Raw genomic sequence first — 115343 nt, 5'->3', positions numbered from 1 at the left:
GCAGATCCTGGAGCGATGCCTCGAGATCCTCGCAACGTTGCTTCAGCTCGCCATTCTCATGCCGCAGGTTCTGGATGGTGTCGATGGCTTCCAGCACCTTGCTCTCGAGCCTGGAGAGATGGTCGTCCATGGTGAAGGTCACATCCTTGTTGGGCCGCGTACGGCCAGGCTCACTGGGTGCGGGCGTGCACCGCCAGCTTTTCGGACAGGGCCGCCAGGATCCGTTCCTGCGCCATGTCCACGGTCTTGCTCTTCAGGCTACCCTTGGCCGAGCGGAACTTCAAGCGAATTCCATAGGCCGCCTGGCCCTCGGGAACGCCCTTACCTTCATAGATATCAAACAGTTCCAGACTCTCGAGCAGCTCGTTGCCCGCCTCGTGGACCGTCGTTTCCAGCTGGGCGTAGGTCACGCCCCGCGGCACCAGCAGCGAGAGGTCGCGCTTGACCGCGGGGAAGCGCGTGAAGGGCGCGAACGCTACGGGACGCGGCGTCAGGTCGAGGCGGCTGAGGTCGATCTCGAGCACGGCCGCGGCCTGATCCAGGTCCAGGGCCTCGGCCACCGGAGTCGCCAGGCGGCCCGCCGACCCCACCCGCCGGCCCGCGCCGTCGAGGATCGACCACTGCAGCCCTGGCGCCAGGAAGACTTCCTGGTCTGCGGGCACCAGTTCCAGCTCGAGACGCAGGAGCGAACCCAGGTGGGCGGCGATGCCCTTGAGCTCGATCAGATCGCCCGGGATCCCGCCGAGGCCGGTGGCGGCGTGGCCGCCGATGCCCAGCTGCAGCAGCCAGGGCTCCTCGGGCAGGGTCTTCTCGAGTTCCTGGCGGATGTCGGTCCGCCGTTCACCCGCAGGCCAGAAGACGCGACCGAGCTGGAACACCCGGACGGGTTGGGGCGCGCCGGCGTTCAGGTTGCGGCGCAGGACATCCACCAGTCCCGGCACCAGGCTGGTGCGCAACAGCGTCTCGCCGCCATGGTTGGGGTTCAGCACGGCGAGGCATTCCCGGCGAGGGTCGTCCTCGGCCAGGCCCAGGGCTTCGAGTTCGCGTCGTGCGAAGAAGGTGGAGGTGACGATCTCGTGGAAGCCCACGGCCGGTAGCCAGGACCGGAGCTGGCTGCGGACTTCGTCACGGCGTTGCCGGCGCCGGCCGTGCAGCTGATGCCGGCCGCCCCGGCGCTCGCCCTTTTCGAAACCGTGGACCCGGGCGATCTCCTCGATGAGGTCGACTTCCTGCTTGAGATCGCGGCGGAAGCTGGGGACCTGCACCATCAGGTTGACGGTCTTGCCCTCGATCTGGCTGCTGAGCGGCTGCACCTTCAGGCTGAGGGACTGCAGCATGTCGGCGGCCTGCTCCATATCCAGATCGGTGCCCAGCACCCGGTTGACCTGGTGCACGCGCAGCGGCAGGTCGGCGGGGTTGTGCCGGTCCGGATCGGCGCGGTCCACCGCATCGCTCAGGACGGTGGCCTCGGCCAGTTCCTGGAGCAGGTAGAGCGCCCGATGAGCCGCGAAGAGGACCATGTTCCAGTCGGCCTCGCGCTCGAACCGGTACGAGCTCTCGCTGACGAGGTTCAGCCGGCGGCTGGTGGCCCGCACGCGGGCCGGGGCGAAGAACGCGCTCTCGATGAGCAGACTGTGGGAGGTCTCGGTGACCTGGCTGTTGGCCAGACCCATGACGCCGGCCAGGGCCACGGGCCCGTCGCCATCGGCGATGATCAGGTCGTCGGCCACGAGCTGCCGGGTCTCCTCGTCCAGCGTGGCCACGTTGCGCTTGCGGCTGGCGCGGCGCACGCTGATGGTGTCGCCGCTGAGCCTTTCGCGGTCGAAGGCGTGGAGCGGCTGGCCAAGCTCGAAGAGCACGTAGTTGGTGATGTCCACGACGTTGTTGATGGGCCGCTGCCCGATGGCGCGCAGCCGGTTCTGCACCCAGCGCGGCGAGGGGCCTATCTTGACGTCGTTGACCCCGTGCGCGGTGTAGCGCGGGCAGTCGCTGTAGTCCTCGATCTCCACCTTCCAGCCCAGGCCGGCGCCCTGCGTCGGCTTCAGGGTCCGGGGAAGATTCAGCTTGGTCTCGTAGAGCGCGGCGACCTCGCGGGCCACGCCCAGGTGGCTCAGCCAGTCGGGGCGGTTGGGCGTCACCTCGATGTCCAGCACCGTGTCCTGGAATCCATAGAGTTCGTCGGCGGGCGTGCCGACGGGCAACTCGTCGGACAGCTCCATGATGCCGGCGGTGTCGTCGCTGAGGCCGAGTTCGGCCGCCGAGCAGATCATACCGAAGCTCTCCACCCCGCGGATCTTGGCCTTCTTGATCTTGAAGTCCCCCGGCAGCACGGTGCCCACGGTGGCGAACAGGACGTGCAGTCCCTTGCGCACGTTGGGCGCGCCGCAGACCACCTGCGTGGTCTCGCCGTGGCCGGTATCCACCTGGCAGAGGCTCAGACGGTCGGCGTCGGGATGACGATCGCAGGCGACCACCCGGGCAACCATCACGCCCGGCCAGGACTGCTCGATCCTCTCGATGCCCTCGACGTTGAGGCCGGCCGAGGTCAACCGGTCGGCCAGTTCCTCAGGGGAGCCCTCCCAGCTGACGAGGTCCCCCAGCCAATCCAGGCTGATCTTCACTGCACACCTCGGAACTGATTCAGAAAGCGTAGGTCGTTCTCGTAGAGCAGGCGGATGTCGTCGATGCCGTACTTGAGCATGGCGATGCGGTCGATGCCCATGCCGAAGGCGAATCCGGTGTAGGCGTCCCCCGGATAGCCGGCGGCCTTGAAGACGTTGGGGTGGACCATCCCCGCCCCCATGATCTCCAGCCAGCCCGTCTGGCCGCAGACGCCACAACCCTCGCCGCTGCACTTGACGCACTGCATGTCCACCTCCACCGAGGGCTCGGTGAAGGGGAAGAAATGCGGTCGGAAACGCATGGGACGCTCGCCGCCGAAGAAGCTCGTCACGAACGAGATCACCGTCTCGCGCAGGTCGACCAGGCTGACGTCCTTGCCCACGCGCAGCCCCTCGATCTGGTAGAACTCCGAGGAGTGCGACGCGTCGGCGTTCTCGTTGCGGTAGACCCGCCCCGGGAAGATGTAGGCCAGCGGCGGCTGCACCCGCTCCATGGTCCGCACCTGCACCGGCGAGGTCTGGGTGCGCAGGCAGACGTTTTCGTTGATGAAGAAGGTGTCCTGGATATCGCGGGCCGGGTGGTCGTCCGGGAAGTTCAGCGCGGTGAAGTTATAGTAGTCCAGCTCCACCTCGGGACCGTCGCCGCGGTCGTAGCCCATGCCGTAGAAGATGTCGCAGATATCCTCGAGCACGCTCAGCAAGGGATGCTGGGTGCCCAGCGCGACGGGGCAACGCCCGGGCAGCGTCAGGTCGAGTCCGGCCGCCACGGGCGACTGACCTCCCAGCTCGCTCTCCCGGCGGGCCAGCGCCTCCCCCAGGTCCTGCTTCAGACTGTTGAGCGCAGCGCCGAGGGCGGGCCGCTGGGTAGGGTCGGCATCCTTGAGGCCGCGCAGGAGCGCGGTCACCTCGCCCTTGCGGCCCAGCAGGGCGACGCGGACCGTCTCCAGGTCCGCCGCCGCCCCGGCCTGCTCGATCCTGGCCAGACCTTCGGTCCGGAGCCGATCGATGGCTTCCTGCATGGTTTGTGACCTTTCCCAGGACCGACCCGGTGGCCGGTCGCCGGAGCTAGAGCGCGTTCTTGGCGACGTCGGCCAGCTTGGCGAATCCCTGGGCGTCGCGAACGGCCAGATCCGCCAGAACCTTGCGGTCGATATCGATGCTGGCCTTCTTCAGGCCGTTGATGAACGTGCTGTAGCTGAGGCCGTTGAGGCGGGCCGCGGCGTTGATACGGGTGATCCACAGGCGGCGGAAATCACGCTTCCGCGCCTTGCGGTCGCGGTACGCGTAGGCCATGGCGCGTTCGGCGGCATGGCGGCCTTCCCGGATCTGGCTCTTCTTGGCGCCGAAGAAACCCTTGGCCCGCTTGAGGATGCGCTTACGCCGCTGCTTGGCGGCGGGATTGTTGGTTGCCCTGGGCATGTCTGCCTCCTGAAATCGACTGCGGTCTCGGGTTCCTACTTGCCGCCGGCGAGCATCTTCTTCGCCCGGGGCACGTCGCTACTGGCCATCATGGTGGACTTGCGCAGGTTGCGCAGCCGCTTGGGGCTCTTCGCGGTGAAGAGATGGCCGTGGTAGGCCTTGTTGCGCTTGACCCGCCCGCTGGCGGTGATCTTGAACCGCTTCGCGGCCGCGCGGTTGGTCTTCATCTTGTTGCCCATGCTGTCTGCCTCTCTCGGTCTGGTTCGCCACGGCGGCCGGGCCGCCGTCTCATGCCGCGCCTAGGTCGTCTTGCGGGGCGCGATGATGAACGTGATCAGCCTGCCCTCCCGCTGGGGCATGGATTCGGGTTGACCGTGCTCGGCCACCTCCTCGATCAGGTGCTGGAGGAATTCCAGGCCCAGATCGAGGTGCGAGATCTCACGACCGCGGAACTGCATGATCACCTTGACCTTGTTGCCCGACTCCAGGAAGGAGATGATGTGCTTCTTCTTGAAATCGTAGTCGTGGTCGTCGGTCTTGGGCCGGAACTTGATGGTCTTGATCTTGGTGGTGTGCGACGCCTGGCGCGCCTTGCGGGCCTTCTTGCTCTGCTCATACCGGTACTTGCCGTAGTCCATGATACGGCATACCGGCGGCCGGGCCGTGGGCGCCACCTCCACCAGATCGAGACCCTTCTGCTCGGCGAGGGCCAGAGCGTCCCGGGTTTCGAGGATCCCGAGCTGCTCTCCATCCTCGTCGACGACGAGGACCCGGGGAATCCTGATCATGCGATTGATGCGGGTCGTCTTGTTGGCCTTGATATGCGGACCTCCTGAAAGCTTCCGATGGCCCCTCCGCCACAACGCGAGCGAGACGGGCACATAGGCCCGCCTCGGGAATCGTCGACCGTACCGGACCCGGAGGCCGATCACGGTGAGAGGCGGGAACCTCTGCTTGCCTCGACCGCCCGGAACTCACGTTCCCAGTCCGGGCGGTTTCAAGAATAGCCAGGGAAATCTACCTTCTGGCCTCGATTTCGTCAAGCAATTCCCTGGCCAGGTCGGCCACGGGCATCACGCGCTGCTCCTGGACATGCCGGCGGCGGACGGCGACCTGGTCGGATTCCTGCTCCTTGCCGCCCACCACGAGCATCACCGGAATCCGCATGGTCTCGGCCTCGCGGATCTTGAAGCCGATCTTCTCGTCGCGCACATCGGCCTCGGCCCGGATCCCCTGCTGCCGCAGGCGGTCGGCCACCTGAGCGGCGAATCCGTGCTGGTCGCGGCTCACCGAGAGCACCCGCGCCTGCTCGGGCGCCAGCCACAGCGGGAAGTCGCCGGCGAAGTGCTCGGTGAGGATGCCGATGAAGCGCTCGAGCGAGCCCATGATGGCGCGGTGCACCATGTAGACGTACTTCTCCTCGCCGTGGCTGTCGGTGTACTTGACATCGAAGCGCCGGGGCAGGTTGAAGTCGAACTGGATCGTGCTGGTCTGCCAGCGGCGGCCGATGGCGTCGATGAGCTTGACGTCGATCTTGGGCCCGTAGAACACCGCCTCGCCTTCCTCGCGCGTGTAGGCGAGGCCGTGCTTGTTGAGCGCGTTGATCAGCGACTTCTCGGCGGCCTCCCACTCCTCGTCGGTGCCGGCGTACTTGTCCTTGTTCTCGGGGTCGCGCACCGAGAGCTCGACCTTGAAGTCGTCGAAGCCGAAGGCGCCCATGATCTCCTGCACCAGGTCGATGCAGAGGCTCACCTCGTCCTCGAGCTGCTCGGGGGTGCAGAAGTGGTGTGCGTCGTCCTGGGTGAAGCCGCGCACACGCATCAGTCCGTGCAGCGTACCCTTGAGCTCGGCGCGGTAGACCGTCCCCAGCTCGGCGTAGCGCACGGGCAGGCTCCGCCAGCCACGCGTCTTCCGCTTGTACATCAGGATGTGGCCGGGACAGTTCATGGGCTTGACCACGTAGGGTCGGTCGTCCTGCTCGAAGACGTACATGTTCTCGGCGTAGAACTGCATGTGCCCCGAGGTCTCCCACAGCTCGGCCTGCGAGATGTGCGGGGTGGTGACGGTGACGTAGCCGCTGCGCCGGTGTACGGCCTTCCAGTAATCGATGATCTGCTCGCGCAGGATGTCGCCCCGCGGGAACCAGTAGCTCAGACCCGGCCCCGCCTCGTCCATGACGCCGAAGAGGTCGAGCTCGCGGCCCAGCTTGCGGTGGTCGCGCTTCTTGGCCTCCTCGAGCATGTGCAGGTGCTCGTCCAGCTCCTTCTTCTTGAACCAGCTGGTGCCGTAGATGCGCTGGAGCATGGGCTGGCTGCTGTCGCCGCGCCAGTAGGCGCCCGCCACCGAGAGGAGCTTGAACGCCTTCAGCTCCTTGCTGCTGGGCACGTGGGGACCTTCGCAGAGGTCGACGAACGAGCCCATGCGGTAGATGCTCAGCTCGGCGGCCTCGGTCTCGTCGAGGTGGCGGATCTGTTCGAGCTTGTAGGGCTGGTCCTGGAAGAGCTCCTCGGCCTGCTGGCGCGTGAGGATCTCGCGTTCGACCGGCAGGTCCCGCCTGGCCAGCTCGCGCATCTTGTCCTCGATGGCCGCGAGCTCCTCCTCGCTGAAGGGCTCCTCGCGGTCGAAGTCGTAGTAGAACCCGTTCTCGATGTTGGGGCCGAAGGCGAACTTCACCCCGGGGTACAGCTCCTGAACGGCCCAGGCCATGAGGTGGGCGGTGGAGTGGCGCAGCGTGTCGTAGCCGGCGTCCGAACCGCGGGTGATGACCTCGAGCTGGCCGCCGGCGGTGGCGGGCTCGGCCAGCGTGTGGTTGACCCCGTCGACCTTCACCGCCAGGGCGTTGCGCAGCAGGCCCTCGCCGATGGTGCGGACGGCCTCGCTGTAGGGCTGGCCTTCGTCGATCTGGACGGTGTTGCCGTCGGGCAGGCTGTAGGTGAGCTGGGACATGGGTCCTCCACTGGCGTCATCCGGTTCGGCGCGGCCCTCATGGCCACGGGATTGGCTACCAAGAAAAGCGCTCCGGTGCCGGATCGCAAAGGATCGGTGCCGGGTGACGCATGGGGTCAGCCAGACGCCGGGCAAGGATCGCGGCCGGATCCGGCCATGAAGAAAGCCGCCCGGTGGCGGCTCTCAGCGTCCTCGGCTGGTGGGCGATACTGGATTCGAACCAGTGACCTCTTGTCTGTCAAACAAGCGCTCTAACCAAAACTGAGCTAATCGCCCACCGGACGAGCAAATCTAACAGGGGCCGGGCAATTGTCAACCCCCACGCCGTGTCGCCGGACATAAAAAAGCGGGGCCCGCAGGCCCCGCTGGATCATCGGCCGGTGGCGCTCCTCAACCGAGGAAGTCCACCAGCTTGTCGCCGGCCACGGCCTGCCGGATCTTCTTCAGCGCCTGGTTGCGGATCTGGCGCACGCGTTCGCGCGAGAGCTTGATGTCCTGCCCGATGGCCTCGAGGCTGCTGGTCTCCTGGTCGCCGAGCCCGTAGTAGCGCATGACGATGTCGCGCTCGCGCGGCGAGAGCAGCTCCAGCGCCTGCTCCATCTCCCTCTGCAACTCGTCCAGGACGTACCCGTCCTCCGGGTTCACGTCCTCGGGGTCGACCAGGGTCTCGGCCAGGGTGACGTCGTCGTCGTAGATCCCCTGATCGAGGCTCACCATGGGACGGCTCGCCGCCCGGATCTGACCCATCTTGCGCGTGGTCAGCTGCAGCTTCTCGGCGATCTCGTCTTCCTGGGCCGGGCGACCGTGCTGCTGCTCGAGCGCCTGAGCGGTCCGCTTGATCTTCTGGGCCTGCTGCGAGCGGTTGATGGGCAGGCGCACGGTGTTGGTCTGCTCGGCGATGGCCTTCTGGATGGCCTGCCGGATCCACCACACGGCGTAGGAAATGAAGCGGAAATCACGGCGTTCGTCGAAGCGCTTGGCCGCGGTGATCAGACCGATGTTGCCCTCCGCGATCAGGTCCATGTAGCTGAGGCCCTGATTCAGGAATTTCTTGGCGACACTCACCACGAAGCGCAGGTTCGCGTTGACGAGCTTGTCGAGCGCCTCCTTGTCGCCGGAGCGGATGCGGCGCGCCAGCTCGAATTCCTCCTCCTTGGTCAGGAGGTTGTGGCGTCCGATCATCTGCAGGTAGTGCTGAAGGCTGGCGTCCTCGCGTCGGTCGCTGCTCAATTCTACTTCGTACATGGGCTCCTCCCTCTTCTCTCGGAGCCGCGAAGCGGCCTGGTTAATCCGGCCCGTCCCGGGGAGAACGTGACCGGTTTTATACAACCGGAGCGTCGATGTTGAGTTCCATTCCTTTTTGGCCGCATACAGGACCAGAAAGGTTTCCATATCGACAACGCAATCCTAGGATTTAGGGCTGTTTTTGTCAACCTTAAAATTCAAGATTAAACCCAAACGAAAACGGGGCGGCCAAGGCCGCCCCGTCATTGAAGTTAGCACTAGTCGTCCACGACCTCGAAATCGGCGTCGACCGACCCGTCATTGCTATTGGAGCCCCCGGAATCAGCCTCGGGAGCACCCTCTCCTGCCTGTTTCGCGTCACCGGCCGATCCGGCCTCGGCCTTGGCCGCTTTCTCATAAGCCTTGGCCGCGATCTCCTGGACCGCCTTCATCAGGGCATCCTTGGCGGTCCGGATGATGGCCGCATCGTCGCTCTTGAGCGACTCCTCCAGCGCCTTGATCTTGGTCTCGACGTCCTGCTTGGCGCTCTCCTCGAGATCGCTGCCCAGGTCCTCCAGGCTCTTGCGGGCCTGGTGCACCAGGCTCTCGGATTCGTTGCGCAGGTCCACCAGCTCCCGCCGCTTCTTGTCCTCCTCGGCGTGGGATTCGGCATCCTTCACCATGCGGTCAACCTCGTCACCGCTCAGGCCGCTGGACGCCTGGATCCGGATCGACTGCTCCTTGCCCGTGGCCTTGTCCACCGCCGACACCGAGAGGATGCCGTTGGCGTCGATATCGAAGGTGACCTCGATCTGCGGAATTCCCCGCGGCGCGACCGGGATGCCGGTGAGCTGGAACTTGCCGATGGTCTTGTTGTCCAGTGCCATCTCGCGCTCGCCCTGCAAGACGTGGATGTCCACCGTGTCCTGATTGTCGGCCGCGGTCGAGAAGATCTGGCTCTTGCGCGTGGGGATGGTGGTGTTGCGATCGATGAGCCGGGTCATGACCCCGCCGAGAGTCTCGATGCCCAGGCTGAGGGGCGTCACGTCCAGGAGTACGATCTCGCCCAAGTCGTCCCCGGCCAGCACGCCGCCCTGGATGGCGGCGCCCATGGCGACCACCTCGTCGGGGTTCACCGAGCGGTTGGGCTCCTTCTTGAAGATCTCGCGCACCTTCGCCTGCACCGCGGGCATGCGCGTCGAACCACCGACCAGAATGACCTCGTCGATGTCCGACGGGTTCATGCCCGCATCGCGCATGGCATCGAGGCAGGGCTGCACGGTGCGCTCGACCAGCGAGCTGACGAGCTGCTCGAATTTGGCTCGCGTCAGGGTCAGGGCCAGATGCTTGGGATTGCCGTCGACCGCGGTGATGAACGGCAGGTTGATCTCGGTCTGGGTGGAGCTGCTGAGCTCGCACTTGGCGCGCTCGGCGGCCTCCTTCAGCCGCTGCAGCGCCATGGCGTCCTGCGAGAGGTCGATGCCCTCCTGGTGCAGGAAGGTCTCCACCAGGTAGTCGATGACCTTCTGGTCGAAGTCGTCGCCGCCGAGGTGGGTGTCGCCGTTGGTGGCCTTCACCTGGAAGACGCCCTCGGCGATCTCCATGATCGAGATGTCGAAGGTGCCGCCGCCGAGGTCGAACACCGCCACCATCTCGTCCTTGTCCTTGTCCATGCCGTAGGCCATGGCCGCGGCGGTGGGCTCGTTGACGATGCGCTTGACATCGAGGCCCGCCACCTTGCCCGCATCCTTGGTGGCCTGGCGCTGGCTGTCGTTGAAGTAGGCCGGCACGGTGATCACCGCCTCGGTGACCTCCTCGCCCAGATGGTCTTCGGCGATCTCCTTGAGGTTGCGCAGGATCTGCGCGGAGATTTCCGGCGGCGTGAACTCGCCGTGGCTGGTCTTGACGCGGACGTCGCCGTTGGGACCCTTGATCACCTCGTAGGGTACCTCGTCCATCTCGGTGCCGACCTCGTCGAAGACGCGGCCCATGAATCGCTTGATCGAGTACACGGTGTCGGTGGGGTTGGTGACGGCCTGCCTCTTGGCCAGCAGTCCGACCAGCCGCTCGCCGTTCTTGTTCCAGGCCACCACCGAGGGGGTGGTCCGGTTGCCTTCCTTGTTCTGGATCACCTTGGCCTCGCCGCCATCCATGACGGCCACGACGCTGTTGGTGGTGCCCAGATCGATGCCGATGATCTTACCCATGAGTAAACTCCTTGTTACTGGAGAACATTGTCAAAATCATTCGGGAATACCATTACAAGAGCCATGCCCAAGAACCGGCACGTCAATAAACACCTTAAGTTACTGCTAATTTGTATCTTGTGAATAACGAAACGAAGGAAGGCCATTGTCGGTCACATCCGTGACCGCCATTTTGGCAGCCTTGCGTGCCTATCTGGCGCTATCCGCCGCTGCCTCTGCCAGGCCCTGGCTGTAGGCTGTCAGGACCGCGACATCCATGAGGCGGAAGTAGAGGGGGGCGCAATGGGGCTGCGTACCCCGGCGTGGCCAGCGGTGCAGGACCCGGTGAAGAAGATTCCCGACCTGGCCAGCCAAGATCCTGCGCAGCAGCGCATGCCTCCAGGGCGGACGGGTCCCCGGAGGGTCGAGCAGGATGTCCAGGCGCATCTCCGCCAGGCGCTCCGGGTGGCGCGCGGCCACCTGCCGGAGCGAGGAACGGCCGCAGATGCGCTTCTTCTCGAGATACTCCTCCAGGGTGTGGTGATGGATGTGCGCGGGCACGGGCTCGGCCAGGACCCGGAACCGGACTCCGGCCTCCTCCAGTCGGAAGCCGAGGTCCATGTCCTCGAAGCCGTACGCCGAGAAATCCTCATCGAAGCCATCGATACGTTCCAGGGCTTCCCGCGGGACCGCGGCGTTCTGTGTCACGAAGTATTTCCCGGGCGCCGGGCCAGCCGTCAGCTTGGCCACTCCCCGTGTGTCGATGTAGTGAAAATGCGGCGCATCGACGATCTCGGGTTCGGTGACGGCCATACCGATGGTGCCGGCCAGCGGCCCGACAGCGAGGGCTGACAGGTGGGCGGCCAGCAGGCCGGGCGGGGCGAGGATGTCGTCGTCGAGAAAGAGCACCCATTGCCCGCGGGCCTGGCGCCAGCCGAGGTTCCTCGCCGCGGCGCGCCCGACGTTCTGCGGCGGCGAGACCACGACCAGCCGGGGCCGCGAGAGTGCGAGCGCGGCCAGGTACTCCCCGGTATCGTCGGTGGAGCCATCGTCCACCACAACGATCTCCCAGTCCTCGATACCGGGCTCCTGCCGGCACAGGGCGGCGAGGGTGCGCTCGAGCAGGGCCCGCTTGTTGCGGGTGGGGATGACCACCGAGAGCATCATGGTGTCCCGCCGGCCCGGAGCCCTGACAACGAGACGTTCTCCGGCCAGGGTCCCTCCCCCGTGACCAGGCGGCGGAACAGGCTGTCGACGTGGCTCATGTTGGCGTCGAAGCCGGCCTCGCGGTGCGCCACGGCCAGCGCGGCCTCCCCGTGTTCGCGACGCTGGGCATCGTCCCGGGCATAGGCGATGAGAGCCGCAGCCAGCGCGTCCGCGTCGCGCGGCGGGACCACCCGACCGCTCTGGCCGTCGGCCACCCACTCCAGGGCCGAGGGCAGCGACGAGACCACGATGGCGCGACCGCAACTCATGGCCTCCAGCAGGCTGACCGCCGTGGCATCCACCGACGGGACCGAGATGAAGACATCGCCGGCGTTGAGCGCGGTGGCGAACTGGTCGTGGGGAATCCGGCCCAGGATCCTGGTCACCGGCTCCAGTCCCGCCTCCCGGATCCGCGCCGCGAAGGGTGCGGGGTCGCCCTCGTAGCCCGAGAACAGGAAGCGGGCCCGGGGCTCGGCGGCCTGGACCTGCCGAGCCGCGGCGATGACCACGTCGATGTTGTAGTACGGCTGGGTGTAGCTGCGGGGCGAGAAGAAGACCACGTGCTCCTCGCTGAAACCGAGCGACCGCCGGAACGCGGTGGCGTCTGCGGGCCGGAAGACCGAGAAATCGACCCCCCACAGCACCCGGTAGGCACGCCGGGGATCGGCCCCCAGGCGCCGGCAAGCCACGTCGAGGATGTCGAGGCTATCTCCCGTCAGGGCGTCGCAGGACGTCAGGGCCCGCCGCGCGAGCCAGTTCTTCAGGGGATTCTCGAAGGGGGTGACGTAGACGTCGTCGCCCCACACGGTCAACACGTTGGGGTGGATTCCCGAGAAATGACCCCAGTAGCCGTAGCCGGTCAGGAAATGGGTGTTGAGCAGGTCGGGCTGCAAGGCTCGGAGCAGCCGCCGCACCTTGCCCAGGGAGAGCCAGTAGCGCAGCGGCTTGGCGGGCCCCAGGCTGGTGATGTCGTGCACGGTCACGCCCTCGACAGGGCCGGGCTGCACCGTCAGCAGGTGGCAATCATGACCCCGCGACGCGAACCACTGGATCCAGCGCTCGGTGTGGATGTGGCGACCGATGGAGAGGAAGGCCAGGCGCATGGTGATCCCGCAACGGCTGAGCGGTGCGACGCCGTCGCTGGTGCCGGGAGCCGGATTCGAACCGGCATGCCACAACGTGGCGAGGGATTTTAAGTCCCCTGCGTCTACCAGTTTCGCCATCCCGGCACCCGGGAGCAGACGTCACGAGGCAATAAAAATGGAGGCGGCACCCGGACTCGAACCGGGGATAACGGTTTTGCAGACCGTCGCCTTAGCCTCTTGGCTATGCCGCCTCACGTATTCGCAAGTATCCACCTTGCCCCCGGGGATGTCAAGATCCCGCAACCCGAACGGTCGAAAGGATATGGCCGTCGGCAGGAGACAAAAAAATGGAGCGGGCAACGAGACTCGAACTCGCGACATCTACCTTGGCAAGGTAGTGCTCTACCAGCTGAGCTATGCCCGCTCCAGATTGGATTGCAATAGATAAATCGTTGCCCTGCGGTTGTCAACCGGTTGTTTGGTTTTTCTCTGACCCCGCCAGAAGCTCGCGGTAGAGGGCGGCGGTCCGGGTCGCGACCCGGTCCCAGGAGTAGTGCTCGATGGCATGGAGCTGCCCCTCGCGCCCGAGCCTGTCCCGGCGCGCGGGATCACGCAACAGGGCCTCCAGCTTGGCGCCCAGCACCTTGGCGTCGCCAGAGGGAAAGACTTCGGCATGCCCCTCGGCCGCCTCCAGGTTGGGCGGTATGTCGCTGACCAGGCAGCAACGACCGTAACCCAACCCCTCCAGCAACGTGATGGAAAGGCCCTCCAAGGTCGACGGCAGCACCATCACCGAAGCATGCGAGAAGAGGGCCTCGAGGATCGTGCCGTGGACGTAGCCCAGGAAACGGACCTCGGCGTGGGCGCGCTTGCGCAGCGACGCGGCATAGCTGTCGGTGAAGCCGGCATCCCCGGCGACGAGCAGCGGGAATTCGTTTCGCAGGTGCCTCGGCAGCTGCGCATGGGCTTCCATCAGCAGATGGCAGCCCTTCTCGGGGACCAGGCGAGCGGCGAAGAGCACGAATTGCCGCGGCAGGCCCTCGGCCTCCAGGACCGCTGCCTCGCGATAGACCGGCGGGGTGATCCCGTTGGGGATGTAGTCGGTGGCGGCGCGGTGCTGGGTGCGGTAGTGATCGCGCAACGCCCGCGAGACCACGATGGTCCGGTCGGGCAGGCGAGCGCTGGCCACCTCGCCCAGCCGCAGGACGCTCCTGGCCACCAGCCCCCACTTGTCGCGGGCCCAGTCCAGCCCGTGGACCGTGACCACCGTCCGTTGGCGGCCCGTCAGGCGCGGCAGCCAGGCCAGCAGCCCTGGTCCCAGAGCATGGTAGTGGACGATGTCCACGGGCCGGCGGATGACATCCAGCGAGGAGATCAGGGTGTGAGAGATGGCGTCGAGGTGCTTGGTGGGAATGCTGCGCCGACGGCGGACGGACACTCCCGGAATATCCGTCTCGCCATCCTCCTGGCTGTAGTGCGGCCGGCTATAGATATCGACGGCAAAGCCCATGGGGGCCAGACGCCGGGCCAGTTCGGCCACGTGGCGCTCGATCCCACCGTGGATCGGCGGATATCCCTTCTGGCCAATCATGGCCACACGGATGGTCGCGGGCGCCACGTTCCCCCCGCTCGACGGTCCAGGCCCGTCGGGGCTGCAGTCCGGTCTCAGATGACCTCGACGGGCTGGCCGTCGTCCTTGATGGACTGGCAGGCCTTCTCGAGGACCTCCACAACTTCCAGCCCCTGCACGCCCGAAGTGATCGTCACCGCCTCGCCCTTGATCATGTCGACGAAGTGCTGGGCCTCGATCTTCAACGGTTCGACCTGGTCGACGCGCGGCACGAAGATGTCACCCGAGCGCAGCGTCAGCTGGAACTCGCCGAAGTTATCATAGTGCTGCTGGATCTCAACACCCTTGTCGTAGACCTTGATCTTCTCGGTGGGCGAGACGTCGTCGTAGACGAGCATCTTGCGGCTGCCCACGAAGGTCATCTCGCGGATCTTGTTGGGGTCCAGCCAGCTGACGTGGATGTGGGCGATCTGCTGACCCGGGTACTCGAGGGTCAGGAACGCCACGTCCTCGATGCCCTTGTCCTTCTGGACGTAGCAGCGGCCCGTGGCCGAGACGACCTTGGGCACCGCGCCGAAGAGGTGGTTGAGCATGGCGATGTCGTGGGGCGCCAGATCCCAGACGACGTTGACGTCCTTCTGGAAGATACCCAGGTTCACGCGGGTGATGGAGACGTAGTAGATCTCCCCCAGGTCCCCGGTGGCCATGAGGTCGCGGATCTTCTGCACCGCGGGCGCGAACAGGAAAGTGTGCCCCACCATCACGACCAGGTTCCGGCTGGCGGCCGCCTCGTTGAGCTCGCGGCACTCGTCCGCCGAGGCCGCCATGGGCTTCTCGAGGAACAGATGCTTGCCCGACGTCAGCACATCCATCCCGATGGGATAGTGCGTGCTGACGGGCGTGGCCACCACCACGGCGTCCAGGCTGCTGTCCTTCACGAGGTCCCGATGGTCACGATGGCGGCTCGCGGCGGGGTACATCGCCCCGATCCGATCCAGACGGCTCTGGTCCACGTCAGCGATGGCGGCCAGTTCGACCTCGGGGTTGTTGTGGAAATTCCGGATGAGGTTGGGGCCCCAGTAGCCGCATCCGATCACACCCATCCTGATCATGGCCGTTCCTTTCGCTGTCCGGGCCGCCTCTGCCGGCGTGACCGGGGAGTCCAGTCATGTTGTCTATTGGAACAGATCGGTTCACCTGCGCATGCACTTGAGGCACAAGTCGATCTGGATGGCGGTCCGGGCCGGGCGCTCGCCTACAGCCCGCCCGTTCCCCGAACCACCACCGGCAGGGTTCGCAGGATGATGCGAAGGTCGAGCCAGAGCGACCAGTGATTGATGTAGTGGAGGTCGAGATGCACCATCTCGTCGAAGCTCACCTGGCTGCGCCCCATCACCTGCCAGAGGCCGGTCAGACCCGGCGTGACCTTCAGGCGTTCGAGATGCCAGGGCTGATAGTTCTCGATCTCGTATGCGATGGGCGGGCGGGGTCCGACGATGGTCATCTCGCCCTTGAGAATGTTGAAGAGCTGGGGCAGTTCGTCCAGCGAGGTCCGGCGCAGCCAGCGGCCGATACCCGTGATGCGCGGGTCCTCCTCCAGCTTGAAGCCGGGCTTGCCGCCGTTCTTGGCCCGGCAGCCATCCTCGTCGCCGTTGATGAACATGGCCGCGAACTGGCGGTGGATGGCGTCGTCGGAGTCGTGCCGCATGGAGCGGAACTTGTAGAAGCGGAAGGGGCGTCCGTTGCGACCCAGCCGTTCCTGCACGAACAGGACCGGCCCGGGGCTGGAACGCTTCACCAGCAGTGCGATGGTGGCCAACGCGGGCAGCAGGATCAGGATCCCCAGCACCGAACCGACCAGGTCGATGACACGCTTGGTCACTCCTTCGAGCCCGCGAAACCGACGAGTGTCGACGGGTACGAAGAATTCGTTCTGTGTCAGGGACAGGGTGCTGGGCGCGACTTGCAGGGCAGCAGCACTTTGCTTCATGTCGTCATGACCCCCGAGGCGAACTCGTGGTGCGCAGAACACATTGATGTCACACGTCGTTAGCCAGGGGTCATCCAATTCCCTTCATGTCTGCCAAACCCGATTGCGCTACTCTCTAACCAACGAGGGAGGCACATTTTAGCATATGATGACCCTATTTGTCCACCCCTTGGCTTCATTCTTTGCACAATTCATATAGAGCACGAATTGTTTTGCCTTGGCGGCAGGCGAGATCTATCCTGGGATCGCTGATACACCCCAAGGACGTCCGTTCTTCCGAGAGGAGCTATGACAATGGCCGAGAAACTGGAGATCAAACCCGCGAGCGGGAAGCTCGGCATCCTCACACCGGGCATGGGCGCCGTGTCGTCCACCTTCATGGCCGGTATCGAGGCGATCCGGAAGGGCCTGAGCTTGCCCATCGGCAGCGTCACCCAGATGGGGCACATCCGGCTCGGTAAGCGGACCGATGATCGGCAGCCGCTGGTCAAGAACTTCGTCCCGCTCACCGAGCTGGATGACATCGTCTTCGGCGGCTGGGATATCTTTCCCGACAATGTCTACGAAGCGGCCACCAACGCTGGCGTCCTGCCCCAGACCCTGCTCGATCAGCTGAAGCCCGAGCTCTCGGCCATCAAGCCCATGCCCGCGGTGTTCGACCAGTACTACGTCAAGAAGCTCGAGGGCAAGCACGTCAAGGAAGCGGGCTCCAAGATGGAGCTGGCCGAGGCGCTCATCAAGGACATGGCGGACTTCAAGCAGCAGCACGGCTGCGACCGTCTGGTGATGGTCTGGTGCGGCTCCACCGAGATCTTCCTGCGTCGCAGCGAGGTCCACGAGACACTCGCCGCCTTCGAGAAGGGTCTGCGCGAGGACCATCGTGACATCGCCCCCAGCATGATCTACGCCTACGCCGCCATCAAGTCGGGGGTCCCCTACGCCAACGGCGCCCCCAACCTGAGCGCCGATTTCCCCGCGCTCGAGGAACTCTCCAAGCAGACCGGCGCCCCCATCTGCGGCAAGGACTTCAAGACCGGCCAGACGCTCATGAAGACCATCCTCGCCCCCGGGTTCAAGGCGCGGATGCTCGGCCTCAACGGCTGGTTCTCGACCAACATCCTGGGCAACCGCGATGGCGAGGTCCTGGACGACCCCGAGTCGTTCAAGACCAAGGAGGAGTCCAAGCTCGGTGTGCTGGGCAACATCCTGCAGCCTGAGCTCTACCCCGACCTCTACGGCGACATCTACCACAAGGTCCGCATCAACTACTACCCTCCGCGCGGCGACAACAAGGAAGGCTGGGACAACATCGACATCTTCGGCTGGTGCGGAATGCCGATGCAGATCAAGGTGGATTTCCTCTGCCGCGACTCGATCCTGGCCGCGCCCCTGGTCCTGGACCTGGCCCTCTTCCTCGATCTGGCCAAGCGCGCCGGCCTCGGCGGCATCCAGGAGTGGCTCTCCTTCTTCTTCAAGAGCCCGGTGGTTCCCGATGGCTTGAAGGCCGAGCACGACCTCTTCATCCAGCAGAAGAAACTCAAGAACACCCTGCGCTGGATGATGGGCGAGGAACTGATCACGCACCTGGGTCGCGAGTACTACGACGAGTAGCCGCGATTCGACCCGGCCGGGAGCCTGCGGGCTCCCGGCCTTTTTTCGAAGCTGGCAAGGAGTAGGCCATGACGACCTGGACCCTGGAGTGCCTCACCGTCGGTCCCCTCCAGATGAACACCTGGCTGCTGCTCGACCGCGAGGCCGGCGAGGCGGCCCTGATCGATCCCGGCGACGAGGCGCCGCGCCTGTTGTCGGCTCTCGACGCTGCGGGTTGTCGCCTGCGCTGGTTGCTGGCCACCCACGGTCACTTCGACCATGTGGGCGCCACGGCCGCCATCCAGGTATCGCACGACGTGCCCCTGCTGCTGCATCCCGGCGACGAGTTCCTGCTCGAGGCCATGCCCCGCCAGCAGGCGGCCTACGGCTTCCCCCCGACTCCGGTGCCGAGCTACGAGACAAGCCTGTACGACGGGCAGGAGCTGGCACTGGGGGCCGGCGTGTTGCGGGTCACCGAGGTCCCCGGCCATTCGCCGGGCCAGGTGATGTTCAGCTGGCCGGGCCACGCCATCGTCGGCGATTGCATCTTCGCCGGCGGGGTCGGGCGCACCGACCTGCCGGGTGGGAATTTCTCACAGCTGGAGCACAGCATCCGGCAGCGTATCTACCTGCTCGACGATGCCACCCTCTTGCATCCTGGCCATGGGCCTGACACGACTGTGGAGCGCGAGAAAGCCACGAATCCGTTCGTCCCAGCAGACTGAGAGTTATTCCGCGAAGAATGTTCCCACCCCCCAAGTGAATTCGCGGCAACCACTTCACACCGCGTACGTCAAGTCATGCCGCCTGTTGATCTTCAGCGCCCGCGTCACCACCTCCTGCCAGTAGTACCGCCGCCACCGCACCGGCAACCCCACCTGATCCACGAATAATCGCCTGCCCAACACCTCCCCCACCGTCAACCGTCGACGACACACACCCAGCAGCTGCGCTGGCGTTTGCCCACAACCCCGCACACGCTTCGTCTTCACGTAGTTCTTCACCACCAGGAAGATCGACAGCTTGTAAGCCGCACTGTTCCGACGCTTCGTGTAAGCGATCGTCTCCCGCTTGTGCTCCGCCTCACCATGGCGGATCAGCAGATCCAGCAGGTTGATCTCGAACAGCTTGTTGATCCGGTTGCGGACCTCCTTCGAACTGGTCACGATATGGCGGATCCGGCAGCTAAGAGCCCGCAACGCCCTGGGATATGCCTTGTGCTCGTCGCTGTGGATGGTCATCGCACTCGCGCCCTCGGTCAGGTATTCCAGCAGCTCCTGCATGTCCTTACGCACGGCCTGCGGGTCTGGCCTGCCGCGGACCTGCTCGTAGACGGCGCGCCGCTCCTTCTGCTTCGGGGTCATCGTGCCCGACCGGCGTACCTCGCTGTCGGTGAAGTAGGGGAAGAAGGCGGTCTCCCTGTCCACGGCGACGTGGAAATGGAACGGGTGGAACTGGCTGTGCTCGAAGGAAACGAAGCCGTCGATGGCCAGGTCCTTGAAGACAGGCCTGTTCTGCATCATCCGGGTGTGGAAGAGCAGGGCATGCCGACCGAGACGGTAGATCTGGCGGTCGATGGTCGAGGGCGCAACGCCGAGGTCGAAGGCGATCTGGCTGTTGCAGGCGCCGCCGGTGACCTTGGTGGGCAGTTGGTCGAGGATGTCGGGCCGCTTGAGCCAGTAGGTGGTGCTGAAGGTCTGTGAACTGAAGGTGACGCCGCAGGCTTTGCAGCGGAACCTGCGGATACGGTTTGGGGGCACCTTTCGCCGGTAGTAGCCGGAGCGTTTCCAGCGCCATCCTTTGTTCAAGGGGTTGTGGAAGTGGCACTTGCGCGAGGGGCAGTGGGGTGGGACCCACGCGGGATTGTACAGATCGTGATTTTCCATGCAGAGGAAACTGCAAGATAGGGGCCGGCAACATTCTAAGCGGAATAACTAGGTTGTCGCGAACCGCTATTCTTCGCCCTGAATCTCCTCGGCCATGGCTGCGGCCAACTCGGCCGCCGCGGCTTCGCGCTCCTCGAGGCGCTTCTTCTCGAGCTTCTGGTGCCGGCGCAAGAATTCCTTCTTGATCCAGTCGCGGTAGAGGGAGGCGCCGAGGCAGCCCGAATCGTAGGCGTAGATGCTCTGGAAATTGGCCGGCGCTTCCTCGATCTTGATATTGTTGGTGATGTTGGTCTTGAAGATGTCATTCTTGTCGAAGACCTGCCCCAACTCGCGTCGGACGTTCTTCAACAACGGTGTGCGGCCATCCTTCAGGGTCAGCAGGACCCCGATGATCTGCAGCCAGGTGTTCTGCCGTTCCCTGATCCGGTCGATGAGCGCGGTGAGCTGGCGCAGGGCCGGGACCGCCAGGCCCGTGCAGGGCGTGGGAATCAGGACGTAGTTGGCCGCCACCAGGGCGTTCTGGGTGAGGACGCCGAGGTTGGGCGGTGTGTCGATGATGATCCAACCGTAGTGGGGCGCTAGCGCCGAGACCACCTTCTCCAGCCGGTCGGTGATCTGGGTCTTGGCCATGCTCTCCAGCGAGGGATTGGACGGTAGGAGGTGGATCTCCTCGTCGTAGACCGTGGTGGTGATGCCATCGTGGGGCGTGATGGCCCGCCGCAGGACGTCGAAGACGCTGCGCGCCGGCGGCTCCCCGTCCAGCTTGCCCAGCAGGGTGCTGGTGGCGCAGCCGTGCGGATCCATGTCGATCACCAGGCACGAGGACGTCACGTCACTATAGCGAATCAGGCCCGCAGCCAGGTTGATGGCAGTCGTCGTCTTGCCGCTGCCGCCCTTGTGGTTCACCACGGCGATCACGTTACTCATCGGCTAGGCCCTCTTCTCGTCTGGGGAAAGTGGATCCGGAAATTCAATGCTGGTTCGGGCAGAACCATGGAAATATACGTCACTTGGCCTCTAGCGCCAAGCAAGAATCAAGGGACAGCACATGGCGTCGCAATATCTGGCGTGTGTTCAATAAATGTGAGCCAAATAACTCAGAATCCACCGTGGATCATGATCAGGAATTCCCAGAATTGGGTGGCGCCGTAGTCCTCCACGGCCACGTCGGGGTAGAGGTTGTCCGAATCGACCGGCGGACGATAGTCGGCGAAATCGAGGGCCTGGATGGTGCCCCGGATCTCCCCGCGGAGACCCCAGCCCTGCGTCAGGTTCCGGTGGTAGCCAGCACCGATACGCCAGGCGAACCGGGTCTGGTCATAGTCGCTCGTCCCCTCGCCGCCGACCACCGTGGCGCCCACCCCCCCCAGGAGGTAGGGGAAGCTGGGCAGGGGCACCAGCCGGTACTCCAGGCTCATGATGGTCATGATCGCCGTGAGCTGGTCCCAGCGCTGGATGGATGCCGTCTGGCCGGACCGGGCGATGGCCGTCATGTCCATTTGCGTGGTGGAGATGTCCAGCCGGAGCCAGAGCCGGGTGTCGAGTCGGCGGGCCAGCCCCACGGCCAGGCCGATGCTCTCGTCGAGGGTCACCTTGAAGTCATCGGATAGGAACGGCGCTCCGCCGGGCGGCAACCAGGGGATGCCGGAATCGCCGGTGGTGCGCACCCGGAAGAGATCGCCGCTGGCGGTCAGGCCGGCGCCGATGGTCAAGGCCCAGTTGCGGGTGAGAGTGGCGGCCGCGACCTGCTCCGGGGCGGGTTCGGGCGGTGGAGTGCGCCGGTGGCGCCCCGTACTCTGAGCCGCCGCCGAGGTGACCATGCCCAGGGCGAGAGCAGCGACGAGGAACAGGCGGAGCAGCATGGGAGCCTCCGGGTCAGGGCTGGGGGCGTTCGAGGGCGAAGGTCTGCAGGATGCTCCGCATCCGGCGGAAGAAGTCGAGCTTGTCCAGGCCCGGCGCATAGCAGAGCGCGTCGAGGCAGAACACGCGCTGGCCGGCGGGGTCGGCCACGAACCAGCACCAGAAGGGGCCGCCGCCGTCAAAACGCCGGCTGGTCCAGGCGCCCTCGAGGCGGACGGCCGGCAGGTCGCCGATCGTATCCTCCTTCCAGACCAGCGAGGTGGGTTCGATGTCCTCGTGGTGGAGCTTCAGTCCCAGTTCCTTGCGGAGCTCCAGCAGCAGGAAATGCTGCTGGAGGAGGAGTTCCGGGTCGCTGCTCTGCGACCAGGCCACCGTGATCCCGCGCGAGGGTCCTGTCTGCATGAATTCGACCCCGGGGTAACCGTCGGGAGCGTCCTGGTTGAGCTGGAACTGGCGCGGCAACTCGAGGAAGAACCGGTGGCGCCGCCACATCAGGCTCATGGTCTCGGTGTCCAGCCCCTCGTAGCGATACCGGCGCATGATCCGCTCGGTCGACTTGCGCTCGAAGCGATCCCGCAGATCTGGCACCTGCGAGCGCACGAAGCTCAACAGGCTGTTGCGATCGGTGCCGGCGAGGATGACCGCGTACTGGTAGTTGGCGAAGGGTTCGTCCATCTGCAGGAGCGTGCCGCGCCCATCCTGGACACGCGCCTCCCCCGCGTCGGTGAGCCGGTCCTTGAGGACCTTCTCGACCGGGCCGCCATCCCCCACGCGCCAGACGAAGAGGATGTTCTTGTAGCCCTTGCACAGGTCCCAGCGGTCGGGCCCGTAGACGTCGAAGTTGAAGAGATTCTCGCGAGCGAGGACGAAGGTGAATTCCTCGTTCATGGCCTCCATGACCGGAGCCATGGCGGAGATCAGGGACTCGTGTGAGACCACGATGGCGATGTCCCCGTACGAACCTGGCGCCATGAACAGAGGTTTCTCGTCGTCGAAGCTGCAAGCGCTCAGCCCCAGCACTGCCAGGAGCGCCAGGGCTAGCGGGATTCGGTACCGCACGGTCGCCCTCCGGAAGAGACGGTCACGGGCGAGCGGTGCGCTCGCCTCAGTGATTATCTAGGGGGTGCTCGGTGAGACTGTCAAGCTTGGCCTTGAGCACCTCGAGGTGGCGCTCGCGGATACTCAGGCGCCGCCGCAACGATTCGTTCTCCTGCTCGAGATGCCGGATGCGCAGGAGATCGCGCTCGTTGGTCCCGCTCCAGTAAGCGGCGCCGAACCCGCTGTTGCTGCTGACCCGCCGCTGCAGACCGGCAGCGAAAGGATCGAGGTTGCGATTGAACTCGGTCTCCAGGGGGCGCCGGCTGGGGTCGAAGAGACCGCTCACGGCATTCGGCTGGGCGTCCTGGACCGGAATCCGCATGGTCTCCAGCGAGGTCGGAGAAGCCCCGGTGGCCACCAGGCCCGGCGTCAATGCCTGCGGCACCAGCAGCGAGATCGCCAGCACCGCCGCCATGCCGAGGACGGCGGAGAAGCCGGCCCGCGTGAACCAGCGGCGCCAACCGGTCTCAGCCTGCTGCCAGGGATAGGACGCGTCCCGGGTCGCTTCCCGGAGGGTCTGGCTCAACCGGAGCTGGAGCTTCCAGTCGAAGTTCTCGGGCAGCTCGGGTTCGGTCGCCTGGAGCATGCGCAGGCCCAGCTGCAGATCGGCCCGATAACCGCGGCAGTCGTCACAGGTCTCGAGATGATCCTGCAAGCATGGGACATGCTCCGGAGCCAGCTGGCCGTCCAGCTCCAGGCTGATCCATTCCTGCGCCTTGTTGCACTTCATACCCTGTCGCCTCCATCTCTTGTCATTCGTCTTCATTGCCCTGCCGAGCCTCGATCTGCTCCAGCTCGGCCAGCAGGGCCTCGTTCTTCAGCATGGGTTTGATGTTCTGGCGGAATCGGTTCCGGGCGCGGTTGATGCGGGAGCGCACGGTCCCCAGCTTGAGGCCGGTCACCTGCTGGATCTCCTCGTAGGAGAGTTGCTCCACCTCGCGCAGCAAGAAGGGGATCCGGTACTTCTCCGGAATCTTGGCGGTGGCCGCCGCGATCAGCTCGCCCAGTTCCTCGCCCTCGATGGACCGGCTGGGGTCCGCGATGGGGTCGGCGGGGTCGACGGGCTGCTCGTCCTCGTCGGGAACCGGATTGAGGCTCAGGAAACGCGGCGCGCGCGACTGTTGCCGCATGCGGTTGCGTACGAGATTCGTGGCGATGGTGAAGACCCAGGTGGAGAAGCGGGCGATTTCCCGGTACTTGTCCGCGTGCATGTACACCCGGATCAAGGTCTCCTGGCAGAGTTCCTCGGCCAGGGTGGGGTCCTTGACCATGCGCAGGATGAAGGAATAGAGCCGACCCTTGTACCGGGCCACGATCTCATCGAAGGCCCGGCGGTGGCCCTTCTGGACCAGGACGATGAGGTCCTCGTCCCGGATCTGCTTCAATCCTTCGGGACCGCTACTGATCCCTGGGGTGTATTCGTCCCGTGAAAGGTTCACGCTGCCTCTCCTTGGGTCAACCACGTCCGGCTCGTCCTGAAACAGACACGAGTCCGCTGTGGTTCCGTAAAAGTATGCCGTGGCGCCAAGATCGATTCAGGGCAGGAATTCCGCCAAGGGCCACAGCGGCAGGAATGCCTCCTCCGGCACGGCCACCGGTCGCTGCTGTGGACGCTGCAGGGCCAGGGTGCCCGGCCAGCGGACCGACGTGATGGCGAGGTGCTCGTCGACCCAACGCAGACGCAGGCTCAACCCTTCGCCGCCCCGGCCATCGCCCCGGGCGGTGAGCCGGCGGCGGAGCGCACCCGCCGCCGGTGTGGCCGTCGACACCGGTCGCCAGCCGGCGGGAAGGTCGTCCCAGTTCTCGACGACCACCACGCATTCCGCGGACTCGCCGTAGGTGTCCGTGCGCCAGCGCTGCCGCATCGGCCTTCCGGTGCCCTCGAGCCGACACGCCTCCGTGCCGGCCCAGATCGCCAGCAAGCGCTGGAAGGCCCCGGCGGCTTGCGGTCCCACCTGCTCCCAAGGAGCGTGCCAGGGCTGGACAAACCCGCCCTGCCCGTCACCCGTGAGGGTCCAGCCACGACCGAGTCGGTGCAAAAGATCTGGCGGTTCCTCATCCGCCGCGCCGACCTCGCAGCGCCAGGCCGCCCCCCCCGTGGTCAGGGCCAGCAGGGAGCCGGCGGACTCGCCAAGCGGAGTGCTCAGGTGCCAGGAGCCCAGCAGGAGATCCGCAGCGGGGACACCGCTGGCCGCCATCAGCATGGCCATGGTGCACGCGGTGGCGGCAAGAAAACGCGCCTGCGGAGGACGACCCTCAGTCGTCATGCGCGAGCCCGCGGATGAGTTCTTGCAGATGTTCGGCGTCACCGCCCGCCGCCAGCGCTCTTTGCCAGACGTTGCGCGCCTCCTCCCGCTGCCCCAGTTTTTCGAGAGCCAGTCCGAGATGCTCGAGGATGACCGGGTCGTCGGGCCGCTGGTTGGCGGCCTGGACCAGGTAGTCGAACGCCTCCTGATACTCACCGCGCTGATAGTAGACCCACCCCAGCGAATCGAGATAGGCGCCGTTCTGCGGTTCCACCCGCAAGGCCTGCCGCACGAGTTTCTCGGCGTGTTGCAGGTTCTCACCGAGATCAGCCAGGAAATAGCCGTAGCTGTTGGCCACCTCGGGATCGTCCGGGAACTCGCTGGCCAGGTTGGCGAGGGTCTTCTTGGCCTCCTGCGTACGGCCGGCCTCCTGAAGGCAGAAGCTGAGCTCGAGCAGCGCCGCCACTCTGGTCTCGTTGACCTCGCCGGCCATGTGGAAGTGGCGGCAGGCACGGTCGAGTTCCCCCAGCGATCGATAGGTATAGCCCAGGATCATGTGGCCTTCGGCGTCCTGAGGGTGCACGCTGACCGCGGCGCGACGCGCATGTTCGCGGATGTTGTCGCGCCACTCCTTCTGAGCTGGCGTGGGCGACTCGGCTTCCAGGTCGGCCCGGTGATGGACGATGGCCAGGCGCAGCAGGCTGATCCTGTAGAGTGCGATCTCGGGCGCCAGCGCGACAGCTTCGTCGAGGTGGCGCTCGGCGCCCGCGACATCATCGTTCAGCTCGGCGGCCCGGCCCCAGAGATAACGGAGTTCGGCGGACTGGGGCCACGTCTCGGCGGCCTCGGGCAAGAGGCCCAGGGCCTCCTCCACCTGGCCCAGACCCAGCAAGTAGCGGGCAAGCTGGGATTCTGCCTCCTCGTCGCGACCCCCCCGGTCGCGCACCTCGGTCAGGACCGAGACGGCCGCGGCGAAATCGCCCCGACGGGCCAGGTGCTCGGCCAACTCCAGGCTGCATTCCGGACGGGTGGAGACCCCCGCTTCGAGCCTGGCCTGATCGCCGGCAAAAGCCTCCTGGCGCGCCTCGTCGAGCTTGCCCTGGTAGGCCAGGTAGCGGATCAGCGCCACGCGCATGGCGCGGCTGGTGGGATCGTCCGCGAGTCCCTCGTGCAGCAGCTTGGCCATGTCGTCGTAGCGCTCCTGTCGCTGGAGCAGGGCCCCGGCGGCCAGGGTGTAATCCTCGGCGTTGTCGGGATCCCGGCGACGGGCATCCTCGTAGATCTTGACCGCCTCGTCGACCCGATCGAGCCGGCCCAGCAGGTCGGCCTGCAACTTGATCAGCCCGGGATCATCCTCCCCGCGGCGGCGCAACTCGTCGACCTGCTGCAACGCCGCGTTGGTGCGACCGGATTGGGCCAGCAGCAGTGCGAAATGCCGCCGCTGAGCGACGCTGTCGGGTTCGGCCGTCACCAGGTCGCCGTAGATCCGCGTGGCGTCCTGCACGTAACCGGCCTCCACCAGCGCCTGGGCGTAGATGATGGAGATGCGCCAGGACTCGGGCGCCAGCCGGTAGGCACGGTTCAGATAGACGAGCGCCGCGTCGGTCTGACCCTGTTGCTGGAGCGAGCGACCGATGGCGTAAGCCGCGGTGGCGCCCAGCGGCAGACCGATGTCCTCGCCCGCATCGTCGGGCAGATACATCACCTGGTCGGCAGGGAGCGGCAAGGTGTCCGGTGTCGATGCCGCCACGGCCGCCAGCAGGGGGATGAGCAGGATGAACGTCGTGGTGCGGATGGAGCGGCCCATGAGGATCCTTCCCGGCTGCCGCGGACAGTGGGGCAGCCGTCAGTCGTCAGGTGGCTTGGCGAGGTTATCCAGAAGGTCGTCTTGTGAGGCCAGCATCGCCAGGGCCCGCCGCGCAGCCTCCTGCTCGGCGGTCTTCTTGTTGGGGCCCTCCCCCTGGCCGAGCAAGTGGCCGTTGAAGGTCACGCTGACCTTGAAGATGCGTGCATGATCGGGACCTTCGGCCGACGCCACGCGATAACGGGGCGGGTTCTTGAACCGACCCTGGATGAGTTCCTGCAGGCGGCTCTTGTGGTTGTCCTGACCGCGGCGCGCCAGGATCTGGTCGCAATTGGAGAGCAGGCAGCGGCTGATCATCCGCTGCGCGGCCACGAGGCCGCCGTCGAGATAGATGGCCCCGATGACGGCCTCGGTGGTGTCGGCCAGGATGCTCGAGCGACGGCGTCCGCCGGTGGCCGCCTCGCTGCGGGACATCCGGATGTGCTCGCCGAGATCGAGGCTGGTCGCCACTTCAGAGAGGCGCGAGCGGCAGACCAGCAGCGACTTCATCTTGGTCAGATCGCCTTCGCTGCAGTCGGCATAGCGCTGATAGAGGTAGTCGTTGACCACCAGGCCCAGCACGGCATCGCCCAGGAACTCCAGCCTCTCGTTGCTGTCCTCGCGCGTATGCTTGACCACGAAGGCATGCGACCGATGGAGTAGCGCGTTCTCCAGGAGAGAGGAGTCGCTGAAGTGATGGCCCAGCTTGGCTTCCAGAAGCCGTCGCTGATCAGGATCGGTGACCGGCACCGGAGCCGCCGTGGTCTGGTCCGGCGGCTCCCCGGTCAAGATCTGCCAAAAATCCTTCAGACCCATGGGACTCAGACGATTGCCTTGAAGCACAGGGTCACGTTGTGGCCGCCGAAACCGAAGGAGTTGGAGAGCGCGTAGTCGACGCGCTGGTGGACGGCCTCACCCGCGCAGTAGTCGAGGTCGCACTCGGGGTCCGGATTGGTCAGGTTGATCGTCGGCGTCAGCACGCCCTCGCGCAACGAGAGGATGGTGGAGGCCGCCTCGACCGCGCCGGCCGCGCCGAGCAGGTGCCCGGTCATGGACTTGGTCGAGGAGATCTTCAACCGCTCGGCGTGCGCCCCGAAGACCTTGCGGATGGCCAGGGTCTCGATCTTGTCGTTCCAGGGGGTCGAGGTCCCGTGCGCATTGATGTAGCCCACCTGCTCGGGCGTGATGCCGGCCACCTCGAGCGCGGCGGTCATGCTGGCCACGGCGCCATGTCCCTCGGCGGCCGGTTGCGTGATGTGGTAGGCGTCGCCGGTGGCGCCGTAACCCACGATCTCCCCCAGGATCTCCGCCCCACGGGCGCGGGCATGCTCCTCCGCCTCGAGCACCAGCACGCCGGCGCCCTCGCCGAGCACGAAACCATCACGCTCGAGGTCGAAGGGGCGGCTGGCGGTGGCGGGATCGTCGTTGCGGGCCGAGAGGGCCTTCATGTTCCCGAACCCCGATAGGGCCATGGGGCAGACGGCCGCCTCGCTACCGCCGGCGAGCATCACGTCGGCGGCCCCCAGACGGATCTGGTCGCAGGCCGCGGTGATGGCGTGGCCGGCCGAGGCGCAGGCCGACGTGGTGCAGTAGTTGGGGCCGCGGTAGCCGTACCGGATGGAGACCAGCCCAGCGGCTATGTCGGCGATCATCATGGGGATGAACATGGGTGAGACACCGCGCGGACCGCGTTTGACGAGGCGCGAGTGCTGATCCTCGAAGGTGAGCATGCCGCCGATCCCCGAGGCGATGATCACGCCGTATCGATAGGGGTTCTCGGGCTCGGTCAACCCGGCCTGGTCCACGGCCTGCTGCGAGGCGGCGATGGCGAGCTGGGCGTAGCGATCGGCCTTGCGGGATTCCTTGGGATCCATGTATTGATCAGGATCGAAGCCCTTGACCTCGGCGGCGAAGGTCGTGCGGTAGCCCTCGGTGTCGAAGGCGGTGATGGGCCCCACGCCATTCTTGCCGGCCTTGAGGGCGTTCCAGGTCGTGTCCCGATCGAGGCCGAGAGCCGTCACCATGCCAATGCCGGTGACGACGACGTTCCGCTGGTTCACGGCCAAACCTCCATGTGCGGTGGAATTAACGACCCCGGCCCCAGCGTATGCGCGCTGAGGGCCGGGGTCGAAGCCGAGTCCCCGGCCCAGAGCCGGTGGCGGCGATCTTGCGAACTACTGGTCCGCGATGCGCTCCTCGAGGTAATCGATGGAGTCCTGGACCGTCCGCAGCTTCTCCTGATCCTCATCCGGAATCGTGATGTTGAACTCGTCTTCGAGATCCATCACCAGTTCCACGGTATCCAGGCTGTCAGCACCCAGATCGTCGAGGAAGGAAGCCTCGGGGGTGATCTGCTCGGGGTTCACGGACAGCTTGCGCTCGATGATCTCGTACACCTTTTCCTGAATCGAAGCCATGACGATGGCCCTCCTTGAGCGTCGCGTTCGCTACATGACCATGCCGCCGTCGACCACCAGAGTCTGGCCGGTGATCCAAGCGGCGTCTGGAGACAAGAGGAACCGCACGGCGCCCGACAGGTCTTCGACCTGGCCGAAACGCTTGAGCGGAATCCGCTGCAGCATGTCCGCTTTGACCTTGTCGCCAAGATCAGCGGTCATGTCGGTTTCGATGAAACCAGGAGCGATGGCGTTGCACGTCACGCCCCGGCCACCGAGTTCTCGGGCCACCGACTTCGTCATGGCCACGATGCCCGCCTTGGCGGCGGCATAATTGGCCTGTCCGGCATTGCCGGTCAGACCGATCACAGAGCTGATATTCACGATCCGCCCCGAGCGCTGCCGCATCATAATCGGGGCTACCGAGCGTGTAAAGTAGAACGTCCCGGTCAAATTGACATCCAGAACCGCTTGCCAATCGGCCGGCGACATGCGCACCACCAGGCCGTCACGGGTGATCCCGGCGTTGTTGACCAGGCCATGGATCGTCTCGAAATCGCCCTGGATGGCGGCCACGGCCGCCTGCACCTGATCCCAGTCCGCCACGTCGGCCGCATAGCAGCGGATCGCGGTCTCGCTGGCGAATTCCGCCCGGGCCTCCTCGAGCCTCTCCAGGCTGCGGCCGACCATGGCGATGGGATGCCCCGCGCTGGCGAGATCACGGGCCAGCGCCTTGCCGATGCCGCGATTGGCTCCCGTGACGATGACCACACCCTCAGTCGCCATTCTGGGCCTCCATGCTGCGGGGATTGTCGTCAGCGAGGATGCTCTCGAGCTGGCCGCGAATCTCCTCCAGGTCCGTCACGGTCCCCACCGGCAGGAACGTCACGCCGGGATAGGCCCGGCGCGCCAGGTTGGAAAGCACCTTGCCGGGGCCCACCTCCAGCACCACGCGGGGTGCCTCGGCCTGTCCGGCCACCATCCAGTGCATGGTGTCGTGCCAGAGCACCGGCGAGGTGAGCTGTCGCTTGAGGCCGGACCGCAGATCGCTGGCCCGGCTCACCGGTCGGCCCGAGACGTTCGCCACCAGGGGCACGGCGGGATCCTCGAACTCGGTCTCCTCGAGATCGGCCGCGAACGTGGCGGCGGCTTCGGCCAGGAGAGGCGAGTGGAAGGCGCCGCTGACGTTCAGCGGCGTGACCCGGCGCGCACCGGCCGCCTTCAGTTCCTCGCAGGCCACCGGCACCGCGTCCACGGCGCCGGAGATGACCACCTGGGCCTCGGAGTTGTGATTGGCCAGCACCACCGACCCGTGTTCGCGGGACACCTCCGCACAGACCTCGCGTACCGCGTCGGCCGTCAGGCCCATGATGGCGGCCATGGTGCCCGGACGTTCCTCGCCCGCGGTGAACATCAGCTCGCCGCGCCGACGCACCAGGGTGAGCGCCTGCTCGGGGGTGAGGCTGCCCACCACCGCCGCGGCGGAAAATTCGCCCAGGCTGTGGCCAGCCACGGCCGAGGGCGCGATGCCCAGTTCACCCAGGGCCATGGCCACGGCCACACTGTGGGCCAGAATGGCAGGCTGGGCATGGCGGGTCTCGGTGAGCGTCTCCAGCGGGCCTTCGTACATGAGGCTGGTCAGGCCGTCGCCAAGGGTCGCGTCGACGCGCCCGAGGAATTCGGCGGCCGTGCCGCCCGCTGCCGCCAGATCCTTGGCCATGCCGACGGCCTGGGACGCCTGTCCTGGAAAGATCATGGGGACATGGATGGTGTTCACGCGGTCAACCTTCCTCTCCGGCCGCGGTGGCCAGAGCGTGCTCGATCAGGGCCGGCAAGCCGACCCGGACCTGGCGCGCCGCCACCTTGACGGCGTGGGTGAAGGCCAGCGCCGTGCTGCGGCCGTGGCAGATGATGGACACGCCGTCGATCCCCAGCAACGGGGCGCCACCGTAGAGCTCGTAGTTGAAGCGGCGGCCGATCACGCCGGCCAGGAGCTTGAGCCCCCCCAGTTCCTCGGCGCTCAGCTTGCCGCTGCCGCCCAGGGCCTTCAGGAACTGGGCCAGTCCTTCGCACATCTTGAGGGCGATGTTGCCGGTGAATCCGTCGGTCACCAGCACGTCGCAAGCCCCGACCAGGATCTCGTTGCCCTCCACATTGCCCTGAAAAGCCAGGCCGGAAGCGGCGAGCTGGGCATGGGCCGCCACCGCGAGTTCGTTGCCCTTGCCGGGTTCGCCGCCGATGTTGAGCAGGCCGATGGAGGGCGTGTCCACGTTCTGCATGGCGCGGCAGTAGGCATCCCCCATGCGGGCGAAACTCACCAGCAGTTCGGGCGTGCCCTGGGTGTTGGCGCCGGCATCCACCAGCAGGGTTTCGCCCCGCACGGTGGGGATGAAGGTGGCGATGGCGGGACGGTCTGCGGTGTGCAGCCGGCCCAGGACGAGCAGGCTCGCCGCCACCATGGCCCCGGTGGAACCTGCGGAGACCACCGCGTCGACACGCCCCTCGCGCTGGTCCTTCATGGCCTTGACGATGGGCGAATCGGGCTTGCCGCGCACCGCTGCTGCCGGCGATTCGCCCATGGCGATGTCCTGGCTGCAGGGCACGATCTCGACCGCGAGGTCCCCGAGGTCGGCCTCGCTCAGGACTCGGGATACCACCGCGGGATCACCATAGAGCAGCAGTTCGCAGTCCTCGCCGCCCTGCAGCGCCTGGAGCGCGCCGGGAATGGCCGCCGCCGGGCCGATGTCCCCGCCCATGGCGTCGACCGCAATCCGTGGTCGGCTGGATTCGCTGGCCATGCGTCGATCCTCCGCTTCGGGCTCGTGCGCTGACGCATTCGAAGTCAGGACTCGACCACCACGACTTCACGCTCACCGTAGTAGCCACATTCGCGGCAGACCCGATGGGGCAGCCGCGCCGCACCGCAATGCGGGCACTTGCTGGGGTCGGGTGTACGCAGGCTCCAGTTCGCCCGGCGCTTGTCGCGACGCTGGCGGCTGTTCTTCTTCTTGGGGACGGCCATCTCGTTGCTCTCCTTGGGCTCGTTAACCGGCCGGCGCGTGGCCGACCATCCTGGCTCGCAAACGCGCCGTCAAGCGCGGAGTTCCCGCTCAGCCGGGCAAGCCGTCCCAGCGGGGATCGACATCATCATCGGTGCAGTCGCAGTCGCCCTCGTTGAGGTCGGCACCGCACTGTACGCAGAGACCGCGGCAATCCTCGCGACAGACCCTCGCCTGGGGTACCGCCAGCACCACCGCCTCACGAATCGGTTCGCGCAGGTCGACCACGCCGTCGCGCTGGTGCACCACCGGCGTGTCGCTGTCCGCGTCTTCGTGACCCGTGTCACGCAGGACCACCAACTCCACGGGGACCGCGAATTCCAGCGTGTAGTCTTGCAGGCAGCGGCCGCAGGCCACGAGCCCCTGCGCCACCAGCTTGCCCCGCAAGATACACCGTCCCTCCAGGTTGTCCACCCTGAGGGAACCGGCGACCTGCACCGCGGCGGGACCGGCGGTCCCGAAGTCCAGGTCGAACCGCCCCGCCACATCCAGATCGCTCTGACCGGTGGGGGTCCTGTCGAGGTCCAGTCTCATGAGCCGGCAACTCTAAGTCCCTGTCCTGGTCCTGTCAAGGCGGCCACGGGGCCCGTGACCGCCCGGATAACCGTCTCAGGAACCGAAGATGAGTTTCAGTTCCCGCGCGGCGTCCCCGGCATTGGCCGAGGCGTGCACGGCGTTGTGCGAGAGCTCGGCGCCGTAAAGGAACCGGATGGTGCCGGCGGTCGCTTCGGCGGGGTTGGTCGCGCCGATGAGCTCCCGCAACCGTGCCACCGCCTCCTCGCGTTCGAGCCGCAGGCAGACCACCGGCCCGCTGGTGATGTAGTCCACCAGTTCCGGATAGAACGGTTTGCCCCGGTGTTCGCCGTAGAATTCCTCCACCAGCGGCCGATCGAGCTGCCGGATGGCCATGTCGAGGATCCGGAATCCGGAGGCGTTCACCTGGGCCAGGATCGCTCCGACCTTCTGCTCCGCAGCGGCCAGGATCTCGGGCTTGATCATGAAATAGGTCTGCTGCACGCTAGCCTCCGAGCTCGCGCTGCCGCTCTTGCAGGAGCGGCACGATGTCTGCGGCGCGCTCGGCGACCGGAATACCGGCCGCCTCGAGCGCCTTGGTCTTGTCGGCAGCGGTGCCGCTGCCGCCGGTGACGATGGCGCCGGCATGCCCCATCCGCTTGCCCGGAGGCGCGGTCCGACCGGCGATGAAGGCCACCACCGGCATGTCCACGTGCTCCTGGATGTAGGCGGCCGCGGTTTCTTCGGCGTCACCGCCGATCTCGCCGATGAGCACGAGGGCGTCGGTGTCCTCGTCGGCCGCGAAGGCCTGCACCGCGTCCATGAAGGTGGTGCCGATGACCGGGTCGCCGCCGATACCCAGGCACGTACTCTGGCCGAGGCCCGCACTGGTGAGCTGCCACACCACCTCGTAGGTGAGGGTGCCGCTGCGCGAGACCACGCCCACCTTGCCGGGCTTGACGATGCTGGCAGGCATGATGCCCAGCTTGGCGATGCCCGGCGCCAGCAGTCCGGGACAGTTGGGTCCGATCAGGCGCACGCCGCGCTCCTGCAGGTAGGGCATGGCCGCCACCATGTCCAGGGTGGGCACGCCCTCGGTGATGCAGACCACGAGTTCGACGCCGGCATCGGCCGCCTCGTAGACCGCGCCGGCGGCGAACGCCGGCGGCACGAAGATGACCGATGTGTTGGCCCCGGTCTCGGCCACGGCGTCGGCCACCGTGTCGAAGACCGGCACCGTGCCGGCGAAGCGCTGGCCGCCCTTGCCAGGGGTCACGCCGGCCACCAGCGGGGTGCCGTAGTCGAGCATGCCCTGCGAATGGAAGCTGCCGTCCCGGCCGGTGATGCCCTGGACCAGCACCTTGGTGTCCTTGTTCACGAAGATCGCCACGTCCGTCCTCCCTTACGCCGCGGAGCCCGCGAGTTCGATGGCCTTCTGCACGGCCTCGTCCATGGTGGCGGCCGGGACCAGGTCGGTCTCCGCCAGCAGGGCGCGGGCCTCCTCCTCGTTGGTGCCGGTCAGGCGCACCACGATGGGGACGTCGATCTTGATCTGCTCGGCGGCCTGGATGATGCCCCGGGCCACGTCGTCGCAGCGGGTGATGCCGCCGAAGATGTTGAAGAGGATCGCCTTCACCTCGGGATCGGCGAGGATGATGCTCAGCGCGTTGACCACCTTCTCGGGGTTGGAGCTGCCGCCGATGTCGAGGAAGTTGGCCGGCTGGCCGCCGTAGTGCTTGACCAGATCCATGGTGGCCATGGCCAGGCCGGCGCCGTTGACCAGGCAGCCCACGTTGCCCTGCAGCTTGACGAAGCTGAGGTCAGCCTCGCGCGCCTTGCGCTCGGAGGGGTCCTCGGCGAGGCGGTCGCGCAACTCCTCGTAGTCGGGATGCCGGAAGAGCGCGTTGTCGTCGAGGTTGACCTTGGCGTCGATGGCCAGCCCCTCGCCCGCCTTGGTGAAGATGAAGGGGTTGATCTCGGCGAGGCTGGAATCCGCCGCCACGAACGCGGTGTAGAGCTTCTGCAGCGCGCTGCCGATCTGCCGCGCCTTCTTCAACTCGCCGGGGCAGAGCTTGAGGCCGATACCCAGCGCCTGGTGCGCCAGCAGGCCGTAGCGCGGGTCGATGTCGAAATGGACGATGGCCTCGGGATTGTCCACCGCCACCTGCTCGATCTCGACCCCACCCTCGGCGCTGGCCATGACGTGGACCCGCCCGCTGCGCCGGTCGACCAGCATGCCCAGGTAATACTCCTCGGCGATGTCGACCGCGGGGGTGATCAGCACCTTGCGGACCTTGTGGCCCTTGATGTCCATGCCGAGGATGTTGCCGGCATTGGTGCGCACGTCGTCGAGGGAGGCGCAGAATTTCACGCCGCCAGCCTTGCCCCGGCCTCCGGTCAGGACCTGGGCCTTGACCATGACCGGCAGCCCCAGTTCCTTGGCGAGCGCCTCGGCCCGGTCCACCGAATCGGCGACCTGGCCCGGCGGCACCGGCAGCCCGTGCTGCCTGAGCACGTCGCGCCCCTGGTATTCGTGAATATTCACCGCGTCCTCACCTCCGGTTGCTCGTCCACCGTCATGAAATAAGGTCCGGCCCCGTGGCAGGGCCGGACCCAGTTTAGCTGAAAACAGGAGTTCTGCCAGGAGATTGCCGGGACCAGGAAACCCGGTCCCGGCCCCTGGCCACTCAGCCCAGGAACTTGGCCAGAACCTGCTTCAGGTTGGGCGTTCCGATCTCCTGCAGTTCGTAACCCACGCGCACGGTGGGCTTGTCGATCTTGACGATCCGGTTCAGGTCGATGGGTGTGCCGATGACCACGGCGTCGCAATCCACGGCGTTGATGGTCTTCTCCAGGTCGGCCTTCTGCTCGTCGCCGTACCCCATGGCCGGCAGCAGCGTGCCGATCTCGGGATAGAGCTCGAAGGTCTCGGCCAGCTTGCCCACGGCCCAGGGACGCGGGTCGACGAGCTCGGCGGCGCCCATGCGCATGGCGGCCACCACGCCCGCCCCGTAGGCCATCTCGCCGTGGGTCAGGGTCGGCCCGTCCTCCACGACCAGCACGCGCAGGCCCTCCAGGCTCTTCAGCTCGCCCTCGAGGGTCAGCGGGCTGGCGGCCTCGATGATCACGGCGTCGGGGTTGATGTCCCGGATGTTGTCGCGGACGGTCTGGATGTCCTCGAACTCGGCCTCGACGACCTTGTTGATGACCACCACGTCGGCGATGCGCACGTTGGTCTCGCCCGGGAAGTACTCCTTCTCGTGGCCGGGACGGTGCGGATCGGCGACCACGATGTGCAGGTCGCTCTTGTAGAACGTGGTGTCGTTGTTGCCGCCGTCCCAGAGGATGATGTCGGCTTCCTTCTCGGCCTCACGCAGGATGGCCTCGTAGTCGACGCCCGCGTAGATCACGCCGCCGGCGGCGATGTGGGGCTCGTACTCCTCCATCTCCTCGATGGTGCAATCGTGCTTCTCGAGGTCGGCGAGCTCGGCGAAGCGCTGGACCTTCTGCTTCACCAGATCGCCGTAAGGCATGGGGTGGCGGATGGCGACGACCTTCTTGCCGGCCTCGCGCAGGATGCGGCAGATGGCGCGGCTGGTCTGGCTCTTGCCGCAGCCGGTGCGGACGGCGCCCACCGAGATCACCGGCTTGGTGCTCTCGATCTGGGTGTCGCGCTCGCCCATCATGACGAAGTCGGCGCCCGCGGCGTTGACGCGGCTGCCCAGGCTCATGACCTGCTGGTAGGAGCGGTCGCTGTAGGCCATGATGCACATGTCGGCACCAGTCTCGGCGATCAGCTCCTCGATGCGGCCCTCGTCCTCGATGGGGATGCCGGCTGGATAGAGGTCGCCGGCCAGCTCGGCGGGGTACTTGCGCCCATCGATATCGGGAATCTGGGTGGCCGTGAAGGCCACGACCTCGTAGTCCTCGTTTCCACGGAAGCGGCAGTTGAAGTTGTGGAAGTCGCGGCCGGCGGCCCCGAGAATGATGACCTTTTTCCTGCTCATCGCTTCTCCTTACAAGAAACAGAAGTGTGAGTTCTCACCGCCTTGACGGGAGCGCGTCAACCGTCGGTGTGTTTGATGGCGGCGATGATGGAAGAGGTCGACCAACCAGCCCGCATGGGCACCCGGACCACATCGCCGCCCCAGGACCGCACGTCCTCGGCGCCGACGATGTCTGATTCCTCGTACTCGGACCCCTTGACAAGCACGTCCGGCCGCACCAGGAGGATGACCTCCCGCGGTGTTGGCGCGTCAAATATGGTGGTCGCGGTGACCGGTCGCAAGGCGGCGATGAGCGCCGCGCGATGCACTTCGGGGACCAGCGGCCGGCCGGCCCCCTTCAGCGCGCGCACGCTGCCATCGCTGTTGACCGCGACCAGGAGCGAATCGGCGTGGCGCGCGGCCTCGGCCAGGCTCCAGAGATGCCCGGTGTGCACCAGATCGAAGCAGCCGTTGCTGAAGGCGATGGTGCGGCCGGCGGCACGCTCGGCCTCGCCCCAGGCCGCCAGCTCGTCCGCCGCCAGCACCCGTCCCAGATCCACCTCGCGCACGTCAGTCCTCCAGGATATGGGCCGCCGCGGCCAGCTGGCTGCGGGTCACCGCCGCGGTGCCAACCTCGCGCACGGCCACGCCGGCGGCGTGGTTGGCCAGGCCGGCGGCCTCGCGGAAGGAGGCCCCGGCGCAGAGCGCCGCGGTGTAGACCGCGATGACGGTGTCGCCGGCGCCGGTCACGTCGTAGACCTCGGTGGCCTCGGTGGGCAGATGATGCTCGCTGCCGTCGCGGTGGAAGAGGCTCATGCCGTGCTCGCCGCGGGTGATCAGGACACACTCGCAGTCGGTCCGCTCGCGCAGGATCGTGCCGGCGCGGGTGAGGCTCGCCGCATCGGTGATGGGCAGGGCGCAGGCGGCCTCGGCCTCCTTCTGGTTCGGGGTCAGCGAGGTCACGCCGCGGTACTGCGCGTAATCGCCCTTCTTGGGGTCGACCACCACCACGCCGCCGTCCTGCCGCCCGTAGCCGATGACCGCCTCGAGCATGGCATCGGTGAGCAGGCCCTTGCCGTAGTCGCTCAGGACGATGCCGTCGAACGGGCCGAGGTCGTGCAACCGGGCCTGGACCAGGGACGCCTGGGCCTCCTCCAGCGGCCGGTCGTCCTCCATGTCGGCGCGCACCACCTGCTGATTCTGGGCGATGATGCGGGTCTTGACCGTGGTGGGCCGTTCGGCCAGCGAGACCAGGCCGTCCTGGGGCAAGGCCATGCCCTCGAGTAGACCGCGCAGCGAGAAGGCCGTGGCGTCATCGCCGCAGACCCCCACCAGGTGCACGCCGACTCCCAGCGCATGCAGGTTGGCCGCCACGTTGGCCGCGCCGCCGAGCTTGAGGGTCTCGCGCTCGAGCCGCACCACCGGCACCGGCGCCTCGGGGCTGATCCGGTCGCAATGGCCCCAGAGGAAGCGGTCGACCATGATGTCGCCCACCACCGCCAGCCGGAGCCGCGGCAGGGCGGCGAGGATCTCCTTGAACTTCTCGGTCATGGCGTGTTTGCTTTCCCCTATCAGGAGTCACCGTTCTCTGCAGATCCGGGCCGCGGGACGCTAGCACCCGACGACGGACCTGTCAAACCCGCGCCCCGCGAGGCGGTTCCCCCGCCCGCGACCGGAGGTTTCCCATGGCGCAGCCGCCGCAGAAGCAGATCTCCATCGACCTGTCACCAGAGGCCGCCGACGGGGTCTACGCCAACCTGACCATCGTCGCCAGCAATCCCAGCGAATTCGTCCTCGACTTCGCCCGGCTGCTGCCCGGCACGCCCAAAGCCAAGGTCCATGCCCGGATCATCCTGACCCCGGCCGCGGCCAAGGGGCTGCACCGCACGCTGGGCCAGAACCTCGAGCGCTTCGAGGAGCAGCACGGCGAGATCAGGCTGCACCCGGGCGCCGCGGCCGACAGCAGTCAGATCGGCTTCCAGCCCGGCTAACCCGGCGCGATCAGGGCTCGACCGTGCGCCGGAAGCTGTAGACCGCCAGACCGAGCAGGATCACCAGCCACAGCAGCAGCCCGCCCAGCATGGGCAGCGATTGCTGCACCCCCCACCCACGGCCGATCATGTCGTGGAAGACGGTGATGGCCTGACCGGTGGGCAGGGCGCGGCCGAACGCTTGCATGAACGGCGGCACCACTTCCAGCGGCCACCACAGCCCGCCGAGCGCCGGCATGCCCAGGCCGAAAACCATGCCCAGGCCGTCGGCCTGGCCGCCCGAGCGCGACAGCGTGCCCAGGAGCAAGCCGGCGGCCGAGCTGACCGCCACGAAGAGCAGCACCACCAGGGCGAGGCAGACCGGGCTCGGACCGTAGTCGATGCCGAAGAGCAGGGTGTTGAAGCTCAGGAGCGCGGCGGCCTGCAGGACGCCCACCACCATGCCCGTCAGGAAGAAACCGGCCACCAGGTCGGCGGTACTCGGATGGGCCAGCCGCAGGCGGTCGAGGGTGCGCTGCTGGCGCTCCTGCACCAGATCCTTCGCGCTCATGAGCAGGAACATGAGGATGAACATGAGGGTGTACGAGGGGCCCGAGTGCTGCCGGGCGTCGGTGAGCATCAGCAGGTCCGCTTCCCGGCTGCGGCCCAGCGATGCGGACGCCAGCCGGATCCGGGGCGCTGCCAGGAGGCTGTCGTAGAACGCCTCGTGGAAGATCGGGGCCTTGCCCGGTTCCTGGGCTGCCGGATCCACCAGCGCCAGGGCGGCCTGACGCACCGCGGCGCCGGCGTGGGCGGCCTCCACGGCGCGCCGGATGGCCTGGCTGCTGGTGCGGTCGCTGTCGTGGTAGAAGTCCAGGACGGGATCACGCCCCGCCGCCAGGCTGTCCGCATAGCCTGCCGGTACGCTCAGCACCCCGGAGACGTAGCGCTTCTCCAGGAGCAGCTGGGCGCGGGCCACGGTGGTGGTGGTGTCGCGGAGATCCAGCGCGAAATCGGGATGATCGCGGAGCGGTTCGAGGATCTCGTCGAGAGCGGCACCGCCCTCGGCCACCCCGTAGACCCGCAGGCTGGGCTTGCTGCCGGGTTGGCCGGACCAGTTGCCCATGAGGATCCCCATCAGGAAGCTGAACACGAGCGGCATGACCACCAGCCAGATGAGGTTGGCCCGTTCGGCGGCGATGCGCTTGAGGCGCATGATCACGATGGCGCGCACGAAGGTGGGGTTCATGCCGCCACCCCCTGCCGCTGCCGCAAGCTGAAGATCGCCGTGGACACCAGCAGGCCCAACGCGGCGATCACCACCAGGACGCTCACTTCCGGGATCACGGCGACCAGCCCCTTGCCGTGGGCGATGACATCGCTGAAGCCCTTGTTGGCCCAGTAGTTGAATGTCGCCCGGCCGAACAGGACCAGGCCCGTGGGCATGAGGTCCACCGGAAAGAAGTTGCCCCCGAGCATGCCGCAGATCAGGGTGAAGACCGTGGTGATGGCGTCCATCACCTTCTCGGTGCTCGCGATCAGGCTGATCACCAGGTAGACGCTGGCCGCGGCGCCGCTGGCGGCCACCGCCACCAGGGCCAGGGCGACCGGCGCATCGAAGACCCGGACGCCGAAGAGCAGGCCGCCGGCCAGGAGCAGCACCACGAGCTGGGCCGACGACATGATCATGGCCGTCAGCCACTTGCCCAGAACCACCGCCACCACGCTGGTGGGGCCGCACAGAAGCCGCGCCAGGGTCTTGCTCGCGCGCTCGCGGTGCAGGTCGCGCACCACGGCTGCGGTGCCGAACATCATGAAGAAGACCGCGAAGCTGGGCAGGTAGTAATCGTAGAGACTGCGACTGGTCCGCGCATCGCCGCTGGCGGACTCCCAGTCCTGCCGGTCGTGCAACGCGAGCGGCATGGCGGGCTCGCGCATGGCCTCGGCGAAGACCGCGCTCCGCTCGAGGTGGTCGAGCAACTCGCGGCGGACCGTACCGTCATCGGCGCGCAGCACCTGGATCATGCGCACCGGATCGCCGGAGAAGAGATCGGTGAGTGGGCCGTCGTCTGCGGCCAGGACGCTGGGGTCGTCCTCGGGCCACAGCGCCCGGTAGGCCGCTTCGCTGGCCTGGAACTGGCTCAGCAAGCCGGTGAGGATGCTCTCGACCACACCGGCCCCCACCTGGCTGTTGGGATCCTTCCAGAGCTCGAGCACCACGTCCTCGCCGCCGAAGAAGCGGTCGACCAGGCGATCGGGCAGCAGGAGCGCGGCGCGCACGTCGCCGCGCCGCACCAGGTCCTTGGCGGTGGTGCTGTCGGTCCAGGTGACGGTGAACAGCTCTGTCCGGCGCAGGGCCTCGGCGAACCGATCCTGCAGGCCGGCATCGAGGTCGCCGCCGGAAAGGGCGAGCGGGATCGCGCTGATGCCCGAGCGTCCGAACACACCGCCACCGAAACTGACGCCCATGATGAACGTCAGCACCAGGGGGACGGCCAGGTAGATCAGCAACCCCTTGACGTCCTTGACCTGACGCAGGAGGTCCTTCCAGACCAGGGCTTTCAGACCACGCGTCATGGGCTACTCCCTCAGGGCACGGCCGGTGAGATTGAGGTAGAGGGTCTCGAGGTTGGGCCGCTCCACCTCGAGGTGCGCCAGGGCGAGCGAGCGCGACGTGTGCCAGTCCTGGATGGCGGGCAGGACCGCGGCGCCATCCTTGGTTCGCAGGGTGACCAGCTGTCGTTCGTAGCGCATCTCGTGCACTGCAGGCCAGCCCTGGGCGGCGGACTCGAAGGCCTCCCATGCGTTCTGGTCGAGCCGGAAGCGCACGGTGTCCTCGTCGCCGATCTGGCGGATGAGGTCCTCCTTGTCGCCCAGCGCCACGAGCTTGCCGCGGTCGATGACTCCGATGCGGTGGCAGAGCTGCTCAGCCTCCTCGAGATAATGCGTGGTGTAGAGCACGGTCAGCCCGTCGACGTTGAGGCGCCGGATGAGCTCGAGGATGTTGCTGCGTGCCTGGGCGTCGATGCCCACGGTGGGCTCGTCGAGGAAGAGCACCTCGGGTCCGTGCATCAGGCCGCAGGCCAGGTTCAGACGCCGCTTCATGCCGCCCGAGAACGAGGCCACCCGCTGCCGGGCGTGCGCCGCCAGGTCCACCACCTCGAGCATCTCCTCGGTGCGGCGGACCAGCTGCTTGCCCGACAGGCCGTAGAGCTTGCCCCAGAAGAGCAGGTTGTCGGTGGCATTGAGATCCTCGTAGACGGCGATCTCTTGCGGCACGACCCCGATGCGTCGCCGGACACCGCCTGGGTCGCGATCCACGTCGCAACCGGCGACCACGGCGCGGCCATCGGTGGCCGGCAGCAGCGTGCTGAGCACGGAGATGGTGGTGGTCTTGCCGGCACCGTTCGGCCCGAGCAGGCCGAAGAGCTCGCCGCGTTCGATGGTGAAGCTCACCCGATCGACCGCGGTGTGCGAACCGTATTTCTTGACCAGATCATGGACTTCGATCACGGCTTCTCCTCCGGAGGGCGGGTCTTCCAGCGGCGGTGGACCCAGAAGTAATGGTCCGGGTGCCTACGCACCATGGCCTCCAGTCGTTGCGTATGGATCCGGGTGATCTCGTTGATGGCGGTCTCCTCGTCCCAGTCCGGGTCGAGCCGCAGGGGCGGGCTCACCTCGAGCCGATGCCGGCCGTCGGGCAGGCGCACGCCGAAGCCGGTGAGCACCGGACAGCGCAGTCGCCAGGCGAGGCTGGCGGTGCCGCGGAACACGCTGGCCGGCCGGCCCAGGAAGTCGACGAACAGGCCGGCGTCGCCGGCGTCCTGGTCGCCCAAGAGGCCGATGAGCCCGCCGGCGCGCAGGGCCCGGACCATGGCCTTGATCGATGGACCGGCCCGGATGACGCCCACGCCGGCGCGGGCGCGTAGGTCGTTCTGGAGGCGGTCGACCCGTTCGTTGGACTGGGTCTTGGCCAGGAAGTTCACGTCGAAGCCCATGGCAGCCAGACGGGCGCCGATGAGCTCCCAGTTCCCGAAGTGGCCCGACACCAGGAGCGCGCCCTCGCCGGCGTCGCGCACCTCCTGCAGGTAGTGCTCGTCGGTCAGCTCCACGAGGTCGCAGACCTGCTCGGGCTTCAGGCGCCAGTACCCGCAGAACTCGAGCAGCGTGGTGCCGAGCTGGGCATAGGATTCCCGTCCGAGACGCTGCAGCGCGGCCTCGTCCAGCTCATGGCCGAACGCTGCGCGCAGATTGTCCAGGACCACGGCCTTGCGGAAGGGGATCACCGTCCAGCAGAACAGTCCCAGCGCGCGCCCCAGCTTCTGGAGCCAGCGCATGGGCAGCGGACTGGCCAGCAGGAAGACCAGCCGCAGCAGGAGATAGTCGCGCCAGTCGCGCATGGTGCGTCGCAGTGAGGCCAAGGAGGCTCCCGGGGCTGGGTCGAGCGGCGGCGGACGATCAGGACCGCCAGATTCTAGGGGCCAGACGGCCTCCCGACAAGCGGCGGATCAAACCGGCCAGCTCCAGCGCGAGCAGACCCTCGGCCCACATGGCGGTCGTGCCGGGCCAGCGAGCCATCAGCTCCTCGGCGTCGGTCCCCTCCAGGTCGAGGCGATCGAGGATCCAGCGCGCGGCGCTGCCGGACACCGGTAGAGGCGGCCCACAGACCGCGGCCGACGTCCCCGCCGGCGGCGCCAGCACCGGATCCACGTCGCCGCACCCGGTGCAAACCAGCGCTCCCTCGCGCAGGAGTTCGTGGCATCCCACACTCTGGGGGGCATCCACCGGGCCCGGCACGGCCCAGACGGGCCGGCCCAGATCGCTGGCCTGGCGGGCGGAGAGCAGGGCCCCGCTGCGCCGCGGCGCCTCGATCACGATCACCCCGGCGGCCAGGGCCGCGATGAGGCGGTTGCGGCGCGGAAAGCACCAGCGGCCGCCGCCGCCGAGCCCGGGCGCGATCTCGGTGACGCAGCAGCCGGACACCTCGAGCCGTGCGCGCAGGCTCCGGTGTTCGCCCGGATAGGTGCGCTCGGGTCCCGTCCCCATCACCGCCACCGTCCGGCCACCCGCATCGAGGGCCGCGCGATGCGCCTCGGCGTCGATGCCCTGGGCCAGGCCGCTGACGATGACCCAGCCGCGGCCTGCCAGCTCGCTGGCCAGCCGCCGCGCCACGGCCAGGCCGCGCGCCGTGCAGCGACGGGTCCCCACCAGCGCCAGGGCCGGGAAGGCCAGGGCGGCGGGATCTCCGGTGACGTAGACCATATCGGGTTCGTCGCGCAGGTCGTGCCAGCCCGCGGGCCAGTGCGGGGCACCGCGCAGCAGCCGACGCCAGGATCGTCCATCCATCGTGACATCGATTCCGGGAGGAGACGAAAGCGGCGGTCAGTCCAGGGGCGACCAGGGTCGGGCCGGTTCCTCGGGGTCGGCACGCCCCGCGTCGCGCAGTTCGCCGAGGATGCGCCGCAGTTCGGGCACCCCCTCCCCGCTGACCGCGGAAATGAGCAGGGTCTCTGTTCCTCCCTGCTCCCGACACCACCGGGCAGCGATCTCCTGCACCGTCTGGCGCTGTGCGTCGGTCAGCAGGTCCACCTTGGTCATGATCACCGCGAAGGGCAGCGCGGCCAGGCGCTCGGTGAAGCTGGCCAGTTCCTCGCGCAGCATGTCCAGAGCCACCGCGGGTTCGGGATCGCTGGCATCGGCCATCAGGAGCAGGGCGCCCGTGCGCTCGATGTGCCGCAGAAACTCGTGGCCCAGGCCCTTGCCCTCGCTGGCGCCCTCGATCAGACCGGGGATGTCGGCCAGGGTGCAGCTGGTATAGGAACCCAGATCGACGATGCCCAGGTTGGGCGAGAGCGTGGTGAAGGGATAGTCGGCTACCTTGGGTCGGGCGGCCGTGAGCACCGAAAGCAGGGTGCTCTTGCCGGCATTGGGCGCCCCCACGAGACCGACATCGGCGATCAGACGCAGTTCGAGTCGGATCTCCAGTGCCTGCCCCGGCTTACCCGGCTTGGCCTTCATGGGGGTCTGGTTGCGCGCGGTGCGGAATTCCCAGTTGCCCTTGCCCCCGGTCCCGCCCTCGGCGATGAGCAGACGCTGGCCGGGCACAACCAGGTCGCCGAGCAGGATATCGTCGTCGGTGCGGAACACGCTGGTGCCGCAGGGCACGGGGATCACCAGGTCGGAGCCGCCCGCGCCGGTCTTCTTGCGGCCCCCGCCGGGCTTGCCGTCCTCGGCCGCGTACTCGCGCCGGTAGCGGAAGTCCAGCAGGGTGCCCATGCCGTCGTCGGCCACGAGCCAGACGCTGCCGCCGCGCCCACCGTTGCCCCCGTCGGGGCCGCCGTGCGGCACGAACTTCTCGCGGCGGGTGGACACGCAGCCGTCGCCGCCCTTGCCGGCCTGGACCCGTATGGTGGCAACGTCGAGGAACACTTGCACCTACCCCGTGAACTCTCGGAGACCGACCTTGAGACGCTCGATGGCCTCGCTCATCTCCTGCTCGCTGCGACAGAAGCTGAGCCGCAGGCAGCCCGGCGCCCCGAAGGGCTGGCCGGGAATGGTGGCCAGCTTCTGGTTCTCGAGCAAGTGGCTGGCCAGACGCCAGCACCCGTCCTGCCGCCGCTCGGGGTCGATGACCTCGCGGCAATCGAGCATGAGATAGAAGGCGCCGTCGGGAACGTCGAAACGCACCCCGGGCACGTCGCGAAGCCCGGCCACCAGCACATCGCGGCGTCGGAGGAACGCCTGGCGCATGGTCTCGACCTGCGGCCGGCAGTCGAAGGCCGCCAGCGCCGCCTTCTGGGAGATGGTGCAGACATTGCTCGTGGAGTGGCTCTGCAACCGGGTCATGGCGTCGATGGTCTCCTTGGGCGCCAGCCCGAAGCCGACGCGCCAGCCGGTCATGGCGTAGCTCTTGGAGAGCCCGGTGATCCGCACGATGCGGTGCATCAGGTCGGGCGCCACCTGGACCATCGAGAGATGCCCCTCCTCGGTGTAGACCAGGTCCTCGTAGATCTCGTCGGTGAGGATGAAGAAGCTGCAGCGGCGACAGTACTCGGCGAGATCCTCGAGTTCCTGCCGGGAATAGACCGCGCCCGTGGGGTTGGACGGGCTGTTGAGGATGAGCGCGCGCGCGCGTTCGGCGCCCGCCCGTTCGAGGTCGGCCGGCGTCACCTTCCACCCCGCTTCGGGATGGACCTCGATGACCTGGCCGCGCAGCGCCGCCACCTGCGCCGGGTAGGTCACCCAGTAGGGCACCGGCACCGCCACCTGGTCGCCCTCGTTGAGCAGGATCGACAGCACGTTGTAGAGTACCTGCTTGGCGCCGTTGGAGACGATGACCTCCTGGGGCGAGATGTCGAGCCCGTCCTTGGCGCTGTAGAAATCGGCCACCCGCTTGCGCAACTCGGGGATGCCCGCGCTGGCGGTGTATCCGATCCGGCCATCGCCGAGGGCAGTCCGTGCCGCCTCGAGCACCGGCTCGGGGGTGGGGAAATCCGGCTCCCCGGCCGTGAGGTTGATCACCGGTTCGCCCGCCTGGATCAGCGCCTTCGCCTGGCTGCTGAGCTTGAGCGTCGGGGAGTCGCCGAGAACCTCCGCCAGCCATCCCAGTCGCAATTGCATCGCCGCCCACTCCTCTTGCTGGTTGGATCCTGTTCCACCCACATCCGGCAACCCAAAACAATTTCAGACACCAAAGAAGCACCGGATCCACGCACCGGGCAAGGAAATCCGGCGCTAACGCGGCGGATCCGCGGCCAGCGCCGTGGCCACCGGTCCAGGAACCAGCGCGGCCAGCGGTCCCCCGTGCCGCGCCACGTCACGGACCAGGCTGCTGGAGATGGCCGCCAGGTCCGGCCGCGCCGGCAGCCAGACCGTCTCGAACCCCGGCAGCAAGGTGGTGTTCACGCCGTGCAGGCTCCATTCGTGCTGGTAGTCGCTGGCGCTGCGCACGCCGCGGACCACCGCGGCGGCCCCGCGCTCGCGCACCTCGTCCACCAGCAGCCCCGTGAACGTCACGACCCGGCAGGCCGCCAGCACGGGCTCCTCGGCCAGGCTGGCCCGCAGTAGTTCGGCCCGGCGCTCGGCCGACCACCAGCCCGCCTTGCCGTGACCGGCCACCAGCACGTCGACCCGCTCGAAGAGCCGCAGCGCACGGCGGAGGATGTCGAGGTGGCCGAGCGTCACCGGATCGAAGGATCCGGGGTAGAGTGCCAGGCGATCAGGCATGAGGCGCCTCCGTTCAGTCCGGCGCCGGGGCCGGACGCAGCAGGGTCAGGGCCGTGCGGCCGTAGTGTCGCGTATCCAGGGACCAGACCGGCGCCAGGGACGCCGGCACGGGGTTCGTCTCCACGGGGTGCTCCAGGACCAGCGCCGAGACCAGGGCCGGCCCGGCTGCGAGCACGGTCCGCACCAGGTCCGCAGCAACCGGGCCGGCATAGGGCGGGTCGGCCAGGATCAGCGGTGCCGCCGCCTCCGGCGCGAGCCGGCGCGCCAGCCAGCGGGCGGCATCGGCGCGGTGCAGGCGCCAGCGATCGTCCGGACAACGGCAGCGCTCGAGGTTCTCGCGGACCGCTGCCAGTGATCGCGGCGACACATCGACGAAATCCACGTGGGCGGCGCCGCGGCTCAGCGCTTCCAGGCCCAGGGCGCCGCTGCCGCAGCAGAGATCCAGGACCGCCGCCCCGGCCACCGTCCGGCCGAGGATGTTGAAGATCGCCTCTCGCACCCGGTCGGTGGTGGGCCGCACGTCCAGACCGCGCACGCTCTCCAGACGTCGACCCCGCCAGTTCCCGCCCGTGATCCTCACGCCACGGCTCCGGCGCCGGCTGCTGCCAGGTGAATGGCGGCGCCCAGCAGGCGACGAGCCTCGGCAGCGGGCTCGCGATCAACCGCTTCCAGCCGCAAGCGTGCGGCCGCCGCGAAGAGCGGCCGCCGCCGGGCATACAGCGCGGCCAGGCCCGATTCGCCCAGATGCTCCCAGACCGGACGCGGCGCTTCGCCCCGGCGCGGCGCCAGCCGGCGGCGCAGCACGGGCCAGGAAGCGTCGAGCCAGACGACCAGGCCGCGGTCTGCCAGCAAGGTCATGGTCGCCCATTCTTCCACCGTACCGCCGCCGGTGGCCACGATCAGCGGCTGATCCGCGGGCAGACCCGCCAGCGCCTCGCGCTCCAGCGCCCGGAAGCGCGTGGGGCCCGACCCGGCGAAGATCTCCGGCAGCGGCCGGCCCGCCAGCGCGGCCACCGCCTGGTCCAGATCGACCACGCGCCGACCCGAGGCCTGGCCGAGCTGGATCGCCAGGGTGGTCTTGCCCACCGCATTGAAACCGATCAACGAGATCCACATGGCCCGATCATAGGCCAGAAGAAGGGCCGGAGCAAGCTGCTCCGGCCCTCGAGAGATCGTGGCGGGGTCCGGCTCATTCGCCGTAGGTCACATCGCCCTCGGGCGTCATGCTCACCTTGCTCTGCAACGAGAGCTGGTCGCGGGTTAGGTATTCATCGGTGACCACGCGCGGCGTGACGAAGATCACCAGCTCGCGCTCGTCCTCGGTGTCCGAGGTGTGGCGGAACAGGCCGCCCAGCAGCGGGATGTCCTTCAGCACCGGGATCCCCGACTCGAGCTTGCTCTCCACCGAACGGATCAGGCCGGCGATGATGGCGGTCTCGCCGTTGCGCACCATGACGCGCGTGTCGCTCTCGGAGGTGTTGATGATCACGCCGCCCTGCACCGTGGCCTGGCTCGAGAGGTCGCTGACCTCGTTGTGCACGTCCAGGGTGATGCGCTCGGGGCTGTTGATGTGCGGGGTGACCTTCAGGAGGATGCCGATGGTGGTCAGCTGCGTGATGGCGTTGCCCGCCTCGTCGGCCACGATCAGGGGGATCTTCTGGCCCACGAGGATGCTGGCCTCGCGGTTGTCGGTGGTGGTGATCACCGGATTGGAGATCAGGTGCGCCAGGTTGTCCGACTCGAGCGCGTCCAGCTGCGCCAGCACCTCGCCGTAGTCCTGCACGGTTCCCACCCGGAACGATCCCGAGGGCTCGGTCACGGGGTTGTTGATGGCGATGTCACCGATCATGTTGGAACCGTTGGGCTGGAAGTTGTTCAGCGACCAGCTCACGCCGAGTTCGCGCGTGGCGCGGCTGTTCAGGTCCACCAGACGGGCGTTGATCTCGACCTGCGGCGTCTGGGTGTCCAGCTGGCGGGCCGTTTCCTGGATGATCGCCACGCGATCCTCGATGTCGTTGATCAGGAGCGAGTTGGTGCGCACGTCGACATCGATGTTGCCGCGCTTGGTCAGCATCTGTTCGAGCGAGTCCTTGACCTCCTCGGCGTTGGCGTACTGCAGGGTCGCCAGGCCGAGGGTCAGCTTCTCGAGTTCGTCGATCTGCTTCTCCGCCATCTTCACCGCCACCTTCTCCTGACGGAGGTCGTCGGCGGTGTCGACACGGAGGATGCCGTTCTCCTCGATGAAATCGAAGCTGTGCGACTTGAGGATCACCGCCAGCGCTTCGCGCCAGGGCACCTCCTCCAGCTTCACGGTGACCTTGCCCATCACACGCGGCGAGGCCACGATGTTGGTCCCGGAGAAGCTGGCCAACGAACGCAGGACCGTGCCGATCTCGGCATCCTGCACGTCGAGCGACACCTTGGGGCCGTTGTCCGCGGCCACGGGTACGAGGTTGACCTGCGCCTCGTCCTGCCCCAGGGCAGGGGCCGACACGAGCAGCATCGCCGCCACGGTCAGCAGGGTCAGGTTGCGGATCCGTCCGGCCATCACTTCGCCTCCGGTTTGTCGAGTGTCAGGACCACCGTGTTGGAGATGCCGTAGAGAGTCAGTCTGGCAGTCAGGCGGTTCTTGCGGATGCTGACCACCCGCCCGTTGAGCACGCGGTCACCCACGCGCAGGATGTAGCCGAAGCCCTCGCCGTCCTCGACGAGGGCGAACTGGTCGTCCTGGCCCCACATGACGCCCACCAGCTTGGCGCTGTTGACGTCGACCAGCTCGCCGCCGGCGGTCTGTTCGTACTTGCCGTCGACCAGGGTCTTGAAGGGGTCGGACTTGCCGTAGGACTGGTAGAAGAACTCGTTGGAGCGCACCGCGTCGAGGCGGGCGCCCGACTCCTGGCTGGGCGAAGTGCCCCCGCCGTCCTCGGCCAGGGCTCCCGACAGCGGCAGCACCGCCACGAGGACGAGGGCCGCCAGGACGGGGGTCATCAGATTGCGATTCCGCGTCATGCTCGGCACCTCCTAGTGCGACGCCTTGGTGGCCGGCTTGCCCTTGGCATCGGCACTGGCCAGTTGCTTTTCCCCGTCATCGGTGGCGTCGCGCGGGCCGCCGCCGACCAGGGTGTAGGCGGTCAGGGTCAGCTCGGTCTCCACGGTGTAGGGCGAGTCGTCGGTCTGCTTGACGCCCTCCATGCGCACGTTCTCCACGTTGACGATCCGGTTCAGGTTGGCCAGCCGGCTGAGGAAGACCCCGGTCTGGTGGTAGCCGCCCTGGATCCGGACCGACACCGGATTGTCGGTGTAGAACTCGCGCGAGAGCGCCGGGTCGGGCCGGAACAGCTTGAAGTCCACTCCCGACTGCTTCCCCGCGGCGGTCACCTTGCGCAACAGCGCCGGCATCTCGTTCTGCTCGGGCAGCAGGGTGCTCGCCACGCGCCACTGCTCGTGAAGCGTCTCGTATTCGCGTTCGACCCGGGCCAGGTTCCGCACCAGCAGGCGCGCCTTCTCCAGATCGCGGCTCAACTCGTGATGCTTGGTCTCGAGCTGCTGCACCGTCTGCTGCCGCGCCGCGTAGGTGAACGGGTACATGGTCTGGGTGAACCACAGCGGCGTGATCACCACCACGACCACGATGGCGCCGGCCCAGCGGAGGAACTTCGGATCCTTGAAATCGATGTTGCCTGTCATGGGGTCAGCCTCCGTACCCGGCGCCGGCCGCGGGACGCACGGCCCGGGCCTGAAGCTCGAACTTGACGACGTTGACGTCCTCGATCAGACCCTTCTCGGTGATCTGAAGGTCGACGCCGTTGAAGTAGGGCGAACGGTCGAGATTCTGCAGCAGATCACTGACCAGGAAGTTGCTGAAGGTCACACCCTCCATGGTGTAGACGTCGCCACCGGTCTCCTCGAAGCGCGTCAGCCAGAGGTGATCGGGCAGCGCCCGGTTCACCTCGTCGAGGACGTGCACGCGGAAGTAGCGATCGCGGTCGAGCGCACTGATCACCTCGAGGCGCTGGTTCAGGCTGCTGCGCTGCTCGTCCAGCCGCTTGATCTTGGCGATCTCGGGCGCCAGCCGCCGGCTCTCGGCCTCTTCGGCGGCGATGGTCTGCTCGAGGTTGGCGATCTTCTGACCCTGGTACAGACCCAGCACGGTCATCACGCCGATGGCCACCACCACGAGGATCAGCGGCGCGAAGGTGCTGAGCTCGGGCAGCGCCAGGTTCCGTTTAACCTGGACCTCGTCCCGGGGCAGGAGGTTGATGCGGATCATCGCTCCACCGCCTTTCGCAGGGCCAGGCCGACGCTCACCGTGAGCATGGGACTGAGCTGCTCGGGATCCTCGTCGCCGAAGACCCCGCTCTCGTAATCGAGTTCGGCCAGCGGATCGGCGATCTCGCCGGGCACCCCGTAGCACTCGGCCAGATAGGCGACCAGGCCGGGCAGGCGCGCGCCGCCGCCGCTGACGACGATGCGGTCGATACCCTCGGCCTCGCCGCTGTTCTTCAGGTAGCTGAGCGAGGGCTCGAGACCCTGGAAGATCTCCTCCCCCACCGAGCGGACGATGTCGATGACCAGCTCGTGATCGACCTCGCCGGTCTCCCCGCGCGCCACGTCGCTGGCGGTCTCCCAGGTCAGCCCGAGCTGCTTCTGGAATTCCTCGACGAACTGGGTGGTGCCGATGGGCAGATCGCGGGTGAAGTAGGGCACGCCGTCCTTGACGATGTGCACGTTGGTCACGCCGCCGCCCACGTCCAGGAGCGCCACGAACTCGGAGTCGCCGGCGGGCTCGGGCGCGGATTCGGGGGCGAAATCCTCGAGGGGGGCGTCGGTCGGCGATTCCGCCTCGACCGCCTCCTCTGTCTCCGCCGCATCCAGCGCGGAACCGCCGTGCAGGTACTCCCAGGAGTTCTGGTTGGCGAAGGACGCCACCTCGATCACCATGGGCGAGTAGCCCGCATCGCGGATCAGCTCGGCGTGGGTCTGGACCATGTCCTTCTTGGCCGCGACCAGGAGCACTTCCATCTGGCCGGCGCCGATGTCCTCGTCGAGGATCTGGAAGTCCAGAGTGATGTCGTCGATGTCGAAGGGGACGTGCTGCTCGGCCTCCCAGTAGATGGCCTCGCGCGCATCCTCCTCGCTCATCTTGTCCATCACGATCTTCTTGACGATCACCGCGCGACCCGACACCGCGGTGGCCACGGGCTCCTTGGGGATCCCCGCCTTGTCCGCACATTCGAGCACGGCCTGGATCACCAGTTCGCGGTCCATGATCTCGCCGTCGACGATGGCCTCGGGAGCCAGGTCGACCATGGCAAAATGCGTGATCAGTGGACGCTCCTGGCTCAGATCCAGGCGGAGGCACTTGACCACGCTGGACCCGATGTCCATGCCGGTCAGCGTCTTCTGTTTACCTTTGAGGAATCCGAACATCTGTGGCCTACCTCATCGCTGGTGAATCGGGCCCCTTGCCCTCGCACAGGACGCGTCCCGGGCCAACGTCGCAACATGCATGCCACTTGCCTATTCGACCCGGAACGCCCGGCCTTGAGTCGTTATTTTGCGATCCGGCTCGCCACCGGGTGCCACCGGCGGCAATTCCTGCCGTCTCTGTCAGGTCAGGAGGCCGAGATACCACGTCCAGATCGCCGGACCGGCCATCAGGATGGCGGCGGCCGCGGCGGCCAGGAAGGTGCCAAAGGGCAGCTTGGCGGTGCCGGCAGGCCGACCGCCGCTGCGGATGACCACGAAGAGCGTGCCCAGCAACGCCCCGGCGCCGAGCACGGCCGCGGCGGCCCAGGGCCCCAGGAACGCACCGACCATGCCCATGAGCATTACATCGCCGCCGCCCATGCCGGCCTGCCCGCGCAGCAGGCGATAACCCTCCGACAGGGCCAAAACACTGCCCCCGCCGACCAGCAGGCCCAGGATCGACGCCCCCAGCCCGAGTCCCGTGGCCTCGGCGCTGGCCAGTCCCGCCGCCATGCCGATCACGGTCAGGGTGTGCGGGATGATCATGTGCTCCCAGTCGATGATGGCGATGACGCCCAGCAAGTAGAGAAAGACGAACGCCACTCCGGCGGCGAAGGTCGGCCCGGCCCAGAACACGCAGCCAGCGCCGAGCAGCGCGCCGGCCAGCTCCACCAGCGGGTAGCGCACCGAGATCCGCACCTGGCAGCGGCGACAACGCCCACGCAACACGAGCCAGCTCCAGAGCGGCAGGTTGTCGTACCAGGCGATCTGTGCCGCGCAGCCCGGGCAGTGTGAGCGACCGCGAACCACCTGCTGGTTCCTGGGCAGGCGGTGGATCAGGACGTTGGCGAAGCTGCCGAGGCAGGCGCCCACGACGGCGGCGGCGAGGACGGACACGGCGATCACGGCGACTCCTCGGGGCTCTGGGGACTGGGCGGTCCGATCTGACCGGGCAGCGGCTGCCCCGCCAGCGAGGTCTGGCACTTCTCGATCATCTGTTCGGCGAGCTGGCGCATGTCGGTACTCTCGGTGGTCCGGCGCAGGTTCTCCCACAGGATGAGCGATCCCTCCATGTCCCCGCCGCGCCGGCGCGCGAACGCGGCGAACCGCCGGCAGAAGTCGCTCGCTCCGGGCAGCATGGCGGCGGCCTCGAACCAGAGCGAGGCGGCGGCGTAGTCGCGACGGAAGACGTAATGGACGAAGCCCACGTCGAAGTGGAGCTGCCAGTCGTCCGGGTTGGCGAGGATGCCCCGGCGCAGCATGGCGAGGGCGCCCGCGAAGTCGCCGTGGTCCATGGACAGCACCAGCGAGGCGAAGCGGTAGGCCTCGGTGAAGCCGGGATCGAGGGTGGTCACCGCGCCCACCAGCTCGGTGAAGTAGCGCAGATCGTGTTCGCCGCGGCGATAGCCGCCGTAATACTGGGTGGCTTGCAGCCAGACGTAGTCGGCTGCCGGGGCGTGGAAGCCGAGGCTGGCCTCGCGCAGGAACGTGCCCGAGGGGTAATACAGACGCTCGTCGTGATCGGCGGTGGCGGCGGCCTCGCGGATGTGGTCGGCCAGGCGCGGCGCACAGGCCAGCAGCCCGATCACCAGGAGCAGTCGTGCGGTGGCGACCAGACGCGCCATCACAGCTCCTTCCGCACGAAGACCCAGCGCGCCACCAGCAGCAGCACCGCCACCCAGGCCACGCCGTACACCGTGGCCAGGGCCAGGTGCTGAGCGGATACCGGTTCACCCTGCACCACCGCGGCGCGCACGTTGAAGACCTCGAGGTCGGGCAGGAGACGGTAGAGCACCGACACCACCAGGCCGCGGACGCCGCCGGCCATGGCCGCGAAATCCCGGAGCGATTGCAGGAGGTGTCCGATGGCGAAGAAGGCCAGGCTGAAGACCGCGGCCAGCGCCGGGCCCACCAGGGTCGAGAAGAGCACCGCGGCGGCGCAGAGCAGCAGCAGCTCGAGGAGGATCAGGTAGATCGCGGCCAGGTGTCCCCAGCCGATGGAGGCCGGAGTGATGGCCACGGCGCCCAGGTAGATCAGGCCCATGAGCAGCACCATGCAGCCCAGCGTCAGCGCCAGGCCGAGGTACTTGCCCGCCAGGTACTCGCCACGGCCCACGGGCTTGGTCAGGATGGTGGTGATGGTGCGGCGGTCCATCTCCTTGCGGACCATGTTGGCGCCCACCAGCAGCACGACCAGGAGGCCGAGGAGCGCCATGGCGGCCAGGCCGACATCGGCCACGATCTTGGCCTGGGCCCCCACGGTCAGCGGCGAGAGCACCGTGGTGGCGCCCAGCAGCGCCACGCCGAAGAACCCCACGAGGTAGAAGAGCTTGTCCCGCACCGCTTCGCGGAAGGTGCCGCCGGCCATGGCGGCGACGCGGTTCAGCATGACACCACCTCCCGGGATGTGGGGCGGGCCGCGGTGAGCGAGGCGAGGAACTGGTCCTCGAGCCTGCCCTGATTCTTGCCCAGTTCGTGGATCGTCACGCCGTCCTGGTGGCAAGCCGTCAGCAGGAGTCCCGCCAGGCCCGGATCGGCCGCCAGGACCTCGAGGTGATCGTCCTGGCTATGGTGCGAGGTGAACCCTGACGCTGCGAGCTGACGGGCCACGGCGCCGCCGCTGGGTGGCCGCGACAGGACGAGCCGGATCTCGCCGTCAGCACGTGCATACCGCAGGTCCTTGATCTCCTGCAGCTGGCCCTCGCGCAGGATGGCCACCCGGTCGGCCACAGCCTCCACATCGGGCACGATGTGCGAGGAGAAGACGATGGTGGTGCCGCGCCGTTTCTGATCGAGCAGGATGTCGCGCACCTCACGGCGCCCCACCGGATCGAGCCCCGATTGAGGCTCGTCCAGGATCAGCAACGTCGGCTCGGCCAGGAGTGCCTGCGCCAGGCCGATGCGCTGGCGCATACCCTTGGAGCAGGCGGCCAGACGGCGGTCCCGGGCCGCGGTCATGCCGACCAGATCGAGGCACTCGCTGGCGCGGAGGCGGCGCGTCTGCCCATCCAGGCCCAGCAGCTTGCCGTAGAAGTCGAGGAGTTCGCCGGCGGTGAGGTTCTCGTGGAAGTAGGGCGCTTCGGGCAGGTAACCGACGCGCTGCCTGGCTGCGGGCAAGCTGGCCGGAATGCCGCAGATGGTGATGTCTCCGGCATCGGGCCGGACCAGGCCGAGGATGGCCTTCAGGGTGGTGGTCTTGCCGGCGCCGTTGTGCCCCAGGAGCGCGAAGACCTCGCCGGGCTGGACCCGGAAGCTGAGGCCAGCGACCGCCGGCTGGCCGCGGCGACCCCAGAATCCGCGCCGGTAGGACTTCTGCAGCCCCTCGACCTGCAGGATGGGGTCCGGTGACTCGTTTCTGGTCAGGTGGCTCGTGTGCATGGCCAGACTGCAGCTCCTTCTGGCGCCAGGATGTCCACCAGAGCCCCCGGGGACTCGTTCGAGAGCGCCATGGCGATGAATTTGCAATCCTGGTGCCAGCCGGCAGCAAAAAGAAGCGGGCCCCCATCGGGGGGCCCGCTTCCCGCACTCGCGTTCGGGACTAGCTACCGCTGGTCAGGACGACGACCTCGCCGTTCTTACCCCAGCCGTTGATGGTGTAGCCGACGTTCACGCCAGCCTGCACGATACACACGATACCGACCTGGCCCTGGGTCGCAGCCGCGACGGCGAACTGGGGCTCGGTGGCCGCGCCGGTGAAGGCGTTGTCCAGCAGGTCGGGGTTACCGTCGCCGTCCACGTCGGGGAACAGCGGGGTGAGGTTCGCGTTGGTGTCGGAGTAGATGCCGTCGTTGCGCACGGCATAGTCCTCGGCGGCCAGCTGAACAGTGTGGGCCACGCTCTTGACCTTGGCTTCCTTGGCACGGTCCTGCATGGCGATGAAGTTGGGAACGGCGATCGCGGCCAGGATGCCGATGATGACGACCACGATCATGAGCTCGATCAGCGTGAAGCCCTTGTTGTTCACTGGGTTCCTCCTTGTTCCGGTCGCTACGACCACGGGTGTGGGCCCGGTTGGCCCGTGTACCTGCCGATGGCAAAGGATTCTTTGCAATGGACGTGCCAGATTGCCGTCAACAGTTTCCTTACCTTCAAGACGTTGTCGAAACGTCACTTAAAAATCTCGTGCTTCCGATCTGCGCTGGCACGGGCCGGAATTTCCGTGCAGCATGCACCCTCGAGGGGCGTTTGGTGCCGCGCTATTCCACGTTCACCGGTTCCGGACTGACCAGCTCCTCGACTGCGTCGGTCTCCTCGGCCGCGTCCTGGACCGCCGTCACGGCGGCGTACATCCGGTCGGCCTCGTCGAATTCCTCCTCCTCGCGCGCGTCCAGCTCGTCCTGTCCCACGCCGTAGCGCAGGAGCTTGCGATAGAGCGTCGAGGGATTGATCTCGAGGATCTCGGCCGCGCGCTTCTTGTGCCAGCCCACGGCCTCGAGCACCTGCAGGATGTGCGCCTTCTCCAGTTCCTCCAGCGAGACCATGCCTCCGACCAGGGTGGACGGCATGGTCGGTGTCCCCACGTGGCCGTGCAGCGTCGGCGGTAGATCGCCCAGGGTGATGCGGGTGCCGTCGCGCATGATGCTGGCGCGCTCGATGACGTTCTCCAGCTCGCGCACGTTGCCGGGCCACTCGTAGCCCTGCAGGCAGCGCATGGCGTCCTCGTCCACCAGGCTGTGCAGCCCGCCCTGGTAGTCGCTGGCGCAGAAGCGGCGCAGGAAGTGGTCGACCAGCAGCGGGACGTCCTCGGTCCGGTCGCGCAACGCCGGCAGCGCCAGCGGGATCACGTTGAGGCGGAAGTAGAGGTCGGTGCGGAAGCGGCCTTCCTGGACCTCGAGTTCGAGATCGCGGTTGGTGGCGGCGATCACGCGCAGGTCCACCTTCACCGGCTGGGCGCTGCCCACGGGAATCACCTCGCGCTCCTGCAGCATGCGCAGCAGCTTGACCTGGGTGCTCTGGGGCATCTCGCCGATCTCGTCGAGGAAGATGGTGCCGCCGTTGGCCTGCTGGCAGAAGCCGTCGTGCTCGCGGTCGGCGCCGGTGAACGAGCCCTTGGTGTGGCCGAAGAGCTGGCTCTCGAGGAGGGTCTCGGGGATGGCGCCGCAGTTGATCGCCACGAAGGGCCCCTGAGCGCGGTCGCTGCGGTCGTGGATCGCGCGGGCCACCAGCTCCTTGCCGGTGCCCGACTCGCCGTTGATCAGCACGGTGGCCGGCGTGGCGGCGATCTTGTCGATCATCTTGAAGACCGAGCGCATGCGCGGGCTCTGCCCGATCATGGTCTGCTTGCTCTTCTTCTTCTTCAGCTCGCTCTTGAGCTGCTTGTTCTCCGACTCCGCTCGCCTGAGCTGCAGGGCGTTCCGCACCACGATCTTGATCTCGTCGTTCTTGCTGTGCTTCTGCAGGTACGAGAACGCGCCGAGGTTGACCGCGTCGATGGCGGTCTGTTCGCTGGCGTAGGCGGTCATGATGATCACCGGGGTCTCCGGATCCACCGCCCGGACGCCCTTGAGCAGCTGGATACCGTCCATTCCGGGCATCTGGATATCGGTCATGACCACGTCGCAGGGAGCCTGCTCGAGGCGTTGCAGCGCCTCGGCCCCCGAGTTCGCGGTCTGGACCTCGTAGCCCTCCTTGCCCAGGAGGATGGAGAGGTACTGGCACATGGATTCTTCGTCGTCGACGACCAGGATCCGGCCAAGGGACATGGGTTCTCTCCTTAAGCAGCTGGGTAGCGGGGCGAATCGTCTATCCCATCGACCGCCATGGGCGGCGCTTGAACCATCAGTGCGACGCCACGGCCTCGGCACCGGCCAGGGCCGGCTGGAGGTCCGCAACGTCCGTTTCGGGGTCGGCCAGCGGCAGGCGCAGCACGAAGGCCGCCCCTCCCGCCGGGTTGTTGTGCGCCTCCACCGTGCCGCCGTGGCCGTGGACGATGCGGGCGACCATGGGCAGCCCCAGTCCGGTGCCATGCTGCTTGGTGGTGACGAACGGCGTGAAGATCTCCTCGACCCGTGCGGGATCGAGGCCCGGTCCGCTGTCGGCCATCTGCAGCTCGCACTCGCCATCGCGCACGGTGGCGCTCAGCTGCAGCCGGCCCTTGTAGTGCATCGCCTCGCAGGCGTTGATGCCCAGGTTCAGGATGGCCTGCACGAGCTGCTCGGGATCGGCGAAGAGCACGATGCCTGCGTCGACCTGCCGGCAGCCAACCGTCACCTGGTCGCCGTGAGCGCCGACGTGCTGACGCAGTTGCAGCACCACCTCGTCGAGGAAGCCGCCGAGGTGCAGGACCTGCCGGTGGGCCGGCCGCATGCGGGCGAAGGCCAGGAAATCGGTGATGATGGTGTTGAGCCGACCGCTCTCGCGCAGGATCAGCTGCATGAGCTGGGCCTGGTGGCCCTCCAGCTCGAGTTCTCCCGACAGGAGCTCGACGCTGCCACGGATGCTGGCCAGCGGGTTGCGGAGCTCGTGCGCGATGCTCGCCGCCAGCTCCCCCACGCCGGCCAGGCGGTCGCTGCGCCGCAGGTGCTCCTGCAGGCGGCGGACCTCGGTGAGGTCGGAGAAGACCGCCACCACGCCGTCGGTGGCGCCGCCTTCGCCGGTCAGGAAGTCCACGTTCACGCCGAGCGGAACGGGGACGCCGTGGCGCTGGACCATGACCGTCGACCGCTTGCGCGGGCGGCCGTCGCGCAGCGCCGTGAGGATCAACTCGCTGAGCTCGTCGCCGTCGTCGCCGAGCAGCTGTTCGATGTCGCGCTGCGTTCCGACTTGCTGGGCCAGGCCGAGAATGGTGCGCGCCATGGGATTGATGCGCGTGACCGCGCCGGCGGCGTCGACGGTCAACAGGCCCGAGCCCAGATTGTCGAGGATCATCTGGACCTCGTGGCCCGTCCGACGCGCGCGCAGCGCCGCGCGATATTCGGCGCGCCGCCGTCGCGACGCCAGCCTCACCAGTTCGCCGGCCGCGAGCCCGGCTGCGAGCAGGAGCACCGCGCCCAGGCCGGTGGTCGCGGGCATGGGTCCGGGCGTTCCGTTGCGCAGGAGAGCGGGTAGGAGCAGGGCCAGCGCCGCCAGCGCCGCCGCGGCGGTGGCGCCCTCGCGGCCCAGCCGCAGCGCCGCGGTGGCCACCGGTCCCAGGAAGAACACCGACAGGCCGGGCGCCTGGGGCACCGCGGCCACCACCAGGGCCACCGCGGACAGATCGCTCACCAGGCTGAGGGTGTCGCGCCACCGGCGGCCGAGCCACCGCAGTTCGGGCAAAGCCTCGAGCGCCAGGGCGCACCAGAGCAGGGCCAGGCCGCAGGTATACGCCGTCGCCGACATGCCCACCGGATCGCGCACCACCGCCAGCAGCGAGCCGCCCGTCAGCAGGATCGCCGTCAGCGTGCGCAGCACCAGGCCGCTGTCTCCGGGACGTCGTTCCACGGCCGTGTTCACTGGCTAGCCTCCGACCACGTTGGCCATCTTGAACATGGGCAGGTACATGGCCACCAGCATGCCGCCGACCATGGTGCCCATGACCACGATCATCAGGGGCTCGATGGCCGCGGTCAGCGCCTCGACCGCCGCGTCCACCTCGTCGTCGTAGAAGTCGGCCACCTTGGAGAGCATCTCGTCCAGGGCGCCGGTGGATTCGCCGATGCCGATCATCTGCACCACCATGGGCGGGAACACGCCGCTGGCCTTGAGCGGCTCGGCGATGGTGTCGCCCTGGCTGATCGAACGCGCGGTGGCCTCGATGGCGTTCTGGAGCACGCGGTTGCCCGCGGTCCGGGCGGTGATCTCCAGGCCCTGCAGGATGGGGACACCCGAGCTGATGAGCGTGCCGAGGGTGCGGGTGAAGCGCGAGACCGCGCCCTTGCGCACCACGGTGCCGATGATGGGGACCTTGAGGAAGAGCCGGTCGGTGAGCAGCTCGCCCTTCTTGGTCTTGCGCAGGCGCTTGTACCCGAAGGTCAGCGCGAACACGCCACCGAGCAGGAAGTACCAGTTGTTCCGCAGCAGATCCGACAGGCCCATGACCACGCGGGTGGGCGCGGGTAGTTCGCCGCCGAAGTCGGAGAACATCTTGGCGAACACCGGGATCACGCCCATGAGCATGAAGATGCACGCACCGAGCGCCACGAAGAGCACGATGGCCGGATAGGTCAGCGCACCCTTCACCTTGCGTTGCAGCGCGTCGTTCTTCTCGAGGAAGACGGCGAGCCGTTGCAGGATGACGTCGAGGATGCCGCCGGATTCGCCGGCGGCGATCATGTTGACGAAGAGGTCGCTGAAGATGTGCGGGTGCTTGGTCAGGCCCTCGCTCAGGGTCTGCCCGCCCTCGACGTCCATCATGACCTGCTGGATCGCCATCTTGAAGTGCGGCTTCGGCTGCTGGCGACCCAGCACCTCGAGACACTGCACCAGCGGCAGACCCGCGTTGATCATGGTGGCGAACTGGCGCGTGAAGACGCAGAGGTCCTTGATGCTCACGCCCTTCTTGCCGCCGATGTTGAACTGGATGTCCTTGGGCTTCTTGCGCACCGACTGGATCAGGATACGGCGCTTGCGCAAGTACTCGCCGACTTCGCGGCGGTCCTCGGCCTTGTACTCGCCGTTGATGATCTCGCCCTTGGCGGTCTTGCCCTTCCAGATGTATATGGTCGTGGCAGCCACGGTTCCTCCTTGGTCGCGCGCTACTTGGCGCCGACCGGCTCGCCCAGCATCTGCATGAGCTCCTGCGCATCGGGACTGCGGCCGACGGCCGTGTCCAGCGAGATCCAGCGGTTCTCCACTGCCTGGTAGAGCGACTGGTTCATGGTCTGCATGCCGTGCTTCTGCCCGGCCTGCATGTGTCCGTAGATCTGGTGGGTCTTGTTGTCGCGGATCATGGCCTTGATCGCCGGGGTGCAGACCATGATCTCCAGCGCCAGCACCCGGCCCCCGCCCTTGGCGCGCGGGATGAGCTGCTGGGTGATCACACCCGACAGCGAGAAGCTGAGCTGCGAACGCACCTGGTTCTGCTGCTCGGGCGGGAAGACGTCGATGATGCGGTTGATCGACTCGAACGTGCTGTTGGTGTGCAGCGTGGCCAGGGCGAGGTGGCCCGTCTCGGCGATGGTCAGGGCCGCGCCGATGGTCTCGCGGTCGCGCATCTCGCCGATGAGGATCACGTCGGGGTCCTGGCGCAGGACATACTTGAGCGCCTGGCCGAAGCTCTTGGTGTCGTTGTTGACCTCGCGCTGGTTCACGATGCACTTCTTGTGCTGATGCACGTACTCGATGGGATCCTCGATGGTGATGATGTGACCGCCCCGGGTCTGGTTGATGGTGTCGACCATGGTGGCCAGGGTGGTGCTCTTGCCGCTGCCGGTGGGACCGGTGACCAGGATCAGGCCCTGGCTCCGGTTGATCAGGTCGCGGCACACCTGGGGCAGCCCCAGCTCCTCGAAGGTGTGGATGGTGTAGGGGATCTGGCGGATGGCCATGCTGGTGACGCCGCGCTGCATGAAGACGTTGGCGCGGAAGCGGCTGATCCCCTGGACGCCGAACGAGAAGTCGAGTTCCTTCTCGTTCTCGAACCGCTTCTTCTGTTCCTCGTTGAGGATGCTGTAGGCCAGGCGGCGCGTCTCCTCGCCGGTCATGACGTCGAAGGCGCCGCTGGTCACGATGCCGTCGACGCGGTACTGGGGCGGCAGTCCTGCCGTCAGATGAAGATCGCTCGCACCCCGGGACACCATCTCTTCCAAGAGTTCACGCATTCCGGTCAAGATCGTTCCTCCTAGTCCTGCACGGTGGTCTCGCGCAGGACCTCTTCGATGGTGGTGATGCCCTTGATGATCTTCTTGAGGCCGTCCTGGCGGAGGGTGAGCATGCCCTCCTCCATGGCCTGCTTGCGCAGTTCGGCGGTGCTGGCACGGTCGAGGATCAGCTCGCGCAGGCGCGGCGAGATGGGCATGACCTCGTAGAGGCCCTGCCGTCCGGCGTAGCCGGTGCCGCCGCACTTGTCGCAGCCCTTGCCGTGCATGGGTTGGGTGTCGGGCGGCAAGCCGATGTCGACGAGCGCCTCGGCGGGGACCTCGGCGGGCGCCTTGCAGTTCTTGCAGATCCGGCGCACGAGGCGCTGCGCCATGATCAGGTTGGTGGACGAGGCCACCAGGAACGGCTCGATGCCCATGTCGACCATGCGGTTGACCGTGGCCGGCGCATCGTTGGTATGCAGGGTCGAGAGCACGAGGTGACCGGTGAGCGCGGCCTTGACCGCGATGCCACCGGTCTCCAGATCACGGATCTCACCGACCATGACGATGTTGGGGTCCTGGCGCAGGAACGCCTTCAGGGCGGCGGCGAAGGTCAGGCCCACGTCGTCGCGGACCTGGACCTGGTTGATGCCGTCGAGGTTGTACTCCACCGGATCCTCGGCGGTCATGATGTTCACGTCGGGGTTGTTGACCCGCGAGAGGCACGAGTAGAGCGTGGTCGTCTTGCCCGAGCCGGTGGGCCCGGTCACGAGCACCATGCCGTAGGGCTTGGCCACGGCCTCGTAGACGTCGGTCAGCGCCTTGTCCTCGAAGCCGTAGCTGCCCAGGTCGAGGGTCAGGTTCCCCTTGTCGAGGATACGCATCACGACCTTCTCGCCGAAGATGCACGGCAGGGTCGAGACGCGGAGGTCGACCTTCTTGTCGCCGACCTTGAGCTTGATGCGGCCGTCCTGCGGGATACGGCGCTCGGCGATGTCCAGCTCGGACATGATCTTCAGGCGGCTGGTGATGGCGGCCCTCAGCTTGACCGGCGGCTCCATCACTTCCTGGAGCACGCCGTCGATGCGGTAGCGCACCCGCATGTGCTTCTCGTAGGGCTCGATGTGGATGTCGCTGGCGCCGATCTTGACCGCCTCGGCGAGCAAGGTGTTGACCAGCTTGACCACCGGCGCGTTCTGCTCCTCACCGCCGCCGACATCGTCGTCCTCCTGCTCCTCCACCACCTCGATGTCGTCCTCGATGCCCTCCATGATCGAGGCCAGCGAATCGGTGGGGGCGTAGTACTTGTCGATGGCGCGCTTGATCGCCACCTCGCTGGCGACCACCGGCTGGACGTCGAGGCTGGTGATGAACTTGATGTCGTCGATGGCGAAGATGTTGGACGGGTTGGCCATGGCCACCGACAGCACGCGGCCCCGGCGTTCGAGCGGCAGGACCTGGAACTTAGTGGCCACGTCGGCGGGGATCAGATCGATGCAATCGGTGGCGATGCCGGCCTGGTCGAGATCCACCACGGGCAGGTTGTAGACCTTGCCCAGGAACTCGGTGTACGTCTTCTCGTCCACCGCCCCGATCCGCATCAGGGCCATGCCCAGCGATCCGCCCTCCGACTTCTGCAACTCCTTGGCCTGCTCGATCTGGTCACCGGTGATGACCTGGGCATCGAGCAGTCGAGCGGCAATCTTGTCCCGGACGACGACGGAGCTACCAGCATTCATGTAACAGCCTCTCAGGCCACCAGCCCCGGAGGACCAGCGCACATTCGGCGGGTGTTCAAGCTGGGCGGGATCCCTCCCGCGGGTCTCATGATTCAGAGTCCTTATCGGTCCCCGGCAGGCAAGCTTGAGGTTTTATGCCCGGACCAGGATCGTCTCCCGGTAATCATCTTGCAGGATGCCCGCCCACGGCTGGCGCGCTATCTCTTTCACTGAAAGCGAGATAGGGCTCCAGTCGGGCGACGGTCCGTGGACCGATCCCGCGGATAGCCTGCATGTCGCGTGCACAGGCGAAATGCAATCCCGCGGCGCGGGCCGCCACGATGCGGCTCGCAATGGCGGGACCGATGCCGGGCAGGAGCTGGAGCGAATCGGCGGGACAGGTGTTGGGATCGAGGGGAATGCTGGGCAGGCGGGGAGCGGTGCGGACCGGCTCGGGCGTGTCCACGGCCAAAGGCGGCAGGTTGGCCTCGAGCCAGCCGGGCTCGCGCCACCGGCCTGCCGGATCGCACAGGATGGCCTGTCGGATCAGTCGGCCGGCCAGGACCAGACCCAGGATGAGCAGGATCCCGGCGATCTCGCGGCGCGTCACGCCGCATCGCCCGCTAGTAGTGGAAGACCCAGTGGAGTCGCCAGCGCATCTCCAGGCCGTGGGAGACGGCACCCGCGGAGAGCTGGAGCTCCTCGCCGGTCAGGTTGAGGAATTCGAGCGAGAGGTTGGTGCCCACCAGCCGGAAGCCGGTGATCAGATCCATGCGGGTGATGGCCGGCAATTCCTCGTCGCTGGCCAGGAACCAGGGATCGTTCATGGCGCCCCGGTTGTTCAGGTACCAGGCCAGCTGCAGGATCCCGTCCTCCTTGAAGAAATGATTCTCCCAGAGCACGGAGAGCGCCCAGTCGAGACGGGGCGGCAGCGAGATCCGCAGGTCGTCGTCGCGCGACCAGCTGCGATAGGTGCCAGCGGCGCGCACGCGCAGCCATCCCAGGAACCTCCCCTCGCGTGCGATGGCGGCGCGGATGGTGGCCGAATCCATGGCGACCCCGTTGTCCCAGCGACCCGTGCTGGTCGCTCCGGATTCCACGCGCCAGCCGATGCCCTGGCGCAGCCGCCGCAGCGCCGCCTCCAGCGCAAGATCGAAGCCCGCCAGCCGTGAACGCGTCGTGGCGGCCAGCCGCCACTCGTCCTCGCGATCCAGAGTGGCGTTGGGCAGGGCCACGGTGTGTCGCCCGCCGGGGACGGCGAAGCGCCAGGCCGTCGCCAGCTCGTCGCTGCGCGGCGCCCGACCGCCGTGCTCGAGCCGCAGTGTCCAGCGCGGCTGCCCCCGATTCTCGGCCAGGCCCACGGCGCCGCCGAGCAGCCAGTCCCCGTGCTCGTCCCACCAGCCGCCCACCGTGAGATCGCTGCGCCACCAGCTCCCCCGCCAGTTGCGCGATGCGCGCAGGCTCGCTTGCTCCCCTCGGACCCGGGAGGTGTCGGCGTGGTCGGCAGCCCATGACGAGGGGGCGCCGCTGTCGACCAGCGTCCAGCGCCCCCAGGCCGCATCGAGTCGACCGTGGCCCGCGGCGTCGCCCCAGGCGGCGAGCAGACCGGTCCGTGCCGCCTCCTGCTTGCGGTAATCAGAGCTGTTGCGATCCCAGTCCACGTCGTTCTGGGTCCAGTGGAAGGCCAGGCGGGCAGGTTGCCCGCCCGCGGTGGTGTGCCAGTCCAGCGCGGCGCGGGTGGACCAGAGATCCTGGTGGTCGATGTCGTAGGCCGGCAGCGCCTTCTTGAGCTTGCGCACGTTCTCGAGGCTGAGCGCCAGATCGCCCGCCTCGCCCAGATCCCGGCGCAGGATACCGCGGCCCGAACGGAACTTGGCCTGCCCCCAGAACTCGTCGGACAGCTCGTCATCCAGCTCGGGATAGCGGGTCTCGCCGGGCGTACGGAAATCGTAGCCCTCGTTGTCGAGCTGTTCCTCGAAGTCGAACCCGATGCGCCATGGCGCATGCGCGGTCAGCACGTGCAGGTCGCGCAGATAGGTCTCGTGCTTGCCCTTGAACCAGCGTGTGTCGGCGAGGTCTCGATCGGGAACCGGATCGTATGGCAAGGCCCTGATCTCGCCCCCCAGGCCCCCGCCTTCCCCCAGGCCGTAGGTGTTGCTGGCGAGGACCTGCCCCACCACCGCCATGGCCTCCGGATCGTCGAGGTAGCGGTTGTTCACATCCAGCGGGATCCCGTCGCGCACCACGCTGGGCGTCACGCTCGTGCCGGGCTCGCCGAAGAACACCACCGCCGACCCCTGTCCGCCGTCGACCACGGGCAGCCAGGCGGTGCGGCGGAGCAGGTTGTCCCGGTAGGTGGCGAAGAAGGGATTCCAGAGCGGACGTTTCCATTCGCGCACGTACCGGTGCGGATCGTTCACCACGCTCGGCGGCAACTCGTTGCTGTCGACCGAGCGGGTGGCGGCCAGGGTATCGGTGGGCGCGGACAGGGAATCGGCAGCAGCGGCCAGGGAGTCTGGGCCCACCGTCGCCAGCGAGTCCACCGCCGCGGCGGACGCGATCGCCAGTCCCGACGAGTCCGCCGGCGCCGGACCGCTATCCTGGGCCTCGCCGATGCCCGTCCAGAGCAACACCAGCGGCAACAGGCAGACCGCGCGCACCGCGGGCCGCCGCAGCCGGGTCAGCCGCGCGGCCAGGGCCGGCAGCAGCAGGCCGAAACCGATCGCCGTGGTTCCCGCATGCAGCACGGCCAGGCCGGCCCCGGCGAGCAGCGTGCTCCACAGCGGCAACGAAATGCTCACAGCCATGGCCATGTTGGTGGCCAGGTCCAGGATCAGCGCACAACCCGCACCGGCCAGGGCGGCCAGACCGGCGCGCGGCCGCCAGGGCCAGCGGCGCAGCGGGACCGCCAGCCAGCCCCCGACCAGGCCCGCCAGCGCCATGCCCAGCAGCTGGGCGGCGAGGATCAAGGGGATCGGGGCACCCATGGGACTGGTCAGCGAGTAGACCGCCATGGCCAGTGCGCCCGCGGCGGCGCCGAGCAGGGGCCCGAGCGCCAGCCCAGCGAGCGCTGCATTGAGGCTCATCAGTTCGCAACCGGGAACCCCGGCCAGCAGGTAGCCGAGGCCCACTCCGGTGCCGGCAAAAAGGCCCAGCAAGACAGCTTGCCGGACCCGCAGATAGTCCTGTTGGGCGGTCACGGGATTCATGGCCCGCAGGGTAAGCGATCTGCTCCCCCCGGGCAAGGAGTGGTGATCAGCCGATGGCGGTGTGCAATCGGTGGGCGACGTCGGCGAAGCCGGCATCCACGGCGTGGATGCGCCGGTAATGTGCCTGGGCCTCCTCGGTCCGGTCCAGTTCCTCGAGGATGCGGCCGGCGTGGTAGCGCAGACCGAGCGCGGTGGCGCTCCCCTCGGCCTCGCCGGACAGGCCCTCCTGCAGGACCTCGAGTGCTTCCTCGGATCGGCCGTCCCGGTGCAGGGCGTGGCCCCACATCTCCCGGGCCTGCTGGGCGTGGGTCGGGTCCGCCGCGGCGGCGGCGAAGGCCAAGGCCGCCTGGTCGTAGAGTCCGAGCTCGAGATAGACCAGCCCCTGCTGGTACTGAGCTTCAGGGTCGGCATCCCCGGAGTCTCCCACGTTGCGTCCGATCTCGCTGGCGATGGTGGAGACCTGCTCGGTCTCGCTGCTGCGCAGGATGTCCTCGCCCTCCTCGGCGAGGATCTCGTCGAGGAGATTCACCGAGCCGCCGCGCGACGGCGCCGCCGGCTCCGGTGTCGTGCCCACGCTCTCTGCCGCGGCGTCGATCAGCGAGGCGAAGCTGGTGTCGTCATCCGCCTCGAGCTCGATGCTGATGCAACCGTCCTCGTCGGTCAATCCGGGTTCCGCCACCGCCACCGCCGGATCCTCCTCCTGGCCGGCGAATAGAGAACCCTCCGCCGGGACCTCCAGTTCCCCTCCGGCCGACAGGAATTCCTCGAAGGCCGAGGCGGTGGCGCTGGCCTCGTCGGCAGCCGCCGGAGGACCGGCAGTCTCGGGCTCGGGATCGTCCATGGCCATGGGCGCCGCTGCGGGTTCGTCCGGGACGGCATCCGCGGACGGCCCGGTTGCCAGATCGAGGGTGTTGAAATCGTTGAACCCGGTGGGTGCGGACTTCCGGCCCGTGACCTCTTGCCAGCGAGAATACTCGGCATAGTTGGCCAGTTCGGGGAAGTCGCCAGTGGCCTTGGCCACGGTGGCGGCGGCCTGGTCGGCCTGCCCCGCCTGATGCGCGAGACACGCCCGCAGGATGGCGGTGCGTGCCGCCTCCAGCGGCATGTCCCAGATCCGGAAGATCCCCTCGACCCGCTCGAGGATCGGGTCGCTGCTGGCGTAGAGCGTGAACAGTTCCAGGCACCGCTTGAGGAAGATCTCCTTGATCTCGCCGGAGACCTCCTCGGCGGCCGACAGGAACTTCAGGGCGTGCTGTTCGCCCTCGGCGATCAACCCCTGCGAGCTGCGGATCTCGGCCAGGAACCAGTGGGCGTTGATGTTGTTGTCGTCGTGCCGCAGGACCTTCTTGTAGACGGCCTGGGCGTTGTTCAAAAGGCCCGTCTGCTTGTAGCGCGACGCGGCGCTGAGGAACTGGCGCACGGCCTTGCTGATGTCGCCGGCCTTCAGACAGAGATCCCCGTACTCGTTCAGGAGCGACGGATTGGTCTTGTCCATGTCGAGGATCTGCGCGTAGGCCTCGGCCGCTCCGGACCAGTCGCGCTTCTTCCCGGCTTCATATGCTTGCTGCTTGAGCTTGCGCAATTTGGAGGACAAGGAGCCGCCCCCTGGGTGTCCTGAACCGTGATCTCGTCGTTGCCGGCCACCGGGATCTCATTCCGGCAGCGTCTCGTTCAGTATCATCGTTCGTATTGCCCGGCAGTTGAGCGGAAAAAAGCGAAGGCGGGCACCGTTCGCCGGAACCCGCCTTCAGACCCCGTCCATGGCACTCAAGCGGCCGGTCGACCGCTCCGGTAGACCGCGCCCACCATTCCCACACCGCCGTGGTAGGGCACCAGCCGGTAATCGTCCCCGTTCAGCAGCACGAAATCCGCCGCCTTGCCCGGCCCGAGCGAGCCGACCTCGCCGGCCAGTCCCAGAGCCCAGGCGGCATTGAGCGTGGCGGCGACCAGCGCCTCGGCCGGCAGCAGTCGCATCTGGCTGCAGGCGATGGACTGGATCAACGGGATCGACCCGATGGGGCAGCTGCCGGGGTTGAAATCCGAGGCCACGGCCACCGCGCAACCCGCCTCGATCATGCGGCGGGCCGGAGCGTAGTCACGGATCCCCAGGGAGAAGACCGTGCCCGGCAGCAGGGTCGCCACGGTCCGCGAAGCCGCCAGGGCGGCGATGCCAGCGTCGTCGATCCTGATCAGATGGTCGGCCGAATCGGCGCCCAGCCGAGCCGCCAACACCGACCCGCCCATGGGTTCCAGTTCGTCGGCATGCACCGTGCAGCGCAGGCCGAGGGCGGTGGCCCTGGTCAGGATGGTCTCGGTCTCGGCCAGGTCGAAGACCGAGGGTTCGCAGAACACGTCGCAACGCTGCGCGAGCCCCTCGGACGCCACCTGCGGCAGCACCTCCTCGCAGACCAGACGCACGTAGTCGGCGCGGCGGTCGCGGTACTCGTCCGGCACCTCGTGGGCCGCCAGGCAGGTCAGGACCGCCCGCAGGCCCACCGCCTCCGCGGCGCGGCGCGCCACGCGCAGCATCTTGATCTCGTCGGCCGGCGAGAGGCCGTAGCCGCTCTTGATCTCCACCGTGGTCGTGCCCCAGGACAGGAGCCGGCGCAACCGGCTCTCGGCCAGCGCCGCGAGGTCGTCCTCGCTCCGCTCGCGCAGGTCGCGCACCGAGGCCCGGATGCCTCCTCCGGCCGCCGCGATCTCGAGATAGCTCTCCCCGCGCAGCCGCCGCTCGTATTCATCCTGGCGCGTGCGTCCGAACACCGCGTGGGTGTGGGGATCCACCCAACCCGGCACCACCGCCCGGCCTCCAGCATCGACCACGGAGATCGTGGCGGGCGCCGCCGCCGCGCCGAACAGCTCGCGCCGCAACTCGGCCTCGGGTCCGGCTGCCACCACCTTTCCCGCGGCCACGGCCAGTGCCGCGGCGTCGAAGGCGCCGATCCTGGCGAGGTCCTCGCCGCGCCGCGGACCGTCCTTGTCGACCGCGGGATCGTGGACGGTGCAGAGCTGGCCGATGTTCACCACCAGCAGGTCGATCTCGTTGGGGTCGGGCAGCCGCTCCAGATAGTATCCCGTGCGGTTCAAGGGTGCCTCCTCTAGGCAAGGGTCGCCAGATGATCGTCGAGACCGGCCAACAGGTCACCGCGGCGCAGCAGGTCGCAGACCGCGGCCAGGTCCCCGGTGAGCGGTCGGTCGCCCGGCGAAGTGTCGACCTGACTGCGCAGCCGTTCCAGCACTCCAGCCAGCGGCGCCGCGGGCCGGAGGACCGGACGTCCCAGACGCCGGGCCGCCGGTTCCTGGGTGATGAACTCGAGGGCGCGGGCGGCGGTCAGGATCTCCAGCGCCACCACCGCCTCGCAGCGGTCGAGGCACGGGCCGAGCTTCAGGGCGCCCACGCTGCCCATGCTGACGTGGTCCTCCTGGCCATCGCTGGTGGGGATGGAATCCACGGCGGCGGGGAAGGCCTTGCTCCGGGTCTCCGAGACCAGCGCCGCCGCCAGGTACTGGGCGATCATCAGCCCCGATTCGAGGCCCGGATCCGCGGCCAGGAAGCGGGGCAGGCGCCCGCCGTTGCCCGAGAGCAGGAGGTTGACCCGTCGCTCGGCGATGTCGGCGATCTCGGCGCAGGCGGCGTAGAGCGCGTCGAGCTGCAACGCCAGCGGCTGGCCGTGGAAATGCCCGCCGGTGACCACCTCACCGGTCTCGGGGAAGAGCACGGGATTATCGGTGACCGCCGCCGATTCGCAGAGCAGCACGGCCTCGGCCCGCCGGATCTGGCCCAGGCTGGCGCCGACCACCTGGGGGCAGCAGCGCACCGAGTAGGGATCCTGCACGCGACCGCAGTCGCGATGGTGCTCCTGGACCTCGCTGCCGCGCAGCAGGCTCGTGAGCACCGCGGCGGCCTGACCGATCTCCGCGTGCGGTCGCAGGGCGTGGTACGCCGCGCCGAAGGGCCGCGTGCTGCCCTCGAGCGCCTCGACGGACAACGCGGCCGCCACCAGCGCGTGCGATACCAGCGACCGTGCCCGCGCCACGCCGTGCAGGCCCAGACTGGTCATGAGCTGGGTGCCGTTGATGAGCGCCAGCCCCTCCTTGGCCTCGAGCTGCAGCGGCTCGCGCCGGTGCGCGGCCAGCCGGGGCCCGGCCGGCTCGGGCCGACCATCGTCGGCCAGGACGTGCCCCTCGCCCATGAGCACCAGCGCCAGGTGGGACAGCGGCGCGAGGTCGCCGCTGGCGCCCACCGAACCCCGCGACGGGATCCAGGGCACCACGTCGCTCGCGAGCAGCCAGAGCAGCTGGTCGATGACCGTGGGGCGAACGCCCGAGTGCCCGCCGGCCAGGCTCATGGCGCGCAGCAGGATCAGGCCGCGGGTCTCGGGAGCCGAGAGCGCGGGTCCCCAGCCCACCGCGTGGCTACGGATCAGGTTGCGCTGCAGATCGGCGAGCTGGGCCGCCGGGATCACCGTGTCGGCGAGCTTGCCGAAGCCCGTGTTGACGCCGTAGACCCGTGCGTCGCCCGCTTCCAGCCCGCGCCGGAAGGCGAGGCAGGCGGCGACCCGTTCGCGGGCCTCCTCTCCCAGCTCCACCGGTCGGCCACGGTGGCACACCGCCACGAAAGTGGCGGTGTCGAGCTGATCCCGGCCGATGACGAAGGCGTTGCTGTCCATGGGCGACCTCGTTCAGGGACGATCCAGGAATTCTGCGGTGGCCGCGGCGAGCTGCCCGGTCTCCGGCAGCCAGCGCACGGGCACGGGCAGGCAGGACAGAAACGTAGCGCCGTAACGCCGGGTGATCAAACGGTTGTCCAGCAACAACACCACGCCGCGATCGCTGCGGCGGCGGATGAGTCGCCCGATGCCCTGGCGCAGGCGCAGCACCGCGTCGCGCACCATGAACTCGGTGAAGGGATTCTCTCCCGCGGCCTTGAGGCGCTCGCAGCGCGCGGCCACCCAGGGATCGCTGGGCACCAGGAAGGGCAGCTTGGTCACCACCAGGATCTCCAGGCTGTCGCCGGGGAAATCCACCCCCTCCCAGAAGGTGCTCGTCCCCAGGAGCAGCGCGGCGCGCGAGTTGCGGAAGCGATGGCGGAGTTCGGCCGGGCTGGTGCGCGGCGACTGCACCAGGATCTCGCCGCGCGAACCGGCGAAGAGGTCGTCCTGGACCTCCACAGCCATCAGCTGGTCGGCCACCGCCTGCAGGAGGCGGTAGGAGGTGAAGAGGGCGAGGGTCTGGCGCGGTATCGTCCGGCGCAGATCGGCCAGCACCGCGGCGATGGTGCCGGCGAACTCCGCCTGGTCAGGATCGGGCAGGTCCTCGGCGGCCAGGCAGAGCGCCTGCTCGGGCCAGTCGAACGGCGAGGGGACGCTCAGGGTGGCCGTGGCCGGTCGCCGACCAGTGAGGCCGAGCTCGCCGAGCATGAAGCCGAAATCGCCGTCCACGGCGAGGGTGGCGCTGGTGGCGACGGGAGCGCGTTGCCCCTCGAGCCAGAGATCGCGCAGCAGCGGACCGGACTCCAGGGGGGTGGCGCCCAGCGCCTGCACCCCACCGCGCCGCGCGGGCTCGAGCCACGTGACCCAGCGGTCGCTGGGGTCGGCGGTGACGAACCGCACGTCGCGCTCGAGCTGGCGGAGCAGCTGGCCCGCCGTGGCTGCCTTCAAAAGCAGATCCATGGTCCCGCTGGCCAGATCCTCCAGGGTCTCGGTGCCCTGGTTGAGCGCGCCGCTGGCGGTGGCGGCGGCCGCGGTGGCGGCCAGCAGTTCCTCTGTGGCCTCGGCCAGCGGCCGGAAGGCCAGATCCTTGTCGGCGATGCGCTGGCGCTGCCCCGGCACCGCGTCGTCAGCCGCCACCAGCCGCCGACCCACCTCCCGCCACCAGTGCGCGTAGGCGCGCAGGCAGCGGTTGGCCGACCGGCCAAGAGCCTCGGCCACGCCCGCGGCCGCGGTGGCGCCGGGTAGTTCGCGGAGCTTGACCGCCAGCAGCGCCAGGGTCTCGGGCAGCTGGCCGGCCGGCCGCGTCTTGCCCAGGAGGTCCTCCAGGTCGGCCAGGCGATGGTGGTCCAGCCGCACGGTGGCCGCGTCGAGCATGGTCGCCGGCAGGCGGTGCGCCTCGTCCACCACCAGATCCTGGTAGGGACCGATGAGCGTGCCGCCGGCGTGCAGATCGCTGAGCAGCAGCGCGTGGTTGACCACCACCAGCCGAGCGTCGCGCGCCAGGCGGCGCGCCCTGGTGACGAAGCAGTCGTCGTGCTCGTAGCAATCGGGCGTGCAGGGCTGGCTGCCGTCGAAGAGCGCGGACAGGTCCGCCGCCAGCAGCGGATGGTCGACCAGTTCGTCGCGCATGCCCTCGGTGGTGGCCAGGAGCCAGAGCCGGAAGACCGCCGTCCGCAGCAGCTCGACCGCGTCCTCCGCCGGGCGCGTGAGGTAGGCCTTGCGCTGGCGCAGGCAGAGGTAGTTGCGCCGGCCCATGAGCAGCCGGGCCTGCCAGCCCTGGCGGTCGGCGGTCAGCAGCGGCAGATCGCCCGCGAGGATCTGGGTCTGCAGCGCGCGGCTGTAGGTGGAGATCACGGCCCGTTCGTGGCCGGCGTTCAGCCGGGCCACCAGCGGCGCCAGGTACGCCAGGGTCTTGCCCGTGCCGGTACCCGCCTCGGCGAGCAGAGCGCGGTCGGCAGCCAGCGCGCGCGCCACGCCGGTGGCCAGGTCGGCCTGTTCCTGGCGCGGGGTGAACGACTTGCCGTATCGCGAGCCCAGTCCGTCGGCGGCGAGCAGGAAGGCGGCCAGGTCGGCGGGATCGGTGGGGATCTTGGGTGCGGTGGCCGGCGGTGCCGGTGACGGCGCCACCGGCGCGGTGCCGAACGGACTGCCGGCAGCGGCCAGTCGGTCCAGAACGTCGAGGACGGCTCCGGCGCCGCTCACGGCGCGGTCGAACAGGCTCCGGCATGCCTGGCGCTCGGCGGGAGGCAGGTCCCGCCAGGTTGCGAGGCGCTGCCAGGTCCGGCGCAGCGGATCGCCGGAGCCGGTTCCGGCGGGTCGGGGACACAGCGGGTCCAGGAGCGACCAGAACAGTTCGGGACGGATCGCCCAGGCGCCTCCCGTCAGACGGTGGATCAGGGCGTCCCGGGGAGCGGTTTCGGTGACCAGGACGCTCCCCGCGCCCAGCTTGCGCGCCGGCGTCTCCGCCGTGGAGGCATGGCCCACGTCCCACTCGTGCCCGTCCTCGACGATGATCAGCCGTGCGTGGTCAGGACTCAAGGGCCGACTCCGCCGCCGCCAACCGCTCGCGCAACGCCGTCTCGTCCAGGATCTCGATGCCGAGCTGCTCGGCCTTGGCCAGCTTGCTGCCCGACTTCTCGCCGGCAACCAGCGCCGCGGTCTGCTTGCTCACGCTGCCGGCCACCTTGCCGCCGCAGCGCTCGATGGCGGCCTTGGCCTCGGCCCGGGTCAGGGAGGGCAGGGTGCCGGTCAGCACGAAGGTGCGGCCGGCGATGGGGTTGGCCGCCGAAGGCGCCGGCAGCGCCGGCGGCTGCTCCTCCCGCTCGAGGAAGAATCCCACCGCGCGTAGATCCGCGATGAGCGCGCGCGCGGCGGGGTCGGCGAACCAGCCGGTGATGGCCTCGGCGACCACGGGACCGATGTCCGACAGGTCGGCCAGGTCCCCGGCCGGCGCCGCCGCCAGGGCGTCCATGCCTGGGTACTCGCGGGCCAGGGTGGTGGCCGTGGTGATGCCCACCTGGGGAATGCCCAGCGCGAAGATCTTGTTGGCCCAGGGACGGGTCGGCGTGGCCGCCAGCGAGCGCAGCAGGTTGTCCGCCGACTTCTCGCCCCAGCCGGGAAGTTCGGCCAGCTGTTGGCGGTCCAGGCGGAAGAGGTCGGCCGGACTGCGAACCCAGTCCTGGGCGAGGAAGAGGTCGATCCAGCGCCCGCCCAGCCCCTCGATGTCGCAGGCCTGCCGGCTGGCGAAATGACGGAGCCGCCCCGCCAGCACCGCCGGACAGAAGGGATTCCCGCAGCGCAGGGCGACCTCGCCATCGCGCCGGACCACGGGCGCCTGGCAGACCGGGCACGCGGTGGGGACCGGCAGCGGCTGCTGGGTGCCGTCGCGCTCCTCGGGCAGCGCGCGCAGCACCTTGGGGATGATGTCGCCGCCCTTGGCCAACGCCACCCGGTCGCCCGGCCGGATGTCCTTGCGCTCGAGCTCCTCCCAGTTGTGCAGGGTGGCGCGGCTGACCGTGGTGCCGGCCAGCTGCACCGGCATGAGTTCGGCCACCGGAGTGATCACACCGGTGCGGCCGACCTGCAGCGTGATGGCCCGCAGCGTGGTCAGGGCCTCCTCGGCGGTGTACTTGAACGCCAGCCCCCAGCGCGGCGCCTTGGCGGTCAGGCCGAGGCGCCGCTGCTGGGCGGTCTGGTCGACCTTGATCACCGCGCCGTCGATCTGATAGTCGAGCTGGTCGCGCTGCTCCTCGATGGCGTCGAGGGCGACGGTCAGTTCCGCCAGGTCCGTGGCCAGGTGCAGGATGGGATTGACCGGCAGGCCGAGCGTGCGCAGCGCCGTCAGCTCGTCCTGGTGGCTGGCCAGATCCCGCGACTCGTCCCAGGCGTCCAGGTCGGACAGGGGGAAGAGCTGGTAGAAGAACACCGACAGGCCGCGCCGCTGGACCTCGGCGGGGTCCAGGGTCTTGAGCGTGCCGGCGGTGGCGTTGCGGGGGTTGGCCAGGGGTTCGACACCGCCAGCGAGGCGTTCGCGGTTCAGCTCGGCGAAGCGCGACAGCGCGAGGTAGGCCTCGCCGCGCGCCTCGAAGGCGGTCCAGCCGGCGGGCAGCGCTCCGGCCCAGCCGTCCGCCAGCTCGACGGGGATCTCCGCGAAAGTGGCGGCGTTGCGCGTGATGAGGTCGCCGTGCTGGCCGTCGCCCCGGGTGAGCGCCGCCGTGAGGCGACCGTCACGGTAGCGGACCGCGAGCGCCACGCCGTCCATCTTGGGCTCGACGGTGTAGGCCACGGGTTGAGCGGAGCCGAGGCCGCGCCGCACGCGCTGGTCGAAGGCGGCCACCTCGGCGGGATCGTAGCTGTTCTGGAGGCTGAGCATGGGGCGCGAGTGGGGCGCCGCCGCGAAGCGCTCGTCGTGGTCGTCGCCCACCAGGACCGTGGGGCTGGCGGCATCGGCCAGTTCGGGATGCGCCGCCTCCAGCGCCTGGAGTTCCTGCTCCAGGACGTCGTATTCGCTGTCGGTGATCTCGGGCGCGGCCTCGCGGTAGTAGAGCTCGCGGTGGCGCTGGATCTCGGCGCGCAGCGCGGCCAGACGACGCCGCGCCTCCTCCTTGTTCATGCCCACCTCCGGCCGCTGGCGCCCGCCGGGCTAGAAGCTGCCCAGCAGAGACACGTGCAGCTTGGCTGTCTCGAAATTCACGTCGCCCGGGAAGCCCACCGCCAGATCGAGCCGACCGGGGGCGGCCGAGGTCATCAGCCCCAGCCCGAATCCCACGTTGGTCCCGCTGCGTCGCGCCAGCGGTCCATCGGTCGCCTCACCCTCGCGGACGGAGAATTCAAAATATCCCACATCCACGAAGGTGTAAACCCGCGAGCGACGGGCGCGGCCGAGCCGGACCTCCACGCCGCCCCAGGCCACCGTCTCGCCGTGGAACTCGTCCTCCCGGTAGCCGCGCAGCGTCCTGGCGCCACCGAACCGGTACTGTTCGGAGAGCGATACGGGGCGCGTGTCCGCGTCGATCTGACGGAAGCTCGCGCGTCCCGCCAGACTCAGCGCGGTCTGCAGCCAGAGTTCGCCAGCCAGGTCGCCTTCCAGGAGCCGCTGGCTGTCCTGGGTGCCGAGCTGCCCGCCCACCGTGGGCGCGTCCTCCTCTTCGCCGACCGGGCGCAAGGTGGTGCTCCGGCTCGCGGTCTCGATGGCGAACGTTCCCGACCAGCCGTTGCGCGCGCGATCGCCGCGATGATGCAGGATCGCTACCCGGCCCCGCAGGCGCTTGGTGCGCTCGATGTCGCCGTCGGGATAGGTGGTGCGATCCCAGCCCCAGCCCAGTTCCAGACCCCAGAGGCTGACCAGCGGCAGCCGCCAGTTGTTCTTGAGGCTGAAGAGGGTGTACTGATCGCGCTGCACCTCGCTGGCCAGCGCGAGGTCCGTATCCAGCGGCGTGCCCAGGATCAGGGGTTCCAGGTACGAGAACCCGAACTGGGCCCGATCGAGGCCATCGTCGCGCCAGCCCGCCCGGAGCCGACGGCCCGTTCCGGCCAGGTTGGCGAAGTCCAGATCCACCTGCCCGCTCAACCGGGTCCCCCCTTCCTCCTTGCGGCTCAGCCCCAGCATCACGGTCACCAGGTTGGGGCGGGCCTCGGGCTCCACGCGCCAGAAGATCCCCACGGTGTCGCTGGCGGCTGTCAGGTGGACCACGGGCTCGTCCACTCGGGCGTACAGGTCGCGCGCCAGGAGCCGATCGCGACCGCGCTGGAGATCGGATTCCCGGTACCGGCGGCCCTGTCCCAGACCCGCGGCTCGGATCAGGAAATGCTCGCCGCGGCCGCCGGGCAGGTTGCTGCTCTGCGGCCCGATCACCGCCCACGGCCCCGGCACCAGCATGGCGGTCACCGCGACCTGCGCCGCGTCGGGGTCGATGGAAACCTCCCGGGTCAGCCAGACGGGGAACGGATAGCCGCGCTCGGCGCACCCGGCCACCACCCCGGCGGCGCCGTCGAGGTAGGCCCGCAGCTGGAACGGGTCCCCAGGGCGGGGCAGCCAGAGCGCGAGCAGCGCCGACCGCCCCTCGAAATCCTCGCCCTCCACCGCGAGCGCGCTCAGCCGGTACGCAGGGCCGGGTGTGACCAGCACGCTGGCCCCGCTATCGGGCAGGCTCACCGCGGCAGCGAGATGCCCGCGCTCGAGCCAGCGATCGCGGAGTTGCGACAGGAGATCGCGGTGGCCGCGCACCGGGCCCAACCCCTCGGTCCCGCGCCCGCTGGTATCGGCCACGGCCTGCCGCCCCTGCTGTCGCTCGGCGCGCCGCAACCACCCCGACACCGCCTCGCTGTCCGCGACCGCCGGCGCGACGAGCAGGAAGGACGGCTGGCGTGCGAGCCAGGCCCGGTCGGCAGCCAGGTAGTCGCGCAGCGCGGGATCGCTCACGTCGGCGCCCACCAGTTCCAGCCGAGGCGGCCAGGTGCGCGCATCCTGGCCGGACGTGGTCCCGGCCAGGCACAGCGCCGCCGCCAGCGCCGCCAGCAGGCGGCCGGCGACAGCACGCCTAGAATCGCGCCGTGCTCTCGAGCCGCAGATCATGTTGCCACTCCCGCTGACCGTATTTGCGCCCGAAATAGGCGAGCGCGAAGGTGAGGTACCGGCTCGGATCCCAGGAGAGCCGGGCCGAGTTCTCCAGGTTCGTCCCTGGAATCGAGAAGAAGAAGGGCCGGGTCGACCCTGCCGGTTCATCGCTCTTGACGTCGGCCACGCGCACGTCGGCCTGGATGCTCCATTCCTGCCCCAGCCGCCAGCGTACCGCGGGCTTGATGGCGGATTCGCGCTGGGACACCCCCGACACCGCGTCGCTGCGGGTCAGGTACTCCAGGGTCACGGCGGCCCGACTGCCCGCCACCGGCCGCCACGAGCCCTCCAGCTCGCCACGCTTGGTGATCGTCAGGTAGCCGAGCTGGGTCGGATTGAACTGGGCGTCGGTGGAGCGCTGGTCGTCGCCGTAGTTTCCGCGCAGCCGCAGGCTCACCCGCGGCCCGGGGTTCCAGGTCAGGGTGCCGGTGTGCTCGCGGCGCAAGCGGTCCTCGCGACCCTGGGCATACTGGCGGTCCTTGGCCTCGAGGAAGTCGAAACGGTAGCGCAGATCGTAGGCGCGGAGGTGGCGCAGCAGGGTCACCTCCTGGTTGAGGTCGACCCGGCCGAGCACCGCATCCTCGTCGTCGAAGATCACATCGCGCTGGAGCAGCAGCAGACCCCGGATGTCGTCGGTGCGGCTGCGCGCCTCCACGCCCAGCCGCGTCTGGGCGTTCCAGGCGCCCCACAGCTTGTCCTTGCCCAGGAACCCGAAGTCCTGACGCCAGGTGAGGTCGCTCTGCACCCGGGTGGTGGCCACCAGGCTGTCGGTGCCGGCCAGGATCAGGTCGTAGTCGCCGCGGCTGGGGCCCACGTAGTTGCCGTTCTCGTCGTAGTCGCCCTGCAGTTCGCCCACGTAGACGAGTTGCCGGGCGAGCACCTCGGTGCGGCTGTTGTCGAGGCTGTAGCCCAGGCTCCATTCGCTGCCCAGTCCCGGCCAGGTGCCCGCGAGTTCGAGGCGCCCCAGCCGCGTGGTCTCCTCGCCGCCACCGGGCAGCAGGACCTCGCGCCAGGTCCCGTCGACCACCGCCCGCAGACCCGCCACCCGGGGTGAGGTGAGCGATCCCTGCCAGGTGCGCGAGTCGCGCGCGTGCTCCCACTGCGGGCCGCGCAACGAATCGGCCAGCCCCCGGGTGAAGCCCAGGTCGGCCTGCCACGGCCGGCCCGGCGCGATGCTGATTCCCGCGGAGAGTTCCTCGCGGCGGTAGCCGCGTCCGGCCGGTCCGGTGGACGCATCATCGTACCAGGACTGCCGCGTGTAGCCACCGCGCGGTTCGAGTGCGCCCACGCGCCAGCGCAGATCGTGGGCCTGATCCCGGCGCACGATATCGAGCGGATCGGCGGTGTCCTCGCTGGTGGCCTCGCGCCACGAGTGCCGGCCGCGCCCGCCGAGCCATTCCCAGCGCCCGCCCGTGGCCACCCGACCGGCGCTCAGCGACGCGCCGTGGTCCAGGCGTCCCAGGCCGCCGTTGATCTCGAGCAGCTGGCCGGGCCTTCCGGCCAGCCAGCGCAGGTCGGCCCCCAGCTCGCGGTCGGACTCTTCGAAAAAGCCCGGCGCGCTGGCCCGTCCCCCCAGCCCCCAGCGCTCGTAGTCGTAGACGCTCTTCTGGATCAGGAACGGCGCGAAATCCTGGTCGCGGTCCTCCCAGCTGGCGTCGGCCCGCAGGGTACCCCCAGCCAGGCCCACGGCGCCGCTGCGCACCGCGACGTTGGCCGCCTGGCCGGCGTTGTCGTCGGCATCGAGGTCGCTGAGGGTGTTGCGGTCGTGGTCGCTGAGGTTCCACTCGGCGTGGATCCCGGCGCCGGTGCTGTCGCCCACATCGGCGGTGACCGTGAACATGCTGCGTGATTCGGGCAGCGGCAGCAGCCGGCCCACCCGGTAGCTTCCCAGCCCGGGTCCCGCGTACGTGAAGACGCGTGCGCCGGTCTCGGTGAGGTTGGACAGGTCGTAATCCCCGAGGCCGGGGCCGGCGTAGAAGAACGACACCGCCCAGTCGCCGCCGTCCTCGTTGTAGACGTAGTAGCTGATCGCGCCGTCGCTGACCTGGTCGTACTCGCCCTCGCCCGGTTCGGTGGCCACCGCGCCCGGCGCCACGGCGGCCAACTCGTCATCGCCGGCGGCTCGCAGGATGTCCTCGTCCTCGGGGCTCAATTCCCCGCTGCGCAGCCGGCCGGAATCGTCGGCCTCCCTGGTCAGGCGCGCCATGACCCGGCCAGGCGCCTCGCCCAGTTCGAAGTCGACGCCGCCGCCGCCACCCACCACCCCGCGGCTGTAGGGCCCCTCGCCCTCCTCGTACTCCACGACGATGATCGAATCGGCGGTGATCAGGCGACGGTACGTGAAGGTGACCGTCCCGCGCACGTAATCGATGACGTAGTCACGATCCGAGCCCCGCGTCAGGACCTCGCCGTCGAGGGTCACGCGCTCGGTGCCGGCCACGATGAAGAGGTTCTGGCTCGACTCGTTGGTGCCGAGGAAGTACGGCCCCTGGTTCGACTCCTCGCCGCGCAGCTCCACCGTGCGGTAGAGGCCGCGGGGCGAACCGAACAGCGCCTCGGCGCGCAGCCGGCCGGGGTAGGTCTCCAGCGAGAACCCCTGGAGTTTGCGCCGGTAACCGCCATAGAACGAGCCCGTGCGGCGCGCCTCGAAATCACCCAGGGTGGCTTTCCATTGCGAGGCTTGCAGCTCCACCAGCACCTTGTCGATGTCCTGGAGCTCCTCGGTGTTGCCCTCGGGCACCACGGGCAGGTTGTCGTCGGTGAGAGTGGCGCGCACGTAGATGTCGCGGGTCAGCTGTCCGGAGACGTTCAGGCGCAGGTTCTGGTCCACGGCCATCTCCTGGCGCGACCCCGAGGAGACGTAGACCGACTTGCTGCCGCGGACCTCGAGGCTGCCCACGTCGTCCAGGGTCCAGGTCTCCAGCGGTGTCGGCGCCACTGGCCGACCCGTTTCGTCGCGCGCCGGCGGTGGCGCCATGGTCCTCAGCCCGATGCGCCCTGACGAGAGCCCGGGGTGGTAGCGGTACTCGGCCACCGCCACCACGGTGCCCTCGGTGGACCACGGCCGCAAGGGGACGACCTCGCCGCCCCGCGCCCGCAGCCGGTAATCGGTGCCGAGCACCCAGGAGCGTCCCGCCACCCGCAGCGAGAAGCTGGCCGGGACGATGCCGCCGTGGGCCAGCACCAGCGCTCGCCTGTCGGCGCCCAGGAGGAAGAATTCGCGCTCGAGGACGGTGCCGTCGGTCTGGGCACGCGCCTCGGCGCAGGTCAGCACGCCGAACAGCAGCCAGAGCGCGATCCGGACCGCACCTGCGACGGTGCTGCGGCGCCCGCTCACCAGCCACCTCCTCGGCTGCGGATCACTCGTAGGTGATGCGGAAGACCAGGACGGCGCCGCGCAGCCGGTCGCTCACCGCCAGCTGCTGATCGGGGCCCACGGCCACGTCCACCGGTCCCAGCGGCGTGGCCTTGAGGTCGAGGCCCGGGCCGATGTCCAGCAACAGCCGCCCCCGGGCGTCGAGCACGTGCACCACTCCCGAGGCCGGATCGGCCACGAAGACGTTGCCCCAGCGGTCGGCGTCGGTGCCCTGCGGGGCCACGAAGGGGTTGTCGAGGTCGAACTCGCCGCCCCAGGTGGCTTCCCAGTAGCCCAGCCGGTTGAAGCGCTGCAGCCGACGGTTGCCCCGGTCGGCCACCACGAACCCGCCGTTGGGCAGGAAGGCCACTCCACTCGGCTCGTCGAATTGTTCGCGATGCGGTCCCGGGTTGCCCACCCGGCTCTGGAGCGCGAGGAAGCTGTCGAGAACCAGGACTTGCTCCTCGCCGCCGTCGGTCACCACCACACGCCCGTCCAGGTCGAGGTCGAAGGCGCTGGGCACGGTGTCGAACGCAGGATCGAGGGTCTCGAAGTTGACGATGCGGTCCTGGTAGACTCCGCCCAGGTCGTACCGGTAGAGCGCACGGCTGCCGATATCCAGCACCAGCACCTTGAACCCGTCGATGCGGGCGGCCACCGGCCGGAAGGGGCGCGACGGCGGCTGGTCGAACTCGTACCAGGTGCGCGAGCGCGGGTCGAGGCCATGGACCTTGCCGCGGCCCTCGTCGCAGACCACCAGGGTCCCGTCCTCGCCCCAGCCCACGCCCCCCAGACCCTCGAAGGGGAAATAGGGCGCCGAACGGACGTTCTCGAAGAGGTAGAGCAGTTCGACCGCCACGGGGGTGACGCCGGTGGGCGCCGCCTCAGTGGCTGCGGAACGCGCCGGCTGGTACTCGGCCTGGGGGGCGCAGCCCACCAGCCCTAGCAGAACCATGGCGACGACGATGCTGCGTGGCGCCATGTCAGAAGCTCCAGGAAGCCACGGCCCGGGCCTCGGGGCGCGGCAACGGCCGCGACATCTCCAGGGCGAGATCCATCCCCATGATCCGCGCGCCCATGGCCGGGGTTCCGGAGGGATCCTGGCCACCGTTGCGGACCGCGTCGAAGATCGAGATGGCGCGGTTGAGGATGGCGAAGAGGATCATCATGTCGCGCCGGTCATAGGCCTCGTTGGCATCGGCGCGCAGGTTCTGGTAGTCGCTGCGGTACCCCTCGCTGCGCCACTGCCATTCCTCGCTCGATCCCGGCGGCGGAGGAGCCGCCTCACCGAAGGCGCGCGCCTCGCGGAGCTGGGACTCGTACCAGGCATCGCTGTCCATGTACCGGCCCACCGACTGCCAGAAGCCGTCCTCGTGGTCGCCGATCGTGCCGGCGTACTGGCCGGCCCAGTTCTTGTAGTCGTCCTCCAGGCCCGAGGCATGCTTGTCGAAGCCGATGTAGGCTCCCCAGATCACGGCCTCCACACCGAGCATGATCAGGCCCTTGGACTTCTGACCGTTGTAGAGCTGCCCGGCGCCGGGCACCAGCAGCGACAGCGCGCCCGCCTTCACCCGCCGCCCCGTGTCCGAGGTCCCCTGTCCCTCGTCCAGGGCGGTCTCGAAGTCCTGCCGGCCACCGATCTCCTGTGCGCCCAGGCGACCGTCCCAGTCGCCGGGGTCGAGCCACCGCGCCATGCCCTCCTGAGCGGAGGCCGCCGACCCTGCCAGCAGGATCGCGACCAAGATCACAATGCTCGCTCGCTTCACGTCTGTCCCCTCTCAGAAGGATACGGTGGCGCCGATGACGCCCCGGGAATAGCCCACCGGTTCGACGAAGAAATCGACCTCGTGGCTGCCGACCCGCAGCTGTTGGGGCTCGTCGCCGCTGCTGCCGCCACCGAAGAGCAGCCCCTCGAGGTAGGCGACCTGCAACACGCTGAACACCCGGAAGGCGATGCTCAGGTAGATGAAGCGGTCGCGCTTGGCGTAGTAGTCGTTGCTTTCCTGACGCAGATCGCGGTAGGCCTCGCGATGCGCGCTGGTGCGGGGATCCTTGAGGTTGGCGATGTCCGCCTCCTCCACCCCCAGGAAGAGTCGCGGATCGGTGTAATCGTCCCAGCCGAACACGAACTGGTCCCACTTGCCGAGGTTCTCGTAGTACTCGCGCCGGTCGGCTTCCTTGCTCACCCAGAGCGGCAGGCTGGTGTAGCCGCCGGTGACGTCGGGAAAGTAGTCGAAGCCGTCGCCGGCCATGTAGTCGTAGTCCGGATTCCAGTAGGGGCGGTCCGGCCCCCATTCGGTGTCGTACGCGGCCTGCAGCTTGGGCTCGAACCAGTGGGCATCGGCGTAGGCGTAGTACTCGTCCTTCTTGTCGCTGCCATTGCTAGCGCTGGAGATGGCGCCGTACCAGGAGGCCGCGTCGAGGGCGATCTGCAGGAAGCCGCGCTTGTGGCCGAGGTACAGCTCGCCGGCACCGGGCAGGATCAGCGACATGAGCATGGGAACGGCTGGCGAACGGCCGCTGCTGGTGCCGATGGCCGCCTTCCCGCCGGCGAAATCGTCCTGATAGTCCCGTGTGTCGGTGGGAAGCTCGCCGGTCAGGCGCGCGACCTCGAGATCGGCCTGCCGCAGGAGCCAGTCCGAATCGCCCGCACTGGCCGGCAACGCGCCCAGGATCAGCATACCCAGCAGGGTCGCACAGACGAGGTGACGCAAGCGCATGGGTCGTCCTTTCACCGCGGCCATCAGCGGGCCACGGCCAGCGTTCGGACCTCGTCGGTCACCTTGCCAGAGCTCGTCTCGCAGGTCAGACGGGCGAGGTAGAGACCGGAGGCCACGTCGAGATCCAGGGTGTACTCGTTGATGCGGCCGGCCTCGGCGGCGAGCCGTCGTTCGAGGACCACCTGGCCTTCGAGGTTGTAGATCGTGAGCTCGGCATCCCGATCGGTGGCGCTGAAGAAGCGCACCGCGAGGTTGCGGCTGGTCAGGGGGTTCGGATAGAAGACCACGTTGTCCTGGCCGCGGGCCGCGGGGTCGGCGCCGCTGACGGCGCGCGGCTGGCCCACGGTGCCCGTGCGCGCCGGCCCGCCACCGAGGCCGAACCAGCCAGCCGACCGGGCCGCGGGGTCCTGGATCTGCTCGCCATAGAGGGCGATCCGGCCGTGGGTGAACCGCGTCTCCAGGGGCGCACCCACCAGGCCGCCCCGGCTCGCCAGAGCCAGGCTCAGCAGGTCCCCGTCGTGGGTCACGGCGATCAGGCTCGAACCGTCGTTGCCGCCGAAGCGGAAGGGGGTGCCCTCGAGGACCCGGCCGACGCCGTCGAGGCAGAAGAGATGCCCCTGGTCGGTGCTGAAGAGCAGTTCGTTGCGCGGGTCGCCGACGAGGTCAGCCACCAGGAGCGAACCCGTCACCCGGGTCGTGTCCGGGAGCGGGAAGATGTCGGCCAGATCGGCGGGGAAGCCGTTGAGCAGGGTCCCGTTGTCCTGCCAGGCGAACAGGCGCTGGGCGGTGGCGGCGACCACGTCGAGGTGGCCGTCGCCGTCGAGGTCGGCCACGGCCGGTTCGCCGATCAGTGCGGCGGCGGGATCGGGCCAGTCGACCAGGGCCACGCCGCCATCGTCGGCGACGAGCCAGCCCGCCTGGTAGCCATCATCCGCGAACGTGAGCAGCAGATTGCCTCCGTCACGGGGCACCACCGCCAGCTCGGTCTGGCTGGCGAGGTGACGGGATTCCACCACGCCGCCGTCGGTGAAGCCGCCGGCATCCAGGGGGACGAGGCGCCAACCATCGTGGCTGCAGACCAGGATCGCCGGATCGCCGTCGTGCACAACCACGCGGAGCGGGGCCACCGGTGCGGCGGGGGCCAGGCCGAGCAGGCTACGCGGCTCGCCAACGGTCTGCCCGTCCTCGTCGAGCAGGTGACCCATGCCCGCACCGTCGATGGCCAGGAAGAGCCAGGGGCCGCTCTCGTCCAGGGGGATCGGCTGGCAACCGGCGAGGAGCGTGTCCCCCAGGCTGACGCTCCACAACTCGGTGAAGGCGGCGCCGGGCGCGAAGGCCTGCACGGTACCGTCGCGGGTCCCCACCAGCAGGGCCGGCTGTCCTCCGGTCAGGGTGACCGCGGCCGGCGGTCCGGCCAGCTCGTCGGAGAGGGCGGTCACGGCGAAGCGCGGGGCCGAGCCGTCGGGCGGCGGGTAGGCCGCCTCTCCGTCGGCGGTCCAGGCGAAGAGCCAGGGGCTGTTCCCGGTCAGGGGATCGTCGCAGGCGACGATCAGGTCCCGACCGTCTGCTCCGGCGAGCGAAGTCACGCTGGCGGTGTCCAGCGCCCGGGCGGTGGCCGCGTCGTCGACCTGGGCGGCGGGCAATTCCACCGGCCAGCCCGGCAGCACCTGTTCCACCGTGGCCTGCAGCGCCATGACGGCGCCGTGGGCCTGGCCGTCGTCCACCATGTCCCAGAGGCGCAGGCCGGTCCAGGATCGGTCGTTGGCGCGGCTGGTGGGAACGCCGGCTCCCTGCGGGAACAGCTCGGTGTAACCCACGCCGTTCCAGGGCGAGAAGGGATCGCGGTCGCTGCCGTACCAGCCCAGGACGTAGGCGTCGAGCACACCGATGTCCTGGATGCCGTCGGCTTCCACCAGCTTGAGTCCGTCGCCGTACATGTTGATGGCGTTGTCGGCGAGGTTGGCCTCGATGCGGTCCATGTCCACGTGCCAGACCAGCAGGCCGCCCTCGGGCAGGAAGTAGTCGTAGTAGCCGGTGTTGTAGCCCTCGACGCCATCGATGTCGCCGCCGAGATAGAGCACCACGCCGGTCCGTTCGTCGGGCTCGCCGGTGGGATCGGTCTGGAAGTATAGGCCGCCCCAGCCAGTCTCGGGGTCGTAGGGGTCGTAAGGCGTGCCGTCCTCGGAGAGGGGCACCCAGCGGTTCTCCACCAGGAAGAACTCCCGCGAGGAGATCCCGCCGATGAGCACCTGGGGCTGACCCTCGTCGAAGGCGTTCCCGGCCACCCGGTCGTTATGGAAGCGGTACTGTGCCCGCGGGACGCCGACGGCGGGTAGCTTGTAGGTGGTGGCCTCGCCACCGGGCACGATCCCCACGTCCACCCAGCCCAGGAACCACTTGCACCAGGCCGAGAGCGAGGGCGGCAGGATCCCGGTGACTGGCAGGCCGATGATCTCGCCCGGGGCGTCGGGATCCTCCACCCCGATGGTCGCCGAGAGGTTGGTACCCGAATCCATGAGGTCCCAGACCCCCACGCTGGTCAGGCCGGTGGTGGCGTCGTAGACGTCGGGCAGGCCCAGCGCGTGGCCGAACTCGTGGTAGAGTGCGGCGGCGATGCTGCCGCGGTAGTCGTCCTGGTAGGTGGTCTCGGGGATCACCGAGCACTCGGAGAGCCGGCCGCCGCCGAGCAGATCGTGGGGCTCGCCGAGGGTGACGAAGAAGGTGGGGATGTCGTTGGGCGAGTCCTGGTTGATGTCGCTCTGCCAGTCGCTGCCGGCGTGGGCGAAGATGATGTAGGTCAGCGGGTGGTCGTCGTCGTAGTCGCCGAGATCGGCGGAGCCGTCGGCCTGGGTGCCGGCGTCGGCGGCGTCGATCATGTCGCGCACCAGGGTCTCGAGTCCCTGCAGCGTCCAGAAGCCGCCGGCGCCCGGGCCGTAGTCGGCCACGTCGGAGACCTTGTAGCTGTCCACGTCGCCCTCGGGCAGCACCCGTGATTCGATGGTCAGCAGCCCGCCGGACTGGTAGCGGTAGAACTCGCTCAGGCCACGCAGGTGCGACTCGAAGAACGCCCGGTTGTGAGGCGGCGGATCGATGGGCAGCGGATCGTCGGGGTCGGGCTGGCCGAGCATGAAATCGCCATCGGGCGCGATGGTGGTCAGATCGGGCTCGCGGTTGGTCTCGAACGCGATCCGCACCAGCAGGATGCGCAGGGTCACCGGCTCGGCCTTCTCCAGCCTGGCCAGCGGATCGGCGAGGCGCGCCGGGCCGAGCCCCTGCGCCGCGAGCCACTGGCGCGACTTGGCCGAGACATGGCGGCCGCCCAGCAGATCGTGCACCTCGTGCCAGCGCTGATGGTACACCTCCTGCCGGTGGAGTTCGCGGTCGAGGAGCTGCTGGCCGCCGGGCTGGGCCGCCAGTTCGTTCCACGACAGCTTCTGCACGGGAATCCGCCCGGCGTTGGCGGGAACGCCTGGCACCAGGGTGATCAGGACCAGCAGGCACGCGGCTCTGAGCAAGGACAGGATACCTTCACGACGCGGCACGGTGACTCCTTCCACCGCCCCCTGGTCGGTGACCAGGGGGCGCGGGATCGCGATGGGCGGCAGGGGACCGGCCCGGATGGCTCGCTACCAGCGGTAGCCCAGGGTGAAGCGGCTGACGCGGTCGAGGCCCTCGGCCTGCGGGACCGACGCGAAGTCGAAGATGATGGCCTGCTGCAGCCACTTCTTCATGTCCACGCCGAAGCCGAAGGTCCAGTCCTTGATCTCGCCGTAGTCGGCGTTCTTGTAGCCGGCGCGCAGGAACAGCGAACGGTCGTAGTTCCACTCGGCGCCCACACCCCACTCGTCCTGCGAGGACTCGAAGCCGAACTTGTACTCGTCGTCCTGCCACTTGTACAGGGGCAGCTGGTAATCGCCCACCAGCAGCAGGCCCATGTATTCGCTGTTGAACAGGCCGTAGGCCACGCCCAGCGCGAACTTGCGCGGCATGGGATCGGCCTGGTCGGCGTCCACGTGCTTGATGTCGGGACCGAGGTTGGCCACGTTCACACCCACGTTCAGGTTGACCGAGGGCACCTTCCAGAGCATGCCGAGGTCGACGCCGAAGCTGTCGCCCGAGCCGCCGGCGCGGTCCTGGAGCGAGCTGTCGGGAGCCAGCTTGTCGCGGAAGTACTTGATGCCGAAGCCCATGCCCAGGTTGGGCGAGAGCTTGAGCGCGTAGTTGCCCTGGATCACGTACTCGTACGAGGAGAACGTGCCGGTGGGGTTGCCAGCCTCGTCGGTGCCCTGCTGCTCGCCCATGTCGAGGTAGGTGAAGCTCACCCCGAAGGCGCCGCCGCCGAGCTCACCGGCGTAGCCGCCCCAGGTCAGGGCGATGTCGTCGGCCAGGCCGGCGGCCAGCTTGGAGTACATGAGCTGGAGGTCGTGCGTCTCGCGACGGTCGCCGAGGAAGGCCATGCCGCCGGGGTTGAACCAGGCCGCCGTGGCGTCCTGGGCCAGCGCTGTCCCTGCCTCGCCGAGCGCGTTGTAGCGCGCGCCGATCGGGAACGACAGCACGATGGCGCCGGCGCCGGAACCGGCCAGGGCGGGCATGGCGCCGCCGAGGACGATCAGGCCCAGCAGGGTGACGATTAGAGTGCGCTTCATCGGTCAGATACCTCCGTTGGCGATCATCAGGGACAGCGAGCGGCTGGCCCTATCTCATGATGACGAGCTGTCCCGTCTTGCGAAGTTCGTGGCCGTCACCGGACATGGTCCCGCGCAGCACGTAAAGATACGTTCCATTGGCGATCTGGTCGCCCTCGCCGTCGCGCCCGTCCCAGTGCAGGATGGCAGGCCCGGCGGCGGCGAAACTGGACCGGACCGTGCGCAGGCGCCGCCCGGACACGGTGTAGATGTCCCACTGCAGATCCATGGCGCTGGTCAGATCGCAGACCAGCCGGCAGGGGCCCGGCGTGGGATTGGGGAACACGGTGGCATCGCGCATGCCTGCAGCGCCCCCGGCCTCGACCACGAAGCCGAGGGTGTCGGTGCCCACGTTGCCGAACATGTCGCTGGCGGTCATGACCACGGTGTGCTCGCCCAGCGTGAGGTCGTTGGGCAGCGAGGTGACCAGCGAAGCCCGGCTGTAGCTGCCCGGCGTGAAGAGCACGTCGTCGGAGACGTTGTTGTAGATCCCGCTGCGGTCGAATTCGAGCAGCACGCTGTTGGCCGGATTGGTGGCGATGATGTTGATGCCGTTGGAATCCTCGAGGTCGGCGGTCAGCGGGTCGCCGAGGCGGACGCGGACGCGGCCTCCGGGGAAGCCGAGCCGGATATCGGGGCCGAAGACATCGCCGCCCGCATCGGCGCTGACCTGGACCACGGGCACCGTGTTCACCGCCACGCTGGCGGACCGGTCGTCGCTGACGAGGCAGCGCAGGCGTCCACCCTCGCCGGTGCGCAGGCTCAGCGGCGCGATGAACGAGGCCACCGCCTGGCCGCCGACGATGGGGCCGTTCCCCCGGAACACCGGCCGGCCGAGCCGCTGCCAGTACTGCACGGTGCCGTTGGAAATGACATAAGGCGCCGCGACATCGCTCTCCTGTGCCCACAGCTCGTACTCGGCATCGGCGCTCGGATCGAGACCGGCGGCGACGAGATCCACGTCCACCGCGTGCAAGCGCCCCGTGCGCAGGGTGTCGTCGGACGCCGCGCTGAATTCGAGGTTGCTCACCGGCTGGGCCAGGCGCAGCGCCGGATCGCCCATCAGGTTGTAGCGCCGCGCGTTGAGGATGGGCGTCGAGGGGAGGCTCTGGGACCACATCTGAGCCTTGCCCTGACGCAGGGCCTCTCCCAGGGTCCTGGTTGTCGACACGCTCCGGTCCGGCCAGTAGACCGCGGAGAACGCGTCGCTCAGCAAGTTGTTGTAATAGGAATAGCTGAGCCACGAGGCGGCGATGGAGGCGATGCCGCCACCCTGCGCCGCGGTCACGAAGTCCTCGCTCATGCACTGGCTGTTGGGCGAGGCGAACACGCCGACGTCGCAGCTGAAGGCCATGAACAGGAAGCGGCGGCCCCCGTTGGTGAGCGACTGGATGTCGTCGATGACCATGACCTGCTCGTCGGCCAGGACCTCGGCGGCGCCGTGCCCCACGTAATAGAAGACCGTGGTGCCCGCGCTCAGGCTGGCCAGCAGGTCCCGGCGGGCCTCGGGCTTGTAGGAGCCCACCAGCGTGTAATCGAGCAGATAGACCTTCTGCTGATCGAGCGAGGGAGGCATGTAGAGCCCCGATAGGACCTCGGCCTGTTCGGTGTGGGCCTCCTCGTTCCAGGCGGGATCGACACCCCGGTAGCGGAGATCGTCGGCGCAGAGCACCACCCGGTTGCGCCAGTTGCCCGCAGGTGGCTCCTCCTCGTAGGCCAGGATCCGGTCGACGAGATCGTTGGCTGACTGCACGCTGGTGGCGGGCAGGCGGCCGATGGCCAGGTCGGGTATGTCGTGGGCGATGTTCTCGGGCGGCAGATCGAAGGCCACCAGCGCCTCGTCCGTCGAATACGGGTTGGTGAGGGTGCCGACATAGGGGTTGCCGGGGAACGTCACATCCTCTTCGGTTGGCAGCCAGTCCACGAGTTGCGAGGACGGGTCGTGGTCCAGATAGTTGCGGTAGTCGCGGCTGGCATCGCCGAGCAGGCAGACCCAGGCCAGCCGCCGGCCGTATTGCAGCGAGTTCCAGCGCAGGAACTGGCGGATCGCGCGCCAGTCCTTCTGGCCGCCGCTGAAGTTGGCGTAGATGTCCTCGACGAAGACGGCCTGGGCCACCGGGCTCTCCACGCCGGGCAGCACGCGGCTGCGGAGATCGGCGAGGCGCTGGGCGGCGTCCGCGAACTCGGCGGGGTGGATCACGATGTAATCGACGGCGCCCACGGTCGCGCGCAGCGGGGCGACCTCCATCCTGAGCCCACGGTCGACGCCGAGCAGGTCGTCGTCGGTGAAGAGCAGGAGGTGCCGGGTCTCGCCAGGATCACGCAGGAGGCCCACGGTGAGCGTGCGGGGATCGCCTGCCTGCAGATCACCGGTTAGGCTGGCCACCGCTGTGGGCGTGGTCACGTCCCATAGCCGATGGTCGCCGCCGGCCGGCAGCGTGAACCGGACATCGGTGGCCGTGCCGGGCTCGGAAACCTCGTCGCCCCAGAAGGCGCAGGACAGCGCCTTGCCGTAGGCCCGTTTGTCCAGGTAGGCCGGGTACACCAGATCCAGGCTGTCGAACATCAGGGGCTTGCCGGTGTCCGCGTAGTTCGTGTTGGCCAGGTTGAGGCGATTGTTCCCGTTGACCAGCGCCGAAGACGTGCCCGCGATGATGATGCGCTCGAGATTCCGCTGGTCGTTGATGTTCCACTCGTGCGTGACCGCGCCGGCGGTGTCGTTGTTGAGCCAGCCGCGGGCGATGAAGCTGGACAGTGAGCCGCTGGTGCCGACCTGGGCGCGGATATCCATGAGCCAGTCGGCGCTGGATCCGGGCACAAGCCCCTCGACCGTGAAGTTCGCCGGCCAGTTGCCCGTGATCAGATACTCCCAGGCGAAGTTGTCGGCCAAGTAGCCGGTGACGTCGACGAAGCTCTTCTCGGCGTGCAGCCGGGCGGTGTGGGTGGTCACCGCGGGCAGGCCCGCAGGCTGGGACGAGACCGTGCCGATGCGCAGCGGCGATCCCGGCAGCGGGCTGGCCGTGGCGTAGTCCTCCCAGGTCAGCCAGTACACCCCCGTCGGGGCAAAGCGGTGGTCGAAGTGGTCGAGCCTGTCGGCGGCCGGATCGAGACGGTCGCGCCAAACCGAGGAGCCGAAGCCGTAGAAGAGGAGGCGATCGCCGAGGTTCCACTCGCCGTCATCGCCGTCGAGGACGGTGATGGCCACCTCGGTCAGGCCGGTGCGCTCGGCCTGCTCGTCGTCCGAGAGCTCGGGATTCTCGTCGAGGGGCAGCCCGCCGCCCTTGTAGAGGCGCAGCTTGGTGGGATCGACCCCGGCGAGCGAACCCAGGACCGTTTCCATCTCCTGGGCGCCGTAGGCATAGGCGCCGGTCTCGCTGACCTCGAGGCGGATCCAGCGATCGGTCAGACCGAAGTAGTCGGGCAGCGGCGCCTTGTCGGCGGGTGCCGGCAACGCCATGGCCGCGGCGAGCAGGCGTTCGTGCACCGCGGGGTTGACCACCGAGGGCGGCGCGCTCTCGGCGGCGACCCGGCGCGCCAGCCGCGGATCGTCCAGCGCCTTGGCCGCATCGCCCGGCAACGGGTGGACGACCTCGACGATGACGGCGTCCAGCACGCCGCCACCGGCAGCGGGCCGGATGGTGACGGGCGCCAGCGGAACCCCTCGCGAAGGCGAAGGCACGCCGACCTGCACCACCGGCTCGGTGGGATCCTGGGGCTCCTGATGCCACCGCAGGGCCGCGACCCGGTACGCGGGCGCGCTCCGGCCCGGCACCGCCACGTGGAAGCCGAAGGAGGGCTCGAAGTAGACCAGTTCGTCGGTGGCCGGTTCGCGGTCCACCGTGGGCAGCCCGGTCCACTCGATCCGGCCCGCCGTGGACCAGTCGGCTGGCGCCCGGTCGATGGGGAAGGTGATCTGAACCACGGTGCGCCCGTCATCGGCGGACAGCACCTTCAGCACGGGCCGGCTCATCACCGCACCGGGCGGTGGCGGAACGTCGGTGGCGGCCACCACCGTCATCGCCGGCAACAGAAGCAACGCAACGATCAACCAGGCGCCAGCCGGATTACGCATCATCCCGGTCCCCCTCCTCCAGACTCGTGGCTTCCTCGATGAGCATGATGGGAATGTCGTCCTCGACCCGGTAGCGCAGGCGGCAGGCCGGGCAGATCAGGGCCCCATGATCGGCCTCGGGCTCCACCGCCCCCTTGCATCGGGGACAGGCCAGGATTTCCAACAACTTCGGGTCGAGCATCGCTGCCTCCTGGGCTCCGCATCACCGGGTCAGTGGAAGACACGTGCATTCCGCAACGGGTCCTGCGAACCGGTCGAAAATGTAACCGAGGACGGGGAAGGATGACATGAAAAACCGTCGCACCGTGGTGGCGGTCCGGCGGAAGGTAGGATCCTCGCAGTGGTTGGCAAGGGAGATATTACCAAACCACAAGGCGTATGTCAATGCTTCTCCGACCATTCGCCCATCTTCAGGAACTTCTGCAAGCGCTGTTCCCGGAGCGCGGGCGGGTCCAGACCGTCGAGTTCGGCCAGGGCGTCCTGGAGTTGAGCCTTCACCGCGCGGGCGGTGCCCTCGTGGTCGCGGTGCGCGCCGCCGACGGGCTCGTCGACCACGCCGTCGATCAGGCCGTACCCCAGCGCATCGGCCGCGGTCAGCCGCATGGCCTTGGCCGCGTCGGCGGCCCGGGCCCCGTCGCGCCAGAGGATGGCCGCGCATCCCTCGGGACTGATCACGCTGTAGACCGCATTCTCGAGCATGTAGATCCGGTTGGTCACGCCCAGGGCCAGCGCCCCGCCCGAACCACCCTCCCCGGTGACCACCGCCACCGAGGGCACGCCCAGCGCCGCCATGTCGCGGAGATTGCGGGCGATGGCCTCGGCCTGGCCCCGTTCCTCGGCGCCCAGGCCCGGATAGGCCCCAGGCGTGTCGATGAAGGTGATCACGGGACGGTCGAAACGTTCGGCCAGCTGCATCAGTCGCAACGACTTGCGGTAGCCCTCGGGGTGGGCCATGCCGAAATTGCGCAGCACGTTGCTGCGGGTATCCCGACCCTTCTGGTGCCCCAGCACCAGCACCGACCGCCCGTCCAGTCGCGCCATGCCGCCCACGATGGCCGGATCGTCCCGGAACTGCCGATCGCCGTGCAGGGGCAGGTAATCGGTGAAGATGCGCTCGACCAGGTCGAGGGTAGTGGGCCGCCGCCCGTGGCGGGCCAGCTGGACCCGTTGCCAGGGCTCCAGCTTGGCGAAGATGTCCCGGCTGAGCCGGGAGGCCTTGCTGCGTAGATGCGACACCTCGTCCTGGACGTCGACCCCGCCCACGGCCGCCGAGTCCTCGAGGGTGCGGATCCGCTCCTCCAGCTCGACGATCGGTCGCTCGAAGTCCAGCCATGGTCCCCGACCCTGATCAGCCATGTCACCTGCCTCTACTAACGTGCCCGCCGTGATCGTCTCGCGGTCACAAGAATAATCATGATCGACAGCCGGCGCCTCAGCGCTGCTTGCCGTTCCAGCCGCCGTTGCGTCCGCCACGCTGCGGCGCCGCCGCCGGCAGGCCCACGTCCAGGCGGATGCCGCGGACTCCCGGCAGCTCGCGCAGCGCCCGCAGGCTCTCTAGGGTGAGCGCCAGCTGCCGGCCGCACTGCAGGAACCAGCGTCGCCCACCGCGCAGCGTGTCGACCAGGACCGGCACCGGCAGGGCCAGGTCCTCCTCGTCCACCATTCCGGCCACCGTGGCCGCCAGCCCTTCCGGCAACGGCTGGTCCGGCGCGGCCGCCGCCTGCAGCACCAGACCGGACGCAGCCACGTGCTCGAGCGCCGGCAACGCCTGCGGCCCGGCGAACCGCTCGAGCAGCGCGCCGAGCCGGTCGAGCCCCGCGGCACCCATGGCGTCGAGGTCCACCTCGAGATAGAGCTCACGCGTCCAGCGGCCCAGCACCTCGTCCACCCGCGTCAGCCGGTCGGCCACGATCTCGCGCGTGCCGTCGCCGCGCACCTGGACGCGGCCGCCGAGCACCAGGATCGAATCGCTGGCCACCAGGTCGGCCGCCGTCTCGTAGAGGCGGGCGTAGATCACCACCTCCACCATGCCGGTGCGGTCCTCGAAATGGGCGCGGGCATACAGCCGCTTGTGCTTGTCGCGGGCCTGACGGAAGCTGGTGATGACACCGGCCAGATCGACCCAGGCCCCCTCGCCGCGCCGGGCGGCCTCCCGCGTGGTGGTCGTGCGCAGCGAGGCCATGAGCTCGCGGTATTCCTGGAATGGGTGGCCCGAGAGGAAAAAGCCCACCGCCTTGCGCTCGAGCGAGAGTTCGACCAGCGCGTCGTAGGGCTCGGCGGGTTGCAGCACGGGCTTGAGCGCCGCGGCCGCGGCGGCGCCGCCGAACAGGCTGGCCTGCCCGCCCTCGCGATCGCGGGCCGACTTCTGCCCGTAAGCCAGGGCGCGGTCGAGGTTGGCGATGAGGGTGGCGCGGTCGCCCACCAGGCAATCGAGGGCGCCGGCGTGGATCAGGCTCTCGAGGACCTTGCGGTTGACCCGCTGCAGGTCGATGTGCTCGCAGAGGTCGAAGATGTCGGCGAACGGCCGCCCCAGTTCGCCGGCCGCGGCCATGACCGCCTCGATGGCCGACGAGCCCACGCCCTTCACGGCGCCCATGCCGAAGAGGATGGCGCCGGATTCGTCGACCCCGAACTCGGAGCGCGGCTGGTTGATGCTGGGCGGGTTGATCACCAGGCCCAGCATCTTGCACTCGTCGATGAGCTGGATGATGCGCTCGGCCTTGCGCATCTCGCTGGTCATGGTGGCGGCCATGAACTCGGCGGGGTGGTGCGCCTTGAGCCAGGCGGTCTGGATCGAGAGGAGCGCGTACGCCGCCGAGTGGCTCTTGTTGAAACCGTACTGCGCGAAGAACTCCATCTCCTCGAAGACCTCGGTGGCCATGGTCCGGTCGTAGCCCTTCTCCGCGGCGCCGGCGAGGAACTTGACCTTCATCTCGGCCATCATGTCGGCCTTCTTCTTGCCCATGGCCTTGCGCAGCTTGTCGGCCATGCCCAGGGTGAAGCCGCCCAGCTTGGACGCGATCTGCATGACCTGCTCCTGGTACAGGATCACGCCGTAGGTGTCGCGCAGGATGAGTTCGAGATCGGGGTGCTTGTACTCGATCTGCTTGCGGCCGTGCTTGCGCTCGACGAACACCTCGTCCATCCCCGCCCCCAGCGGTCCCGGCCGGTAGAGCGCGTTGATGGCGGTGATGTCGTCGTAGCAGGTGGGCTTCATCTTGCGCACCAGCTCCTGCATGCCGCTCGACTCGAGCTGGAAGACGCCCACGGTGCGGCCCTCCTGCAGGAGCTGGTAGGTCGCGGGGTCGTCGGTGGGGATCTCCTCGGCGCGCGGGGCCGCACCGCGGGTCTCGCGCACCAGCTTGAGCGCCTTGTCGATGACGGTCAGGGTGCGCAGGCCGAGGAAGTCCATCTTCAAGAGGCCCATTTCCTCGCTCATGCGCATGTCGAACTGGGTGGTGATGTCGCCCTTGGTGCTCTGGTAGAGCGGCAGGTGCTCCACCAGCGGCGAGGGGGTGATCAGCACGCCCGCCGCGTGGATGCCGGGGTTGCGGTTCAGCCCCTCCAGCACCTGGGCGTTGCGCAGCAGCTTGGCGTGGATCTCCGACTCCTCGGCCACCTCGCGCAGGCCCGGCGCCTCGGCGATGGCGCGCTCCAGCGTGATGCCGATCTCCTCCGGCACCAGCTTGGAGATGCGGTCGCTCTCGGCGAAGCCCAGATCCAGCACCCGCGCAACGTCCTTGATCACCGCGCGGGCGGCCATGGTGCCGAAAGTGATGATCTGCGAGACGTTCTCGCGGCCGTACTTCTGCTCGACGTAGCGGATGATCTCGGGGCGCTTCTCGAAGCAGAAGTCGACGTCGATGTCGGGCATGGAGATGCGTTCGGGGTTGAGGAACCGCTCGAACAGGAGCTGATGGCGGATGGGATCGATGTCGGTGATGCCCATGCAGTAGCACACCAGCGAGCCGGCCGCCGAGCCGCGTCCCGGTCCCACGGGGATGTCCATGCGCCGCGCCGCGTCGATGAAGTCCCAGACGATGAGGAAGTAGCCCGCGTAACCGGTCTTGCGGATGATGCCGAGCTCGTACTCGAGCCGGTCGGTCAGCTCGGGCGTGATCTCCTTGTAGCGCCGGTGCAGGCCCTCGTGGGCCAGGTGGACCACGTAGTCCTCGGGGGTTTCGAAGCCCGGCGGCAACGGGAACCGGGGCAGCAGCAGCTTGCCCAGCTCGAGCTCGAAATCGACCATGTCGGCGATGTGCACGGTGTTGGCCAGGGCCTGCGGCCAGTCGGCGAAGAGCGCGTGCATCTCGTCGGTGGTCTTGAAGTAGACCTCGGCGGTGGCCGATCGCCAGCGCCCCGGGTCGTCGAGGGTCTTGCCGGTCTGGATCGCCAGCAGGATGTCGTGGGCCTCGTGGTGATCCTTGTCGAGGAAATGGCAGTCGTTGGTGGCCACCAGCTCCAGGCCGACCTGGCGCGCCACGTCGGGCATGAGCCGGCGGACCTGCTCCTCCTCGGGCAGACCATGGTTCTGGATCTCGAGGAAGTAGCGGTCGGGACCGAAGATCTCGCGATACTCGCTGGCCGCGCGCACGGCTCCCGCCACGTCGCCGCGCATGAGCGCGCTGTTGGGCTCGCCGCCGAGGCAGGCGCTCAGGGCGATGATGCCCTCGGCGTGGTCGGCCAGCAGCTGCTTGTCGATGCGGGGCTTGTAGTAGAACCCCTCCATGTAGGCCTTGCTCGCGAGCTGGACCATGTTCCGCCAGCCGGTCTCGTTCTGGACCAGCAGCACGGTGTGGTTGCTGCGCGCGGCCTCCTTGCCCGACCGGTCGTGCATGTCGCGGGCGACATAGGCCTCCATGCCCAGGATGGGCTTGATCCCCGCCTTGCGGCACTCGAGATAGAATTCCACCGCGCCGAACATGTTGCCGTGGTCGGTGAGCGCCAGCGCCGGCTGGCCGCAGGCCACCGCCTTCTGGACCATGGCCCTGGTCTTCATGGCGCCGTCGAGGAGGCTGTAGTCGGAGTGGTTGTGCAGGTGGACGAACTGCTGCTCGGGCATGCCGCTCTTCCTTGCGGACGATGGTTTCCTGACTGGGCTGGCGTCCGTGGCGTCGCTCACAGTAGCAGGTGGGTGCCGGTTCGTAAACAAGACCGGCTACGAATTATGTGATTCGGCCGCGTAAATAACTTATCTACTTGGATTTGTCGACATCTCCTGAGGTCGCTTGTCAGGGATCGTCCGCCGAGTCGAGCGCCGGCTCGGTGGTCAATTCGAGGTCCAGGGCCGCGCGGGCACCGTGGCCGGCGAGATCGAAGGCCGCGACCTCCAGGCGGTGTCGGCCCGGCGCCAGACGGTCGGGCAGCTCCACCAGGATCCGGTCCCGCGGGGGATCGGGCTCGGCGATGAGCAGCTGGCCGTCCAGGTGCACGGCCAGCCGGGACCAGTCGACCCCGCTGCCGTGGTCGCCCACCGGGACGGTCACCACGGGCCAGCGCGGCAAGGCGATACCGTGACTCCGCGCGGGCGGCCTCTGCTCGAGGCGGGTGGCCACGGTGGCCGTGGCGATGACCGGGGCCGCCTGATCGCGCAACAGGGCGTAGGTCCCCGGCTGGTCGAGGGTGAAGCCCGGCTCTGGCCCATCCAGAACGAGGGGCGCCGCGTACGACCAGTGGTCACGGTCGAGCTGATAGACTCCTACCGTGGGGTCCCCGAGGGTCTCCGGTGTCAGGCTGCCGGCGTCGGGCCAGGCCAGGAAAACGGGGCTGATGGTCTCCTCCCAGGGCACCAGGAACTCCACCGGCGGCCCCAGTTCGACGAGTCCCGACAGCAACAGCAGCTGGCTGCCGACCGGCTCTCGCAGGGACCCGCTGCGCCAGCGTGGCGTGTGGCCAGCAGGCGAGGTCCGCAGCGCCCCCGGATCGTCGAGAGCCAGCGGTGACGCGGGCACGAGGGGCTCGGGAGCCTGCCCCCAGCCCGGGGCTTCCGGAACGATGCGCCAGGTCACCGAGGCCAGGTTGCCGGACCTGTCCTCGGCTTCCAGTTGCCAGCGCTGACCGGCGGTGAGCGTCAGACCCTCGGAACCGGACTCGGCCAGGAAGCGTCCCGAAAGGGTGTTCCGGGCAGGGTCGAACCAGAGCCAGCGTTCCTGGCCGTGCGGGCCGTGGCGGAACTCCACTCGCTGCTGCCGATTCCGCGACCAGGCCAGGCTGTCGTTGAGGCACTGGTAGACGAGCCGGTCGTCGCAGCGCAGGCTCACCCGCCAGGGTTCGAGGCGGTAACGCAGGTGATCGCTCCGGTCGATGATCAGCGCGGCGAAACGCCACGGGCCGGGGCGCGGCGCCAGATCGGGCAGCGCGCCGGAGAGCGGGGTCGCCCCATCGCCCACGAGCCGGCTCGCGCCGGTGCCCAGGTCGGCCGCCGGCACCGCCCGCACCAGCAGGATTTCCGGCGCCATGGTGTCGGGCACCGTGAATCCGTGAGCCTGCGGATCGCGCGGCTTGCCGCCGGGCCCGCGGACCTCGAAGTGCAGATGCGGACCCGAGGTGCCGCTCTGCCCCGAGAGCGCCAGGACCTCGCCCCGCGACCATGGCACTTCGCCGCGACGGAGATGGAGGTCGATGGCGTAGACCCCGCGCCGCGCCTGTTCGCGCCTCACCCGCTGGCGCAACGGATCGGCCAGGCGGCCCAGATGTCCGTAGACGTAGGTGGTCCCGTCGGCACAGGACAGGTAGATGGCCTTGCCGTACCCGTTGGGTGTCAGCTTGATCCGGCTGATCCAGCCGTCGGCCGCGGCCAGGACCGCGTAGCCGGTGCGGCTGTTGGTCTTCAGGTCCAGCCCCGTGTGGAAGCGGCCGCTACGGGGCTCGAGGAAATTGCCCGTGAGATAGCGGGACGCCAGGTCCAGCGGCCAGCGCGGGGGTTCGGCGGCGGTGGCCACCGAGAGCAGCAGCGTCACGATCAGGATCATTCTCAGCACGCCGATCGACCTCCTTGTCAGCGGCACCTTAGCCATGTCCGGGCGTTGCGGCAACACGCGATCTCACGAAGCGACAATTGTAGCGCACGATCGAATAAATAGGTGGTGACGGCGGTCAGTCCGGCGGTTAAGATCCTCGCAGTGGGGTCGATAACAAGGATGAACGACCCTCGCCCACGAACCGTAGGAGGCGGTATGGCGGCAGCATCCCCTCTCAATGGCGGACCTCTCCCCGCGATCGACGGACGCTCCTTCCTCCTGGACACCAACGTCCTGCTCCACGACGCCAACGCATTGAACGTCTTCTCCGAACACAACGTGATCCTGACCGTGGATGTCCTCGAGGAACTGGACAGGTTCAAGCGCGGGAACGACGAGCTGGCGCGCAACGCCCGCCGGGTGGTCCGCGCCATCGACAGCCTCCGCGACGGCAAGCCGCTGAGCCAGGGTGTGCCCCTGGACGGCGGCGGCAAGCTCTACGTGTTCGTCAAGAGCTTCACCGACCTGTTGCCCGCCGGCATGGACCGCAGCGTCATGGACAACCGCATCCTGAGCGCGGCGCTGGCGTTGCACGAGACCGGCCACGACGTGGTCTTCGTCTCCAAGGACATCAACGCCCGCTGCAAGGCCGACGCGCTGGGGATCCATGCCGAGGACTTCCTCAACCGCAAGGTCAACTTCGACGAGCTCTACACCGGCTGGTCCGAGCACGACGTCGACGACACGGTGATCGACGCCTTCTACGAGGGCGAGGCCATCGCCCTGGACGGCGAGTTCCGGCCCAACGAAGGTGTGCTGCTCAAGAGCTCCGCCCGCCCCAAGAAGTCGGCGCGCGGGATCTGGCGGGCCGACACCGGCAAGGTGGAAGCGCTCCAGTTCGGCGACGCCCATCCCTGGGGCCTGAGTGCACGCAACCTGCAGCAACAGTTCGCCCTCGAGCTGCTGCTGCGTCCGGACATCCAGCTGGTGACCATGCTCGGCCAGGCCGGCACCGGCAAGACGCTGCTCGCCCTGGCGGTGGCGCTCCAGCTGGTGGCCGAGGAGAAGCAGTTCCGCCGGGTCATGGTCTCGCGGCCCATCATGCCGCTGGGCAAGGATATCGGCTACCTGCCTGGCTCCAAGGAGGAGAAGCTGGAGAGCTGGATGGAACCCATCCTCGACAACCTCCAGTACCTGGTCGACCCCAAGCTCGAGCAGAGCGGCGACAAGGTCGACTACCTCTTCGACACGGGCATCCTCGAGATGGAAGCCGTCACCTACATCCGCGGCCGGAGCCTGCCCAAGCTCTTCATCGTCATCGACGAGGCGCAGAACCTCACACCGCACGAGGTCAAGACGGTGGTCAGCCGCGCGGGCGAGGGCGCCAAGGTGGTCCTCACCGGCGACGCCTACCAGATCGACAACCCCTATCTCGACGCCTCGAGCAACGGCCTGACCTACGTGGTCGACCGTTTCAAGGAGCAGGCCATCTACGGCCACATCACCCTGGCCAAGAGCGAGCGCAGCCAGCTGGCCAGCCTGGCGGCACAGCTGCTCTGACCTCGACCGGCCCGGCCTGGACAGGCAGAGGCGCGGCCCAGCACGGACCGCGCCTCTGCTCATGTCCTGAGCGGAGGGTCAGGGCTGCACGGACGCCCCGGCCGCGGACTCGGTCAACGCCTGGCGCAACTGCCCCAGCAGGCAGGCATTGCAACGCTTCACCGCCACGGTGAGGTACTCGTCCACCCACTCCTGATCCTTACGCGAGGTCATGCCCTCCCAGCGGTTCTTGGTGACCTCGCCGAGGCAGGTGCGGTCGTAGAAGAGCTCCTGCTCGTGGTCGTAGACGCGCAGGTTCACCTCGCAGGCAGCCTTCATCACCGTGGGCACCGGGACGGCGCCGAGCCCGATCACCGCGCCGATGGCCGCCGCGCCGCCGCTCTGGCCGATGAGGTAGCCGATACCGCCGCCCGCCAGGCCGGCCAGGGCGAAGCCCACGCCATTGCGCTTGACCTTGCAGCCCATGTGCAGCAGATCCACCTCGAGCACGTAGTCGGCCTGGCTGCGCAGGGGGACCACCTCCACCAGGTTGGTCTGCGTGAGGTCCTGGAGCAGCGCCTGGTAGTAGACCTGGCCCACCGACATGTCCCACTTCTCGTCCGCGGGGAAGTTGATGTCGAGCATGGATCCCTCACCCTCGCGCTGGGACCCGGGACGCAGGTCGTTGACCAGCGCGACGTACAGAGTCGGCGGCTGTCCCGCGTTGGGGAAGACCATGGACTCGGCCGGATAATGGAAGCTCACCTTGCTGCCGCCACAGCCGGCCAACACGACCAGCAGGCAGAGGGCAGCGCCCACGCGGACCATCGATCTCATGCCACACTCCTCTCGGGGCTCTCGCTGCCTCAAACTACGATGTGGGCAGGCGGAAGACCAGCCCCACCCGCGCCGCGAGCGCCGCCGCCGCGCTGGCGCCGTCCAGGGCGATCTCCAGCGTGTCGCCGCTGCCCCAGTACCAGACCAGTTCGCCCGCGGCGGCCTCGGCATACGCCTCGACGGGGCCGTGCACCGTCCGGCCGGCCACCGTCAGCACGGCGCCGGCGGCGAGCTGGCGCCCCACGGCGCCGGTACGCGGCACGTCGGTGATCAGGTTCCCGAAGCGGTCGATCCAGACCACGGTCGCCGCCGAGGTCGCCGCCGGCTGCCGGCCGAGATCGGCGGCCTGGCCCGGAACGCCGAGGCCGGCCAGCGGGCGGCCCGCGGCCAGGCGCGCGGCTGCCGGCGCGAAGAGGTCGCGGCCGTGGAAGGTGGTGGCGCCGGACTGCCCGGGCGGCGGGTCGAGCGCTCCGGGATCGAGCCGCACCACCTGCAGGCCCGGCGCGTCGGCGAGGAATCCCGCCAGACCGTTGCCGGGGCCGACGAAGCAGCGGTCGTCGGCCTGCACGGCCACAGCCGGCCGAGCGGTCCCGACGCCCGGATCGACCACGCCGAGGTGCACCGTGCCCGGCGGCGTCTGCCGCCAGATCCGCTGCAACGCCCAGGCGGCGGCCGCGATGTCGCCGGCCGGGACGTCGTGGGTGACATCGAGCAACCGCAGGTCCGGCGGACCGAGGCGCCACAGCACCAGTTTCAGCTCGGCGACGTAGGTGTCGCGCCAGCCGAAATCGGTGAGCAGCGCGACCAGTTTCATGACACCGACCCCGCCGTGGGGCGACGACCCAGGACCAGCACCGCCGCCGTCACCAGCACGGCTCCCAGCCCCAGTCCCAGCCAGGGCGGCCAACCCCAACCAGCAGGCAGATAGCCGCAGACCAGGGCCACGGTGCCCACGAGCAGGGCGTAGGGCAACTGGGTGCGCACGTGATCGACATGGTCGCTGCCGCTGGCCAGCGACGACATGATGGTGGTGTCGGAGATGGGCGAGCAATGGTCGCCGAAGACCGCCCCGGCCAGCACGGCGCTCACGGCCGCCAGGTGGATGCCGACCGCGGTGGGCGCCGGCAGCCCCTCGGCGCCGGGCAGCAGCGCGCCCAGCGGGAAGACCAGCGGCATGAGGATGGCCATGGTTCCCCAGCTGGTGCCGGTGGCGAAGCTGACCGCGGCGGCCAGCACGAAGGTGATCGCCGGCAGCAGCCGCGCCGACAGCGCTCCGCGGCAGATCTCCACCAGGTAGTTGGCGGTATGCAGCTCAGCGCAGACCGCGCTGAGGCTCCAGGCCAGGAGCAGGATCGTCACCGCGATGAGCATGGCCCGGCAACCGTCGACGAAGCCGTCCACCGCGTCGCGCAGTGCGAGTCGGCGGCCGACTACCACCACGAGCAAGGCCGCCAGGGTGCCCATGATCGCGGCCCACATCAGCACCGCGAAGCTGTCGGCGTTGCCGAGGATGACGCGCAGGCCCGGGTCGGGATCGCCAGCAGCCAGGGCGGTCTGGCGGCCGTCGAGGATCAGACCGAGCGCGGTGGTCGCGATGACCGTGACGATGGGCAGCACGCCCAGCAGGGGATGCACCACGGCGCGCTGCGGCGCGGCCGGATCGAGGGGCTCCCCGCCCAGGGTCTCGCTGGCCGGCCGCGCGCCGGGCCCCAGGACCTGCCCCGTGGACCGGGCGCGCTGCTCGGCCGCGCGCATGGGACCCCAGTCCCGGCCGGTGCCCGCCACGAGATAGACGCAAAGCAGGGTCAGCCAGGGGTAGAAGCTGTAGGGCAGCGAGCGCAGGAAGAAGGTATAGGCCGTCCCGGCCTCGTGGCCCAGGCCCGCCAGCGCATCCTGGATCAGGCCCACCTCGAAGCCCACCCAGGTTGAGATCACCGCCAGGGTGGCCACCGGCGCCGCGGTGGAGTCCACCAGGTAGCTGAGCTTCTCGCGGCTGATGCGCAGGCGGTCCGTGAGCGGGCGCATGGTGGTGCCCACCAGCAGGGTGTTGGCGTAGTCGTCGAAGAAGATGGCCGTGCCCATGGCCGCGGTGGCCAGCTGGCCGCCGCGGCGCCCCCCCACCCGGCTGGCCAGGGCGCGGACGAGACCCTCGGTCAGGCCGCCGCGCGCCATGACGCCCACCATGCCGCCGAGGATGGTGGTGAAGAGCACGATGCTGGCGTGATCCGGCTCGGCCAGCGCCTCGACGAGGAAGCGGTCGCCCAGGCGCAGGAGCGCTGCCAGCGGCTGCCAGCTCGTCAGGAGCAGGCAGCCGAACCAGCCGCCGAGAACCAGCGACACCAGGACCTGCCGCGTCAACAGCGCCAGGGCGATGGCCAGCAGCGGGGGCACCACGGCGGTCCAGCCGGGCAGGACGCGCGGCGTGCTGGAGGCCAGGAGGCGGCCGTCCATGGCGGTCAGGTCGATCGCGGCTCCCGGCTCGAGGCGGATGTCCGCGACCTCGCCGGCCGCCAGCAACGTGTCGCGGGCGGCGCCGGCCACGAGCAGGATCGGCCAGCCCTCCCCGGGACCCGTGACCGCCACCGAGAAGGGGATCCCCGAGAGCACCACGTCGGGAGCGTCGAGACGCCACTCGCCGGCCGTCGCCGCTGGGGCGAGCCAGAGGAACAGGAGCAGCCCGGCGCCGAATCTCAAGCACCACCCTCCCCGTAGGCCCAGGCCAGGTAGCCGGGATCGACGTAGGCCGCGGCCCAGGCCAGGATCTGCGGAATCTCGTAGGGATGCAGCGCTTGCAGGCGACCGATGCAGGCGTCCAGACGGTCGGCGCGCACCTTGAGGGTGAGCGTCACCTCCGGTCCCTCCTCGATCTCGCCCCGGTAGCGGTACCACGAGCGGATGCCGGTATCCACCTGGGCACACACGGCCAGGCTCTCGGCCACCAGCAGTCGGGCGGCCTTCTCCGCCTCCGGTCGGGCGGGCAGCGTGGTCACGACGATATGAATGCGGCGTTCCATGGTCATTCCTCCAGAAGGTTCAGCAGCGCCCGGTCCAGTCCGGGTGCGGCGGCGGTCACCGACTCCCACTGCAGGGGATGCTCGCGCCCCTGGAAATCGCAGACCCGGCAACCGGTCTCGCGGCAGACGAGGGTGCCGGCGGCCACGTCCCAGGGCCGTAGGGTCAGCTCGAAATAGCCGTCGAGGCGGCCGGCGCCCACGTGGGCGAGGTCGATGGCCGCGCTGCCGGCGCGGCGGATGCCGTGGCAGCCGGCCCGCAGGCAGCGCCGGACCAGATCACAGATCCGATCGATCCGGTCGTCGCGCGTATACGAGAAGCCGGTGGCCAGCAACGCCTGGTCGAAGGCGACCGGTTTGCGCCGCGGCAGCGCCCGCTCCTCGCCGCCCCGGGTCCGGAGCTGCACCGCTCCCCTGCCGCGGCCGGCGAGATAGAGTTCGTCGAGATAGGGTGCCCCCACGGCACCCAGGAGCGGCCCGTGCTCGTCGCAGCAGGCTATGGACACGGCGAAATGGCTGTAGCCGTGGACGAAGTTGGTGGTGCCGTCGAGGGGGTCGACGTACCAGATCCGGCCCGAGCCGCCGGTCTGGGCACCACCCTCCTCGGCCAGGATGGTGTCGTCGGGAAAGAGCCGCGAGAGCGCGGAGACCAGCTGCTCCTCGCTGCGGCGGTCGATGTCGGTGACCAGGTCCACCGCGCCCTTGCGGTCGACCCGCCCGACCCGCCCGAAGTTCTCCAGGAGGAACGCGCCGGCCTCCTCCGCCAGCCGGCGGACGGCCGCCAGTTCCTCGTCCCGTTGCTGTGGCATGCCGCCTCCCTTCGGGCGCATTGTAGGTCGGGGGCGCCCGGGCCACAAGGGCGGGCTTGACACGGAACCGCCGCTGGGTAACGTGTTTTCATGAACGTGATATTCCGGCTCCGTGGCCGGGGAAAGGATCCCAGCATGGAAGAGCGTATCAAGGCCGTCCTCGAGACGATCCGCCCGGCACTGCAGGCCGATGGCGGCGACGTCGAGTTCATCGACTTCGTCGACGGCATCGTGACCGTGCGCATGAAGGGCGCCTGCGGCAACTGCCCCATGAGCATGATGACGCTGAAGCAGGGCATCGAGAAGCGTCTGAAGGCCGAGATCCCCGAGGTGGTCTCGGTGGAGCAGATGTAGCTTTCACCGGTGCGAGCGGCCCCTCCCGACGGAGGGGCCGTTTTTATCGCGTCTGGTTCGTGGCGGCCCCCGGAGCCGGGCCTACCTTTTGTCGACATAGCCAGTGCGACTACCCGGAAAGGATCGATCCGACATGAAGCCATACCAGGGCGTCGACTTCTTCAAGAGCTCCCACCTCCTCAGCGAAGAGGAGCGCTCGGTGCAGGCCATGGTGCGCCGCTTCGTCGACCGCAGCTTCCTGCCCCTGATCAAGCAGCACCACGCCGCCGGCACGTTCCCCGCCGAGGTGATCCCCGAGCTGGGCGAGCTGGGCCTGCTCGGCCCCAGCGTGCGGGGCCCCGGCTGCCACGGCCTGAGCTACACCATCTATGGCCTGATCTGCGAGGAGCTCGAACGCGGCGACAGCGGCCTGCGCAGCTTCGCCAGCGTCCAGGGGTCGCTGGTCATGTGGCCCATCAGCGTCTACGGCACCGACCAGCAGCGCCAGCGCTACCTGCCAGAACTGGCCGCCGGCCGACAGATCGGCTGCTTCGGCCTGACCGAGGCGGACCACGGCTCCGACCCCGCGGGCATGGAGACGCGCTGCACACGCGACGGCGACGGCTGGGTGGTCACCGGCAACAAGATGTGGATCACCAACGCCACCGTGGCCGACCTGGCGGTGGTCTGGGCGCGCGACACCGACGACGGCAAGGTTCGCGGCTTCCTGCTCGAGAAGGGCGATCCCGGGTTCTCCGCCCAGGCGATCCACGGCAAGTTCAGCCTGCGGGCCTCGGACACCGGCGAGCTGATCATGGACGAGGTGCGTGTCGGCGACGAGCGCCGGCTACCGGGCGTCGAGGGCCTGAAGGGCCCCTTGAGCTGCCTCAACGAGGCGCGCTACGGCATCGCCTGGGGTGCGGTCGGCGCGGCCAGCGATTGCTACCACACGGCGCTCGGCTACGCCCTCGAACGCGAGCAGTTCGACAAGCCCATCGCCGGCTTCCAGCTCACCCAGGCCAAGCTGGTGCAGATGGTCACCGACATCACTCAGGGGCAGCTCCTCGCCCTGCAGCTCGGCCGGCTCAAGGATTCCGGAATCAACGAGTTCCCGCTGGTCTCGCTGGCCAAGCGCAACAACGTGGCCATGGCGCTCGAGGTGGCGCGCACCGCCCGGTCGATCCTCGGCGCGGCGGGCATCACCGACGAGCACTCCCCCGGCCGGCACATGAACAACCTGGAGTCGGTCTACACCTACGAGGGAACCCACGAGATCCACACGCTGATCGTGGGACAGGCGATCACGGGGCTGGCAGCCTACCGCTGAGGCAACGGGCCGAAGGCCTCCAGCAGGCGTCGCAGCGGTTCCAGATGCTTCCGGTAAGGCTGGGCGCGGCCCACGGAACGGCGCGTGAGCGGCTGTTTGACCTCGCGGTAGCTGGCCGTGGCCACGTACCGGCCGTCACGGTGGAAGTCGAGCATCGCCGGATCCCAGGCCAGGCTCGCGGCGGCCAGCACCGGTTCCAGGGCCGCCCGGGGATCGTCGGTCAGCTCCTCGTAGCGCACCGTCAGGATCGGCACCTCGAGGACCCGCCGCCAATGCGCCATGAGTTCGCGTTCGGCCCGCAGGAAGAGGCCGATGTTCTCCAGGTTGGTGGACCAGGCGAGCCCGTCGGTGAAGTTCTGGCGGAAGCACGACCAGCCCGTGTCCAGGGGATCCCGGACGGTGTGCACCACCACCGTGCCCGGCAAGGCCAGCGCCGCCAGCGGCAGCTGGAAGATGTTGTGGGGCATCTTGTCCACCACGAGCCGGCCTGGCGGTGCATGACGGTCCAGTTCAGCGAGATAGGCCGCGCCGAGCTGATCGAGCAGCGGCACGTCGAGCCGGTCGAGATCCTGATACCAGACACCCCCGGGTTCCTGACGCCAGGCACGGGTGAGTTCGTTGGCGAGCAGACGCCAGGTCGACAGTTCGCCGGCCCCGCTGATGGCGGGATGACTGGCCAGCATGCGCTCGGTGAGACTGGTGCCGGAGCGCGGCATTCCCACGACCAGCAACGACCGCCGCTTCTGGTGCGTTCCCCGGGGCAGCGCGGCCAGACGTTCGGCCGAGAAGATCTCCATCATCTGCCGCACCGCGACCAGATGCTGCTTGCCGTCGAATCGGGCCGTCCGCAGAGCGTTGGCGCGGGCGAAGGCGGCGAAGGCCTCGTCGGGGCGATCGAGCCGATCGAGGATGTCGCCACGCACGTGCTCGAGCTGCACCAGGCGGATGCGGCCTGGCCTGGCCGCCACGGCGCGGTCCACCACCGCCAGCGCGGCCTCGGGACGGCCAGCTGAGAGCAGGCAACGCGCCTGGACCGCGGCTACCGAGCCGTGCGGTTGCGGTCGCTCGACCGCAGGCGCGAGCAGGGCCACACCCTCGGCCGAGCGTCCCGTGCGTTCGAGGATCGAGCCCAGTCCCGCCAGGGCATCGGCATGGCCGGGATGGCGCTCCAGCGCCTGGCGCAGCCAGGTCTCGGCCTCCTCCCAGCGCCCCCGGCGCAACAGATCCACGCCCAGCAAGGTGGGCGGCACCGGATCGGCGGTGTGGACCTCGGCCGCCCGGGACCAGATCACCGCCGCATCGTCGTGCAAGGCCCGTCCCTGCAGCACCAGGCCGGCTCCGATCAGGCCGTCGCGATGATCGGGTTCGAGTTCGAGCACGCGATGGAACGCGTCGCCGGCCCGATCCAGATCGCCGAGGGCCTGGGCGGACCGGCCCAGGATCGTCCAGGCATCGGGATCGTCAGGTGACACCGCCACCGCGGGTACGAGCAGGCGCAGCGCCAGGGCCGGCTGGCCCAGGCGTTCGAGCTCGGCGGCTCGCTGGACGACATCGGCGGCACAGGTGGCTGACTGCATGGCGGGCGCTCCGTAATCCCGAGAGGGGCGGGCGCCGGCAATCCTTGCCGCCGACGACCGCTGTCGATCGTGTTTCCGGGAACCCATGCAAGAGTGGGACCGACTCAGCGTGGCGGCGGGCGTCGGGCGATGAAACTCGGCTCAGGAATATCTATCCCCATAAAAGAAAGCCTCTTGCGGGCGATGCCGTAGAACTCACGTGAAGGGAAGCGGCGATACCCTAGCTCGATCTCGTGAACCGGCTGTCCGCTCAGGAACCGCCAGTGGTTCAGCAAGGTGGCCACCTTGCTGCCCTGCTCGGTCTGGATGAAGCGGCGGTGGCTCGAACTGAAGGGACAGGGCGGGCTGTTGAGTTTCGCCGCGACGCGGATCACCGCCAGGATCTCCTCGCCGCCCACCAGCGCCTCGCCATGGACCTGTCGCCAGCGCTCCTGGATCGTGGCGGCCAGCCGGCCGTCCACGCCCCCGGGTCGGAAGCGCCAGAGGAACTTGTCGTAGGTGTCCACCGCATCCATGACGAAGGCGCCCAGGAACGCAGCCCAGCCGTGGCGGGCGCCGATCCAGATCAGGGCCAGGTCGTCGCAGACGCCGTCCTGGTCGAGCAGGCGGAAGAAGGCCTGCTCGTGGCCGGGTCGCGTGTACTCGCGGTCTTCTGCCATGATCACGCCCAGATCCTGGAGACGCCGGATGTCCGCGGGGGTGAACTCGCCGCGCCCGGGATCGACGATGCCGACGGCGGCCAAAAGTTCGGGCTGCACCACGTAGTTGCGCCCGCCGCCGATCTCGAGCGGCTGGCCGGCGAAGGTGCGGCGATGATGCGCGACGCACATCCGGCGCTGATCCAGGTCGTCCATCCAGCCGGCCAGGAGCATGCCGCGCAGGAACCCCGCGGTCGCCACGCGCTGGCCGCGCAGCAACTCCACCCCCAGCAGGGGACGGCCGTCGTGTTCGAGGAGAAGTTCGTCGGTGTCGAGATTGGCCAGCAGGTACCCCGCGAGTTCGTCGAGGCGTCGCCCGCGTTCCTGCCGGACCAGGGGCGCCTTGAGGGCGGGGTCGAGGCGCTCGAGCGCGGTGAGGACCCGGTCGAAGGTGGCGTCGCGGAAGGCGAGGGGGTTGCCGCGCTCATCACGCCAGAACCCGTGTCCGTTCTGCGACCGCCCCAGCACCGACTGCGGCAGCAGCAGGCGCAACGTGTCGGGAGATGCGGCGAAATCCAGCGAGAGCAGGTACTCGAAGTCGAGGGCAGCCAGGCGGTCGAAGAGCTGGCCGTGGCGCTGGAGTTCGAGCAGGCGGGGCCGGGGACCGCGTTCCTGGTCGCGGCGGTCGAAGTCCTCTCGGCCGCGGCCGCGCACGGCGTCGAGGATGGCCTCGATGCGGCGAACGGCCTGGAAGCGGCTGGTCTTGTTGCGACGTCGGCGGACCATGGCTCATGCCTCGCAGAATGTTGCTCGCCCGGTGCGACGGAGTCCCATCACCTGGGACCCATTATGGTTTATATAAGTTTCATATCAACATATCTTTACGGGCTTCTTCCAGCATCTGGCAGCCGGTGCCTGCGTCGGGAGCGGGGTCCGCCGGCGGCGTCCAAAGTCCGCCAGACTCGTCACGACCCGGCGCCCGCTCATTTTTGGCGGTGACAAAAACACGTGCCTATGACCAACCCGGCACGGCGACCTATCTTGCCGGCAAAGACAGGCTCACAACCCAGCCCAGGAGGACGATCATGCCCGAGCTCAAGGGAACCCGCACCGAGCAGAATCTGCTGAAGGCCTTCGCCGGCGAGAGCCAGGCGCGCACGCGTTACACCTACTTCGCCGAGCAGGCCGCCGGCGAGGGCCTGGTCCGCATCGCCGAGGTCTTCCTGGAGACCGCCGAGAACGAGCTGGAGCACGCCCGGGTGTTCTTCTCGTTCCTCGAGGGCGGCATGGTCGAGATCACCGCCGCCTATCCTGCCGGCAAGGTCGGATCCACGGCCGAGAACCTGGCGGCCGCCGCCGCGGGCGAGAACGAGGAATGGACCGAGCTGTACCCCGAGTTCGCCCGGATCGCCGAGGAAGAGGGCTTCAAGGACGTGGCCCGGGCCTTCAAGCTGGTGGCCAAGGTCGAGGTCGAGCACGAGAAGCGGTATCGCGAGTTGCTGGCCATCGTCGAGGCGGACCAGGTGTTCGCGAAGGAGCAGGTCGTGCGCTGGAAGTGCCGTGTGTGCGGCCATATCCACGAGGCCGCCAAGGCGCCGGCCAAGTGCCCGTGCTGCGATGCCGAGCGCGAGGAGTACGAGGTCGAGGCCAGGAACTGGTAGCTGCCCGGCGCGCCGGTGTCGAGCAGAGGGGGCGCCCGGCGGCGCCCCTTCTCCTTGCCGGGTCGGCATGCTCAATCGTACAGGTTGAGGCCCTTGACGTTGGTGAACGCCCGCAGCCCGAACCAGGCCAGCTCGCGTCCCAGCCCGCTCTGCTTGATCCCGCCGAAGGGCAGGCGCGGGTCGCTCTTGACGATGCTGTTGACGAAGGCCGATCCGCACGCCAGCCGGCGGGCCAGATCCTCGCCCCTGTCGGGGTCGGCGGTCCAGACCGATCCGCCCAGGCCGAATTCGGTGTCGTTGGCCAGGCGCAGGGCGGTCTCGGCATCGGGCACCGACATCACCGGAGCCACCGGTCCGAAGACCTCCTCGCGCCAGACCCGCATGGCGGGTGTGACCTCGGCCAGCACCGTGGGCTGCAGGAAGCAGCCCGGCCGGTCGAGTCGCTGACCACCGCAGACCAGGCGGGCGCCAGCGGCGGTGGCGTCGGCGACCTGGTCGCATAGCCGCTGCAGCTCCTGCGCGTTGACGATGGCGCCGACCTCGGTGGCCGGATCGAGCGGATCGCCCAGCTTGCGGGCGGTCATGGCCGCGGCGAGCTTCTCGACGAAAGCCGTGTGGACCGGCTCCTCCACCATGAATCGCTTGGCCGCGATGCAGCTCTGTCCCGTGTTGAGCAGGCGGCCGGTGACGGCGCCGGCGACCGCGCGGTCGAGATCGCAGTCGGCCAGGACGATGAAGGGGTCGCTGCCGCCCAGCTCGAGAACGGCGGGCTTGAGCAGACGGCCGGCGACCGCCCCCACCTCCCTGCCCACCTCGGTGCTGCCGGTGAGCGAGACCGCCGCGGTGCGGGGATCGGTCAGCAAGGCCTCGGTGACCGCGTGGTCGGCCAGCACGGCGCCGAAGACATGGGACGGGAAACCGGCCTCGGCGAAGGCGGCCGCCAGGGCCAGCGCGCAGCCCGAGACGTTGCGGGCGTGCTTGAGCACGGTCGTGTTGCCGGCCAGCACCGTGGGGACCCCGAAGCGGAGAGCCTGCCAGAAGGGGAAATTCCAGGGCATGATGGACAGCACCACGCCCAGCGGCTGATACACGACTCGATGATCGCGGCCGTCGGCCGTCACGGGTTCGTCGGCGAGCCAGGCCGGGGCCTGCTCGGCGTAGACCTCGCAGAGCCAGGCGCACTTGTCGATCTCGGCACCGCTCTCCTGGATGGGCTTGCCCATCTCCAGGGTCATCAGCCGCGCCCACTCGGCCTTGTGCGCCCGCAGGACCGCGGCCAGGCGACCGGCCAGGGCGGCACGGTCGGCGAGCGGCGTCGCTGCCCAGGCAGGCTGGGCGTGGTGGGCCGCCGCCAGGGTGTCCAGCGCCTGCCGGCGCGTGGCGGTCTGGTATTCGTGCAGGACCTCGCCGGTGGCGGGGTTGGTGGTGTGGTAGGTGGCCATGGCGTCCTCCGGGTTGAGCCATGACAGGCAGACTAGCGCATGCCTGGTGGCGATGCCAGTGCCAGGAGCTTCTTGCCGCGAGCACGGCAAAGCGCCGGTGTGCTGGACACCGGCGCCAGGGGAGACCAGGGAGGATCCGGCTCAGCCGCCCAGGGTCCCGAAGGCCAGGGTGGTCACCCGGTGCAGCGCTTCCGGGAACACGCCCAGCGCGATGATCAGCACCGCGAGCAGCGCGGCCAGGGCGGTACTTTCCCAGTTGCGACCGTCGAAGGGCTCGGCTTCGCCGTCGCTCATGTACATGGCCACCACCACCCGCAGGTAGTAGTAGACCGACAGCAGCGAGTTGACCACGCCCCAGATCGCCAGCGGCACCAGGTCGGCGCGCACCACGGCCTCGAAGATGTAGAACTTGCCGAGGAAGCCCACGGTCCCAGGGATGCCCGCCAGCGAGAACATGGCCACGGCCATGGCGGCGGCGGCCCCCGGCTGGCGCCGGGCCAGGCCACGGAAGTGGTCGACCTGATCGGCTTCCGGACCCGATCCCCGGCCGAGCTGGCTGATGAGCCCGAAGGCGATGAGGTTCATCAGGCTGTAGCCGAGCAGGTAGAAGAGGATGCCGCTGCCGGCCGACTCCATGACCTCCCGGCCGCGCAGCTGGAGTTCGGGGCTGTCCGAACCCGCCGGGGCGATGATGGCGAGCACGCCGAGCATGAGGTAGCCGGCGTGGGCGATGCTCGAGTAGGCCAGCAGCCGCTTGATCGACGACTGGACCAGGGCCAGCAGGTTGCCGGCGGTCATGGTCAACACCGCGAGCACGGCGAGCAGCCCCGACCAGTAGGTGGCCAGACCGGGCAGCGCGAGTAGCACGAAGCGCACGAGCGCGGCGAAGGCCGCGGCCTTGACCGCCGTGGCCATGAAGCCCGTGACGTGGGCCGGGGCGCCGTCGTAGACATCCGGGGTCCACATGTGGAAGGGCACGACGGCCACCTTGAACGAGAAGCCCACCAGCATCAGGCCCAGCCCCACGGCGAAGAGCAGCTCGCTGCCGGTGCCGGCGGTACGCGCCGCGGCCAGGGCGGCATAGCCCGTGCCGCCGGCGTAGCCGTAGAGCAGCGCCATGCCCATGAGCAGGAACGCCGAGGCGAAGCTGCCCAGCAGCAAGTACTTCAGGGCAGCCTCGCTGGCCCGCGGCTGTCCGTGGCGCCCGGCGGCGAGCACGTAGACCGCCATGCTCATGGTCTCCAGGCCCAGAAACAGCGACAGCAGGTCGCTGGCAGCCACGAGCACCATCATGCCCAGCACGGAGAAGAGCACCAGTGGATAGAACTCGGGCTTGTAGTTGCCGTCGCGGCTGTAGAGCGCGCTGCCGAAGATGGTGGTCACCATGCCGATGCCCAGCAGCAGGAAGTCGAAGAACCGCGTGTAGAGCGAGGTGGTGAGCGAGCCGGCGAGCAACGAACCCGGCTCCGGCCGGACCGCCACCATGGCCACGCCCGCCCCCAGGAAGACCAGGATGTTGAGGAACGTCAGGTGATCCTTGCGCAGGGTGCGGACGAAGGCGTCGACCAGCAGGACCAGCAGACCGCCGCCACCGACCACGAGATAGGGCAGTAGGGCCGCCCAGTTGATGTCCTGAGTGATGCTCATCGCGCCACCTCCTCGTCACCGGCGTGAGCGGCAGGGTCCTCGTCGAGGCGCAGGGCGTGGTCGTCGTGATGCCCGGCTGCCGGCGCGGCGTGCACCGCCACGGGCTCGAGCACCCGGTCGAGGCTGGGGCCGATCTTGTCCAGGACCAGACCGGGCGCCACGCCCAGCCAGAACATGAACACCACCAGCGGCGCCAGCACCAGCCATTCGCGCACGCTCAGGTCGGGCAGCCCCTTGTTCTTCTCGTGGCGAAGCGATCCGTGGAAGACCTTCTGGTACATCCACAGCATGTAGACCGCGCCGAGCACCACGCCGGTGGCCGCGAGAATGGTCAGCAGACGCGCATGCGGCAGGAGTTCGCTGCCGAAGGT

The 115343-nt window shown here is 68.5% G+C and carries 97 protein-coding genes and 4 tRNA genes (2 of these 101 running past the window's edge); 7 read left to right on the top strand and 94 right to left on the bottom strand.

Features of this window, described 5'->3' with window-relative positions; all coding sequences use genetic code 11:
* The 18 genes from zapB to IFSED24_RS04775 all read right to left on the bottom strand — a co-directional run.
* Positions 1-130: the start of a cell division protein ZapB gene (zapB, locus tag IFSED24_RS04860; RefSeq protein WP_491334091.1), read on the bottom strand. The gene continues 140 nt to the left of window position 1, outside the view; the window shows 130 of its 270 coding nt (coding positions 1-130); its start codon is at positions 128-130; its stop codon lies off the left edge, out of view.
* Between the two features lie 40 nt (positions 131-170).
* Positions 171-2621: a phenylalanine--tRNA ligase subunit beta gene (gene pheT / locus IFSED24_RS04855; RefSeq protein ID WP_491334090.1), complete on the bottom strand. Its 2451-nt coding sequence runs from the start codon at positions 2619-2621 to the stop codon at positions 171-173.
* Positions 2618-3640 (bottom strand): phenylalanine--tRNA ligase subunit alpha, encoded by a 1023-nt coding sequence (pheS, locus tag IFSED24_RS04850; protein WP_491334089.1) that lies wholly within the window; start codon positions 3638-3640, stop codon positions 2618-2620. Before pheS ends, pheT begins: the two co-directional genes overlap by 4 nt.
* A gap of 46 nt (positions 3641-3686) precedes the next feature.
* Positions 3687-4040, bottom strand: coding sequence for a 50S ribosomal protein L20 (rplT, locus tag IFSED24_RS04845; RefSeq protein ID WP_491334088.1), 354 nt, complete (start codon positions 4038-4040; stop codon positions 3687-3689).
* Positions 4041-4075: 35 nt separating this feature from the next.
* Entirely contained in the window at positions 4076-4279 is a 204-nt protein-coding gene (rpmI, locus tag IFSED24_RS04840) for a 50S ribosomal protein L35 (RefSeq protein ID WP_491334087.1), read from the bottom strand.
* Positions 4280-4339: 60 nt separating this feature from the next.
* On the bottom strand, positions 4340-4921 hold the full coding sequence (gene infC / locus IFSED24_RS04835; protein ID WP_491334086.1) for a translation initiation factor IF-3: 582 nt from the start codon (positions 4919-4921) through the stop codon (positions 4340-4342).
* Between the two features lie 136 nt (positions 4922-5057).
* Positions 5058-6986, bottom strand: coding sequence for a threonine--tRNA ligase (gene thrS, locus IFSED24_RS04830; protein ID WP_491334085.1), 1929 nt, complete (start codon positions 6984-6986; stop codon positions 5058-5060).
* Positions 6987-7183: 197 nt separating this feature from the next.
* Positions 7184-7262: transfer RNA gene (locus IFSED24_RS04825), tRNA-Val, on the bottom strand.
* A 114-nt stretch (positions 7263-7376) separates the two neighbouring features.
* Positions 7377-8231, bottom strand: a complete 855-nt coding sequence (locus IFSED24_RS04820; protein WP_491334084.1) for a sigma-70 family RNA polymerase sigma factor — start codon at positions 8229-8231, stop codon at positions 7377-7379.
* A gap of 257 nt (positions 8232-8488) precedes the next feature.
* Positions 8489-10417 carry a molecular chaperone DnaK gene (gene dnaK / locus IFSED24_RS04815; RefSeq protein WP_491334083.1) on the bottom strand — a complete coding sequence of 643 codons (1929 nt, stop codon included), beginning with the start codon at positions 10415-10417 and terminating at the stop codon, positions 8489-8491.
* Positions 10418-10606: 189 nt separating this feature from the next.
* Positions 10607-11563 (bottom strand): glycosyltransferase family 2 protein, encoded by a 957-nt coding sequence (locus tag IFSED24_RS04810; RefSeq protein WP_491334082.1) that lies wholly within the window; start codon positions 11561-11563, stop codon positions 10607-10609.
* Positions 11560-12705, bottom strand: a complete 1146-nt coding sequence (locus IFSED24_RS04805) for a glycosyltransferase (protein ID WP_491334081.1) — start codon at positions 12703-12705, stop codon at positions 11560-11562. The genes IFSED24_RS04810 and IFSED24_RS04805 overlap by 4 nt, the downstream gene beginning before the upstream one ends.
* Positions 12706-12743: 38 nt before the next feature.
* Positions 12744-12831, bottom strand: a tRNA-Leu gene (locus tag IFSED24_RS04800).
* Between the two features lie 32 nt (positions 12832-12863).
* Positions 12864-12938 (bottom strand) — tRNA-Cys (locus tag IFSED24_RS04795).
* Positions 12939-13035: 97 nt separating this feature from the next.
* A tRNA-Gly gene (locus IFSED24_RS04790) sits at positions 13036-13111 on the bottom strand.
* A 42-nt stretch (positions 13112-13153) separates the two neighbouring features.
* Complete coding sequence (locus IFSED24_RS04785; protein ID WP_491334080.1) at positions 13154-14305, bottom strand: glycosyltransferase family 4 protein; 1152 nt, start codon at positions 14303-14305, stop codon at positions 13154-13156.
* 47 nt (positions 14306-14352) lie between these two features.
* The gene (locus tag IFSED24_RS04780; RefSeq protein WP_491334079.1) at positions 14353-15369 is read right to left on the bottom strand and encodes a Gfo/Idh/MocA family protein; all 1017 of its coding nucleotides are present in this window, start codon (positions 15367-15369) and stop codon (positions 14353-14355) included.
* 143 nt (positions 15370-15512) lie between these two features.
* Positions 15513-16199: a sugar transferase gene (locus tag IFSED24_RS04775; protein WP_491335030.1), complete on the bottom strand. Its 687-nt coding sequence runs from the start codon at positions 16197-16199 to the stop codon at positions 15513-15515.
* A gap of 336 nt (positions 16200-16535) precedes the next feature.
* Between IFSED24_RS04775 and IFSED24_RS04770 the strand changes: the two genes are divergently transcribed.
* The gene (locus IFSED24_RS04770; protein ID WP_491334078.1) at positions 16536-17858 is read left to right on the top strand and encodes an inositol-3-phosphate synthase; all 1323 of its coding nucleotides are present in this window, start codon (positions 16536-16538) and stop codon (positions 17856-17858) included.
* A 68-nt stretch (positions 17859-17926) separates the two neighbouring features.
* Positions 17927-18562 (top strand): MBL fold metallo-hydrolase, encoded by a 636-nt coding sequence (locus tag IFSED24_RS04765; RefSeq protein ID WP_491334077.1) that lies wholly within the window; start codon positions 17927-17929, stop codon positions 18560-18562.
* Positions 18563-18616: 54 nt separating this feature from the next.
* On the opposite strand, the gene IFSED24_RS04760 is transcribed toward IFSED24_RS04765, so the two are convergent.
* From IFSED24_RS04760 to rfaE1, 22 genes are all read right to left on the bottom strand, one after another.
* Entirely contained in the window at positions 18617-19723 is a 1107-nt protein-coding gene (locus IFSED24_RS04760; protein ID WP_491334076.1) for a hypothetical protein, read from the bottom strand.
* A gap of 66 nt (positions 19724-19789) precedes the next feature.
* The gene (locus tag IFSED24_RS04755; protein ID WP_491334075.1) at positions 19790-20650 is read right to left on the bottom strand and encodes a ParA family protein; all 861 of its coding nucleotides are present in this window, start codon (positions 20648-20650) and stop codon (positions 19790-19792) included.
* Positions 20651-20820: 170 nt separating this feature from the next.
* Positions 20821-21585, bottom strand: coding sequence for a hypothetical protein (locus IFSED24_RS04750; protein ID WP_491334074.1), 765 nt, complete (start codon positions 21583-21585; stop codon positions 20821-20823).
* A gap of 13 nt (positions 21586-21598) precedes the next feature.
* Positions 21599-22642 (bottom strand): DUF4837 family protein, encoded by a 1044-nt coding sequence (locus tag IFSED24_RS04745; RefSeq protein ID WP_491334073.1) that lies wholly within the window; start codon positions 22640-22642, stop codon positions 21599-21601.
* A gap of 46 nt (positions 22643-22688) precedes the next feature.
* On the bottom strand, positions 22689-23411 hold the full coding sequence (locus tag IFSED24_RS04740) for an anti-sigma factor family protein (protein WP_491334072.1): 723 nt from the start codon (positions 23409-23411) through the stop codon (positions 22689-22691).
* A gap of 22 nt (positions 23412-23433) precedes the next feature.
* Entirely contained in the window at positions 23434-24120 is a 687-nt protein-coding gene (locus tag IFSED24_RS04735; protein ID WP_491334071.1) for a sigma-70 family RNA polymerase sigma factor, read from the bottom strand.
* Positions 24121-24216: 96 nt separating this feature from the next.
* Entirely contained in the window at positions 24217-24948 is a 732-nt protein-coding gene (locus tag IFSED24_RS04730) for a hypothetical protein (protein WP_491334070.1), read from the bottom strand.
* Positions 24938-26734 (bottom strand): tetratricopeptide repeat protein, encoded by a 1797-nt coding sequence (locus IFSED24_RS04725; protein WP_491334069.1) that lies wholly within the window; start codon positions 26732-26734, stop codon positions 24938-24940. The genes IFSED24_RS04730 and IFSED24_RS04725 overlap by 11 nt, the downstream gene beginning before the upstream one ends.
* Positions 26735-26773: 39 nt before the next feature.
* Positions 26774-27559, bottom strand: a complete 786-nt coding sequence (gene rnc, locus IFSED24_RS04720) for a ribonuclease III (RefSeq protein WP_491334068.1) — start codon at positions 27557-27559, stop codon at positions 26774-26776.
* A 32-nt stretch (positions 27560-27591) separates the two neighbouring features.
* Positions 27592-28830: a beta-ketoacyl-ACP synthase II gene (gene fabF, locus IFSED24_RS04715; protein ID WP_491334067.1), complete on the bottom strand. Its 1239-nt coding sequence runs from the start codon at positions 28828-28830 to the stop codon at positions 27592-27594.
* Between the two features lie 114 nt (positions 28831-28944).
* Positions 28945-29193, bottom strand: coding sequence for an acyl carrier protein (acpP, locus tag IFSED24_RS04710; protein ID WP_491335029.1), 249 nt, complete (start codon positions 29191-29193; stop codon positions 28945-28947).
* A gap of 24 nt (positions 29194-29217) precedes the next feature.
* Positions 29218-29952 carry a 3-oxoacyl-[acyl-carrier-protein] reductase gene (fabG, locus tag IFSED24_RS04705; protein ID WP_491334066.1) on the bottom strand — a complete coding sequence of 245 codons (735 nt, stop codon included), beginning with the start codon at positions 29950-29952 and terminating at the stop codon, positions 29218-29220.
* Positions 29942-30943: an ACP S-malonyltransferase gene (gene fabD / locus IFSED24_RS04700; RefSeq protein WP_491334065.1), complete on the bottom strand. Its 1002-nt coding sequence runs from the start codon at positions 30941-30943 to the stop codon at positions 29942-29944. The genes fabG and fabD overlap by 11 nt, the downstream gene beginning before the upstream one ends.
* Positions 30944-30947: 4 nt before the next feature.
* Complete coding sequence (plsX, locus tag IFSED24_RS04695) at positions 30948-31964, bottom strand: phosphate acyltransferase PlsX (protein ID WP_491334064.1); 1017 nt, start codon at positions 31962-31964, stop codon at positions 30948-30950.
* Between the two features lie 44 nt (positions 31965-32008).
* On the bottom strand, positions 32009-32188 hold the full coding sequence (gene rpmF, locus IFSED24_RS04690; RefSeq protein ID WP_491334063.1) for a 50S ribosomal protein L32: 180 nt from the start codon (positions 32186-32188) through the stop codon (positions 32009-32011).
* Between the two features lie 88 nt (positions 32189-32276).
* Positions 32277-32759 carry a YceD family protein gene (locus tag IFSED24_RS04685; protein WP_491334062.1) on the bottom strand — a complete coding sequence of 161 codons (483 nt, stop codon included), beginning with the start codon at positions 32757-32759 and terminating at the stop codon, positions 32277-32279.
* Between the two features lie 75 nt (positions 32760-32834).
* Entirely contained in the window at positions 32835-33242 is a 408-nt protein-coding gene (locus IFSED24_RS04680) for a nucleoside-diphosphate kinase (protein ID WP_491334061.1), read from the bottom strand.
* 1 nt (position 33243) lies between these two features.
* Positions 33244-34128, bottom strand: a complete 885-nt coding sequence (gene sucD, locus IFSED24_RS04675; protein WP_491334060.1) for a succinate--CoA ligase subunit alpha — start codon at positions 34126-34128, stop codon at positions 33244-33246.
* A gap of 12 nt (positions 34129-34140) precedes the next feature.
* Positions 34141-35283: an ADP-forming succinate--CoA ligase subunit beta gene (gene sucC / locus IFSED24_RS04670; protein WP_491334059.1), complete on the bottom strand. Its 1143-nt coding sequence runs from the start codon at positions 35281-35283 to the stop codon at positions 34141-34143.
* A 142-nt stretch (positions 35284-35425) separates the two neighbouring features.
* A complete protein-coding gene (locus tag IFSED24_RS04665) occupies positions 35426-36745 on the bottom strand; it encodes a cyclic 2,3-diphosphoglycerate synthase (protein ID WP_491334058.1) in 1320 nt (439 codons plus the stop codon).
* 56 nt (positions 36746-36801) lie between these two features.
* Positions 36802-37293, bottom strand: a complete 492-nt coding sequence (locus IFSED24_RS04660; RefSeq protein WP_491334057.1) for an adenylyltransferase/cytidyltransferase family protein — start codon at positions 37291-37293, stop codon at positions 36802-36804.
* 1 nt (position 37294) lies between these two features.
* Positions 37295-38275, bottom strand: coding sequence for a D-glycero-beta-D-manno-heptose-7-phosphate kinase (gene rfaE1, locus IFSED24_RS04655; protein ID WP_491334056.1), 981 nt, complete (start codon positions 38273-38275; stop codon positions 37295-37297).
* 134 nt (positions 38276-38409) lie between these two features.
* Between rfaE1 and IFSED24_RS04650 the strand changes: the two genes are divergently transcribed.
* The gene (locus IFSED24_RS04650; RefSeq protein WP_491334055.1) at positions 38410-38715 is read left to right on the top strand and encodes a DUF3467 domain-containing protein; all 306 of its coding nucleotides are present in this window, start codon (positions 38410-38412) and stop codon (positions 38713-38715) included.
* A 10-nt stretch (positions 38716-38725) separates the two neighbouring features.
* Here the strand turns inward: IFSED24_RS04650 and IFSED24_RS04645 are convergent, their stop codons facing one another.
* The 44 genes from IFSED24_RS04645 to IFSED24_RS04430 all read right to left on the bottom strand — a co-directional run bounded on the left by IFSED24_RS04645 (position 38726) and on the right by IFSED24_RS04430 (position 100163).
* Complete coding sequence (locus IFSED24_RS04645; protein ID WP_491334054.1) at positions 38726-39943, bottom strand: ABC transporter permease; 1218 nt, start codon at positions 39941-39943, stop codon at positions 38726-38728.
* On the bottom strand, positions 39940-41271 hold the full coding sequence (locus IFSED24_RS04640; RefSeq protein WP_491334053.1) for an ABC transporter permease: 1332 nt from the start codon (positions 41269-41271) through the stop codon (positions 39940-39942). Before IFSED24_RS04640 ends, IFSED24_RS04645 begins: the two co-directional genes overlap by 4 nt.
* 3 nt (positions 41272-41274) lie before the next feature.
* A complete protein-coding gene (locus IFSED24_RS04635) occupies positions 41275-42207 on the bottom strand; it encodes an ABC transporter ATP-binding protein (RefSeq protein ID WP_491334052.1) in 933 nt (310 codons plus the stop codon).
* A complete protein-coding gene (locus IFSED24_RS04630) occupies positions 42204-43115 on the bottom strand; it encodes a lysophospholipid acyltransferase family protein (protein WP_491334051.1) in 912 nt (303 codons plus the stop codon). Before IFSED24_RS04630 ends, IFSED24_RS04635 begins: the two co-directional genes overlap by 4 nt.
* Before the next feature lie 37 nt (positions 43116-43152).
* Positions 43153-44040 carry a DNA-processing protein DprA gene (gene dprA / locus IFSED24_RS04625; protein WP_491334050.1) on the bottom strand — a complete coding sequence of 296 codons (888 nt, stop codon included), beginning with the start codon at positions 44038-44040 and terminating at the stop codon, positions 43153-43155.
* Positions 44041-44076: 36 nt separating this feature from the next.
* Positions 44077-45129 (bottom strand): GTPase ObgE, encoded by a 1053-nt coding sequence (obgE, locus tag IFSED24_RS04620; RefSeq protein WP_491334049.1) that lies wholly within the window; start codon positions 45127-45129, stop codon positions 44077-44079.
* Positions 45130-46314 (bottom strand): pyridoxal phosphate-dependent aminotransferase, encoded by a 1185-nt coding sequence (locus IFSED24_RS04615; protein ID WP_491334048.1) that lies wholly within the window; start codon positions 46312-46314, stop codon positions 45130-45132.
* A 114-nt stretch (positions 46315-46428) separates the two neighbouring features.
* Entirely contained in the window at positions 46429-46920 is a 492-nt protein-coding gene (gene coaD / locus IFSED24_RS04610; RefSeq protein ID WP_491334047.1) for a pantetheine-phosphate adenylyltransferase, read from the bottom strand.
* Between the two features lie 13 nt (positions 46921-46933).
* On the bottom strand, positions 46934-47500 hold the full coding sequence (gene rsmD / locus IFSED24_RS04605) for a 16S rRNA (guanine(966)-N(2))-methyltransferase RsmD (protein WP_491334046.1): 567 nt from the start codon (positions 47498-47500) through the stop codon (positions 46934-46936).
* A complete protein-coding gene (locus IFSED24_RS04600; RefSeq protein ID WP_491334045.1) occupies positions 47497-48036 on the bottom strand; it encodes a shikimate kinase in 540 nt (179 codons plus the stop codon). The genes rsmD and IFSED24_RS04600 overlap by 4 nt, the downstream gene beginning before the upstream one ends.
* 73 nt (positions 48037-48109) lie before the next feature.
* Positions 48110-49468 (bottom strand): type IV pilus secretin PilQ, encoded by a 1359-nt coding sequence (gene pilQ, locus IFSED24_RS04595; RefSeq protein ID WP_491334044.1) that lies wholly within the window; start codon positions 49466-49468, stop codon positions 48110-48112.
* The gene (locus IFSED24_RS04590; protein WP_491334043.1) at positions 49468-49929 is read right to left on the bottom strand and encodes a hypothetical protein; all 462 of its coding nucleotides are present in this window, start codon (positions 49927-49929) and stop codon (positions 49468-49470) included. Before IFSED24_RS04590 ends, pilQ begins: the two co-directional genes overlap by 1 nt.
* 12 nt (positions 49930-49941) lie before the next feature.
* Entirely contained in the window at positions 49942-50607 is a 666-nt protein-coding gene (locus IFSED24_RS04585; RefSeq protein ID WP_491334042.1) for a type IV pilus inner membrane component PilO, read from the bottom strand.
* Between the two features lie 4 nt (positions 50608-50611).
* Positions 50612-51190, bottom strand: a complete 579-nt coding sequence (locus IFSED24_RS04580) for a PilN domain-containing protein (RefSeq protein ID WP_491334041.1) — start codon at positions 51188-51190, stop codon at positions 50612-50614.
* A complete protein-coding gene (pilM, locus tag IFSED24_RS04575) occupies positions 51187-52350 on the bottom strand; it encodes a type IV pilus assembly protein PilM (protein ID WP_491334040.1) in 1164 nt (387 codons plus the stop codon). The genes IFSED24_RS04580 and pilM overlap by 4 nt, the downstream gene beginning before the upstream one ends.
* Before the next feature lie 180 nt (positions 52351-52530).
* Complete coding sequence (locus IFSED24_RS04570) at positions 52531-53295, bottom strand: prepilin peptidase (RefSeq protein WP_491334039.1); 765 nt, start codon at positions 53293-53295, stop codon at positions 52531-52533.
* A complete protein-coding gene (locus tag IFSED24_RS04565) occupies positions 53292-54014 on the bottom strand; it encodes a hypothetical protein (protein WP_491334038.1) in 723 nt (240 codons plus the stop codon). The genes IFSED24_RS04570 and IFSED24_RS04565 overlap by 4 nt, the downstream gene beginning before the upstream one ends.
* Complete coding sequence (locus tag IFSED24_RS04560) at positions 54014-54778, bottom strand: ABC transporter permease (protein ID WP_491334037.1); 765 nt, start codon at positions 54776-54778, stop codon at positions 54014-54016. The genes IFSED24_RS04565 and IFSED24_RS04560 overlap by 1 nt, the downstream gene beginning before the upstream one ends.
* Positions 54772-55767, bottom strand: coding sequence for an ABC transporter ATP-binding protein (locus IFSED24_RS04555; RefSeq protein WP_491334036.1), 996 nt, complete (start codon positions 55765-55767; stop codon positions 54772-54774). Before IFSED24_RS04555 ends, IFSED24_RS04560 begins: the two co-directional genes overlap by 7 nt.
* 160 nt (positions 55768-55927) lie before the next feature.
* A complete protein-coding gene (locus IFSED24_RS04550) occupies positions 55928-56320 on the bottom strand; it encodes a type IV pilin protein (RefSeq protein ID WP_491335028.1) in 393 nt (130 codons plus the stop codon).
* 265 nt (positions 56321-56585) lie between these two features.
* On the bottom strand, positions 56586-58091 hold the full coding sequence (locus tag IFSED24_RS04545) for a sigma-54-dependent transcriptional regulator (RefSeq protein WP_491334035.1): 1506 nt from the start codon (positions 58089-58091) through the stop codon (positions 56586-56588).
* Positions 58092-58167: 76 nt separating this feature from the next.
* On the bottom strand, positions 58168-59820 hold the full coding sequence (locus tag IFSED24_RS04540) for a two-component system sensor histidine kinase NtrB (RefSeq protein WP_491334034.1): 1653 nt from the start codon (positions 59818-59820) through the stop codon (positions 58168-58170).
* A gap of 3 nt (positions 59821-59823) precedes the next feature.
* Positions 59824-61041, bottom strand: a complete 1218-nt coding sequence (locus IFSED24_RS04535) for a type II secretion system F family protein (protein WP_491334033.1) — start codon at positions 61039-61041, stop codon at positions 59824-59826.
* 20 nt (positions 61042-61061) lie between these two features.
* Positions 61062-62135, bottom strand: a complete 1074-nt coding sequence (locus tag IFSED24_RS04530) for a type IV pilus twitching motility protein PilT (RefSeq protein WP_491334032.1) — start codon at positions 62133-62135, stop codon at positions 61062-61064.
* Between the two features lie 11 nt (positions 62136-62146).
* On the bottom strand, positions 62147-63844 hold the full coding sequence (pilB, locus tag IFSED24_RS04525) for a type IV-A pilus assembly ATPase PilB (protein WP_491334031.1): 1698 nt from the start codon (positions 63842-63844) through the stop codon (positions 62147-62149).
* Between the two features lie 163 nt (positions 63845-64007).
* Positions 64008-64433: a ComEA family DNA-binding protein gene (locus tag IFSED24_RS04520; RefSeq protein WP_491334030.1), complete on the bottom strand. Its 426-nt coding sequence runs from the start codon at positions 64431-64433 to the stop codon at positions 64008-64010.
* A gap of 13 nt (positions 64434-64446) precedes the next feature.
* Positions 64447-67023, bottom strand: coding sequence for a hypothetical protein (locus tag IFSED24_RS04515; protein ID WP_491334029.1), 2577 nt, complete (start codon positions 67021-67023; stop codon positions 64447-64449).
* Positions 67024-67078: 55 nt separating this feature from the next.
* A complete protein-coding gene (locus IFSED24_RS04510; RefSeq protein WP_491334028.1) occupies positions 67079-68626 on the bottom strand; it encodes a tetratricopeptide repeat protein in 1548 nt (515 codons plus the stop codon).
* A gap of 173 nt (positions 68627-68799) precedes the next feature.
* Entirely contained in the window at positions 68800-70119 is a 1320-nt protein-coding gene (hutI, locus tag IFSED24_RS04505; protein ID WP_491334027.1) for an imidazolonepropionase, read from the bottom strand.
* Positions 70120-70130: 11 nt separating this feature from the next.
* Positions 70131-71702 (bottom strand): histidine ammonia-lyase, encoded by a 1572-nt coding sequence (gene hutH / locus IFSED24_RS04500; RefSeq protein WP_491334026.1) that lies wholly within the window; start codon positions 71700-71702, stop codon positions 70131-70133.
* A gap of 12 nt (positions 71703-71714) precedes the next feature.
* Positions 71715-74282, bottom strand: coding sequence for an ATP-dependent DNA helicase (locus IFSED24_RS04495; protein WP_491334025.1), 2568 nt, complete (start codon positions 74280-74282; stop codon positions 71715-71717).
* A complete protein-coding gene (gene ligA, locus IFSED24_RS04490) occupies positions 74272-76356 on the bottom strand; it encodes an NAD-dependent DNA ligase LigA (RefSeq protein WP_491334024.1) in 2085 nt (694 codons plus the stop codon). The genes IFSED24_RS04495 and ligA overlap by 11 nt, the downstream gene beginning before the upstream one ends.
* Positions 76357-76386: 30 nt before the next feature.
* On the bottom strand, positions 76387-78318 hold the full coding sequence (locus IFSED24_RS04485) for a BamA/TamA family outer membrane protein (RefSeq protein WP_491334023.1): 1932 nt from the start codon (positions 78316-78318) through the stop codon (positions 76387-76389).
* Complete coding sequence (locus tag IFSED24_RS04480; RefSeq protein ID WP_491334022.1) at positions 78284-81697, bottom strand: DUF8818 domain-containing protein; 3414 nt, start codon at positions 81695-81697, stop codon at positions 78284-78286. The genes IFSED24_RS04485 and IFSED24_RS04480 overlap by 35 nt, the downstream gene beginning before the upstream one ends.
* Before the next feature lie 22 nt (positions 81698-81719).
* The gene (locus IFSED24_RS04475) at positions 81720-82697 is read right to left on the bottom strand and encodes an NHL repeat-containing protein (RefSeq protein WP_491334021.1); all 978 of its coding nucleotides are present in this window, start codon (positions 82695-82697) and stop codon (positions 81720-81722) included.
* A 1-nt stretch (position 82698) separates the two neighbouring features.
* On the bottom strand, positions 82699-83481 hold the full coding sequence (locus tag IFSED24_RS04470; RefSeq protein ID WP_491334020.1) for a DUF5683 domain-containing protein: 783 nt from the start codon (positions 83479-83481) through the stop codon (positions 82699-82701).
* A 12-nt stretch (positions 83482-83493) separates the two neighbouring features.
* Positions 83494-84435, bottom strand: coding sequence for a hypothetical protein (locus IFSED24_RS04465; protein WP_491334019.1), 942 nt, complete (start codon positions 84433-84435; stop codon positions 83494-83496).
* 23 nt (positions 84436-84458) lie between these two features.
* Complete coding sequence (locus IFSED24_RS04460) at positions 84459-87950, bottom strand: immune inhibitor A domain-containing protein (RefSeq protein ID WP_491334018.1); 3492 nt, start codon at positions 87948-87950, stop codon at positions 84459-84461.
* Positions 87951-88061: 111 nt separating this feature from the next.
* The gene (locus IFSED24_RS04455) at positions 88062-89081 is read right to left on the bottom strand and encodes a PorV/PorQ family protein (RefSeq protein WP_491334017.1); all 1020 of its coding nucleotides are present in this window, start codon (positions 89079-89081) and stop codon (positions 88062-88064) included.
* 49 nt (positions 89082-89130) lie between these two features.
* Complete coding sequence (gene porU / locus IFSED24_RS04450) at positions 89131-93195, bottom strand: type IX secretion system sortase PorU (RefSeq protein WP_491334016.1); 4065 nt, start codon at positions 93193-93195, stop codon at positions 89131-89133.
* Positions 93185-93373 carry a Trm112 family protein gene (locus IFSED24_RS04445; RefSeq protein ID WP_491334015.1) on the bottom strand — a complete coding sequence of 63 codons (189 nt, stop codon included), beginning with the start codon at positions 93371-93373 and terminating at the stop codon, positions 93185-93187. The genes porU and IFSED24_RS04445 overlap by 11 nt, the downstream gene beginning before the upstream one ends.
* Positions 93374-93573: 200 nt before the next feature.
* Positions 93574-94548 (bottom strand): acetyl-CoA carboxylase carboxyltransferase subunit alpha, encoded by a 975-nt coding sequence (locus IFSED24_RS04440; RefSeq protein WP_491334014.1) that lies wholly within the window; start codon positions 94546-94548, stop codon positions 93574-93576.
* Positions 94549-94624: 76 nt separating this feature from the next.
* On the bottom strand, positions 94625-98254 hold the full coding sequence (dnaE, locus tag IFSED24_RS04435; RefSeq protein ID WP_491334013.1) for a DNA polymerase III subunit alpha: 3630 nt from the start codon (positions 98252-98254) through the stop codon (positions 94625-94627).
* A gap of 169 nt (positions 98255-98423) precedes the next feature.
* Complete coding sequence (locus tag IFSED24_RS04430; protein WP_491335027.1) at positions 98424-100163, bottom strand: M23 family metallopeptidase; 1740 nt, start codon at positions 100161-100163, stop codon at positions 98424-98426.
* Between the two features lie 204 nt (positions 100164-100367).
* On the opposite strand from IFSED24_RS04430, the gene IFSED24_RS04425 reads away from it, so the two are divergent.
* Entirely contained in the window at positions 100368-101711 is a 1344-nt protein-coding gene (locus IFSED24_RS04425) for a PhoH family protein (RefSeq protein WP_491334012.1), read from the top strand.
* Positions 101712-101789: 78 nt separating this feature from the next.
* Here the strand turns inward: IFSED24_RS04425 and IFSED24_RS04420 are convergent, their stop codons facing one another.
* From IFSED24_RS04420 to IFSED24_RS04400, 5 genes are read right to left on the bottom strand one after another with little or no spacing between them, the layout of a single operon-like run.
* Complete coding sequence (locus IFSED24_RS04420; RefSeq protein ID WP_491334011.1) at positions 101790-102527, bottom strand: hypothetical protein; 738 nt, start codon at positions 102525-102527, stop codon at positions 101790-101792.
* Positions 102528-102561: 34 nt separating this feature from the next.
* Positions 102562-103341 (bottom strand): SAM hydrolase/SAM-dependent halogenase family protein, encoded by a 780-nt coding sequence (locus IFSED24_RS04415; RefSeq protein WP_491334010.1) that lies wholly within the window; start codon positions 103339-103341, stop codon positions 102562-102564.
* The gene (locus tag IFSED24_RS04410; protein WP_491334009.1) at positions 103338-105221 is read right to left on the bottom strand and encodes a Na+/H+ antiporter NhaC family protein; all 1884 of its coding nucleotides are present in this window, start codon (positions 105219-105221) and stop codon (positions 103338-103340) included. The genes IFSED24_RS04415 and IFSED24_RS04410 overlap by 4 nt, the downstream gene beginning before the upstream one ends.
* Entirely contained in the window at positions 105218-105541 is a 324-nt protein-coding gene (cutA, locus tag IFSED24_RS04405) for a divalent-cation tolerance protein CutA (protein ID WP_491334008.1), read from the bottom strand. Before cutA ends, IFSED24_RS04410 begins: the two co-directional genes overlap by 4 nt.
* 2 nt (positions 105542-105543) lie before the next feature.
* A complete protein-coding gene (locus IFSED24_RS04400) occupies positions 105544-106347 on the bottom strand; it encodes an inositol monophosphatase family protein (RefSeq protein ID WP_491334007.1) in 804 nt (267 codons plus the stop codon).
* A 135-nt stretch (positions 106348-106482) separates the two neighbouring features.
* Here IFSED24_RS04400 and IFSED24_RS04395 point away from each other — a divergent pair, with 135 nt between their 5' ends.
* Positions 106483-106701, top strand: coding sequence for a NifU family protein (locus tag IFSED24_RS04395; protein WP_491334006.1), 219 nt, complete (start codon positions 106483-106485; stop codon positions 106699-106701).
* A 133-nt stretch (positions 106702-106834) separates the two neighbouring features.
* Positions 106835-108007, top strand: a complete 1173-nt coding sequence (locus IFSED24_RS04390; protein WP_491334005.1) for an acyl-CoA dehydrogenase family protein — start codon at positions 106835-106837, stop codon at positions 108005-108007.
* On the opposite strand, the gene IFSED24_RS04385 is transcribed toward IFSED24_RS04390, so the two are convergent.
* The gene (locus IFSED24_RS04385; RefSeq protein WP_491334004.1) at positions 107998-109584 is read right to left on the bottom strand and encodes a tetratricopeptide repeat-containing sulfotransferase family protein; all 1587 of its coding nucleotides are present in this window, start codon (positions 109582-109584) and stop codon (positions 107998-108000) included. The genes IFSED24_RS04390 and IFSED24_RS04385 overlap by 10 nt on opposite strands.
* A gap of 104 nt (positions 109585-109688) precedes the next feature.
* On the bottom strand, positions 109689-111008 hold the full coding sequence (locus IFSED24_RS04380) for a hypothetical protein (protein WP_491334003.1): 1320 nt from the start codon (positions 111006-111008) through the stop codon (positions 109689-109691).
* 296 nt (positions 111009-111304) lie between these two features.
* On the opposite strand from IFSED24_RS04380, the gene rbr reads away from it, so the two are divergent.
* Positions 111305-111883, top strand: a complete 579-nt coding sequence (rbr, locus tag IFSED24_RS04375; RefSeq protein WP_491335026.1) for a rubrerythrin — start codon at positions 111305-111307, stop codon at positions 111881-111883.
* Between the two features lie 71 nt (positions 111884-111954).
* On the opposite strand, the gene IFSED24_RS04370 is transcribed toward rbr, so the two are convergent.
* The 3 genes from IFSED24_RS04370 to IFSED24_RS04360 all read right to left on the bottom strand — a co-directional run.
* A complete protein-coding gene (locus tag IFSED24_RS04370; protein ID WP_491334002.1) occupies positions 111955-113325 on the bottom strand; it encodes an NAD-dependent succinate-semialdehyde dehydrogenase in 1371 nt (456 codons plus the stop codon).
* A gap of 141 nt (positions 113326-113466) precedes the next feature.
* Positions 113467-114972, bottom strand: coding sequence for an NADH-quinone oxidoreductase subunit N (locus IFSED24_RS04365; RefSeq protein WP_491334001.1), 1506 nt, complete (start codon positions 114970-114972; stop codon positions 113467-113469).
* Positions 114969-115343, bottom strand: partial view of an NADH-quinone oxidoreductase subunit M gene (locus IFSED24_RS04360; RefSeq protein WP_491334000.1) — the 3' portion only. The gene runs 1206 nt beyond the window's last position; 375 of the gene's 1581 nt are visible here — the last part of the coding sequence; the start codon falls outside the window, past its right edge; it ends in the stop codon at positions 114969-114971. The genes IFSED24_RS04365 and IFSED24_RS04360 overlap by 4 nt, the downstream gene beginning before the upstream one ends.

Source organism: Candidatus Latescibacter sp. IFSED24 (assembly GCF_058273205.1).
Note: the sequence above shows the minus strand (reverse complement) of the source record. Positions and strands in the feature narration are given on the sequence as shown.

Coding starts and splice junctions, on each gene's coding strand:
- IFSED24_RS04370 (WP_491334002.1), bottom strand. CDS start 113,325: ATGGCCACCTACCACACCACCAACCCCGCCACCGGCGAGGTCCTGCAC.
- dnaE (WP_491334013.1), bottom strand. CDS start 98,254: ATGCCCGAGCAGCAGTTCGTCCACCTGCACAACCACTCCGACTACAGC.
- IFSED24_RS04380 (WP_491334003.1), bottom strand. CDS start 111,008: ATGGTCCGCCGACGTCGCAACAAGACCAGCCGCTTCCAGGCCGTTCGC.
- IFSED24_RS04425 (WP_491334012.1), top strand. CDS start 100,368: ATGGCGGCAGCATCCCCTCTCAATGGCGGACCTCTCCCCGCGATCGAC.
- IFSED24_RS04730 (WP_491334070.1), bottom strand. CDS start 24,948: ATGACGACTGAGGGTCGTCCTCCGCAGGCGCGTTTTCTTGCCGCCACC.
- IFSED24_RS04560 (WP_491334037.1), bottom strand. CDS start 54,778: ATGCTGAACCGCGTCGCCGCCATGGCCGGCGGCACCTTCCGCGAAGCG.
- IFSED24_RS04385 (WP_491334004.1), bottom strand. CDS start 109,584: ATGCAGTCAGCCACCTGTGCCGCCGATGTCGTCCAGCGAGCCGCCGAG.
- IFSED24_RS04685 (WP_491334062.1), bottom strand. CDS start 32,759: ATGAGACTGGACCTCGACAGGACCCCCACCGGTCAGAGCGATCTGGAT.
- IFSED24_RS04565 (WP_491334038.1), bottom strand. CDS start 54,014: ATGGCGCGTCTGGTCGCCACCGCACGACTGCTCCTGGTGATCGGGCTG.
- porU (WP_491334016.1), bottom strand. CDS start 93,195: ATGATGCGTAATCCGGCTGGCGCCTGGTTGATCGTTGCGTTGCTTCTG.
- IFSED24_RS04440 (WP_491334014.1), bottom strand. CDS start 94,548: ATGGCTGATCAGGGTCGGGGACCATGGCTGGACTTCGAGCGACCGATC.
- IFSED24_RS04395 (WP_491334006.1), top strand. CDS start 106,483: ATGGAAGAGCGTATCAAGGCCGTCCTCGAGACGATCCGCCCGGCACTG.
- IFSED24_RS04665 (WP_491334058.1), bottom strand. CDS start 36,745: ATGAGCAGGAAAAAGGTCATCATTCTCGGGGCCGCCGGCCGCGACTTC.
- IFSED24_RS04755 (WP_491334075.1), bottom strand. CDS start 20,650: ATGAGTAACGTGATCGCCGTGGTGAACCACAAGGGCGGCAGCGGCAAG.
- IFSED24_RS04810 (WP_491334082.1), bottom strand. CDS start 11,563: ATGATGCTCTCGGTGGTCATCCCCACCCGCAACAAGCGGGCCCTGCTC.
- thrS (WP_491334085.1), bottom strand. CDS start 6,986: ATGTCCCAGCTCACCTACAGCCTGCCCGACGGCAACACCGTCCAGATC.
- IFSED24_RS04805 (WP_491334081.1), bottom strand. CDS start 12,705: ATGCGCCTGGCCTTCCTCTCCATCGGTCGCCACATCCACACCGAGCGC.
- IFSED24_RS04580 (WP_491334041.1), bottom strand. CDS start 51,190: ATGATCCGCATCAACCTCCTGCCCCGGGACGAGGTCCAGGTTAAACGG.
- IFSED24_RS04760 (WP_491334076.1), bottom strand. CDS start 19,723: ATGGAAAATCACGATCTGTACAATCCCGCGTGGGTCCCACCCCACTGC.
- rplT (WP_491334088.1), bottom strand. CDS start 4,040: ATGCCCAGGGCAACCAACAATCCCGCCGCCAAGCAGCGGCGTAAGCGC.
- dnaK (WP_491334083.1), bottom strand. CDS start 10,417: ATGGGTAAGATCATCGGCATCGATCTGGGCACCACCAACAGCGTCGTG.
- IFSED24_RS04420 (WP_491334011.1), bottom strand. CDS start 102,527: ATGAGATCGATGGTCCGCGTGGGCGCTGCCCTCTGCCTGCTGGTCGTG.
- IFSED24_RS04475 (WP_491334021.1), bottom strand. CDS start 82,697: ATGGCGCCACGCAGCATCGTCGTCGCCATGGTTCTGCTAGGGCTGGTG.
- IFSED24_RS04550 (WP_491335028.1), bottom strand. CDS start 56,320: ATGATCGTGGTCGTCATCATCGGCATCCTGGCCGCGATCGCCGTTCCC.
- IFSED24_RS04645 (WP_491334054.1), bottom strand. CDS start 39,943: ATGAACCCCACCTTCGTGCGCGCCATCGTGATCATGCGCCTCAAGCGC.
- IFSED24_RS04770 (WP_491334078.1), top strand. CDS start 16,536: ATGACAATGGCCGAGAAACTGGAGATCAAACCCGCGAGCGGGAAGCTC.
- ligA (WP_491334024.1), bottom strand. CDS start 76,356: ATGAACAAGGAGGAGGCGCGGCGTCGTCTGGCCGCGCTGCGCGCCGAG.
- cutA (WP_491334008.1), bottom strand. CDS start 105,541: ATGGAACGCCGCATTCATATCGTCGTGACCACGCTGCCCGCCCGACCG.
- IFSED24_RS04555 (WP_491334036.1), bottom strand. CDS start 55,767: ATGCACACGAGCCACCTGACCAGAAACGAGTCACCGGACCCCATCCTG.
- IFSED24_RS04600 (WP_491334045.1), bottom strand. CDS start 48,036: ATGTGGATCTCGTTGATCGGTTTCAATGCGGTGGGCAAGACCACCCTG.
- pilB (WP_491334031.1), bottom strand. CDS start 63,844: ATGAATGCTGGTAGCTCCGTCGTCGTCCGGGACAAGATTGCCGCTCGA.
- IFSED24_RS04365 (WP_491334001.1), bottom strand. CDS start 114,972: ATGAGCATCACTCAGGACATCAACTGGGCGGCCCTACTGCCCTATCTC.
- IFSED24_RS04725 (WP_491334069.1), bottom strand. CDS start 26,734: ATGGGCCGCTCCATCCGCACCACGACGTTCATCCTGCTCATCCCCCTG.
- plsX (WP_491334064.1), bottom strand. CDS start 31,964: ATGGCCAGCGAATCCAGCCGACCACGGATTGCGGTCGACGCCATGGGC.
- rpmI (WP_491334087.1), bottom strand. CDS start 4,279: ATGGGCAACAAGATGAAGACCAACCGCGCGGCCGCGAAGCGGTTCAAG.
- IFSED24_RS04415 (WP_491334010.1), bottom strand. CDS start 103,341: ATGAAACTGGTCGCGCTGCTCACCGATTTCGGCTGGCGCGACACCTAC.
- pilQ (WP_491334044.1), bottom strand. CDS start 49,468: ATGGCCGGACGGATCCGCAACCTGACCCTGCTGACCGTGGCGGCGATG.
- rfaE1 (WP_491334056.1), bottom strand. CDS start 38,275: ATGACCGAGAAGTTCAAGGAGATCCTCGCCGCCCTGCCGCGGCTCCGG.
- fabG (WP_491334066.1), bottom strand. CDS start 29,952: ATGGCGACTGAGGGTGTGGTCATCGTCACGGGAGCCAATCGCGGCATC.
- IFSED24_RS04430 (WP_491335027.1), bottom strand. CDS start 100,163: ATGATCCTGATCGTGACGCTGCTGCTCTCGGTGGCCACCGCCGCCGAA.
- pheS (WP_491334089.1), bottom strand. CDS start 3,640: ATGCAGGAAGCCATCGATCGGCTCCGGACCGAAGGTCTGGCCAGGATC.
- IFSED24_RS04640 (WP_491334053.1), bottom strand. CDS start 41,271: ATGACGCGTGGTCTGAAAGCCCTGGTCTGGAAGGACCTCCTGCGTCAG.
- IFSED24_RS04740 (WP_491334072.1), bottom strand. CDS start 23,411: ATGAAGTGCAACAAGGCGCAGGAATGGATCAGCCTGGAGCTGGACGGC.
- IFSED24_RS04455 (WP_491334017.1), bottom strand. CDS start 89,081: ATGAAGCGCACTCTAATCGTCACCCTGCTGGGCCTGATCGTCCTCGGC.
- IFSED24_RS04585 (WP_491334042.1), bottom strand. CDS start 50,607: ATGACAGGCAACATCGATTTCAAGGATCCGAAGTTCCTCCGCTGGGCC.
- IFSED24_RS04445 (WP_491334015.1), bottom strand. CDS start 93,373: ATGCTCGACCCGAAGTTGTTGGAAATCCTGGCCTGTCCCCGATGCAAG.
- IFSED24_RS04820 (WP_491334084.1), bottom strand. CDS start 8,231: ATGTACGAAGTAGAATTGAGCAGCGACCGACGCGAGGACGCCAGCCTT.
- rpmF (WP_491334063.1), bottom strand. CDS start 32,188: ATGGCCGTCCCCAAGAAGAAGAACAGCCGCCAGCGTCGCGACAAGCGC.
- hutH (WP_491334026.1), bottom strand. CDS start 71,702: ATGGACAGCAACGCCTTCGTCATCGGCCGGGATCAGCTCGACACCGCC.
- IFSED24_RS04400 (WP_491334007.1), bottom strand. CDS start 106,347: ATGCCACAGCAACGGGACGAGGAACTGGCGGCCGTCCGCCGGCTGGCG.
- IFSED24_RS04780 (WP_491334079.1), bottom strand. CDS start 15,369: ATGATCAGGATGGGTGTGATCGGATGCGGCTACTGGGGCCCCAACCTC.
- IFSED24_RS04615 (WP_491334048.1), bottom strand. CDS start 46,314: ATGCAATTGCGACTGGGATGGCTGGCGGAGGTTCTCGGCGACTCCCCG.
- IFSED24_RS04750 (WP_491334074.1), bottom strand. CDS start 21,585: ATGCTGCTCCGCCTGTTCCTCGTCGCTGCTCTCGCCCTGGGCATGGTC.
- pilM (WP_491334040.1), bottom strand. CDS start 52,350: ATGTTCGGATTCCTCAAAGGTAAACAGAAGACGCTGACCGGCATGGAC.
- IFSED24_RS04590 (WP_491334043.1), bottom strand. CDS start 49,929: ATGACGCGGAATCGCAATCTGATGACCCCCGTCCTGGCGGCCCTCGTC.
- IFSED24_RS04465 (WP_491334019.1), bottom strand. CDS start 84,435: ATGCGCTTGCGTCACCTCGTCTGTGCGACCCTGCTGGGTATGCTGATC.
- IFSED24_RS04765 (WP_491334077.1), top strand. CDS start 17,927: ATGACGACCTGGACCCTGGAGTGCCTCACCGTCGGTCCCCTCCAGATG.
- dprA (WP_491334050.1), bottom strand. CDS start 44,040: ATGGATGGACGATCCTGGCGTCGGCTGCTGCGCGGTGCCCCGCACTGG.
- IFSED24_RS04390 (WP_491334005.1), top strand. CDS start 106,835: ATGAAGCCATACCAGGGCGTCGACTTCTTCAAGAGCTCCCACCTCCTC.
- IFSED24_RS04650 (WP_491334055.1), top strand. CDS start 38,410: ATGGCGCAGCCGCCGCAGAAGCAGATCTCCATCGACCTGTCACCAGAG.
- IFSED24_RS04545 (WP_491334035.1), bottom strand. CDS start 58,091: ATGTCCCTTGGCCGGATCCTGGTCGTCGACGACGAAGAATCCATGTGC.
- IFSED24_RS04485 (WP_491334023.1), bottom strand. CDS start 78,318: ATGATCTGCGGCTCGAGAGCACGGCGCGATTCTAGGCGTGCTGTCGCC.
- coaD (WP_491334047.1), bottom strand. CDS start 46,920: ATGCCTGATCGCCTGGCACTCTACCCCGGATCCTTCGATCCGGTGACG.